Source organism: Pseudomonas sp. A25(2017), from assembly GCF_002001065.1.
Lineage (GTDB): Bacteria > Pseudomonadota > Gammaproteobacteria > Pseudomonadales > Pseudomonadaceae > Aquipseudomonas > Aquipseudomonas kilonensis.
In genome coordinates, this window is record NZ_MUOA01000062.1 from 57,231 (window position 1) to 143,205 (window position 85,975).

The 85,975-nt window shown below is 61.6% G+C and carries 71 protein-coding genes and 1 other RNA gene (1 of these 72 running past the window's edge); 33 read left to right on the forward strand and 39 right to left on the reverse strand.

Features of this window, described 5'->3' with window-relative positions:
• The 4 genes from zipA to ffs all read left to right on the forward strand — a co-directional run.
• On the forward strand, window positions 1-507 hold the 3' portion of the coding sequence (gene zipA / locus B0E42_RS14980; RefSeq protein WP_018608644.1) for a cell division protein ZipA. 339 nt of this gene lie to the left of the window's left edge; 507 of the gene's 846 nt are visible here — the last part of the coding sequence; the start codon falls outside the window, past its left edge; the stop codon is at window positions 505-507.
• Between the two features lie 258 nt (window positions 508-765).
• Entirely contained in the window at window positions 766-3,123 is a 2,358-nt protein-coding gene (gene ligA / locus B0E42_RS14985) for an NAD-dependent DNA ligase LigA (protein WP_018608642.1), read from the forward strand.
• A 119-nt stretch (window positions 3,124-3,242) separates the two neighbouring features.
• Window positions 3,243-4,403 carry a putative zinc-binding metallopeptidase gene (locus B0E42_RS14990; RefSeq protein WP_018608640.1) on the forward strand — a complete coding sequence of 387 codons (1,161 nt, stop codon included), beginning with the start codon at window positions 3,243-3,245 and terminating at the stop codon, window positions 4,401-4,403.
• Between the two features lie 317 nt (window positions 4,404-4,720).
• Window positions 4,721-4,817: signal recognition particle sRNA small type (gene ffs, locus B0E42_RS14995), an RNA gene on the forward strand.
• A 183-nt stretch (window positions 4,818-5,000) separates the two neighbouring features.
• On the opposite strand, the gene B0E42_RS15000 is transcribed toward ffs, so the two are convergent.
• Window positions 5,001-5,315 carry a helix-turn-helix domain-containing protein gene (locus tag B0E42_RS15000; RefSeq protein ID WP_018608638.1) on the reverse strand — a complete coding sequence of 105 codons (315 nt, stop codon included), beginning with the start codon at window positions 5,313-5,315 and terminating at the stop codon, window positions 5,001-5,003.
• Between the two features lie 338 nt (window positions 5,316-5,653).
• On the opposite strand from B0E42_RS15000, the gene B0E42_RS15005 reads away from it, so the two are divergent.
• Entirely contained in the window at window positions 5,654-7,402 is a 1,749-nt protein-coding gene (locus B0E42_RS15005; RefSeq protein WP_018608636.1) for a bifunctional diguanylate cyclase/phosphodiesterase, read from the forward strand.
• Here the strand turns inward: B0E42_RS15005 and B0E42_RS15010 are convergent.
• Complete coding sequence (locus B0E42_RS15010) at window positions 7,348-8,118, reverse strand: ABC transporter substrate-binding protein (RefSeq protein WP_077506745.1); 771 nt, start codon at window positions 8,116-8,118, stop codon at window positions 7,348-7,350. The genes B0E42_RS15005 and B0E42_RS15010 overlap by 55 nt on opposite strands.
• A gap of 143 nt (window positions 8,119-8,261) precedes the next feature.
• On the opposite strand from B0E42_RS15010, the gene dnaX reads away from it, so the two are divergent.
• The 4 genes from dnaX (at window position 8,262) to recR (ending at window position 12,730) form a co-directional block, all read left to right on the forward strand.
• Window positions 8,262-10,337 (forward strand): DNA polymerase III subunit gamma/tau, encoded by a 2,076-nt coding sequence (dnaX, locus tag B0E42_RS15015; protein ID WP_077506746.1) that lies wholly within the window; start codon window positions 8,262-8,264, stop codon window positions 10,335-10,337.
• Between the two features lie 64 nt (window positions 10,338-10,401).
• Window positions 10,402-10,740 (forward strand): YbaB/EbfC family nucleoid-associated protein, encoded by a 339-nt coding sequence (locus B0E42_RS15020; RefSeq protein ID WP_003183512.1) that lies wholly within the window; start codon window positions 10,402-10,404, stop codon window positions 10,738-10,740.
• Between the two features lie 292 nt (window positions 10,741-11,032).
• Window positions 11,033-12,061: an NADP-dependent oxidoreductase gene (locus B0E42_RS15025; RefSeq protein WP_077506747.1), complete on the forward strand. Its 1,029-nt coding sequence runs from the start codon at window positions 11,033-11,035 to the stop codon at window positions 12,059-12,061.
• Window positions 12,062-12,127: 66 nt separating this feature from the next.
• Window positions 12,128-12,730: a recombination mediator RecR gene (gene recR, locus B0E42_RS15030; protein ID WP_003199585.1), complete on the forward strand. Its 603-nt coding sequence runs from the start codon at window positions 12,128-12,130 to the stop codon at window positions 12,728-12,730.
• Window positions 12,731-12,862: 132 nt separating this feature from the next.
• Here recR and B0E42_RS15035 read toward each other — a convergent pair whose 3' ends face one another.
• The 18 genes from B0E42_RS15035 to ccoN (B0E42_RS15120) all read right to left on the reverse strand — a co-directional run bounded on the left by B0E42_RS15035 (window position 12,863) and on the right by ccoN (B0E42_RS15120) (window position 29,676).
• Entirely contained in the window at window positions 12,863-13,411 is a 549-nt protein-coding gene (locus tag B0E42_RS15035; protein WP_003199587.1) for an adenine phosphoribosyltransferase, read from the reverse strand.
• Between the two features lie 76 nt (window positions 13,412-13,487).
• The gene (gene fnr, locus B0E42_RS15040; protein ID WP_018608622.1) at window positions 13,488-14,222 is read right to left on the reverse strand and encodes a fumarate/nitrate reduction transcriptional regulator Fnr; all 735 of its coding nucleotides are present in this window, start codon (window positions 14,220-14,222) and stop codon (window positions 13,488-13,490) included.
• Between the two features lie 94 nt (window positions 14,223-14,316).
• Window positions 14,317-15,699: an oxygen-independent coproporphyrinogen III oxidase gene (gene hemN, locus B0E42_RS15045; protein WP_077506748.1), complete on the reverse strand. Its 1,383-nt coding sequence runs from the start codon at window positions 15,697-15,699 to the stop codon at window positions 14,317-14,319.
• Between the two features lie 302 nt (window positions 15,700-16,001).
• On the reverse strand, window positions 16,002-16,685 hold the full coding sequence (locus B0E42_RS15050; RefSeq protein WP_018608618.1) for a sulfite exporter TauE/SafE family protein: 684 nt from the start codon (window positions 16,683-16,685) through the stop codon (window positions 16,002-16,004).
• Entirely contained in the window at window positions 16,678-16,896 is a 219-nt protein-coding gene (gene ccoS / locus B0E42_RS15055; protein ID WP_003183505.1) for a cbb3-type cytochrome oxidase assembly protein CcoS, read from the reverse strand. Before ccoS ends, B0E42_RS15050 begins: the two co-directional genes overlap by 8 nt.
• Window positions 16,897-16,920: 24 nt before the next feature.
• Window positions 16,921-19,371, reverse strand: coding sequence for a heavy metal translocating P-type ATPase (locus tag B0E42_RS15060; protein WP_077506749.1), 2,451 nt, complete (start codon window positions 19,369-19,371; stop codon window positions 16,921-16,923).
• Window positions 19,372-19,536: 165 nt separating this feature from the next.
• Window positions 19,537-20,076, reverse strand: a complete 540-nt coding sequence (locus tag B0E42_RS15065; RefSeq protein ID WP_014339383.1) for a FixH family protein — start codon at window positions 20,074-20,076, stop codon at window positions 19,537-19,539.
• A gap of 11 nt (window positions 20,077-20,087) precedes the next feature.
• Window positions 20,088-21,503 carry a cytochrome c oxidase accessory protein CcoG gene (gene ccoG, locus B0E42_RS15070; protein ID WP_077506750.1) on the reverse strand — a complete coding sequence of 472 codons (1,416 nt, stop codon included), beginning with the start codon at window positions 21,501-21,503 and terminating at the stop codon, window positions 20,088-20,090.
• Window positions 21,504-21,948: 445 nt separating this feature from the next.
• Window positions 21,949-22,365: a type II toxin-antitoxin system VapC family toxin gene (locus B0E42_RS15075; protein WP_077506751.1), complete on the reverse strand. Its 417-nt coding sequence runs from the start codon at window positions 22,363-22,365 to the stop codon at window positions 21,949-21,951.
• Window positions 22,366-22,620: a type II toxin-antitoxin system Phd/YefM family antitoxin gene (locus B0E42_RS15080; RefSeq protein ID WP_018608607.1), complete on the reverse strand. Its 255-nt coding sequence runs from the start codon at window positions 22,618-22,620 to the stop codon at window positions 22,366-22,368.
• A gap of 151 nt (window positions 22,621-22,771) precedes the next feature.
• Window positions 22,772-23,755, reverse strand: a complete 984-nt coding sequence (gene ccoP / locus B0E42_RS15085) for a cytochrome-c oxidase, cbb3-type subunit III (RefSeq protein ID WP_053178589.1) — start codon at window positions 23,753-23,755, stop codon at window positions 22,772-22,774.
• Window positions 23,752-23,937: a CcoQ/FixQ family Cbb3-type cytochrome c oxidase assembly chaperone gene (locus B0E42_RS15090; RefSeq protein ID WP_003175465.1), complete on the reverse strand. Its 186-nt coding sequence runs from the start codon at window positions 23,935-23,937 to the stop codon at window positions 23,752-23,754. The genes ccoP (B0E42_RS15085) and B0E42_RS15090 overlap by 4 nt, the downstream gene beginning before the upstream one ends.
• Window positions 23,938-23,943: 6 nt before the next feature.
• Window positions 23,944-24,552 (reverse strand): cytochrome-c oxidase, cbb3-type subunit II, encoded by a 609-nt coding sequence (gene ccoO, locus B0E42_RS15095; protein ID WP_014339380.1) that lies wholly within the window; start codon window positions 24,550-24,552, stop codon window positions 23,944-23,946.
• Window positions 24,552-25,994: a cytochrome-c oxidase, cbb3-type subunit I gene (gene ccoN / locus B0E42_RS15100; protein WP_014339379.1), complete on the reverse strand. Its 1,443-nt coding sequence runs from the start codon at window positions 25,992-25,994 to the stop codon at window positions 24,552-24,554. The genes ccoO (B0E42_RS15095) and ccoN (B0E42_RS15100) overlap by 1 nt, the downstream gene beginning before the upstream one ends.
• A 481-nt stretch (window positions 25,995-26,475) precedes the next feature.
• Window positions 26,476-27,429 carry a cytochrome-c oxidase, cbb3-type subunit III gene (gene ccoP / locus B0E42_RS15105; protein ID WP_018608587.1) on the reverse strand — a complete coding sequence of 318 codons (954 nt, stop codon included), beginning with the start codon at window positions 27,427-27,429 and terminating at the stop codon, window positions 26,476-26,478.
• Window positions 27,426-27,629: a cbb3-type cytochrome c oxidase subunit 3 gene (locus B0E42_RS15110; RefSeq protein WP_024618408.1), complete on the reverse strand. Its 204-nt coding sequence runs from the start codon at window positions 27,627-27,629 to the stop codon at window positions 27,426-27,428. The genes ccoP (B0E42_RS15105) and B0E42_RS15110 overlap by 4 nt, the downstream gene beginning before the upstream one ends.
• A gap of 3 nt (window positions 27,630-27,632) precedes the next feature.
• Window positions 27,633-28,241, reverse strand: a complete 609-nt coding sequence (gene ccoO / locus B0E42_RS15115) for a cytochrome-c oxidase, cbb3-type subunit II (protein WP_077506752.1) — start codon at window positions 28,239-28,241, stop codon at window positions 27,633-27,635.
• Between the two features lie 10 nt (window positions 28,242-28,251).
• The gene (gene ccoN, locus B0E42_RS15120; RefSeq protein WP_014339375.1) at window positions 28,252-29,676 is read right to left on the reverse strand and encodes a cytochrome-c oxidase, cbb3-type subunit I; all 1,425 of its coding nucleotides are present in this window, start codon (window positions 29,674-29,676) and stop codon (window positions 28,252-28,254) included.
• A 95-nt stretch (window positions 29,677-29,771) separates the two neighbouring features.
• Between ccoN (B0E42_RS15120) and B0E42_RS15125 the strand changes: the two genes are divergently transcribed.
• Entirely contained in the window at window positions 29,772-30,461 is a 690-nt protein-coding gene (locus B0E42_RS15125) for an alpha/beta family hydrolase (RefSeq protein WP_077506753.1), read from the forward strand.
• A gap of 333 nt (window positions 30,462-30,794) precedes the next feature.
• Here B0E42_RS15125 and B0E42_RS15130 read toward each other — a convergent pair whose 3' ends face one another.
• The 3 genes from B0E42_RS15130 to acnA all read right to left on the reverse strand — a co-directional run bounded on the left by B0E42_RS15130 (window position 30,795) and on the right by acnA (window position 36,333).
• Window positions 30,795-32,360 carry a PAS domain-containing methyl-accepting chemotaxis protein gene (locus B0E42_RS15130; protein ID WP_077506754.1) on the reverse strand — a complete coding sequence of 522 codons (1,566 nt, stop codon included), beginning with the start codon at window positions 32,358-32,360 and terminating at the stop codon, window positions 30,795-30,797.
• Between the two features lie 77 nt (window positions 32,361-32,437).
• Window positions 32,438-33,226 (reverse strand): CPBP family intramembrane glutamic endopeptidase, encoded by a 789-nt coding sequence (locus tag B0E42_RS15135; protein WP_053178600.1) that lies wholly within the window; start codon window positions 33,224-33,226, stop codon window positions 32,438-32,440.
• Between the two features lie 365 nt (window positions 33,227-33,591).
• Window positions 33,592-36,333 (reverse strand): aconitate hydratase AcnA, encoded by a 2,742-nt coding sequence (gene acnA / locus B0E42_RS15140; RefSeq protein WP_077506755.1) that lies wholly within the window; start codon window positions 36,331-36,333, stop codon window positions 33,592-33,594.
• Window positions 36,334-36,505: 172 nt separating this feature from the next.
• On the opposite strand from acnA, the gene rlmM reads away from it, so the two are divergent.
• Together rlmM and tusA are read left to right on the forward strand one after the other, a co-directional pair.
• The gene (gene rlmM, locus B0E42_RS15145; RefSeq protein ID WP_053178604.1) at window positions 36,506-37,615 is read left to right on the forward strand and encodes a 23S rRNA (cytidine(2498)-2'-O)-methyltransferase RlmM; all 1,110 of its coding nucleotides are present in this window, start codon (window positions 36,506-36,508) and stop codon (window positions 37,613-37,615) included.
• Between the two features lie 166 nt (window positions 37,616-37,781).
• Entirely contained in the window at window positions 37,782-38,033 is a 252-nt protein-coding gene (gene tusA, locus B0E42_RS15150) for a sulfurtransferase TusA (protein WP_014339369.1), read from the forward strand.
• Here tusA and B0E42_RS15155 read toward each other — a convergent pair.
• A complete protein-coding gene (locus B0E42_RS15155; RefSeq protein ID WP_053178605.1) occupies window positions 38,030-39,433 on the reverse strand; it encodes an MATE family efflux transporter in 1,404 nt (467 codons plus the stop codon). The two genes, tusA and B0E42_RS15155, sit on opposite strands and share 4 nt — an antisense overlap.
• Before the next feature lie 294 nt (window positions 39,434-39,727).
• On the opposite strand from B0E42_RS15155, the gene pdxB reads away from it, so the two are divergent.
• A complete protein-coding gene (pdxB, locus tag B0E42_RS15160) occupies window positions 39,728-40,882 on the forward strand; it encodes a 4-phosphoerythronate dehydrogenase PdxB (protein WP_018608564.1) in 1,155 nt (384 codons plus the stop codon).
• A 120-nt stretch (window positions 40,883-41,002) separates the two neighbouring features.
• Here pdxB and B0E42_RS15165 read toward each other — a convergent pair whose 3' ends face one another.
• Window positions 41,003-41,182: a PA1571 family protein gene (locus B0E42_RS15165; RefSeq protein ID WP_018608562.1), complete on the reverse strand. Its 180-nt coding sequence runs from the start codon at window positions 41,180-41,182 to the stop codon at window positions 41,003-41,005.
• A 249-nt stretch (window positions 41,183-41,431) separates the two neighbouring features.
• On the opposite strand from B0E42_RS15165, the gene B0E42_RS15170 reads away from it, so the two are divergent.
• Window positions 41,432-43,210 carry an ABC transporter transmembrane domain-containing protein gene (locus B0E42_RS15170; RefSeq protein WP_168188522.1) on the forward strand — a complete coding sequence of 593 codons (1,779 nt, stop codon included), beginning with the start codon at window positions 41,432-41,434 and terminating at the stop codon, window positions 43,208-43,210.
• Between the two features lie 207 nt (window positions 43,211-43,417).
• Here B0E42_RS15170 and B0E42_RS15175 read toward each other — a convergent pair whose 3' ends face one another.
• Window positions 43,418-45,346 (reverse strand): transglycosylase SLT domain-containing protein, encoded by a 1,929-nt coding sequence (locus B0E42_RS15175; protein WP_018604846.1) that lies wholly within the window; start codon window positions 45,344-45,346, stop codon window positions 43,418-43,420.
• A gap of 213 nt (window positions 45,347-45,559) precedes the next feature.
• On the opposite strand from B0E42_RS15175, the gene B0E42_RS15180 reads away from it, so the two are divergent.
• The gene (locus B0E42_RS15180; protein WP_077506757.1) at window positions 45,560-47,479 is read left to right on the forward strand and encodes an ATP-binding cassette domain-containing protein; all 1,920 of its coding nucleotides are present in this window, start codon (window positions 45,560-45,562) and stop codon (window positions 47,477-47,479) included.
• Between the two features lie 197 nt (window positions 47,480-47,676).
• On the opposite strand, the gene B0E42_RS15185 is transcribed toward B0E42_RS15180, so the two are convergent.
• A complete protein-coding gene (locus B0E42_RS15185) occupies window positions 47,677-48,117 on the reverse strand; it encodes a universal stress protein (RefSeq protein WP_018604853.1) in 441 nt (146 codons plus the stop codon).
• A 102-nt stretch (window positions 48,118-48,219) separates the two neighbouring features.
• Between B0E42_RS15185 and B0E42_RS15190 the strand changes: the two genes are divergently transcribed.
• The 7 genes from B0E42_RS15190 (at window position 48,220) to B0E42_RS15220 (ending at window position 56,778) form a co-directional block, all read left to right on the forward strand.
• Window positions 48,220-48,657, forward strand: coding sequence for a hypothetical protein (locus B0E42_RS15190; RefSeq protein WP_018604856.1), 438 nt, complete (start codon window positions 48,220-48,222; stop codon window positions 48,655-48,657).
• A 612-nt stretch (window positions 48,658-49,269) separates the two neighbouring features.
• A complete protein-coding gene (fadB, locus tag B0E42_RS15195; RefSeq protein WP_018604860.1) occupies window positions 49,270-51,417 on the forward strand; it encodes a fatty acid oxidation complex subunit alpha FadB in 2,148 nt (715 codons plus the stop codon).
• Window positions 51,418-51,447: 30 nt separating this feature from the next.
• The gene (gene fadA / locus B0E42_RS15200; RefSeq protein ID WP_018604861.1) at window positions 51,448-52,623 is read left to right on the forward strand and encodes an acetyl-CoA C-acyltransferase FadA; all 1,176 of its coding nucleotides are present in this window, start codon (window positions 51,448-51,450) and stop codon (window positions 52,621-52,623) included.
• Between the two features lie 109 nt (window positions 52,624-52,732).
• Window positions 52,733-52,969, forward strand: a complete 237-nt coding sequence (locus tag B0E42_RS15205) for a DUF1653 domain-containing protein (RefSeq protein WP_003199644.1) — start codon at window positions 52,733-52,735, stop codon at window positions 52,967-52,969.
• A 115-nt stretch (window positions 52,970-53,084) separates the two neighbouring features.
• Window positions 53,085-55,697 (forward strand): type I DNA topoisomerase, encoded by a 2,613-nt coding sequence (topA, locus tag B0E42_RS15210; protein WP_077506758.1) that lies wholly within the window; start codon window positions 53,085-53,087, stop codon window positions 55,695-55,697.
• Window positions 55,698-55,913: 216 nt separating this feature from the next.
• Entirely contained in the window at window positions 55,914-56,438 is a 525-nt protein-coding gene (locus tag B0E42_RS15215; RefSeq protein WP_018604864.1) for a DUF6586 family protein, read from the forward strand.
• Window positions 56,439-56,544: 106 nt separating this feature from the next.
• Window positions 56,545-56,778 carry a hypothetical protein gene (locus B0E42_RS15220; RefSeq protein ID WP_003183419.1) on the forward strand — a complete coding sequence of 78 codons (234 nt, stop codon included), beginning with the start codon at window positions 56,545-56,547 and terminating at the stop codon, window positions 56,776-56,778.
• 71 nt (window positions 56,779-56,849) lie between these two features.
• Here B0E42_RS15220 and sulA read toward each other — a convergent pair whose 3' ends face one another.
• Entirely contained in the window at window positions 56,850-57,323 is a 474-nt protein-coding gene (sulA, locus tag B0E42_RS15225; protein ID WP_003199648.1) for an SOS-induced cell division inhibitor SulA, read from the reverse strand.
• Window positions 57,324-57,333: 10 nt separating this feature from the next.
• Window positions 57,334-57,942, reverse strand: coding sequence for a transcriptional repressor LexA (lexA, locus tag B0E42_RS15230; protein ID WP_003199651.1), 609 nt, complete (start codon window positions 57,940-57,942; stop codon window positions 57,334-57,336).
• A 241-nt stretch (window positions 57,943-58,183) separates the two neighbouring features.
• Between lexA and B0E42_RS15235 the strand changes: the two genes are divergently transcribed.
• The 3 genes from B0E42_RS15235 (at window position 58,184) to B0E42_RS15245 (ending at window position 63,405) form a co-directional block, all read left to right on the forward strand.
• A complete protein-coding gene (locus B0E42_RS15235; RefSeq protein WP_013692622.1) occupies window positions 58,184-58,891 on the forward strand; it encodes a TetR/AcrR family transcriptional regulator in 708 nt (235 codons plus the stop codon).
• A 183-nt stretch (window positions 58,892-59,074) separates the two neighbouring features.
• Window positions 59,075-60,073 carry a beta-N-acetylhexosaminidase gene (nagZ, locus tag B0E42_RS15240; RefSeq protein WP_172681142.1) on the forward strand — a complete coding sequence of 333 codons (999 nt, stop codon included), beginning with the start codon at window positions 59,075-59,077 and terminating at the stop codon, window positions 60,071-60,073.
• Window positions 60,074-60,114: 41 nt separating this feature from the next.
• The gene (locus B0E42_RS15245) at window positions 60,115-63,405 is read left to right on the forward strand and encodes a DEAD/DEAH box helicase (protein WP_077506759.1); all 3,291 of its coding nucleotides are present in this window, start codon (window positions 60,115-60,117) and stop codon (window positions 63,403-63,405) included.
• A 216-nt stretch (window positions 63,406-63,621) separates the two neighbouring features.
• Here the strand turns inward: B0E42_RS15245 and B0E42_RS15250 are convergent, their stop codons facing one another.
• Genes B0E42_RS15250 through mfd form a run of 3 tightly spaced genes read right to left on the reverse strand, consistent with a single transcriptional unit; the run spans window position 63,622 to window position 70,353 of the window.
• Complete coding sequence (locus tag B0E42_RS15250; RefSeq protein ID WP_077506760.1) at window positions 63,622-66,315, reverse strand: DEAD/DEAH box helicase; 2,694 nt, start codon at window positions 66,313-66,315, stop codon at window positions 63,622-63,624.
• An 11-nt stretch (window positions 66,316-66,326) separates the two neighbouring features.
• Window positions 66,327-66,893 (reverse strand): CsiV family protein, encoded by a 567-nt coding sequence (locus tag B0E42_RS15255; RefSeq protein WP_077506761.1) that lies wholly within the window; start codon window positions 66,891-66,893, stop codon window positions 66,327-66,329.
• A gap of 10 nt (window positions 66,894-66,903) precedes the next feature.
• The gene (gene mfd / locus B0E42_RS15260) at window positions 66,904-70,353 is read right to left on the reverse strand and encodes a transcription-repair coupling factor (RefSeq protein ID WP_077506762.1); all 3,450 of its coding nucleotides are present in this window, start codon (window positions 70,351-70,353) and stop codon (window positions 66,904-66,906) included.
• A gap of 168 nt (window positions 70,354-70,521) precedes the next feature.
• On the opposite strand from mfd, the gene B0E42_RS15265 reads away from it, so the two are divergent.
• On the forward strand, window positions 70,522-71,985 hold the full coding sequence (locus B0E42_RS15265) for a glyceraldehyde-3-phosphate dehydrogenase (RefSeq protein WP_024617303.1): 1,464 nt from the start codon (window positions 70,522-70,524) through the stop codon (window positions 71,983-71,985).
• Between the two features lie 154 nt (window positions 71,986-72,139).
• On the opposite strand, the gene B0E42_RS15270 is transcribed toward B0E42_RS15265, so the two are convergent.
• Window positions 72,140-73,438, reverse strand: a complete 1,299-nt coding sequence (locus tag B0E42_RS15270) for an MFS transporter (protein WP_018604875.1) — start codon at window positions 73,436-73,438, stop codon at window positions 72,140-72,142.
• 310 nt (window positions 73,439-73,748) lie between these two features.
• On the opposite strand from B0E42_RS15270, the gene B0E42_RS15275 reads away from it, so the two are divergent.
• Together B0E42_RS15275 and sthA are read left to right on the forward strand one after the other, a co-directional pair.
• Entirely contained in the window at window positions 73,749-74,738 is a 990-nt protein-coding gene (locus B0E42_RS15275) for an FAD:protein FMN transferase (protein WP_053178619.1), read from the forward strand.
• A gap of 211 nt (window positions 74,739-74,949) precedes the next feature.
• A complete protein-coding gene (sthA, locus tag B0E42_RS15280; RefSeq protein WP_003183399.1) occupies window positions 74,950-76,344 on the forward strand; it encodes a Si-specific NAD(P)(+) transhydrogenase in 1,395 nt (464 codons plus the stop codon).
• A 42-nt stretch (window positions 76,345-76,386) separates the two neighbouring features.
• Here the strand turns inward: sthA and B0E42_RS15285 are convergent, their stop codons facing one another.
• Both B0E42_RS15285 and B0E42_RS15290 read right to left on the reverse strand, forming a co-directional pair.
• On the reverse strand, window positions 76,387-77,109 hold the full coding sequence (locus tag B0E42_RS15285; RefSeq protein ID WP_018604880.1) for a glycerophosphodiester phosphodiesterase family protein: 723 nt from the start codon (window positions 77,107-77,109) through the stop codon (window positions 76,387-76,389).
• Window positions 77,106-77,702 carry a PilZ domain-containing protein gene (locus B0E42_RS15290; protein ID WP_018604881.1) on the reverse strand — a complete coding sequence of 199 codons (597 nt, stop codon included), beginning with the start codon at window positions 77,700-77,702 and terminating at the stop codon, window positions 77,106-77,108. Before B0E42_RS15290 ends, B0E42_RS15285 begins: the two co-directional genes overlap by 4 nt.
• Before the next feature lie 94 nt (window positions 77,703-77,796).
• Between B0E42_RS15290 and B0E42_RS15295 the strand changes: the two genes are divergently transcribed.
• The 3 genes from B0E42_RS15295 (at window position 77,797) to B0E42_RS15305 (ending at window position 81,046) form a co-directional block, all read left to right on the forward strand.
• Window positions 77,797-79,047 carry a lipoprotein-releasing ABC transporter permease subunit gene (locus tag B0E42_RS15295; RefSeq protein ID WP_053178621.1) on the forward strand — a complete coding sequence of 417 codons (1,251 nt, stop codon included), beginning with the start codon at window positions 77,797-77,799 and terminating at the stop codon, window positions 79,045-79,047.
• 7 nt (window positions 79,048-79,054) lie between these two features.
• Window positions 79,055-79,738, forward strand: coding sequence for a lipoprotein-releasing ABC transporter ATP-binding protein LolD (gene lolD, locus B0E42_RS15300; protein WP_162843734.1), 684 nt, complete (start codon window positions 79,055-79,057; stop codon window positions 79,736-79,738).
• A gap of 63 nt (window positions 79,739-79,801) precedes the next feature.
• On the forward strand, window positions 79,802-81,046 hold the full coding sequence (locus tag B0E42_RS15305) for a lipoprotein-releasing ABC transporter permease subunit (RefSeq protein ID WP_018604884.1): 1,245 nt from the start codon (window positions 79,802-79,804) through the stop codon (window positions 81,044-81,046).
• A 167-nt stretch (window positions 81,047-81,213) separates the two neighbouring features.
• On the opposite strand, the gene B0E42_RS15310 is transcribed toward B0E42_RS15305, so the two are convergent.
• Window positions 81,214-82,566 carry a heavy metal sensor histidine kinase gene (locus B0E42_RS15310; protein ID WP_053178623.1) on the reverse strand — a complete coding sequence of 451 codons (1,353 nt, stop codon included), beginning with the start codon at window positions 82,564-82,566 and terminating at the stop codon, window positions 81,214-81,216.
• Window positions 82,563-83,243 (reverse strand): heavy metal response regulator transcription factor, encoded by a 681-nt coding sequence (locus B0E42_RS15315; RefSeq protein ID WP_014339344.1) that lies wholly within the window; start codon window positions 83,241-83,243, stop codon window positions 82,563-82,565. The genes B0E42_RS15310 and B0E42_RS15315 overlap by 4 nt, the downstream gene beginning before the upstream one ends.
• 157 nt (window positions 83,244-83,400) lie before the next feature.
• Here B0E42_RS15315 and B0E42_RS15320 point away from each other — a divergent pair, with 157 nt between their 5' ends.
• Together B0E42_RS15320 and queF are read left to right on the forward strand one after the other, a co-directional pair.
• A complete protein-coding gene (locus B0E42_RS15320) occupies window positions 83,401-83,946 on the forward strand; it encodes a plastocyanin/azurin family copper-binding protein (protein ID WP_053178624.1) in 546 nt (181 codons plus the stop codon).
• Between the two features lie 61 nt (window positions 83,947-84,007).
• The gene (gene queF / locus B0E42_RS15325; RefSeq protein WP_013692631.1) at window positions 84,008-84,838 is read left to right on the forward strand and encodes an NADPH-dependent 7-cyano-7-deazaguanine reductase QueF; all 831 of its coding nucleotides are present in this window, start codon (window positions 84,008-84,010) and stop codon (window positions 84,836-84,838) included.
• Between the two features lie 169 nt (window positions 84,839-85,007).
• On the opposite strand, the gene B0E42_RS15330 is transcribed toward queF, so the two are convergent.
• Window positions 85,008-85,271, reverse strand: a complete 264-nt coding sequence (locus tag B0E42_RS15330) for a DUF4404 family protein (protein ID WP_018609983.1) — start codon at window positions 85,269-85,271, stop codon at window positions 85,008-85,010.
• A 109-nt stretch (window positions 85,272-85,380) separates the two neighbouring features.
• Window positions 85,381-85,975: phosphatase (locus tag B0E42_RS15335; RefSeq protein ID WP_077506763.1), on the reverse strand; the 595-nt coding region annotated here is incomplete at its 5' end.

Genomic DNA, 85,975 nt, shown 5'->3' on the forward strand with positions numbered 1-85,975 from the left:
CCGAGCTTCAGCAGCCGCGACAACGATTTCCCGGACGAGAACAAAACCTCGGGCGCCGACAAAGACCAGGCCCAGGCGGAAGAAGTGCTGGTGATCAGCGTGATCTGCCGCGACCCGGCTGGCTTCAAGGGCCCGGCGTTGCTGCAGAACATCCTCGAAAGCGGCCTGCGTTTCGGCGAGATGGACATTTTCCATCGTCACGAGAGCATGGCCGGCAACGGCGAGGTGCTGTTCTCCATGGCCAACGCCGTCAAGCCTGGCGTGTTCGACCTCGACGACATCGATCATTTCAGCACGCCGGCGGTGAGTTTCTTCCTCGGTCTGCCTGGCCCGCGTCATCCCAAGCAGGCCTTCGACGTGATGGTGGCCGCGGCGCGCAAGCTGTCCCAGGAACTCAATGGCGAACTCAAGGATGACCAGCGCAGCGTGCTGACCGCCCAGACCATCGAGCACTACCGCCAGCGCATCGTCGAATTCGAGCGCCGGGCACTGACCCAGAAGCGCTGAAGTCGCCAAGTTGATGTGGAGGGGCTTCTGTGGCGAGGGGATTTATCCCCGCTGGGCTGCGAAGCAGCCCTGAAACCTGACTCCGTGGTCTCTTATCCGGCTAATTGAGTCGAGAGCTCTTGGGGCTGCTCCGCAGCCCAGCGGGGATAAATCCCCTCGCCACAGGTTTTGCATTCGGCCGGTTCAGGCACGACTTGCCGATGGTTTTGAGAAAATTGAGCAGCCCAGGCTGCTCTTTTGCTTTATGAGAGAACACCCATGAACGCCGTTGAAACCCGCATCCAAAAGCTGCGTACCGAGCTGGATCAGCACAACTACCGCTACCACGTCCTCGACGAGCCGAGCATCCCGGACGCCGAGTACGACCGCTTGTTCCACGAGCTCAAGGCCCTGGAAGAGCAACACCCGGAACTGGTAACCAGTGATTCCCCGACCCAGCGGGTCGGCAGCGTGGCGCTGTCGGCGTTCAGCCAGGTGCGTCACGAGATCCCGATGCTCAGCCTGGGCAACGCCTTCGACGAAACCACTATGCGTGAATTCGACCGCCGGGTGACGGAAGGTCTCGACCTGCCCATGGGCGATTTGCTGGGCGGTGGCGCGGCGGTGGAATACAGCTGCGAGCCGAAGCTCGATGGCTTGGCGGTCAGCCTGTTGTATCAGGACGGCATGCTGGTGCGCGGAGCCACGCGCGGTGACGGCACCACGGGCGAGGACATCAGCGTCAACGTGCGTACCGTGCGCAATATCCCCCTCAAGTTGCAGGGCAGCGGCTGGCCGCCAGTGTTGGAAGTGCGCGGCGAGGTGTACATGTCCAAGGCCGGCTTCGAGCGCCTCAACGCTACGCAACTGGAAGCGGGTGGCAAGACCTTCGCCAACCCGCGCAACGCGGCGGCGGGGAGCCTGCGCCAGCTGGATTCCAAGATCACCGCCAACCGCCCGCTGGAATTCTGCTGCTACGGTATCGGTCAGGTGACCGCGGACATTGCCGATACCCACATCGGCAACCTCAAACAGCTCAAGGCCTGGGGCTTGCCTATCAGTCGTGAACTGAAGCTGGCCCACGGCATTGACGAATGCCTGGATTACTACCGCGACATCGGCGAGCGGCGCAACGCGTTGCCTTATGAAATCGACGGGGTGGTGTTCAAGGTCAACAGCATCGCCTCCCAACGCGAGCTCGGTTTCCGTGCTCGGGAACCGCGTTGGGCCATCGCTCATAAATTCCCGGCCTCTGAAGAACTCACCGAGTTGCTCGACGTCGAGTTCCAGGTCGGCCGCACTGGCGCTGTCACGCCCGTGGCGCGCCTCAAGCCGGTCAAGGTCGCGGGCGTGACCGTGGCCAACGCCACCTTGCACAACATGGACGAAGTGGCGCGCCTGGGCCTGATGATCGGCGACACCGTGATCATCCGCCGTGCTGGCGACGTGATCCCGCAAGTGGTGCAAGTGATCACCGAGCGCCGCCCGGACGATGCTCGCCCCGTGGAGATCCCCCAGCAGTGCCCGGTGTGTGGTTCCCATGTCGAGCGCACGCAACTGATCAAACGCAGCAAGGGCCGTGAAACCATCAGCGAAGGCGCGGTGTACCGCTGCGTCGGTCGCCTGGCCTGTGGCGCGCAGCTCAAGCAGGCGATCATTCACTTCGTCTCGCGTCGGGCCATGGACATCGAGGGCCTGGGCGAGAAGAGTGTCGAGCAACTGGTGGACGAGGGCCTGGTGGGTTCGCCCGCCGATCTGTATGCCCTGACCTTCGAGCAGGTGGTCGACCTGGAAGGCTTCGCCGAACTGTCGAGCAAGAACCTGCTGGCGGCCATTGTCGACAGCAAGAAGCCGAGCCTGGCGCGTTTCATCTACGCCCTCGGTATCCCGGACGTGGGTGAGGAAACCGCCAAGGTCCTGGCTCGCTCTCTTGGTTCGCTGGAGCGTGTGCAGGCGGCTTTGCCCCAGGTGCTCACCTACTTGCCTGACGTCGGCCTGGAAGTGGCCCACGAGATCCACAGCTTCTCTGAGGACCCACACAACCGCCAGGTGATCAAGGACCTGCTGCGCCACGGTCTCGAGATCCAGGACCAAGGCGAGTTGGGCGCCGAGTTCTCCGCCAGCACGACCCTGGGCGGCTTTCTCGACAAGCTGAACATCCCCTCGGTCGGGCCGGGCGGGGCGCAGAAACTGGCAGACAAGTTCGGCTCACTCGAAGCGGTGATGAACGCCGACTGGCTGGACATGCGCCAGGCGTTGCCGGAAAAACAGGCCAACGCCGTGCGCGAGTTCTTCGCCGTTGCTGCCAACCGTCAGCAGGCCGAAGCAGCGGAGCAACAGCTGCGCGACTTCGGTATGCATTGGCAAAGCGAGAAGAAAGTCGTCGAAGGCTTGCCCGAAGCAGGGCACACCTGGGTGCTGACCGGTTCGCTGGAGTTGATGAGTCGCGACGTCGCCAAGGATAAGCTGGAGAGCCTGGGGGCGAAGGTCGCCGGTTCCGTGTCGGCGAAAACCCACTGCGTGGTGGCGGGGCCGGGCGCCGGTTCGAAACTGACCAAGGCCAATGAGCTGGGGCTCAAGGTGCTCGATGAACAAGCCTTTGTCGATTTCTTGACTGGGCATGGCATCGCGCTCTGAGGGCGCTCGGCTTTTGTGGGGAGGGAGCAAGCTCCCTCCCCACGGTCTATGACGCAACGCGTTGGAACGATCATGAACGTAAGGTGATCTAGTCTTGCAGGCTCCAGGGAGAGATCGCCATGTACCGCTTCTTCGAACAACTGAGCTCACGCATCGCCGCGCCGTTCCTGGGCGATCGGTCACGTAACAGCAAGGTATGGCCGTGCCGCTGTGGCCAGTCGTTGTTTTTTCGCAATAGCCAGTGCCTGGCCTGCCTGGCGGCGCTGGGTTATCAACCTGAGCAGAGTCGCCTGACGTCCTTGCAGCCCGGCGAGCAAGCCGGGACCTGGACGCTGGACGCCGATCCCCAGGCCGGGCTGTTCCGCCGTTGCGCCAACCTCGACACCGCGGCGGCCTGCAATTGGCTGCTGCCGGCCAATGGGCACGACACCCTGTGCGTCGCCTGTAGCCTGAACCGTACTATTCCTGACCTGTCGATTCCGGAAAATCCCGAACGCTGGCGCAAGGTCGAGACCGCCAAGCGTCGATTGGTCGCGCAGCTGATTACTTTCGGCTTGCCGGTCATCCCGAAAACTGTCGATGAAAACATCGGCTTGGCGTTTGATTTCATCGGCGTCGATCCCGACGGCACGCCGCCAACCACCGGTCACGCCAGTGGATTGGTGACCCTCGACATCAAGGAGGCGGACGATGCCCATCGCGAATACGTGCGCCAGCAGATGCGCGAGCCGTATCGCACCTTGCTCGGGCATTTTCGTCATGAGGTGGGGCACTATTACTGGGACCGGCTGATCGCCAACAGCCAGTGGCTCGAAGCCTTTCGCGAGCTGTTCGGTGATGAGCGCGCCAGCTACACCGAAGCCCTGGAGAGGCACTACCAGCAAGGCGCGCCGCTGGACTGGCAAACCCGCTACGTCAGCGCCTATGCCACCATGCACCCGTGGGAAGACTGGGCGGAAACCTGGGCCCATTACCTGCACATGATGGATGCGGTGGACACCGCCCTGGGCTTCGGTATGAGCGCTCGGGAAATGGATTTCGACTACCAGCCGTTTCCGCCCGAAACCCTATACGATTCCGAGCACGCTGGCGGTGCGGCCTTCCTCTCGTTCGTCAACGCCTGGATCGAACTGGCCGGCATGCTCAACGAACTGTCCCGCAGCATGGGCCAGCCGGATTTCTACCCGTTCGTCGTACCGGCTGCGGTGATCACCAAACTGCATTTCATCCATCTGGTGATTCAGGAAGAGGGTGGTCGTGCGGATGAAGTGCTGTTGTAGGTTCCTGTAAAAGCAGTCGGCATCCATGTTGGATGTGCCGACGCCTTCGCGAGCAAGCCCGCTCCCACACGGGTTCTCGGAGTGTTCACAGTCCGGTGTTCACCGCCGTTCTCCTGTGGGAGCGGGCTTGCTCGCGAAAGCGGTGGGGCAGTTTGCATCCATGTTCGATGCGCCAACGTCATCGCGAGCACGCTTTGCTCCCACAGCAAGTGCTTGAACACCTTCAGTTTTTTAATCCGGCACGAACGGTTGTAACTTCTTGCCAGATAGGTACAATGGCGCGGCTCGCCGTCAGGCGGGCGTCGTTATGGTGACCCCATCGGTCCCCCCGCAACGATTACCCGTGAACCTGGTCAGAGCCGGAAGGCAGCAGCCACAGCGGGAACATTGTGTGCCGGGGTGTGGCTGGTGGGGTTGCCTCCATAACGCTCAGGCCTTCGTTCGCAAGGTTTGCCACATTCAAAATTACTTTTCGTTTTGCTGATCGATATCGATCGGTGTTTTCTGCTGTTCAGGCTTTGGTTGGACAGGGCAGGCGAATGCCAAAGAGAATCCCAGCCGTCTCGCATCGATAGACCTGATTTTTCTTTTACTGCATCAAGGCTTGGACAAGGCCTGGTCGACCGCTGCGATCAGCTTTCCCAGGTCCTTGGAGGTGGCTTTGTGTATGACACCGAATAGATACGCCCGCTGTTCTTCCTCATCGCCCATGTCGGCAAAAAAAGCTTTGAGTTGTACGTCCAGCACATTGGCAAGCAGGAACAAGGCTTCGACGCTGGGGGTGTAGGTGCCGGTTTCGAAGCGGCTGATGGTTTTGGGGTCAAAACCGGTTTTTTCGCCAAGTTCAGCCTGAGTAAGCCCTGCTACTTTGCGGTAGCGTCTGATGGCTGGACCCAAGCTTGAAATTCGCATCGCTTAATTCCTATTTAGAATCAAGAACTTAACGATAGATTTTCGCATTAGGCAACCGCGTGATCCATCACCTTACTTTGCAAAGTGTGATGTGTTTCGTAGAATCGGCCTTTGGCACGGGTATTTGGTGACCTGCTTCAGAAGCCGGGGTGTGTACAGAGACCAGGCCTTGCGTTTCTTGCCGCGATACAAGGCAAGGGCTGAAGCCCTCCCTTGGCACCACCAGGGCCCGCGCTCCAGCTGTTCTCAAAGTGTTTGAGCCTAGTTGATTTTCGCCTGTCTTGGAGGCGGTGCAACCGCGCGCGACAAATGAGCCTGACTCATGGATGACTGCTTCGATGGATAAGAAGTACCGCAGAGCCGTTGACGCCGCCGCGATTTTTTCCGAAACCGATCTGAGCGGGCGCATCACCTACGTCAACGATCAATTTTGCAGCCTTTTTGGTTACCGGCGCGATGAGTTGCTGGGCGTGAACCATCGCCTGCTCAATTCCGGCCAGCACCCTGAAGAGTTCTTCAGCGACATGTGGCGCACCATTGCCGTGGGCCAGGTCTGGAAAGGGGAAATCTGCAACCGGGCCAAGGACGGTACGCTGCACTGGGTCGACACCACCCTGGTGCCGGTGATCGATGACGAAACAGGGCACATCGAACGCTACCTGGCGATTCGCTTCGACGTCAGCGAAAAGCGTCGCCTGCTGCATTCGCTGCAATGGCGGGTCGGTCACGATGTGCTGACCGGGCTGCCCAACCGCACTTATCTCTCCGATCTGCTGGACCAGGCCCTGGAGTTTTCCCGTGCGGAAAACTTGCCCCTGGCAGTGTGCATGCTCGACCTCGATGGCTTCAAGGCCGTCAACGACGGTTATGGCCATGCCAGCGGTGATCGGCTGTTGGTGGAGGTCGCCAGGCGCCTGCGCAGTATTGTGCGTGGCGAGGATGTGGTGGCGCGACTGGGCGGGGACGAGTTCGTGCTGGTGCTGCGCCATGTGCGTGGGATGGATGAGTTGCATGCCGCGTTGAACCGGGTGTTGATCGCTGTTTCCATGCCGTATGGCATTGACGGCAAGGACATCAAGGTCTTCGCCAGCATTGGCGTCACATTGTTTCCGTGGGATAACGAAGACGCCGAGACCTTGTTGCGCCACGCCGACCAGGCGATGTACGTGGCCAAGCAAAGCGGTCGCAATCGTTTCCATTTGTTCGATGTGTCCCGGGACAAGGAAGTGCGAGCCACTTACCAGACCGTCGAGCGGGTCCGCCAGGCGCTTGCCGGCAATGAGTTGCGGCTGCATTTCCAGCCCAAGGTCAACATGCGTCATGGCGCCGTGGTCGGCCTGGAGGCGCTGCTGCGCTGGAAGCATCCGCAACGTGGCCTGGTGCCGCCTCGGGAGTTCCTGCCGCTGGTGGAAGAGACCGACCTGATCGTCGAGATCGGCGAGTGGGTCATGGAAAAGGTATTGACCCAGTTGCAGCAATGGCAGCAAGCGGGACAGGGCTGGCCGGTGAGTATCAATATCTCGGCGCGGCATTTTCAGCGGGCGGATTTTGTCGAGCGGCTGCGACAGGTGTTGGAAAGGCATCCGGCGGTACCGCCACGCCTGTTGGATCTGCAGATTGTCGAATCCGTCGCGGTGGAAAACCTTGCCCACGTCAGCGCCTGCCTCCAGGCCTGCCAGGCCTTGGGCGTGGGGTTTTCGCTGGGTGGTTTCGGCACGGGCTACTGCTCGCTCAACGACCTCAAGCACCTGCGCACGCAAACCATCAAGATCGACAAGGCCTTTGTCCGCGACATTCTCCATGATCGCGACGACCTGGCACTGACCGAAGCGGTGATCGGCCTGGCCCGGGCGTTTGGCCGCGAGGTGGTCGCCGAGGGGTTGGACAGCCTTGAGCACGGCCAACTGCTGCTGCGCCTGGGCTGTGAGGTGGCACAAGGTTACTTCATCGCACGGCCCATGCCGCCCGAACAGATACCCGGCTGGGTGCAGGGGTTCATCCCGCCGTTGCAATGGCAGCAGCGGCCGGGCGATCAGGGGGAGGGCGCCTCGCTCCTGGCCTGGGATGCGTCACTGCGGCCAGTGTAAAGCTGGATGATCGCGTCGATCTCCCCTGACGTTTTCATGTTCAGCAAGGTCCTCAGGATGCGTTGTGCTGGAATGTTCGGATCGTTGCGCACATAACAGCTCAACTGCTGTTCCTGAAGCACTGCCACTGCATGGAGTTGTCGATCCGCAGTGTGGCGTTGATTGAACCAGTCCAGTGCCCATTGGTTGCTGACCGCATAGCTATAGCGGCCTGCGAGCAGTTTCGCCAGCACTTGCTCCTGGCTGCGAGCATCGTCTCGGTGCAGTTGGCCGCTGTTGAACAAGGGTTGCAAGGTGGGGTAGGTATAGCTGAGCACCGTACCTATGGCCTGGTGCGCCAGCGTTGCCGGTGTTACTGCCGCAGGTGTGCTTGCCGTGGCGACGAGCAGGTCGCGCTGGAAAAACAACGGGATGCTCCACAGGTAATCGCCACTGTCCTTTACCCAGTCGGGGCTGACATAGCAGCGTACGTCGATCTCGCCGTGTTTCATGGCGCCGTCCAGCCGGGCGCGGGACAGGACATGGAATTGCGCCGGCAGTCCCATCTGGGTCGCCAGGCTGGTCATTACATCGGGAAGGATGCCCTGGGTCGGGCGACCTCGTTCGATCTGCACCATGGGCATCGCCCAGCCGTCGGTAACGGCAAAACGCAAGGGCTCTTCCTCGGCAAAGCAACTGGTACCCAACAACAGCAAAGCCCCCATGGCTGAGCGCATAAACTCTCCTGACTGTACAAAACCGTGTCGACAACCGAGCTCGATTCCCAAGCTTAGTCAGATTAGACGAGCACACCGGATGCAATTTCGCCCCTGCTCCGCTAGCATTAGCCGCTTATGTTCCTTCGTTGCGACGGTTTTCGATGAGTTATCAGGTTCTTGCACGTAAATGGCGTCCGCGCTCGTTCCGCGAAATGGTCGGCCAGACCCATGTGCTCAAGGCTCTGATCAATGCCTTGGACAGCCAGCGGCTGCACCACGCCTACCTGTTCACCGGTACCCGCGGGGTGGGCAAGACCACCATCGCGCGGATCATCGCCAAGTGCCTGAACTGTGAAACCGGCATCACTTCGACGCCTTGCGGCGAGTGTTCGGTCTGCCGGGAGATCGACGAGGGCCGCTTCGTCGACCTGATCGAGATCGACGCCGCCAGCCGCACCAAGGTCGAAGACACCCGCGAACTGCTCGACAACGTGCAGTACGCGCCGAGCCGTGGGCGCTTCAAGGTCTACCTGATCGACGAAGTGCACATGCTCTCCAGCCATTCGTTCAATGCGCTGCTCAAGACCCTCGAGGAACCACCGCCCTACGTCAAGTTCATCCTGGCGACCACCGACCCGCAGAAACTTCCTGCAACGATTTTGTCGCGGTGCCTGCAGTTCTCCCTCAAGAACATGACGCCGGAGCGGGTCGTCGAGCACCTGACGCATGTACTGGGCGTCGAGAACGTGCCCTTCGAGGACGATGCGCTGTGGCTGCTGGGCCGCGCCGCCGATGGTTCGATGCGCGACGCCATGAGCCTGACCGACCAGGCCATCGCGTTCGGTGAAGGCAAGGTCATGGCCGCCGACGTCCGGGCCATGCTTGGCACCCTCGATCATGGCCAGGTCTATGACGTCTTGCATGCGCTGATCGAAGGTGACGCGAAGGCGCTGCTCGAAGCGGTGCGTCACCTGGCCGAGCAGGGCCCGGACTGGAATGGCGTGCTCTCGGAAATTCTCAACGTGCTGCACCGGGTCGCCATCGCCCAGGCCTTGCCTGATGGCGTCGACAACGGTCATGGCGACCGTGATCGCGTATTGGCGCTGGCCCAGGCGCTGCCGGCCGAAGACGTGCAGTTTTATTACCAGATGGGCCTGATCGGCCGTCGCGACCTGCCCCTGGCACCGGATCCGCGCGGCGGCTTCGAAATGGTCCTGCTGCGAATGCTGGCGTTCCGGCCAGCCGATACGACGGACGTCCCGAGGCAAGCGCTAAAGCCAGTGGGGATCAGCCAGGCCACAGCTGATTCCGCCAAGCCAGTGGCTGCCGCGCCCGTCGTTGCGCCGGCAGTGGCTTCGGCTCCGGTAGCGCCGGCACCTGTGGCGGCACCGGCCCCGACACCTGTTGTCGCGGCCCCTGAGCCAGAACCTGAACCGGTCGTCGAGGCGCTGCCCGAACCGGTCGTCGAAGCCGTTGTCGATCTGCCCTGGAACGATCCGATCGAGCCCGAGGTTGTCCAGCAACCGGCCGTGGAGCCGGTCCTGGAGACCATCGCCGAGCAGCCCGAGTTGCCGCCGATGCCTTTGCCGACGCCTGACAGCGTGGTACTCGATGCACCGGAGTGGGTTGCCGCGCCGGTGCCCGAACCGACAGTGACCGACGTCGATGTCGCCACGCCAGGCCTCGACCAGGACGACGAACCGCCGCTGGACGAGGATTACATCGAGCCAGACATGGATTCGGCCTACAGCTACCTGGACGACCTGGCCAGCGAGCACGCCGCTGAGCCGGCCCCGGAGCCCGAGCCGGAACCGGCGGCGATGCCAGCCACCGGCCTGGCCCTGCAATGGCTGGAACTGTTTCCTAAACTGCCGATCAGCGGCATGACCGGCAGCATCGCCGCCAACTGCACGCTGATTTCCGTGGAAGGCGACCACTGGCTGCTGCACCTGGACCCGGCCCACAGCGCACTGTTCAACGCGACCCAGCAACGTCGCCTCAACGATGCGCTGAACCAGTACCACCAGCGCCCCCTGACGCTGACCATGGAGCTGATCAAGCCCGAGCAGGAGACCCCGGCCCAAGCCGGGTCCCGCCGCCGTGCCGACCGTCAGCGCGAAGCCGAGGAGTCGATCCACAGTGATCCATTCATCCAGCAGATGATGCAACAGTTCGGCGCCGTGGTCCGTCACGATACTATCGAACCTATCGAGGCCCCGGTCACCCAGGGCTCATAACTGAAGGCGCCGGGCCGAACGGGCCGGGCGCGTTGTTTATCCAAGTACTTTCGAGGTGATTCCCATGATGAAAGGTGGCATGGCCGGCCTGATGAAGCAGGCGCAGCAGATGCAGGAAAAAATGGCCAAGATGCAGGAAGAACTGGCCAACGCCGAAGTCACCGGCAAGTCCGGCGGCGACATGGTGACCGTGGTCATGACCGGTCGCCACGACATCAAGCGCGTCAGCATCGACCCAAGCGTGGTCGAAGGCCTGAGCGAAGACGACAAGGAAATGCTCGAAGCCCTGTTCGCCGCCGCCGTCAATGACGCGGTGCGCAAGATCGAAGCCAACAGCCAGGACAAGATGTCCGGCATGACGGCCGGTATGCAGCTGCCGCCGGGCATGAAACTGCCGTTCTGATTCGCCATCCCGGTCGGGATGGGCTACACACAATGCCAGGCATCGCGCCTGGCATTGTTGTTTCTGTCGTAGGGGCGAGCGGTGACAGAAACCTTACCTGTGGGAGCAAGGCTCTGTGGGAGCAAGGCTTGCCCGCGATGCAGGCGCCTCGGTTTGTCGGAACTGCGCGCCATCGTTCATCGCGGGCAAGCCTTGCTCCCACAAGTGCCGGCTGAACAAACATCGAACGCCGCCCCTTCGGCAATGGTCTGCTTCCTATACGTGTCCGCTCAACGAACAAGGAGACGCATCCATGTCATCGATTTCCAGTCAGCGCATCGTCCTGGCCTCCCGCCCCCAAGGGGCGCCCACGCCGGAAAATTTTCGTCTTGAACACGTGACACTGCCGGATCTGGCGGAGGGACAAATTCTGCTCAAGACACTATTCCTGTCCCTGGACCCCTACATGCGCGGGCGAATGAGTGACGCGCCTTCCTACGCTGCTCCGGTAAAAATCGACGAGGTGATGACCGGCGGCGCCGTCAGCCGCGTGGAACGCTCGACGCACCCGAAATTCCAGGCGGGTGATCTGGTGGTGGGGGCCACCGGTTGGCAGAGCCACAGCATCAGCGACGGGCGCAACGTGATGCCCATCCCCTCGGGGCTGCCCAGCCCGTCGATGGCCCTGGGTGTGCTGGGCATGCCAGGCATGACCGCTTACATGGGGCTGATGGACATTGGCCAGCCCAAGGCCGGGGAGACCCTGGTGGTCGCAGCGGCCTCGGGTGCGGTGGGCTCGGTGGTCGGCCAGGTGGCGAAAATCAAGGGCCTGCGTGTCGTCGGCGTCGCGGGAGGCAGCGAGAAATGCAAGTACGTGGTCGACGAGCTGGGGTTTGACGCCTGTGTCGATCACAAGAGCGCACGTTTTGCCGAGGAACTGGCCCAGGCTTGCGACAAGGGCATCGACATCTATTACGAAAACGTCGGTGGCAAGGTTTTCGATGCCGTCGTGCCGCTGCTCAACGCCAAGGCGCGGATCCCGCTCTGTGGCCTGATCGCTTCCTACAACGATCATCAAGCGCCGAGCGGCCCGGATCGCTTGCCGCAGTTGCAGCGCACCTTGCTGAACAAGCGCGTGCGGATCCAGGGGTTTATTGTGTTTGATGACTACGGTGACCGTCAGCCGGAGTTCATCAGCGCCATGGCCCCGTGGGTGCGTGATGGCAAGGTCAAGTTCCGTGAGGACGTGGTCGATGGCCTTGAGAATGCGCCACAGGCGTTTATCGGCCTGTTGGAAGGGCGCAACTTCGGCAAGTTGGTGGTGCGGGTCGCGCAGGATTGAGTATTTGACGCTAATCGGAGGCGCGGGTATAAACCGCGTCTCGTTGTTATGTCGGACATTTCCTCCATGAGCTTCAGCCCTTTGATTCGCCAACTGATCGATGCCCTGCGAACGTTGCCGGGTGTAGGTCAGAAAACTGCCCAGCGCATGGCGTTGCAATTGCTCGAGCGTGATCGCAGCGGCGGTTCGCGCCTGGCCCAGGCCCTGAGCCAGGCCATGGAGGGCGTAGGGCATTGCCGTTTATGCCGCACCCTCACCGAAGACGACCTCTGCCCGCAATGCGCCGACCCGCGTCGGGACGACAGCCTGCTCTGCGTGGTGGAAGGGCCGATGGATGTGTATGCGGTGGAGCAGACCGGTTTTCGTGGCCGTTATTTCGTGCTCAAGGGGCATTTGTCGCCGCTCGACGGCCTGGGGCCTGAAGCCATCGGCATTCCACAGTTGATCGCGCGGATTGAAGAAGCGGGTACGTTCACGGAAGTCATCCTTGCCACGAACCCGACGGTCGAAGGCGAAGCCACCGCCCATTACATCGCCCAACTGCTCAACAACAAAGGCCTGATCGCCTCGCGCATCGCCCACGGCGTGCCGCTGGGTGGGGAGCTTGAGTTGGTGGATGGCGGGACGCTGGCGCATTCATTTGCGGGGCGCAAGCCGATCGCCTTGTAGCCGCCACCCAAACCCCTGGTGGGAGCGAGCCTGCTCGCGATGGCGGTGTGTCAGTCAACATCAGTGCTGACTGACACACCGCCATCGCGAGCAGGCTCGCTCCCACAGGGGGTTGTTCTTTGTTTGCGAGGGTTATTTTTCGCTGAGCGAGAACTGCGTCAGGCAGAACGTCGGTATCCCCATGTCTTCCAGACGCTGGGAGCCGAGCAGCTCCGGCAAGTCGATGATCGCTGCGGCTTCGTGGACCTTGGCGCCCATGCGGCGGATCAGGTTGGCAGCGGCGATCAGCGTGCCGCCAGTGGCGATCAGGTCATCGAACATCACCACCGAATCACCCTCGCACAAGCTATCGGCGTGCACTTCAAGGAAGGCTTCGCCGTATTCGGTCTGGTAACCCTCGGCCAGCACATCGGCCGGCAGCTTGCCTTGCTTGCGGAACAGGATCAGCGGTTTGTTCAACTGATAGGCCAGGATCGAGCCGATCAGGAAACCCCGCGCATCCATCGCGCCGATATGAGTGAACTCGGCCTCGACATACCGGTGGGCGAAACTGTCCATGACCAGTCGCAGGGCAGTCGGGGATTGGAAGAGTGGGGTAATGTCGCGAAAGATCACGCCGGGCTTGGGGAAATCGATCACGGGGCGAATCAGGGATTTGATGTCGAAGGAGTCAAAGACCATCGTGGAGGTGTCCTGGCTGAGCTGCAAACGCGGCAGTATAGCGCGGCTGGGAACATCCCTCAGCCGCGCGGGGCCATCAGCCTTCGATCGAGCCGCCGGCCAGGGCGCAGAGCTGGATCGGGTCGAGAATGTGAATTTCCTTGCCTTCGGCGGCAATCAACTCGTTCTGCTGGAAGCGGGTGAATACCCTGGACACGGTTTCCACCGCGAGGCCCAGGTAGTTGCCGATTTCGTTGCGCGACATGCTCAAGCGGAACTGGTTGGCCGAGAACCCGCGGGCGCGAAAGCGTGCCGAGAGGTTGACCAGGAACGTGGCGATACGCTCGTCGGCGGTTTTTTTCGAAAGCAGCAGCATCATTTGCTGATCGTCACGAATTTCCCGGCTCATGACTCGCATCAACTGGCGGCGCAGTTGCGGCAGCTGTATGGACAACTCGTCCAGGCGATCAAAGGGAATTTCGCACACCGAGGTGGTTTCCAGCGCCTGGGCCGAGACCGGGTGGGACTCGGTGTCCATACCGGACAGGCCCACCAGTTCGCTGGGCAGGTGGAAGCCGGTGAGCTGTTCTTCGCCGCCGTCGCTCAGGTTGAAGGTCTTCAAGGCGCCCGAGCGCACCGCATAGACCGAATCGAAGGTGTCGCCCTGGCGAAACAGGAATTCACCTTTTTTCAACGGACGGCCCCGTTTAACGATGTCGTCCAGCGCGTCCATGTCCTCCAGGTTCAGCGAAAGTGGCAGGCAGAGGGGGGCCAGGCTGCAATCCTTGCAATGGGCCTGGTTGTGGGCGCGCAGTTTGACTGGCTCGGACATTTCTTAAATCCTTGTGGGAAATCACGCATAAGGCGTAAGGGTACCCCAGAGCAGACAGTCCGGCCAGCGTGGTTTCGTCGTCAAATTGTCGCGCTCAGATGACTCGGGAGAAGCGTTGGCGATTGTGCAGGTCCAGATAGGCATCGAACACCATGCACACCGATCGCACCAGCAGGCGCCCGGCGGGCAATACCCGGATGTGGGTGTTATCCAACTCGATCAGCCCATCCGCGGCCATGGCCTGCAATTGCGGCCACTGCGGCGCGAAGTAACCGCGAAAATCGATGTTGAAGGTTTGCTCGATCTCGGCGAAGGGCAGGTGGAAATGACAGATCAACTGCTGGATCACCGCGCGCCGCAGCCGGTCGTCAGCGTTGCAGATCAGCCCGCGACTGGTCGCCAGTTGCCCGTCGGCGAGGGTGTTCTGGTAATGGTTCAGGTCACTGCTGTTCTGGCAGTACAAATCGCCGATCTGGCTGATGGCTGACACGCCAAGGCCGATCAGGTCGCAATGGCCATGGGTGGTGTAGCCCTGGAAGTTGCGCTGCAACGTAGCCTCTTCCTGGGCGATTGCCAGTTCGTCGTCGGGCAGGGCGAAGTGGTCCATGCCGACATAGCGGTAACCGGCGGCGGTCAGTTGTTCGATGGTGCCTTGCAGCATCACCAGTTTCTGCTCCGGGTTCGGCAAGTCCTGGCTGTTGATGCGCCGCTGGGGCATGAAGCGTTCCGGCAGGTGGGCGTAGTTGAACACCGAGAGCCGGTCCGGTTGCAGATGGATGACTTCCTGGACGGTGCGGGCGAAGTTTTCCGGGGTCTGCTTGGGCAGCCCGTAGATCAGGTCGATGTTGATCGAACGGAATTGCAAGGTCCGGGCGGCTTCGACCACGGCACGGGTTTCTTCCAGGCTTTGCAGGCGATTGACGGCTCGCTGCACCGCTGGATCAAGGTCTTGCAGGCCGATACTGACCCGGTTGAAACCCAGTTCACGCAACAGGCCCATGGTCGACCAGTCGGCTTCCCTGGGGTCGATTTCGATGCCGTAGTCGCCGGAGTCGTCGTCCAGCAGGTTCAGATGCTTGCGCAGCTTGGCCATCAGTTGGCGCAGTTCGTCGTGGCTGAGGAACGTCGGGGTGCCTCCGCCAAAGTGCAACTGTTCTACGCGCTGGGTGGGGGCCAGGTGGCAGCCGATCAACTGGATTTCCTGTTCCAGGCGCTGCAGATAGGCGTGGGCACGGCCGCGGTCCTTGGTGATGACCTTGTTGCAGGCGCAGTAGTAGCAGATGTTCGCGCAGAACGGTATGTGCACGTACAGTGACAACGGTCGCAGGGCCTTGCGGCTGTCGCGCAGGGCGTGGAGCAGGTCGAAGGTGCCCACCTGGCTGGCGAACTGCGCCGCAGTGGGGTACGAGGTGTAGCGTGGTCCCGCCAGGTCGTAACGGCGGATGAGATCTGAGTCCCAACAAATGGTGTCGAGCATGCGGGCATTCCCCGGATAGACTGGCATGGGGCGAGTCTAGGGGCGCGTGGGCGTGGCCGTTTTGATTTGCGTCAACGGGCTCGCTGCGAAGGAAGGTGTGCATGGTTTTTGAGGACGACGCATGACCTGTGGGAGCCGAGCTTGCTCGCGATGACGGCGGCACATCCAACAGGGATGCCAGCTGAGCCACCGCTATCGCGAGCAAGCTTGGCTCCCACACTTGATCTAGGGCGCTCACAAATGTGGTGTTCACCACAAGTCTTCTGTGGGAGCGAGCCTGCTCGCGATGGGCGGCGACTCGGTCAATGCCCCATGAGCCAATGCTGATGCGGCCCCGGCAGTGTCCATACCCCGAAAATAATCACCAACAAGCCACCGGCCATGCGCACGCTGCGTTTGCGCAGCAGGGCGGTGACGCGTTCGGCGGCCAGGCCGGTGGCGAGCAGTACCGGCCAGGTGCCCAGGCCGAAGGCGAGCATCAGCAACGCACTGTCCAGCGCATTGCCCTGGCTGGCGGACCAGAGCAGGGTGCTGTAGACCAGGCCGCACGGCAGCCAGCCCCACAGCGCGCCGAGCAGCAAGGCCCGGGGCAGGCTCGACACCGGCAGCAAACGGTTGGCGACGGGTTGGATGTGCCGCCACAAACCACGCCCCACGCTTTCGATGCGCGTCAGGCCGCTCCACCAGCCCGCCAGGTACAAGCCCATGGCAATCAACAGCAAGCCGGCCAGCACCCGCATGATCATCGCTGCCGGACTGTTGGACACGGCCCAGCCGGCCAGGCCGATCAGCAACCCGGCGGTGGCGTAGCTCAGGATCCGCCCCAGGTTGTACGCCAGTAGCAACCGAAAGCGCCGGCTGCGTTGTTCCTTGGGGATCGCCAGGGTCAGGGCGCCCATCAGGCCGCCGCACATGCCCAGGCAGTGGCCGCCACCGAGCAGGCCAAGGATAACCGCCGAAACCAACAGGGGCGCCAGGTCAAGCATGAGGCGGGGCCTTGTCGTCCGGCTTGCGGGCCTCGCCACTGGCTTCGTCCACCGCCGCCTTGTGGTTCGGGTCCTGATCGTCGAACAGAATGCTGTGGGCCGGGCCGTCGAGGTCGTCGTACTGGCCGCTGTCCACGGCCCAGAAGAAAATGTACACGGCGATGGCCACGATCAGCAGCGCGGCCGGGATCATCACGTAGAGAGCTGGCATGTCGGAACTCCATGCCCGCGCGGCTCAGGCCGGCAGCGGGCGGGTATCGGGCGTGGCGTCGAGAACCTGCGCCTTGGGCTGACGCGTCAGCCTCAGCGCATTCAACACCACGGTCAACGAACTGATGGACATGCCGACCGCCGCCCACACCGGCGTAATCCAGCCGAGGGCGGCGAACGGCAACATGAGGCCATTGTACAGCCCTGCCCACACCAGGTTCTCAATGATCACCCGGCGGGTGCGTCGGGCCAGGCTGAAGGCGTGGATCAGGGCGTCGAGGCGGTTGGACAGCAGCACGGCGTCGGCGCTGGTCTTGGCCAGGTCGGTGGCCGAGCCCATGGCGACACTGATGTCCGCCGCCGCCAGCACGGGCACGTCGTTCACCCCATCGCCGAGCATCAACACCTTGCGGCCCTGTTGGTGCAACTGCTGCAACACGGCCAGTTTGTCGTCCGGGCGCAGGCCGCCGCGAGCCTCATCGATGCCCAGCTCGGCGGCGACGCTGGCAACCATGGGTGAACTGTCCCCCGACAACAGCAGCGTCCGCCAGCCCCGTGCCTTGCAGGCCGCCAGCAGCGCCGGGGCATCGACGCGCAAGCGGTCATCGAGGACGAACCAGGCCAGGGGGCCGATCTCATCGCCCAGCAACAGCCATTGCCCGGCCTCATCCGGCATCACCGGCACCGTCGCGCCACTGAGTTCGCAGACAAAGCCGGGTTGGCCGATGCGCAGGCGCTGTTCCGCCACGAGGCCTTCCAGCCCCAGCCCCGGGGTGCTGTGTACCTGCTCGGCGGCCAGTGGCGCGCGGCCGAAGGCGCGGGCGATAGGGTGTTCCGAGCGGTTTTCCAGGGCGGCGGCCAAGCCCAGGCATTGATCGCTGTCGAGGGCCGCCAATGGCCGAATGGCGCGCAACGCCAGGCGACCTTCGGTGAGGGTGCCGGTTTTGTCGAAAATCACCGTGTCGATCTGGTTCAGGCCTTCCAGCACATGGCCGCGTGTCAGCAGTAGGCCGAGCTTGTGCAAGGTGCCGGTAGCGGCGGTGAGGGCAGTTGGCGTGGCGAGGGACAACGCGCAAGGGCAGGTGGCAACCAACATCGCCAGGACGATCCAGAAGGCCCGCGAAGCGTCCAGTTGCCACCACAACAGGCCGATGGCCGCCGCCGCGACCAGGGAGAACAACAGGAACCATTGGGCAGCGCGATCGGCGATTTCCGCCAGTCGCGGCTTCTCGGCCTGGGCCCGTTCCAGCAGCCGGACGATGGCCGACAGCCGGGTGTCTTGCCCGAGCGCCAGCACCTCGACCGTCAAGGCGCCTTCGACGTTCAGCGTGCCGGCGGTGACCGCGTCGCCCACTTGCCGAGGTTGTGGCAGGTATTCGCCGGTCAGCAGCGATTCGTCGATGCTGGACTGGCCATCGAGAATCTTGCCATCGGCCGGCAGGACTGCCCCGGGGTGCACCAGCACCCGGTCACCGGTGCGCAATTCGCTGAGCAGGATGCGTTCACTCTGGCCGTTATCCTCCAGGCGCAGGCACGAGGCCGGCAGCAGATTGACCAGTTGGGCGGTGGCGGCAGCCGTGCGCTCCCGAGCCCGGCGTTCCAGGTAACGGCCGGCCAACAGGAACAGGGCGAACATGCCCACGGCATCGAAGTACAACTCGCCGACGCCGGTGATCGACGTCCAGATCCCGGCAACGTAGGCACTGCCGATGGCCAGGGAGACGGAAACGTCCATGGTCAGGTGCCGGGTGCGCAGGTCGCGCATGGCGCCTTTGAAGAACGGCGCGCAGCTATAGAAGACGATGGGTGTGGTGAGGAACAGGGCAACCCAACGCAGGATGGTGTGCATCTCCGGGCTCAGGTCGATGTTGAATTCCGGCCAGGTGGCCATGGTCGCCATCATCGCCTGGAACCACAACAGACCAGCCACACCCAATTGGCGCAGGGCCAGGCGGTTTTGTGCGGCGAGTTGTTCACAGGCCTGGTCGGCCTGGTACGGGTGCGCTACGTAGCCGATCTGGCGCAATTCGGCGAGCAGCGTGCTCAGCGGCAGTTGAGCGTCGGCCCAGCGTACATGCAGGCGATGATTGGACAGGTTCAATCGCGCTTCGGCCACGGCGGGCAGGCTGCGCAGCTGTTTTTCGATCAACCAGCCGCAGGCGGCGCAACTGATGCCTTCCATCAACAGGGTGGTTTCGGCCAGTTCGCCTTCATGGCGCACGAATGATTGCTGCACGTCTGGGCGATCGTACAGCGCCAGTTCATCGGTCAACTGGACGGGCAGGGATTCGGGGTTGGCCGACGCTTCGCTGCGATGCTGGTAATAACTTTCCAGGCCGCCGGCGACAATGGCCTCGGCCACCGCCTGGCAGCCCGGGCAGCACAGCTCGCGGGTTTCACCGAGGACAACGGCGGTGAAGCGACTGCCGGGGGGGACGGGCAGGGCGCAGTGGTAGCAGGGCTGTGGAGTGGTCATGGGTATCGCATGAAGGCCTGGCATAGTGGGCTTGCAAGGAGGTACACGAACTGTAGGAGCTGCCGAAGGCTGCGATCTTTTGATCTTTCGCTTGGGACTCAAGCAGCAAGGGAAAGATCGCAGCCTCGCTTCGCTCGGCAGCTCCTACAGGGGCTGTCGTCTGGTTTATTTTTTCAGGTCTTCAGCGCCTTGCAGCGGTTCATCGCCGAGCAGGATGTCCTGGTCGTGGTTGATCTGTTCTTCTTCGAACAGGCGCCAGGTCTTGTCGTTCTCCACTCCCAGCAATTCGACAAAGCGCCGGCCTTCGATCTTGTCCGTCAGCTGACCGACGTAGCGCCCCGGTTCGCTGTCGTTGCGGGTCAGGACGATCTTGCGGTCCTTCTCCGGCTGGGTCGGCGAGATCAGGCTCAGTTCCAGGGTCTGGGGGCGGCTGTTGCCGTTCAGGCGCAGGTTCACTTCGCCGGTCACGTCATCCAGTTGCACGTTGGCATGCAGTTGCAGGGTCTGGGCGAGCAATTCGCGCTCCAGCGAGCGGTTGATGCCCTTGCCGGCTTCGTAATAGTTGTCGTTGACCAGGTTATCCGGGTTCTTCACCGCAATGGTCACCATCGTCAGGCTCAGTGTCACCGAACAGGTCAGGATCGCGATGATGATCCACGGCCAGAGGTGTTTGTACCAAGGGCTGGTGGCGGTTGCTGCAGGCATGTTCAGTTCTCTCAACGAGTTTGTGGGCCGATGAACCGGCTCTTGGCTTCGACATGTACGCTTTCGTCATCGGCGTCCTTGAGGATGAAGGTCACCTCGTTGGTGCTCGATGGCAGTTGCTCCGGTGCGCTGGACAGCTCGACCGGCTGGCTGTAGATCTCGCCGGCCGCGACCTTGATTTCCCGCCGGCCTTGCAGCTTGAGGTCGGGCAGGCCGGCGGCTTCCAGGACGTACGTATGGTCGCGCTGGTCTTTGTTCATGATCTTCAGGCTGTAGACGTTCTCGATCCGGCCTTCGGCGTTTTCGCGGTAGAGCACGCGGTCCTTGCTGACGTCGAAACCCACCAGCGAGCGCATGAAGAACGCCGTCGCCAATAGGCTCATCATGGTCAGCAGCACCAAGGCATAACCGATCAGGCGCGGGCGCAGTTTATGGGTTTTCTGCCCCGAAAGGTTGTGTTCGGTGGTGTAGCTGATCAGGCCGCGTGGGTAATCCATCTTGTCCATGATGTTGTCGCAGGCATCGATGCAGGCCGCGCAGCCGATGCATTCGATCTGCAGGCCGTCACGGATGTCGATGCCGGTAGGGCAGACCTGGACGCACATGGTGCAGTCGATGCAATCCCCCAGGCCCAGGGCTTTGTAGTCGACGCCCTTCTTGCGCGGGCCACGGCCTTCGCCGCGACGCGGGTCGTAGGAAACGATCAAGGTGTCCTTGTCGAACATCACGCTCTGGAAGCGCGCGTAAGGGCACATGTAGATACACACTTGCTCACGCAGCCAGCCAGCGTTGCCGTAGGTGGCGAGGGTGAAGAAACCCACCCAGAAATACGACCAGCCATCGGCCTGGCCGGTAAAGAACTCGAACACCAGTTCGCGGATGGGCGTGAAGTAACCGACAAAGGTCATGCCGGTGACGAAGCCGATCAGCAGCCACAGGCTGTGCTTGGCGAACTTGCGCAGGAATTTGTTGGCGCCCATGGGGGCCTTGTCGAGCTTGATGCGCTGGTTGCGGTCGCCTTCGGTGACTTTTTCGCACCACATGAAGATCCAGGTCCATACGCTCTGTGGGCAGGTGTAGCCACACCACACTCGTCCGGCATAGACCGTGATGAAAAACAGGCCAAAGGCGGCAATGATCAACATCCCGGACAGCAGGATGAAGTCCTGGGGCCAGAAGGTGGCGCCGAAAATAAAAAATTTGCGCTCCGGCAGGTTCCACCAGACGGCCTGATGGCCACCCCAGTTCAGCCAGACCGTACCGAAATACAGCAGGAACAAGAGCGCGCCGCCAGCCATTCGCAGGTTGCGGAACAGGCCAGTGAAGGCGCGGGTGTAGATTTTTTCCCGAGAGGCATACAGGTCGACGCTTTTGTTCGCGTCCTTGGCAGGCGGGGTGACATCATGTACCGGAATCTGGTTACTCATCAAATGCATCCCACGGCAGTGGAAAAGTGCCGTGGCCAGTACGTGCCGACCACGGTCAGAAAGGGTGTTGCGGTGGCGCAATGATACGCCTGTCGCTCTAGCCCAAGGGTGCGACCTTTGGTCGCGTTGGGGGTCTGCCTAGAATGGTGTAGCGGATGTAACAAGTCATGACTCAGATCAATTGACTATAGACATTCCGTGGCGTTGGTGAAAAAACGAAAGGGAGTCGGACAGGCAAATTGGCAGGTTGGAGAAATCGCCCTCAGTGCAAGCAAATACTTCAAGTAGGCATAAGCCTGCTCTTTGTGGCGAGGGGATTTATCCCCGCTGGGTTGCGAAGCAGCCCCATGATTCATCAGCCACTGTGTTGTGTCAGGCAGGACGCAGGGGGTTGCTGCGCAACCCAGCGGGGATAAATCCCCTCGCCACAGGACCGCATGAAGTCTCAGGATGGATCTGACCACGGGTTAAGCACCGCCACGCCGCTGCTTTGAAAATCACTCATGTTGCGGGTCACCACGGTCAACCCATGGACGAGGGCGGTGGCGGCGATCAACGCATCGCATTCATTACTGCGGTCAGGCACATGCAGGCGAGCGCAACGCAGTGCGACGGCACGGTCCACGGCCAGGATTCGGCCGGCAAAGGCAGGCATGACGTGATTATCCAGCCAGGCCCGCAGGCGACTGCCCTGCGTCGGGTCCTTGCGTTCGAAGCGCAGCACGCCGGTTTCCAGTTCCAGTACGGTGATCGCCGAGACGTACAGGCTGGGAGCAGGAACGCTGCGTGCCCAGGCTTGGACGTTTCTGTCTGCCTGGGGTTTGCGCAGTTCCGAGATGACATTGGTATCGAGTAGAAACATTCAGGACAAGTCCACCGAGCGGGGGGCGATGACGGCGCGCTCGGTATCGAAGTCGATGTCCGGCGCATTGGGCATGACCAGCAACTCGACAATGCTGGTGCCAATGCCGGTCAGTTTCTGGTACTCCTCAATGCTTAGCAGTACATGGGCCGGCTTGCCACGGTCGGTGATGATCACCGGCCCTTCACGGGTGGCTTTTTTGGCACCACTTGTGTCGTGGTTGAATTCGCGGCTGGAGATGGTGGTGATGGACATGGAAGCGTCCTCGTTTGAACTTGAATGTAGGCACGTTACTACCAGGGTGGTTGGCCGGCAAGCGAAACAGATTTACCCAGGTTTTTCGGCCGGTAACAAAAAGGCCCCGCCAATCAGATTGGCGGGGCCTTTGGTGCATCAGCTACTTGTCTTACTGGGCGTCAGCGGCCGGAGCCTTTTCGCCGTGAGACAGGCTGTAGACATAGGCCGCCAGCAGGTGGACCTTGTCGTTGCCTTGCAAGTCGGCCTGGGCCGGCATTTGGCCCTGGCGCCCGTAGCGGATGGTCTGCTGCAGTTGAGCGAAGCTCGAACCGTAGATGAAGCCGGCCGGATGCGTCAGGTCAGGTGCGCCCATGGCAGGCGTGCCCTTGCCAGCTGGACCGTGGCAGGCCACGCAGTTGGCGGCGAACAGTTTCTGGCCGTTGGCCGGATCGGCCTTGGCGCCTTCCGGCAGCTTGCGACCGTGCAGGCTGGTCACCAGGTAGGAAGCCACGTCAGCGACGCCTTGCTCGCCAACCACGGCAGCCCAGCCCGGCATCACGGCGTGACGACCGCCCATGATGGTGGTCTTGATGGTTTCCGGCTCACCGCCCCAGCGCCAATCGGCATCGGTCAGGTTAGGGAAGCCATAGGCACCCTTGGCGTCGGAACCGTGGCAGACCGAGCAGTTGGAGGCGAACAGGCGGCCACCCATCTTCAAGGCTTGCGGGTCCTTGGCGACTTCTTCAATCGGCATCGACGCGAACTTGGCGAAGATCGGACCAAACTTGGCGTCCGAACGAGCCATTTCCTTTTCCCACTCGTGAACGCCGGTCCAGCCGGTCTGGCCATTGGCGAAAGGGGTCTGCTTTTCGGTGTCCAGGTAGCCATACCCTGGCAGCAGGCCTTTCCAGTTGCCCAGGCCCGGGTAGAGCACCAGGTAACCGAGGGCGAAGACAATGGTGCCCACGAACAACATGAACCACCATTTCGGCAGTGGGTTGTCGTACTCTTCGATGCCATCGAACGAGTGACCAACAGTCTCGTCCGTTTGTTCGGCGCGCTGGCCCTTACGGGTCGACAGCAGCAGCCAGGTCAGGGCGAAGATCGTACCCAGGCTGAGGACTGTGACGTACAGACTCCAGAACGTAGTCATTCTTTGTTACTCCTAGAAGCTTGCTCGACGTGCTTGATGGCTTCGGGATCATCCGCGAACGGCAGCAAGGTCGCGTCTTCGAACTCCGACTTGCGCTTGGGGCTGAACACCCACAGGGCCAGACCGATAAAGGCCACCATCACGACGACAGTGCCCAGGCCGCGAATCATCCCGATATCCATAAAGAATCACCGTTTGCTTTTGATGATGGTGCCCAGGCCTTGCAGATAGGCCACCAGCGCGTCCATTTCAGTCTTGCCCTTGACGGCATCCTTGGCACCGGCGATGTCTTCGTCGGTGTAAGGCACGCCCAGGGTGCGCAGGACTTCCATTTTCTTGGCGGTGTCTTTGCCGTCGAGCTTGTTTTCTACGAGGAACGGGTAAGCCGGCATTTTCGACTCAGGCACTACGTTGCGCGGGTTGTACAGGTGCGCACGCTGCCAGTCGTCGGAGTAGCGGCCGCCAACGCGGGCCAGGTCCGGACCGGTACGCTTGGAACCCCACAGGAACGGGTGGTCCCAGACGCTTTCACCGGCGACCGAGTAGTGGCCGTAGCGTTCGGTTTCTGCGCGAAACGGACGGATCATCTGCGAGTGGCAGCCGACACAGCCATTGGCGATGTAGACGTCGCGGCCTTCCAGCTCAAGGGCGGTGCGCGGCTTCATGCCTTCGACCGGCTTGTTGGTCACGTCCTGGAAAAACAGCGGAACGATCTGGGTCAGGCCGCCGATACTCACGGCGATGACCATGAAGAAGGCCAGCAGGCCGATATTCTTCTCTACTGTTTCGTGCTTCATCAGTGAGCTCCAACTACGGCGATCTTGGCGGCGGCTTCAGCTTCAGCCGGGTCAGAGGCACGAACGGTGCGGTACACGTTGTAGGCCATGAACAGCATGCCGCTGGCGAAGAACGCGCCGCCCAGGGCACGAACGATGAAACCAGGATGGCTGGCTTGCAGCGCTTCGACGAACGAGTAGGTCAGGGTGCCGTCGTCGTTGATTGCACGCCACATCAGGCCCTGGGTGATGCCGTTGACCCACATCGAGGCGATGTAGAGCACAGTGCCGATGGTCGCGAGCCAGAAGTGCGCGTTGATCAGGCCGGTGCTGTGCATCTGCGCACGACCGAACAGTTTCGGGATCATGTGGTAGATGGCGCCGATGGAGATCATTGCCACCCAGCCGAGCGCACCGGCGTGTACGTGGCCGATGGTCCAGTCGGTGTAGTGGCTCAGGGAGTTGACGGTCTTGATGGCCATCATCGGGCCTTCGAAGGTCGACATGCCGTAGAACGCCAGCGAGACGACCAGGAAGCGCAGGATCGGGTCGGTGCGCAGCTTATGCCAGGCACCCGACAGGGTCATCATGCCGTTGATCATGCCGCCCCAGCTTGGCGCCAGCAGGATGATCGACATCGCCATGCCCAGGGACTGCGCCCAATCCGGCAGTGCGGTGTAGTGCAGGTGGTGCGGACCGGCCCAGATGTACAGGGTGATCAGCGCCCAGAAGTGGACGATGGACAGGCGATAGGAATAGATCGGACGCTCGGCCTGTTTCGGCACGAAGTAGTACATCATCCCCAGGAAGCCCGTGGTCAGGAAGAAGCCCACGGCGTTGTGGCCGTACCACCACTGGATCATCGCATCGGTCGCGCCCGAGTAGGCCGAGTACGACTTGAAGAAGCTGACCGGCAGGGACGCGTGGTTGACGATGTGCAGCATGGCGGTCACGACGATGAACGCACCGTAGAACCAGTTACCGACGTAGATGTGCTTGGTCTTGCGCTTGACGATGGTGCCGAAGAACACCAGGCCGTAGGTCACCCAGACGATGGCCAGCAGGATAGCCAGGGGCCATTCCAGTTCCGCGTATTCCTTGGTGGTGGTGAAACCCATTGGCAAGGTCACGATCGCACCCACGATGACCGCTTGCCAGCCCCAGAAGGTAAAGGCGGCGAGGCCGTCGGAGATCAGTCGCGTTTGGCAGGTTCGCTGCACGACGTAGTAAGAAGTGGCAAACAATGCACAACCACCGAAGGCGAAGATCACCAGGTTGGTGTGCAGCGGGCGCAGGCGTCCAAATGTCGTCCATGGCAGATCGAAGTTCAACTCCGGCCAGACCAGTTGCGAGGCGATGAAGACACCGAGCCCCATGCCAAGGATCCCCCAGACCACCGTCATGATGGCGAACTGGCGGACTACCTTATAGTTATAAGCAGTCGGACTGATTGCTGTGCTCATTCTAAGGTTCCACGGTTTGGGTGTTTTATTAGGATAAAAATCGGTCGCAAGTATGGAGAAAGCGGGGGGTCATTGCAACGCGCCATGACCTGGGTCAATGCTTTCCAAAGCTGATTCTGCGGCCTTTCCATGTTCCGTGTAGGGACAAAAATGGCCCACGGCAAAATGTCGCAACGAAGGAACGAGGCGAGGGGGTCAGGTCGGTTGTAACGGGGTGTGTTCAAACACAGCGTTCGGGGGATGCCAGGCAACTGTCGCAACAGCCGGTATTCACCAGCCTTTGCGGCCTTCTTGACGAACGATTGTCGAACGCATCGGGTCGGGTCGACCTGAAACCGGCAGTCGCCAGCGCACGCAAAGGCAAGCTTAGACCCGATTCCGGGGAACCGAAAGAAAGACTATGGGAGGGTGCGACAATGCGTCGCGCAGGGACACGGAGCAGCCGCATCCAGACGGATGCGGCTGTTCACGCGGTCAAGATTTATTCGCTTTTGTGTTCGGCTTGCAGGCGCTCGGCACCGGCAGTGTGGGACAGGCTGTAGACGTAGGCGGCAAGCAGTTGCACCTTATCGTTGCCCAGCAACTCATTCTGCGCCGGCATGTGGCCCTGGCGACCATGGCGAATGGTCTGCTGCAACTGTGCCAGGCTGGTGCCGTAGATGAAGCCGGCCGGTTGCGTCAGGTTCGGCGCGCCCATGGCTTCGGTCCCCTGGCCGGTGGCGCCGTGGCAGGCGACGCAGGTGGTGTTGAAGGCCTGCTGGCCGGCTTGCAGGTCGGCACCGCTGTCTGCCGGTAGAGGCAGGCCGGCCAAGTCGTGGCGTACATACGCGGCCACGTTCTTGACCCCGGCCTCGCCCAGCACTTCACCCCAGGCCGGCATCGCCGCCATGCGGCCACCCAGGATGGTGGCCTTGATGGTGTCGGCAGCGCCGCCCCAGCGCCAGTTGCTGTCGGCCAGGTTCGGGAAGCCGAAGGCACCCTTGGCATCCGAGCCGTGGCAGACCGAGCAGTTGGAGGCGAACAGGCGGCCACCCATCTTCAAGGCTTGTGGGTCCTTGGCCACTTCCTCCACGGGCATGGCGGCGAATTTGGCGAAGATCGGCCCGAACTTGGCGTCGGCCTTGGCCATTTCCTTTTCCCACTCATGGGCGCCGGTCCAGCCGTTGTCGTAACCTGGCAGGATGCCTTTCCAGTTGCCCAGGCCCGGATAGAGGACCAGGTAGCCGACGGAAAACACCAGGGTGCCGGCGAACAACAGGAACCACCACTGCGGCAGCGGGTTGTCGTACTCCTCGATGCCGTCGAAGCTGTGGCCCATGGTCTGGTCGACGCTGCCCTTGGTCTCGCCCTTGCGGGTGCCGATCAGCAGCCACGTCAGGCCGATGAGGCTGCCGATGGTCAGTACGCAGATCCACGTACTCCAGAAGGTGGTCATGGCCGGGTACTCCTTGTTGCAGGGTCTTGGGGGGTGGCGGTGTCGGCGGGCGGCTCGTCGGCGAACGGCAGCAGGCGCGCTTCGGCGAACTCTGGACGACGTTTGCTGCTGAATACCCACAGGGTCAGGCCGATGAAGGCGATGAACACCACGACCGTGCCCAGGCCGCGGATCATTCCAGTACTCATTTCAAGAACCATGGCTCACCTCTTGCTCTTGATGGCAGTGCCGAGCACTTGCAGGTAGGCCACCAGCGCGTCCATTTCGGTCTTGCCCTTGAGCGAGGCCGTCGCGCTTGCGATGTCGTCGTCGCTGTACGGCACGCCCAGGGTGCGCATGGCGCGCAGCTTGCCTTCGGTATGGCTGCTGTCCACCGCGTGGGTCACCAGCCACGGGTAGGCGGGCATTTTCGACTCGGGCACGACGTTGCGCGGGTTGTACAAGTGGGCGCGGTGCCAATCATCGGAGTAGCGCGCGCCGACCCGTGCCAGGTCCGGCCCGGTACGCTTGGAGCCCCACAGGAATGGGTGGTCCCAGACGCTTTCGCCGGCGACGGAGTAGTGGCCGTAGCGCTCGGTCTCGGCGCGGAACGGACGAATCATCTGCGAATGGCAGCCGACGCAGCCTTCACGGATGTAGATATCGCGGCCTTCCAGTTGCAGGGCGGTGTAGGGCTTCATGCCGTCCACGGGCTTGTTGGTCACGTCCTGGAAGAACAGCGGCACGATCTGGGTCAGGCCGCCAATGCTCACGGCAAGGACCATCAGCAGCATCAGCAGGCCGACGTTTTTTTCGATTGTTTCGTGTTTCATGGTGGACTCCTCAGGCCATCTGCGCGGCAGCGGCGGCTTCGGCAGGCTGGTAGGCCCGCACGGTGCGCCAGGTGTTGTAGGCCATCAACAGCATGCCGAGGAGGAAGATCGCCCCGCCCGCCAGCCGCACGACGAAGCCTGGGTGGCTGGCCACCAGGGTTTCGACGAAGGAGTAGGTGAGCGTGCCGTCCTCGTTCACCGCACGCCACATCAGGCCCTGGGCGATGCCGTTGACCCACATCGAGGCGATGTACAGCACGGTGCCGATGGTCGCGAGCCAGAAGTGCGCGTTGATCAGGCCGATGCTGTGCATCTGTGGCCGGCCGAAGACCTTCGGGATCATGTGGTACAGCGCACCGATGGAAATCATCGCCACCCAGCCGAGCGCGCCGGCATGGACGTGGCCGATGGTCCAGTCGGTGTAGTGGGAGAGGGCGTTGACGGTCTTGATCGCCATCATCGGACCTTCGAAGGTCGACATGCCGTAGAACGCCAGGGACACCACCAGGAATCGCAGGATCGGGTCGCTGCGCAACTTATGCCAGGCACCCGACAGGGTCATCATGCCGTTGATCATGCCGCCCCAGCTTGGCGCCAGCAGGATCAGCGACATCACCATGCCCAGGGACTGTGCCCAGTCCGGCAGCGCGGTGTAGTGCAAGTGGTGAGGGCCGGCCCAGATGTACAGGGTGATCAGCGCCCAGAAGTGCACGATGGACAAGCGATAGGAATACACCGGGCGCTCGGCCTGCTTCGGCACGAAGTAGTACATCATCCCCAGGAAGCCTGCGGTGAGGAAGAAGCCCACGGCGTTGTGGCCGTACCACCATTGCACCATCGCATCCGTGGCCCCGGCGTACACCGAGTAGGATTTGGTGAAGCTCACCGGCAGTTCCAGGTTGTTGACGATGTGCAGGATCGCCACGGTCAGGATGAACCCGCCGAAGAACCAGTTACCGACGTAGATGTGCTTGGTGTTGCGCTTGGCCACGGTGCCGAAGAACACGATGGCGTAGGCAACCCAGACGATGGTGATCAGGATGTCGATCGGCCATTCCAGTTCGGCGTATTCCTTGGAGCTGGTGTAGCCCAGTGGCAGGCTGATGGCCGCCAGCAGGATCACCAGTTGCCAGCCCCAGAAGCAGAACGCGGCGATTTTCGGCGCGAACAGCTGGGTCTGGCAGGTGCGTTGCACCGAATAGAACGAACTGGCAAACAACGCGCAGCCGCCGAAGGCGAAGATCACCGCGTTGGTGTGCAGTGGGCGCAGGCGGCCGAAGCTGGTCCATGGCAAATCGAAGTTGAGTTGTGGCCAGACCAATTGGGCGGCGAGAAAAACCCCGAGCCCCATGCCGACGATGCCCCACACCACCGTCATAATGGCGAATTGGCGGACCACCTTGTAGTTGTAGGCGGTACTGATAGAAGTGTTCATGGTTCCCCATCCACGGTTCAGCCGAAGTAGCGCCTGCGCAAGGCAGTGCGGCGTTCTTCGCCTGGAGTTATAGGCAGACTAAAAGCGAGGTCAGCATGGACAAACAGCACAAGGCCAGTATTGACGGGGATCAATGGGCGCGATGTGTAGCCGAACACGGCTGGTTATGGACAGCCGGGCAATCGGTCGCCAGCGCCAAGGCGCCAACCCTGATCCTGGCCCATGGTGCCGGAGCGCCAATGGACAGTGGCTTTATGGAGCAAATGGCCGCGCGCCTTGCCGCACAGGGCGTCAACGTGTTGCGCTTCGAGTTTCCCTACATGGCCCAGCGGCGCCTGGATGGGGGCAAGCGTCCACCCAACCCGGCGCCTAAGTTGCTGGAATGCTGGCGTGAGGTGTACGCCACGGTGCGGCCTTATGTCGCTGGGCGGCTGGCCGTGGGGGGCAAATCCATGGGCGGGCGCATGGCGAGCCTGCTGGCCGATGAGCTGGGCGCCGATGCGCTGGTATGCCTGGGCTATCCCTTCTATGCAGTGGGCAAGCCGGAGAAACCGCGGGTCGAGCATCTGGCGGCGTTGAAAACCCGGACCTTGATCGTCCAGGGCGAGCGCGATGCGTTGGGCAATCGGGAAGCGGTGCAGGGGTATGCCTTGTCACCGGATATTGAAGTGATGTGGTTGGCGGCGGGGGATCATGATTTGAAGCCGTTGAAGGTTTCGGGATTTAGTCATGAGCAGCACCTGGAGGCTGCTGCGGGAAAGGTGGCGGCGTTTCTTCAGGATTGATAGCGTCTGTCCTGGCCTCTTCGCGAGCAAGCTCGCTCCCACACTGGATTTGCGGCGTTCACAAGCCCCTGTGGGAGCGAGCCTGCTCGCGATAGCGGTCTGACAGTTGGCCAGGATGTTGTTGGCTGAGTACATATCCGTTGCTGCGGTCACGGCTGCCTATGGTCCATCCCGAGGCGGCCTGATAGCCGACCTGGTTCTTGGTGGGACCGCGTTTCCTCTGTGGGAGCGAGCCTGCTCGCGAAGGCGGGTTACGCGACGCTATTTTTTAAAATGGTAATAAAAAACCCGGAAGCTTTCGCTGTCCGGGTTTTTTGCTCAAGCCGACATCTATCAGCGGTTAAACCGCTCCACCAACGAGTACTGCGTGTTGGCCGTGCGGGTCAGCTCTTCGCTCAGCAGCGCCGAGCTGTGAGCCTGGCCAGAGGTCTGGTCGGCCAGCTGCGAGATATTGCTGATGTTGCGGCTGATCTCCTCGGCCACTGAGCTTTGCTCCTCGGTGGCGGCGGCGATCTGGGTGGTCATGTCGGTAATGTGGGCCACCGCTGCACTGATCCCCACCAGTGCCTCGTCTGCTTCCATGACCCGGGCCACGCCTTCTTCGGCCTGGCGATGGCCGGCGTCCATGGTCTGCACGGCGTTGGTGGCGGTCTGCTGGAGCTTGGCGATCAGGGCGTGGATCTGCCCGGTGGATTCGCTGGTGCGTTGTGCCAGTTGCCGCACTTCGTCAGCCACCACGGCAAAGCCGCGGCCCATCTCCCCGGCGCGGGCCGCTTCGATGGCGGCGTTGAGGGCCAGCAGGTTGGTCTGGTCGGCGATGCCTTTGATCACGTCTACCACGCCACCGATCTCGTCGCTGTCCTTGGCCAACTGGGTCACGGTGTGGCCGGTTTCACCGACTACCACCGACAGGCGCTCGATGGCTTCGCGGGTTTCGCCGGCGATGTCGCGCCCGCGGCTGGTCAGGCGATTGGCTTCCTGGGTGGCGTCGGCGGTGCGCTGCACGTGGCTGGCGACTTCCTGGGTCGTTGCCGCCATCTGGTTGACGGCCGTGGCGACCTGTTCGGTTTCCACCCGTTGGCGCTCCAGGCCGCTGGAACTGTCATGGGCCAGGGTATTGGACTGTCGAGCCTGGTCGTTAAGGTGCTCGGCGGTGTCCTGCAGGCGGGTCAGGCAGGTTTTCAGGCGCGCTTCCTGGCTGAGGATCGACATCTCCAGGCGTGCCTGGGCGCCGCGGCTGTCGGTATACATCCGGGCGATCAGCGGGTCGGACGTGGTTTGCTCGGCCAGGCGCAGCAGGCGCTTGATCCCGCGTTGCTGCCATTGCAGGCCTAATAGCCCCAGCGGCACCGACAGCAGGGCGGCCAGGGCAAAGCCCCAGGAGGAATCCAGGAAAGCGCCGACGATGAAACTCAACTGGCTGACCAGGATAAACGGTAGCCAGTCCTGCAGTACGGGTACCCATTTGTCGCTACCCGGAACTGCGGATTTGCCTTGGTTGATGCGTTGATAAAGCGCCTCGGCGCGGGCGATCTGTTCGGCGGAGGGCTTGACCCGCACCGACTCGTAGCCGATCACCTGATTGCCCTCGAACACGGGCGTGACATAGGCATTGACCCAGTAATGGTCGCCGTTCTTGCTGCGATTCTTGACGATGCCCATCCATGGCAAGCCTTGTTTCAGCGTGCCCCACATATGCGCGAACACAGCGGAAGGGACGTCGGGATGGCGCACGAGATTGTGCGGCGAACGAATCAGTTCTTCCTTCGAATACCCGCTGATCTCAACGAACGCGTCGTTGCAGTAGGTGATCACGCCCTTGGCGTCGGTGGTCGAAATCAATCGTTGCTGGGCCGGGAAGGTCCTTTCGCGTTGTGTGACGGGCTGGTTGTTACGCATGGTGTGTAGATCCGCAAGGCTTTGAAAGGTTGTCGGCGGTGTCAGGTTTTAATTGAAGTTATTTTTGCCTGTCGCTATCACGCCAGCATCGGGTAGGTAAATAGGGCGAAATGAAGCAGATTGAGGAGAAAATGCGTGGCAATCGCCGCGCCCAGGCCGCCAAAACGATAGGCCAGGCCGTAACCGACCCCCGCCAGGCCCGAGAGCAGCACCCATTGCCAACCTGCGCCAGCATGTACCAGGCCGAACAGCAGCGAGGACAGGAGCAGCGCCAGGTTGTCGCCGTAACTCAGGTGTTTGAAGCGCCGACTCAAGCCCCCTTGAATGTAGCCACGAAACAGCGCTTCCTCCACCAGCGTCACCAATAAAAGATTGTTGAACACCCACAACCAGGCGTGATCCGGCCATTTCGGCGCCCAGTGGATCATGCCCAGCAGCATGGCTCCGCCGAGGGCCAACACCGCGCTCAACGCCAGGCCCAGTGCCGTGGCCCCTGCCGCCAGGCGCAACGGGCGTCGGCTGACGATCCAGGGGCAGGCCAGCAACAGCCAGAAGCCGATCAGCGGCTTGTCCTGGTTCAGGTACATGGCAAACGGCGCGGCGTCGTCGGTCAAGCGTTGCGCCGGGATCACCCGCCCGTTGAAGAAGCCAGGCATCCAGTGCAGGGCCAATGCCAGGGCCATGATCAGGAACAGGGCGTGCCCGAGAAACTGGCCTACCGGCGTTTGCTGTTGGCGAACCGCATACCCGGCAAACAGCAATAGCGCGACCGAGATGGCAGCTGTCCAGGTCAAATGGCCGTAGACCAGCGCCAGACCGTAGCCTGTGGAGAGGAGGGCCAGGTGAAGCCAGGGTAAAGCGGGCATACAACATCCTTTTAGCGGAAGAGCTCGGGGCGAGAGCGGCCGTTGGGGCTTCGACGCCACCGTGTCGCGCAGAGGGCACATTTGTGTCCATGCAGGTTCATGCGCAGGAGGGGCAAGCCGTTGGCGGACTCTGTTCCGTGAGTGCCGGCGGGATTATAGGCGGGCCGATACAAAAACATCGCCTGTTAAGAGGTGAATAACGGTCAGTAAGCTGCGGAGCCTGTGGGAGCGGGCTTGCTCGCGAAAACGGTGTGCCTGGCAACATCAATATTGACTGTTACGCCGCCTTCGCGAGCAAGCCCGCTCCCACAAGGGGTTCGTCGCTTATCTTCTATTGACGCATTCGCCATAGGAGGCGGGTGTTTTTAACCGGCAATCAATTGCCGCAGTACATAGTGAAGGATCCCGCCGGCCTTGAAATATTCCACTTCATTCAAGGTATCGATCCGGCACAACACTTCGATTCGCTCCTGGCTGCCGTCCTCTCGGGTGATGACCAGGGGCAGGTTCATGCGCGGCGTCAGTTCGACGTCATTGAGGCCCAGGATGTCCAGGGTTTCCTTGCCCGTAAGGTTCAGGCGCTTGCGGTTCTGGTCGAGCTTGAACTGCAATGGCAGCACGCCCATGCCCACCAGGTTGGAGCGGTGGATGCGCTCGAAGCTTTCGGCGATCACCGCCTTGACCCCCAGCAGGTTCGTGCCCTTGGCGGCCCAGTCCCGGCTCGACCCGGTGCCATATTCCTGCCCGGCAATCACCACCAGCGGCGTGCCCGCGGCCTGGTACCGCATGGCGGCGTCGTAGATCGGCATTCGTTCGCCACTGGGGATGTAGATCGTGTTGCCGCCTTCTTCGCCGTCGAGCATTTCGTTGCGAATGCGGATATTGGCGAAGGTGCCGCGCATCATCACCTGGTGGTTGCCGCGCCTGGAGCCATAGGAGTTGAAGTCTCGCGGCTCCACGCCCTGTTCGCGCAGGTAGCGACCGGCCGGGCTGTCGGTCTTGATATTGCCGGCCGGGGAAATGTGGTCGGTGGTCACCGAATCTCCCAACAGGGCCAGGACCCGGGCACCCTCGACGTTCCTGACGGCCGGCGGCGGTCCGCCGATGTCGTCGAAGAACGGCGGGTGCTGGATGTAGGTCGAGTCGTCCTGCCAGACGTAAGTCGCCGCTTGCGGCACTTCGATGGCCTGCCATTGTTCGTCACCGGCAAACACGGCGGCGTATTCCTTGTGGAACATGCTGGTGTTGACCTGGGCCACGGCGGCGGCCACTTCCTGGCTGCTGGGCCAGATGTCCCGCAGGTACACCGGTTTGCCGTCCCGGTCGTTGCCCAGCGGTTCGCTGCTGATGTCGATGCACACGGTGCCGGCCAGGGCATAGGCGACCACCAGCGGCGGCGAGGCCAGCCAGTTGGTCTTCACCAGTGGGTGCACCCGGCCTTCGAAGTTGCGGTTGCCCGACAATACCGAAGCCACCGTCAGGTCGGCTTTCTGGATGGCTTTTTCGATGGGCTCCGGCAACGGTCCGGAGTTGCCGATGCAGGTGGTGCAACCATAGCCGACCAAGTCGAAACCAAGTTTATCCAGGTACTCGGTCAGGCCGGCCGCCTTGTAGTAGTCGGTGACCACCTTGGAACCCGGAGCCAGGGAACTCTTGACCCACGGCTTGCGGGTCAGGCCCTTTTCCACGGCTTTTTTGGCCAGCAGCCCGGCGGCCATCATCACGCTGGGGTTGGAGGTGTTGGTGCACGAGGTGATAGCAGCGATCACCACCGCGCCGTTTTTCAGGCGATGGGTGTGGCCTTCGTATTCGTATTCGGCTTCGCCCACCTGATCGGCATTGCCCACCGCGACGCCACCGCCACCTTCACTTTCCAGGCGACCTTCTTCTTTACTGGTGGGTTTGACCTGCAATCCCAGGAAGTCGCTGAAAGCCTGGCCGACATTCGGCAGCGAGACCCGGTCCTGCGGGCGTTTGGGCCCAGCGAGGCTGGCCTCGACGCTGCCCATGTCCAGCTCCAGGGTGTCGGTGAACACCGGTTCCTGGCCGGGCAAGCGCCACAGGCCCTGGGCCTTGCAATAGGCCTCCACCAGTTTCACTGTTTCCGTAGGGCGTCCGGACAGGCGCAAGTAGTCCAGGGTCACATCGTCGACTGGGAAGAAACCGCAGGTGGCGCCGTATTCCGGGGCCATGTTGGCGATGGTGGCGCGGTCGGCCAAGGGCAGGTCGGCCAGACCGTCGCCATAGAACTCGACGAACTTGCCCACCACGCCTTTCTTGCGCAGCATCTGCGTGACGGTCAGCACCAGGTCGGTGGCGGTGATGCCTTCGCGCAGTTTGCCGACGAGTTTGAAACCGATGACCTCGGGAATCAGCATCGACACCGGCTGGCCGAGCATGGCCGCTTCCGCCTCGATCCCGCCGACGCCCCAGCCCAGTACGCCGAGGCCGTTGATCATGGTGGTGTGGGAGTCAGTGCCCACCAACGTGTCGGGGAACGCGTAGGTGCGGCCGTCTTCTTCTTTAGTCCACACGGTGCGGCCCAGGTATTCGAGGTTGACCTGATGGCAGATGCCGGTGCCCGGCGGCACCACGCTGAAGTTGTCGAAAGCGCTTTGGCCCCAACGGAGGAAGGCGTAGCGTTCGCCGTTGCGTTGCATTTCGATGTCGACGTTCTGCTCGAACGCCTGGCTGCTGGCGAATTTGTCCACCATCACCGAGTGGTCGATCACCAGGTCCACCGGCGACAGCGGGTTGATCCGCTGGGGATCGCCGCCGGCCTTTTCCATGGCGGCGCGCATGGCGGCCAGGTCGACCACGGCGGGGACGCCGGTGAAGTCTTGCATCAACACCCGGGCGGGGCGGTATTGAATCTCGCGGTCGGAGCGGCGCTCCTTGAGCCACCCGGCCAGGGCCTTGAGGTCGGTGCCAGTGACGGTTTTTTCATCTTCCCAGCGCAGCAGGTTTTCCAGCAGTACCTTCAACGACATGGGCAGTTTGTCCAGGTCGCCCAGGCTTCGGGCGGCATCCGGCAGGCTGAAGTAGTGGTAGGTCCTGGCGTCGACTTGCAGTGTTCTAAGGGTTTTCAGGCTATCGAGGGACGGCATTGAAATCACTCCTTTGAGTCCGCACGGCTACGGACTGACGGAACGGGTAGAGGCTTTAACCTAGCCCTGTTTTGAGCGAATGACTAATCACTGGACTCTATAGCAAGGTTCGCGGTTCCGAACTCCGCTATCATGCGGCGGTTTTCGTGACAGGCTTTGCTACGGAGTTTCAATGAACACGCTTTTCATGCACTGCCGGCCGGGCTTCGAAGGCGAGGTCTGTTCCGAGATCGCCGAGCACGCGGCCCGACTCAACGTGGCCGGCTACGCCAAGGCCAAACCGGCCAGTGCCTGTGCTGAATTTGTCTGCACCGAAGACGACGGCGCCGAGCGGCTGATGGGCGGCCAGCGTTTCGCCGAACTGATTTTTCCGCGCCAGTGGGCGCGCGGTACGTTCATCGATTTGCCGGAAACCGATCGCATCAGCGTCATCCTGGCCCACATGGCCGCTTTCCCGACCTGTGGCAGCCTGTGGCTGGAAGTGGTGGATACCAACGACGGCAAGGAACTGTCGAACTTCTGCAAAAAATTCGAAGGCCCCTTGCGCAAGGCGCTGATTGGCGCCGGCAAGCTGGTGGACGACCCGCGCAAGCCGCGCCTGCTGCTGACTTTCAAGAGTGGTCGCGAAGTGTTCCTGGGCCTGGCCGAATCCGATAACTCGGCGATGTGGCCCATGGGCATTCCCCGCCTGAAGTTTCCCCGGGAAGCGCCGAGCCGTTCCACCCTCAAGCTTGAAGAGGCCTGGCACCACTTCATTCCCCGGGACCAGTGGGACGAGCGCCTGCACAGCGACATGACCGGCGTGGACCTCGGTGCCGCGCCGGGCGGCTGGACCTGGCAACTGGTCAACCGGGGCATGCTGGTGACCGCCATCGACAATGGCCCGATGGCCGAAAGCCTGATGGACACCGGCCTGGTGCAGCATCTGATGGCGGACGGCTTCACGTTCAAGCCCAAGCAGCCGGTGGACTGGATGGTCTGCGATATCGTCGAGAAGCCGGCACGCAACGCGGCGATGCTGGAAGAGTGGATTGGCGAAGGGCATTGCCGCGAGGCCGTGGTCAACCTCAAGCTGCCGATGAAACAGCGTTATGCCGAGGTCAAGCGCCTGCTCGAACGTATCGCCGAGGGGTTCAAGGCCAGGGGCATCAAGGTCGATATCGGTTGCAAGCAGCTGTACCACGACCGCGAGGAAGTGACGTGCCATCTGCGGCGGCTGGACACCAAAAAGCCCCGTGGGAGCAAAGCTGTGGGAGCAAAGCTTGCTCGCGATGAACGGTGACACGGTCTGGAGACCGAGGTGCCTGCATCGCGGGCAAGCCTTGCTCCCACAGGCTTGCTCTTACATGTCTGCTATCCCACAGTTTGCTTTCACATGTTTGCGATTCCACAGGCTTTGCTCAGGACCGACATTGCGCGACAATGCCGGCCAGTTTCAGGAGTAGAACATGAGTGAAATGAACGATACGCCGGTCGACGGCACGCTGGATGCCACGGGCCTCAATTGCCCGGAGCCGGTGATGATGCTGCACCAGCACATTCGCGACCTGGTTCCCGGTGGGCTGCTGAAAGTGATCGCCACCGACCCCTCGACTCGCCGCGACATCCCCAAGTTTTGCGTGTTCCTGGACCACGAACTGGTGGCCCAGCAGGAGGAAGCGGGCACGTACCTCTACTGGATCCGCAAGAAACTCGCTTAATCCGTCGAACGACTGAGCCTGATCTGCTTGCGCGCGCTGCGTGCCAGGCGGATCGACAGCATCAGCGCCGCGCAGCTCAAGCCCACGATCAGGCCTTGCCACAACCCGCTCGGGCCGCTGGCCGCGCCGAGCCAGTCGGTCAGGCCCAGGGCGTAACCCACCGGCAGGCCGATCCCCCAATAGGCGAACAGGGTCAGGATCATCGTCACCCGGGTGTCCTGGAAGCCGCGCAACGCGCCTGCCGCCGTGACCTGGATCGCATCGGAAAACTGGAACAGCGCCGCGTAGACGATCAGCATCGAGGCCACGTTGATCACCACCGGATCGGCGGTATAGATCGCCGCGATAGGCCCGCGCAGCGCGAACATCAGGCTCGCCGACAGGCAGGCGTACGCCAGGGCCGTGCCCATGCCCACCCCAGCAGCGAAGCGCGCTTCGCGCGGCTGACGACGGCCCAGGGCCTGGCCGACCCGCACCGTGACGGCCATGCCCAGGGAGTAGGGGATCATGAACACCAGGGAGCTGAAGTTCAGTGCGATCTGGTGCCCGGCCACCACGGTGGCGCCGAGGCTGCCGATCAGCAGGGCGATCACTGCGAAAATACTCGACTCGGCGAACACCGCGATGCCAATCGGCAGGCCGATGCCCAGCAGGCGCTTGATGACGGCCCATTGCGGCCAGTCGAAACGGCTGAACAACTGGCTCGACTGATAGGCCGGCGCCCAGCGGGCCCAACCGGCCATGCCCAGGGCCATGACCCACATCACGATGGCCGTGGCCCAGCCGCAACCGACGCCGCCCATGGCGGGCACGCCCAGGTGTCCGTAGATGAAGATGTAATTGAGCGGAATGTTCAGCGCCAGCCCGCACAGCCCCAGCACCATCGCCGGCCGCGTGCGTCCCAGGCCATCGCTGAAGCAGCGCAGTACGTGATACAGCGCCACCGCCGGCAGGCCTGTCCCGATGCCCCGCAGGTATTCCATGCACGGACCGATCAGTTCAGGATCGACGTTCATGATGTGCAGGATTGGTTCGGCGCTGAACAGCGCCAGCGTCGCGATCAACCCCACCACCAATGCCAACCACAACGCCTGGCGCACCAGCGGCCCGATCTCGTCGAACGTACCGGCACCGAAGCGCTGGGCAACTTTCGGCGTGGTCGCCAGCAATGTGCCGGTCATCAACAGGAACACCGGCACCCAGATCGAGTTGCCCAGGGCGACGGCCGCCAGATCCCGCGGGCCAACCCGACCGGCCATCACCGCATCGACAAACCCCATGGCGGTAGTTGCCAGTTGCGCCACCATGATCGGCAAGGCCAAGGCCAGCAAGGTCCTGAGTTCCAGGCGAACCCGGGCCGGGCGGGAGAGGGTGGTGGGGGTGTCGATGACAGGATTCACAGGGAAAGCGTCCGAAAAGGTTAAGCGCAAGGCGGCGAATTCTACGCCTTGACGCAGTGGTCAGGAAAAAACCTGTGTTGTGGATTTGTAATCGCTTTTTCAATTTTCAAGCACCTGTGGGAGCAAGGCTTGCCCGCGATGAAGATGATGCGGTCTCCCTAGGAACCGAGGCGCCTGCATCGCGAGCAAGCTTTGCTCCCACATAAATTCCCTTGCCACAACATCATTCGCTCCGGGTAATGCACAGGCCCAACGGAACGCCTACACTGCCCCTCCCGCCAAAGGAGCTCTGCCATGCTGATCGTCGCCGACGAAAACATCCCCCTGCTCGATGCATTTTTCCAAGGATTCGGCGAAATCCGCCGGGTACCGGGGCGGGGGATCGACCGGACGATGGTCGAGCACGCCGATGTGTTGCTGGTGCGTTCGGTCAGCCAGGTCAATCGGGCCCTGCTGGAAGGCAGCAAGGTGCGCTTCGTCGGCACCTGCACCATCGGCACCGATCACCTGGACCTGGATTATCTCGCCGAGGCCGGTATCCGCTGGGCCAGCGCGCCGGGCTGCAATGCCCGTGGTGTGGTGGACTATGTGCTGGGCAGCCTGATGACCCTGGCAGAAATCGAAGGCGCACAACTCGAGCAACGAACCTTCGGCGTGGTCGGCGCAGGCCAGGTGGGCGGGCGGTTGATCGAGGTGCTCAAGGGGCTGGGCTGGACCGTAAAGGTCTGCGATCCGCCGCGTCAGGCCGCCGAGGGGGGCGACTATGTGAGCCTGGAGCAGATCATCGAGCAGTGCGATGTGATCAGCCTGCACACACCGTTGACCCGCGACGGTGAGCAACCGACCTGGCACCTGTTCGACGAGGCGCGCCTGAACCAGCTCAAGCCCGGGACCTGGCTGATCAACGCGGCCCGCGGCCCGGTGATCGACAACGCCGCGCTACGCGAAGTGTTGCTGGAACGCGAAGACCTGCAAGCGGTGCTGGATGTCTGGGAGCAGGAACCCACCGTGGATGTGGACCTGGCCGATTTGTGCGTGATCGCCACCCCGCACATTGCCGGTTACAGCCTCGATGGCCGTCAGCGCGGCACCGCCCAGATCTACCAGGCCTTGTGCGCTTTCCTGGAACAGCCGGTTGAAGTCAGCCTCAGCGACCTGTTGCCTCGGCCTTGGCTCGGTGGCATCACCCTGGATGCCGCAACCGACCCGGCCTGGGCCTTGGCGGCGTTGTGCCGGAGCGTGTACGACCCCCGTGGCGACGACGCAAACTTTCGCCGCAGCCTGGTGGGCACGGTCAGCGAGCAACGCAGCGCGTTCGACGCCTTGCGCAAGCATTATCCGCCACGGCGGGAAATCGACAGTTTGAAGGTTCGTATTGAAGGGCAGTCGGCGGCTTTGCAACAGATCGTGACAGCGCTGGGTTGTGGGAGCAAAGCTTGCTCGCGATGAACGATGACGCGGTCAGGGGACCGAGGTGCCTGCATCGCGGGCAAGCCTTGCTCCCACAACCTTTCTCGCAAGTATAAAAAACCCGACATCAAGGTCGGGTCCAATTGAAGACGGGCTGTATCACTTTTGTTCGGCAGGCTTGACCAGTCGTTTTTCCAGCTCGCTGCAGGCTTTTTGGATCATGTCTTCGGTGATCGGTACTTCGCGCCCTTCCTCATCGATGATCGAGCAGCCCAGAGACTGGTCCGGTTGCGTGCGGATTACTTGAATCTTGTCGTCGCTGCTGTGTTGCAAGGACATGGCCTGTCTCCTCATCAGGTTGTGTGCTTACTTTAATGTCGCCAGGTGACCGAGCCATGACACTCCTTGTAGGTTCATGGCGACACCTCCACTCAATCAGAAACACAGTTGCGTTTCCAGCCAGACTTTAGACCGATAACATCTAGCCTCTAGTCGTTGTGGTCATATTTAACCCGACTCATTCTGATTCAATTTGGTTCCGCTACGCTTTGGCGTCGCTGGCCGGCCTTTTTCCTGCTGCATTATCGGATGCCCTTGATGCTTTCTTCCCGACATCGCCGTGCCATACGCCTGGCCAGCGGCTTCATTGCCCCTTATCGCAAACAAGTCGCTGGCGCTCTGCTGGCGTTGATTGTCACCGCGGGTATTACCTTGTCCATGGGCCAAGGCATCCGGTTGCTGGTGGACCAGGGCTTCATGACCCGCTCGCCGCACCTGCTCAACCAATCCATCGGCCTGTTCATGGTGCTGGTGGTGGGGCTGGCGATCGGTACGTTTGCCCGTTTTTACCTGGTGTCCTGGATCGGCGAGCGGGTGGTGGCCGATATCCGGCGGCAGGTCTTCAACCATCTGGTGTACTTGCACCCCGGTTTCTACGAAAACAACCGCAGTTCGGAAATCCAGTCGCGGCTGACCGCCGATACGACCTTGCTGCAATCGGTGATCGGTTCGTCGCTGTCGTTGTTTTTGCGCAACGCCTTGATGGTGGTGGGCGGCATCGTGCTGCTGTTCATCACCAATCCCAAGTTGACCAGTATCGTGGTGATTGCCCTGCCGCTGGTATTGGCGCCGATCCTGGTCTTTGGTCGTCGGGTGCGCAGTTTGTCGCGCCAGAGCCAGGACCGCATTGCCGACGTCGGCAGCTACGTTTCCGAAACCCTTGGCCAGATCAAGACCGTGCAGGCTTACAACCATCAGGTCCAGGACGAACAACGATTCTCCGTGACGGTGGAGCAGGCTTTCGACACCGCCCGCAAGCGCATCGCCCAGCGGGCCTGGCTGATCACCCTGGTGATCGTGCTGGTGCTGGGCGCGGTGGGGGTGATGCTCTGGGTCGGCGGCATGGATGTGATCGCCGGGCGGATTTCCGGCGGTGAGCTGGCGGCATTCGTGTTCTACAGCCTGATCGTCGGCAGCGCCTTCGGTACCCTGAGCGAAGTGATCGGCGAGCTGCAACGGGCCGCGGGCGCGGCAGAGCGCATTGCCGAGTTGCTGCGTTCGGAGAACATCATCCAGCCGCCGGCTTCAGGCCTTGTCATCTTGCCGGAGCGGGTCCGGGGCGATCTGCGCCTCGAAGGCGTGCGTTTTTCCTATCCCTCCCGGCCGGACAGTTATGCGGTCGACGGTCTCGACCTGACTATCAAGGCCGGTGAGACCCTGGCCCTGGTTGGGCCTTCCGGTGCGGGCAAGTCAACGGTGTATGACCTGCTGCTGCGTTTCTACGATCCGGTGCAAGGGCAGATCCTGATCGACGATGTGCCGTTGACTCAACTCGATCCGCTGGACCTGCGCCGCCACTTCGCCCTGGTTTCACAAAACCCGGCGCTGTTTTTCGGCACGGTCGAAGAGAACATCCGCTACGGCAACCCTGGCGCAACGTCCGAGCAGGTGCGGGAGGCTGCGCAGATTGCCCACGCCCACGACTTCATCGAAAAAATGCCCGACGGCTACCAGACCCACCTGGGCGACGGTGGCCTGGGCCTGTCGGGCGGCCAGCGCCAACGCCTGGCCATCGCCCGGGCGTTGCTGGTGGACGCGCCGATCCTGCTGCTGGACGAAGCCACCAGCGCCCTCGATGCGCAAAGCGAACACCTGATCCAGCAGGCCCTGCCCAACCTGATGAAAAACCGCACGACCCTGGTCATCGCCCACCGCCTGGCCACGGTGAAAAACGCTGATCGGATCGCGGTGATGGACCAGGGCAAGGTGGTTGCGGTGGGCACTCACCAGGAGCTGGTTGCCAGCAATGCGTTGTACGCGCGGCTGGCGGCGTTGCAGTTCAATCAGCGGGGTGAGTCTGAAGCATAACGTTAGTATCGAGCCGAAGAACCAATGTGGGAGCGAGCCTGCTCGCGATAGCGGTAGACCAGCAACATTGATGCTGACTGTCGCACCGCTATCGCGAGCAGGCTCGCTCCCACAGGGTCCAGCAACCGACCAAGTAACCGACCAAAAAAATGCCCGCATCTTTCGATGCGGGCATTTTTTCTTCTCAGGAACAGCTTCCGCTAATAATCACTGATCATCGAAATACCGCTCATGCCAATCCACCAGCGGTTGCGGCGAGTTGAGTTTCTGGCCGTAGATCACCGAGTACGACAACACGTTCTGCACATATTGGCGGGTTTCGTCGAAAGGAATGCTTTCGACCCAGACGTCGAAGCTCAAGTGGTCGGCGCCGCGCAGCCACTGGCGCACGCGACCGGGGCCGGCGTTGTAGGCCGCCGAGGCCAGGACGCGGTTGCCGTTGAACTGGCTGTGAACCTGGCTCAGGTACGCCGCGCCCAACTGGATGTTCTTGTCCGGGTTCAACACTTGCTGTGGTGAGGCCAGGGGAATGCTGAACTTGCGCGCGGTTTCCTTGGCGGTGCCAGGCATCAGTTGCATCAGGCCGGCGGCACCGACGCCGGAGCGGGCGTCGTCCATGAAGGCGCTTTCCTGGCGGGTAATGGCGAACGCCCAGCTTGGATGCAAGCCGCGAATCTTGGCTTCGCGTACCAGGGTGTCGCGGTGGGCCATCGGGAAGCGGATGTCCAGGTCGTCCCAGTACTTGGCCTGGCTGATGGTGCGAATGGCCGGGAAATACCACTTCAGGTCATAAGCCAGTTTGGCCTGGGCGACCATTTCGTCACGGTTGAAATGACGGCTGACGTGATACCACTCGCGGCGCCCGTCGACGATGTCCCCACGGGCATGAAATTCCAGCGCCCGACGCACGCCAGGGGTGTTGCGCACTTTGTTGATCAGCGCCTGGCTCATCACCAGCGGCTTGTTGATGAGCGAGTACGGCGACTGGGAACGGTCGGCGGCCAGGAAGCCATAGAAGTCTCGTTCACGGGCCAGGTGCTTGTAGAGCGCCAGCGCCTCGGGGTTCTGCGGCTGCGCCAGTTCCAGCGTGCGGGCTTGCCAGTACCGCCAGCGATTGGTGCTCGACAGCGACTCGGGCAGGCGACGGGTCAGTTGGTAGGCATCGTCCCAGCGGGCCAGGCGCAGGAGCAGGCGCAAGCGCCATTCCGAAACGGTGTCATCGCGCAGTTCCGGGTCGTATTTCGTCATCACGTCCAAGGCCCGGCTGTCGAAGCGCTTGGCCAGGGTCAGGCCGATTTCCCGGGCAATCGCAACTTTTTCATCACGGGAAAAATGCATGGTGCTGGCGTAGCCGTCCAGCAGTGCCATGGCCTTTTCCGGATCCTGGCGGGCCAGGCGACGCAGGCCGAGGCTGACGATGTCGGACATCGGTTCATCGGCCGGGGTGAAGCGCGAGGGCTGGTTGAGCAACTCGGGCTTCTGCGCCACGTCCACCAGCAACTTGCCACGGGGGGCGAGGGTGGTCAGGCCGCTGACCAGGCTGTTGGCCAGCGGGTAGTTGCGGGCCTGGGCCGCCAGTTTGGTGCGTTCCCAGCGTTTCTGTTCGGTCAACTGGCCCTGGGAGGCCCATAGGCCGAACAAGGCATCGCACGCCTGGGGCTGGGATTTGCCGGACAGCCACAGCTTTTCGGTATTGGCATAGCCTTCGGCCTTCAAGCCATGGCTGAGCTGGTACTGGGCGTTAAGGCAGTCCAGTTCGGTGAAATTGAGCTTGGGGTCGTAATACTTGACGAAGGTCTCCCAGTCACCGCGCTCGGTCAGCCAACGCAGCCAGCGCAACTTCATCCAGTTGGCCTGGGGCAGATCACCGTGTTCGGCGAGGAACTTCTCGATTTCGGCATTGCTGGCGCTCTTGAGGCGAGCGGTCAATTCGTCGTAGGCCAGATAGGGTTCCAGCGGATAATCGCGCAGGGCCTGGCTGTAGCGAAAGTAAGGGCCGGAATCACCCTTGGCCAAGGCACGCTTGGCCTCGTTGTAATATTGGCGTTGAGTGGAGATATCCACCGCCTGCGCGGATTGAACGGCAGTGGCACATACAAAAAGACACGATACAACACTGAAAAGGCGACTGCGCATGAGACGTCCGGGCATAAAAAACATGACAAGCCCAAGGGGTAACCCAGGGTAACTGTCTGTAGCTTAGCCTTTTGCCAGCAGCCGGCGAAAGCTTTGCAGATCCGTCGGTGCAAGTTCGCAACATTTGTTATGCAGAGTGCTTCGGTGGCGAAATTGGCGGACCCCTGAGGCCTCATCTCAGGTAGAATGCGCGCCCGGTTTTTGGAGAAGCTCATGACCCTGCTCAAATTCAGCGATGTGTCCCTTGCTTTCGGCGCTATGCCGTTGTTGGACAAGGTGTCCTGGCAGATCGCCCGTGGTGAGCGGGTGTGCATCATCGGCCGCAACGGCACTGGCAAGTCCAGCATGATGAAGCTGGTCAAGGGCGATCAAAAGCCCGATGACGGCTCGGTCTGGCGCGCGCCAGGCCTGAAAATCGGCGAATTGCCCCAGGAACTGCCGGTGGCCGACGAGCGGACCGTGTTCGACGTGGTCGCCGAAGGCCTGGACGGTGTCGGCGCGCTGTTGGCCGAGTATCACCACCTGAGCCAGAACATCGTCACCGATGCTGACCTGGACAAGTTGATGCACGTGCAGCACGACCTTGAAGCCCGAGACGGCTGGCGTCTGCAGCAACTGGTCGACAGCACCCTGAGCCGCCTGCAACTGCCGGCCGACAAGACCCTCGCCGAGTTGTCCGGCGGCTGGCGTCGTCGCGTCCTGCTGGCCCAGGCCCTCGTGTCCGAGCCGGACCTGCTGCTGCTCGACGAACCGACCAACCACCTGGACATCGGCGCCATCGCCTGGCTTGAAGAAGCCTTGAAGGACTTCCAGGGTGCGGTGCTGTTCATCACTCACGACCGTTCCTTCCTGCAAAACCTGGCGACGCGCATCCTTGAACTGGACCGTGGCGGCCTGATCGACTGGAACGGCGACTACGCCAGTTTCCTGGTGCACAAGGAAGCGGCGCTGGCAGCGGAAGAAACCGCTAACGCGTTGTTCGATAAGAAACTGGCCCAGGAAGAAGTCTGGATTCGCCAGGGCATCAAGGCGCGTCGCACCCGCAACGAAGGCCGTGTGCGGGCGCTCAAAGCCTTGCGCATGGAACGCAGTGAACGTCGCGAGCGTACCGGCAAGGCCAACATTCAGTTGGATACCGCTGACAAGTCCGGCAAGCAGGTGATGGTCCTTGAGAACGTGAGTTTCGCGCACCCGGGCGGCCCGTTCCTGATCAAGGACTTCTCCATGGTCCTGCAGCGCGGTGATCGCATCGGCCTGCTGGGTGCCAACGGCACCGGCAAGACCACCTTGCTCAAGCTGATGCTCGGTGGCCTGGTGCCGACCAATGGCAAGGTGGAAGAGGGCACGAAGATCGACGTTGCCTACTTTGACCAGTTGCGCCATCAGTTGGACCTGGAAAAGACCGTGATCGATAACGTGGCCGAAGGTCGCGATTTCATCGACATCGATGGTCAGAGCCGCCATGTGTTGAGCTACCTCGGCGATTTCCTGTTCAGCCCCCAGCGTGCCCGTACGCCGGTCAAGGCGCTGTCGGGGGGCGAGCGTGCCCGTCTGTTGCTGGCCAAGTTGTTCAGCAAGCCGGCGAACCTGCTGGTGCTCGACGAACCGACCAACGACCTGGACGTGGAAACCCTGGAGTTGCTGGAAGAGGTGTTGCTGACCTTCAACGGCACCGTGCTGATGGTCAGTCACGACCGGGCATTCCTGGATAACGTCGTGACCAGCACCCTGGTGTTCGAGGGCGAAGGCCTGGTGCGTGAATACGTCGGTGGTTATCAGGACTGGCTGCGCCAGGGCGGCTCGCCGCGCCTGCTGGGGGTCACCGAGAGCAAGTCCGGCAAGGCCGACTTGAATTCGGCGGTGGTCAAGGCCGAGCCAGCCCCGGTCGCTGCCGCGGCGGCCCCGGCACCGGCCAAGAAGAAACTCAGCTACAAACTGCAGCGCGAGCTGGAGGCGTTGCCGGGTGATATCGACGCGAAGGAACAGCAGATCGCCGCCGTGGAGGCCGAGATGGCTGACGCCGGCTTCTACCAGCGGCCTACTGCCGAAACCGCCAAGGTGATCGCGCAGTTGGAGCAGTTGCAGGCCGAGCTGGACGCACTGGTCGAGCGTTGGGCTGAACTGGACGCTTGATCCGTTGTTGAAAAAAATCCCGGAGTTCAGCAATGAACGCCGGGATTTTCTATTTGAAACGCTATTCCCCTGTAGGGGTGAGCCTGTGGGAGCAAAGCTTGCTCGCGATGAACGATAACGCGGTCATTCGACAGACCGAGATGCCTTCATCGCGAGCAAGCTTTGCTCCCACAGGCTCGCTCCCACAAGGGTAGGGGTTATGTGCGCTTGACCAGATGTACCGCCAGCACGTCGCAAGGCGCGCCATGCAGCACGTCGTTGGCGGTCGAGCCCAGCAACAGCGCCAGGCCGTGGCGACCATGGCTGCCGACCACAATCAGGTCGCAGCCCTGTTCCTTGGCCAGGTGATGGATCTCCTGGCGCGGCTGGCCGTAGGTCAGGTGGCTGAATTCCTTCTTCAGGGCCGGGTATTTCACGATCAGTCGGTCAAGGCGCTCCTTGGCCTGGTCGAATTGCTGCTGCTGCAACTGGGAAAGGTCCATGGGCACGTCGCCGCCGAAGGCCATGGCCATCGGTTCGACGATGTGCACCAGCGACAGCTTGGTGTCCCGGCTTTCGCAAAGGGCGAGGGCGCGCTTGACGACCGGATCGCATTCTTCAGTGAGGTCGACGGCGACCAGAACGTGTTTGTAGTACATGGAAAGCACTCCAGAGAATTGCGATACGGTAAGTATGGCTGGTTTCAAGCGCATTGACGGCGACGTGGCTCAATGGGCTCATCAGAATTCGGGAGTACGAATATGACGGTCTGGATAGTGGTGTCAATCCTGTTGGTGGTGTTAAGTCCGCTGGCATGGTTGCGGCCGTCCCGTGTTCAGAGCGGTCGCATGGCCCTGCGCATGGAGGCACGACGCCTGGGCCTGGCCATGCAGCTGGCGCCGCAGGAGTGGCCGCACTGGCTCGGCCAGCAGCCGCCAAACCCCTGTGCCCAGTACCACCGGCCCCGGCGCGGCAAGGAACCGGCTGTCTGGAGCTATTGGCAGACGGCGCCAGGCGTCTGGGTCAACCAGTGGCGAGAAGTCTGCCAGGATGAATCCCTGCTCAATCATTTCGAAAAATTGCCGGCCAACGTCTACAAAGTTGAAGCCGATCGGCAAATGATTGCCTTGTACTGGGGCGAGAAGGGCGAAGCGACTGTTTTGCAGGACATTGCCAGCACCCTCAAGGCGCTGGCCTGAGCGAATTTAGATGCGTAGGAGCTGTCGAGCGGAGCGAGGCTGCGATCTTTACCCAGGCCATTGAGTCTCAAGCGAAAGATCAAAAGATCGTCCGAACGCGGCCCGAGCCTTCGGCAGCTCCTACCGGCATAAAAAAAGCCCGACAGTCTCATCGGGCGGGTTGGCCAGGCAGGCCGGTAAACAATCTCATGCCAGGACGTGCGTTCGTAACGTCCTTTGTTCCCAATATTCAATCGCGTCCCGACAGCGTAGACCGCTGGATCCGATATGTCTGGAATTAGGGCGATTTTTCTAATTATTGATCCTATGAATGGCTGCTCATGCGGCGCCGTGTTGCGGATCCGTACGGTACGGAAATGACCGTGAAGTCGCGTTCACGCCTGTGTTTAGGGCGATTGACAATTGTCGGAAATTCCGTGAAGGTGACGTACCCAAATCAAACGGGCGTATGAATTGAGCGTTTGTATTTTCAGAATGCTCCTACAGACCCCGACTATCGCGTTGACGGGTGTGCCTGGCGGATTGGCGTAGCATCGACGGTAACGTCTATGCCGAACCAGTGGTCAGCGTTCAACGTGTACTGTTCAGCTTCCATATCGTGGAGATCAGTTGATGATTTACGAAGGTAAAGCCATCACGGTTAAGGCTCTTGAAAGTGGCATCGTCGAATTGAAATTCGACCTCAAGGGTGAGTCCGTCAACAAGTTCAACCGTCTAACCCTGAATGAATTGCGTCAGGCTGTAGACACTATCAAGGCAGATGCTTCGATCAAGGGTGTGATCGTCAGCAGCGGCAAGGACGTGTTCATCGTCGGCGCCGACATCACCGAATTCGTCGACAACTTCAAGCTGCCCGATGCCGAACTGATCGCTGGCAACCTCGAAGCCAACCGTATTTTCAGCGACTTCGAAGACCTCAACGTACCGACTGTCGTGGCCATCAACGGCATCGCCCTGGGTGGCGGCCTGGAAATGTGCCTGGCGGCGGATTACCGCGTCATGTCCAGCACGGCCAAGATCGGCCTGCCGGAAGTCAAGCTGGGCATCTACCCAGGCTTCGGCGGCACCGTGCGCCTGCCGCGCCTGATCGGTGCGGACAACGCCATCGAGTGGATTGCCGCCGGCAAGGAAAACCGTGCTGAAGACGCGCTGAAGGTCGGTGCCGTGGACGCCGTGGTCGAACCTGGCAAGCTCCAGGAAGCCGCCCTTGAAACCCTCAAGCGCGCCATCAGCGGCGAGTTCGACTACAAGGCCAAGCGTCAGCCGAAGCTCGAGAAGCTCAAGCTCAACGCCATCGAACAAATGATGGCCTTCGAAACCGCCAAGGGTTTTGTGGCCGGTCAGGCAGGCCCGAACTACCCGGCGCCGGTCGAAGCGATCAAGACCATCCAGAAAGCCGCGAGCTTCGGTCGCGACAAGGCTCTGGAGGTCGAGGCCGCCGGCTTCGTCAAGCTGGCCAAGACCTCGGCTGCGCAAAGCCTGATCGGTCTGTTCCTCAATGACCAGGAACTGAAGAAAAAGGCCAAGGCCTACGACGAAATCGCCAGTGACGTGAAGCAGGCTGCCGTACTCGGCGCCGGCATCATGGGTGGCGGCATCGCCTACCAGTCGGCGTCCAAAGGCACGCCGATCCTGATGAAGGACATCAACGAACACGGGATCGAGCAGGGCCTGGCCGAAGCCGCCAAGCTGCTGGTCGGCCGTGTCGACAAAGGTCGCATGACCGCTGCGAAGATGGCCGAAGTGCTCAACGGCATTCGTCCGACCCTGTCCTACGGCGATTTCGGCCATGTCGACCTGGTGGTCGAAGCCGTTGTCGAGAACCCGAAGGTCAAGCAGGCGGTACTGGCTGAAGTCGAAGACAAGGTCAAAGAGGACACCATCCTGGCCTCGAACACCTCGACCATCTCCATTTCGCTGTTGGCCAAGGCCCTCAAGCGTCCGGAGAACTTCGTCGGCATGCACTTCTTCAACCCGGTGCACATGATGCCGCTGGTGGAAGTGATCCGTGGCGAGAAGTCCAGCGAACATGCCGTTGCCACCACCGTGGCCTACGCCAAGAAAATGGGCAAGAACCCGATCGTCGTCAACGATTGCCCGGGCTTTCTGGTCAACCGCGTGCTGTTCCCGTACTTCGGCGGTTTCGCCAAGCTGGTCAGCGCTGGCGTGGACTTCGTGCGCATTGACAAGATCATGGAAAAATTCGGCTGGCCGATGGGCCCGGCGTACCTGATGGACGTGGTCGGCATCGACACCGGCCACCACGGTCGCGACGTCATGGCTGAAGGCTTCCCGGACCGCATGAAAGACGACCGTCGTTCGGCCGTCGACGTGCTCTACGAAGCCAAGCGCCTGGGCCAGAAGAACGGCAAGGGCTTCTACGCCTATGAGACCGACAAGCGCGGCAAGCAGAAGAAAGTCGCCGACTCGTCGGTGCTGGAAGTGCTCAAGCCGATCGTCTACGAGCAGCGCGAAGTCACCGACGAGGACATCATCAATTGGATGATGATCCCGCTGTGCCTCGAAACCGTGCGTTGCCTGGAAGACGGCATTGTCGAGACCGCCGCCGAAGCCGACATGGGTCTGGTCTACGGTATCGGTTTCCCTCCATTCCGTGGCGGTGCGCTGCGCTACATCGATTCGATCGGTGTCGCCGAGTTCGTTGCCTTGGCTGACCAGTACGCTGATTTGGGCGCGCTGTACCACCCGACCGCGAAGCTGCGTGAAATGGCCAAGAACGGCCAGCGCTTCTTCGGTTAAGCGCCCAACGACTAGAGCGAGAGAACATTTATGAGCTTGAATCCTAGAGACGTCGTGATTGTCGACTTCGGTCGTACGCCGATGGGCCGCTCCAAGGGCGGCATGCACCGCAACACCCGCGCCGAAGACATGTCGGCGCACCTGATCCGCAAGCTGCTGGAGCGCAACGTCAAGGTCGACCCCAACGAAGTCGAAGACGTGATCTGGGGCTGTGTGAACCAGACCCTGGAGCAGGGCTGGAACATCGCCCGCATGGCCTCGCTGATGACCCAGATCCCTCACACGGCGGCGGGCCAGACCGTCAGCCGCCTGTGCGGTTCGTCCATGAGCGCGCTGCACACCGCCGCCCAGGCGATCATGACCGGTAACGGTGACGTGTTCGTCGTTGGTGGTGTCGAGCACATGGGCCACGTGAGCATGATGCACGGCGTCGATCCGAACCCGCACATGTCGCTGTACGCGGCGAAAGCCTCGGGCATGATGGGCCTGACTGCGGAAATGCTTGGCAAAATGCACGGCATCACCCGCGAACAGCAGGACGCCTTTGGCGTGCGCTCCCACCAGCTCGCCCACAAGGCGACCGTGGAAGGCAAGTTCAAGGATGAGATCATCCCGATGCAGGGCTACGACGAGAACGGCTTCCTGAAGCTGTTCGACTACGACGAAACCATTCGTCCGGAAACCACCCTGGAAAGCCTGGCGGCCCTCAAGCCGGCCTTCAATCCGAAGGGCGGCACCGTGACAGCCGGTACCTCGTCGCAGATCACCGACGGTGCCTCGTGCATGATCGTGATGTCGGCCCAGCGTGCCCAGGACCTGGGTATCCAGCCGATGGCGGTGATTCGTTCGATGGCCGTGGCGGGTGTGGACCCGGCGATCATGGGCTATGGTCCAGTACCGGCCACGCAGAAAGCCTTGAAGCGCGCAGGCCTGGGTATTGCCGATATCGACTTCTTCGAACTCAACGAAGCTTTCGCCGCACAGGCCTTGCCAGTGCTGAAAGATTTGAAAGTGCTCGACAAGATGAACGAGAAGGTTAACCTGCACGGCGGCGCGATCGCCCTGGGTCACCCGTTCGGTTGCTCCGGTGCGCGTATCTCCGGCACGCTGCTCAACGTCATGAAGCAGAATGGCGGCACCTTTGGTGTGTCCACCATGTGCATTGGCCTCGGCCAGGGCATCGCCACTGTCTTCGAACGCGTCTAAGCGTTGCGTTGATGGAAGCCGGGGCCAAGTGCCCCGGTTTTTGTTTTTTCGGGTTTAGTAAAAAAAAGATTTTGTTTTTATTTTGAAAAGATTTGAGTGAGTGCCAAGCATGCCGATACAACCTGGGCTCTACCAGCATTACAAAGGTCCGCAGTACCGCGTATTCAGCATCGCGCGGCATTCCGAGACCGAGGAAGAAGTGGTCTTCTATCAAGCCCTGTATGGCGATTACGGCTTTTGGGTGCGTCCCTTGAGCATGTTCGAGGAGTCCGTCGAGGTTGACGGCGAACAGGTGCCACGCTTTGCTTTGGTGCAGGCTGAGGAGAGCATTTTTTCCAAGCCTTGAGGCCGGTATGCGGGCAACCCTGCGCTTGACCTCACCTTGCAGCCACTATATATAGCGGTGCCGCGTCAGGCGCCAACCGCCTTTCACTTTTTAGAATTCAGGAATTTTCTGATCCATGGGCAAATCGCTGGTCATTGTGGAATCCCCGGCTAAGGCCAAGACCATCAACAAGTATCTGGGCAACCAATACGTGGTGAAGTCGAGTATCGGCCATATCCGAGACCTGCCCACCAGCGGTTCGGCTAGCGCCAGCAAGGAGCCAGCCGCCAAGCGCGGCAAGGCTGCTGCCGGTGAAGCGCCGGCGCTGTCGCCGAAAGACAAGGCGCGCAAGCAGCTGGTCTCACGCATGGGGGTCGATCCGGAACACGGCTGGAAAGCCAAGTACGAGATCCTCCCGGGCAAGGAAAAGGTCATCGAAGAGCTGCGCCGGCTCGCCAAGGATGCCGACACCATCTATCTCGCGACGGACTTGGATCGCGAAGGGGAAGCCATTGCCTGGCACCTGCGCGAAGCCATCGGTGGGGATGACAGCCGCTACAAGCGCGTGGTGTTCAACGAAATTACCAAGAAGGCCATCCAGGAAGCCTTCTCCCAGCCGGGCGAGCTGGACATCGATCGGGTCAACGCCCAACAGGCGCGTCGCTTCCTCGACCGCGTGGTGGGCTACATGGTCTCGCCCCTGCTGTGGGCCAAGATCGCCCGCGGCCTGTCGGCCGGTCGTGTGCAGTCGGTCGCCGTGAAGCTGGTGGTGGAGCGCGAGCGGGAGATCCGTGCGTTCATTCCTGAGGAGTACTGGGAAGTCCACGCCGACCTCGGCACCGCCAAGGGCGCCACCGTGCGCTTCGACGTGGCCCGGGAGAAGGGCGAGGCCTTCAAGCCGCTCAACGAAGCCCAGGCCATGGCCGCGCTGGAGAAGCTCAAGGCTTCCAGCTACAGCATCGTCAAGCGCGAAGACAAGCCGACCAGCAGCAAGCCGTCGGCGCCGTTCATCACCTCCACGTTGCAGCAGGCCGCGAGCAATCGCCTGGGCTTTGGCGTGAAGAAAACCATGATGATGGCCCAGCGTCTGTACGAAGCCGGCTACATCACCTATATGCGTACCGACTCGACCAACCTTTCGGTCGATGCCGTGGCGATGGCGCGCACTTATATAGAAAGTGAGTTCGGCAAGAAGTACCTGCCAGAGACGCCGAACGTCTACAGCAGCAAGGAAGGCGCGCAGGAGGCGCACGAAGCGATTCGTCCGTCCGATGCCAATACCGAGCCAAGCAAGCTGTCGGGCATGGAGCGCGATGCCGAGCGTCTCTACGAGCTGATCTGGCGCCAGTTCCTGGCCTGCCAGATGCTGCCGGCGCAATACCTGTCGACCACGGTCAGCGTCGGTGCCGGCGACTTCGAGTTGCGCGCCAAGGGCCGCATCCTGAAGTTCGACGGCTACACCCGCGTCATGCCGCAGATCACCAAGCCTGGGGACGATGACGTCCTGCCAGACATGGCCCAGGGCGACGTGATGAAGCTGATCAAGCTTGATCCGACCCAGCACTTCACCAAGCCACCGGCCCGTTACTCCGAAGCCAGCCTGGTCAAGGAAATGGAAAAGCGCGGCATCGGTCGTCCTTCGACCTACGCAGCCATCATCTCCACTATCCAGGACCGCGGCTATGTGGCGCTGCACAACCGTCGTTTCTATTCGGAAAAGATGGGTGACATCGTTACCGAGCGTTTGTCCGAGAGCTTCTCGAACCTGATGGACTACGGCTTCACCGCCGGTATGGAAGAGAACCTCGACGATGTGGCCCAGGGCGAGCGCGACTGGAAAAACGTCCTCGACGAGTTCTACGGCGACTTCAAGAAAAAGCTCGAAGTGGCCGAAAGCCCGGACAGCGGCATGCGCGCCAACCAGCCGGTCATGACCGACATTCCGTGCCTGACCTGCGGGCGTCCGATGCAAATCCGTACCGCCTCGACCGGCGTATTCCTCGGTTGCTCGGGCTACAGCCTGCCACCCAAGGAGCGCTGCAAGGCGACGGTCAACCTGGTGCCGGGCGACGAAATCGCTGCGGACGACGAGGGTGAATCGGAATCCCTGGTGCTGCGCGGCAAGCATCGCTGCCCGATCTGCAGCACGGCGATGGATGCCTACCTGCTGGATGAAAAGCGCAAGCTGCACATCTGCGGCAACAACCCGGACTGTGCTGGCTACGAGATCGAAGAGGGCACTTATCGCATCAAGGGCTACGAAGGTCCGAGCCTGGAATGCGACAAGTGTGGCAGTGAGATGCAGCTCAAGACCGGCCGTTTCGGCAAGTTCTTCGGTTGCACCAACCCGACCTGCAAAAACACCCGCAAACTGCTCAAGAGCGGTGACGCGGCGCCGCCGAAGATGGACCCGGTGAAGATGCCTGAGCTCAAGTGCGAGAAGGTCAACGACACCTACATCCTGCGCGACGGTGCCTCCGGCCTGTTCCTGGCGGCCAGCCAGTTCCCGAAAAACCGCGAGACCCGTGCACCGTTGGTGATGGAAATCGTGCCGCACAAGGACGAGATCGATCCGAAGTACCATTTCCTCTGTGCAGCGCCGCAGAAGGATCCGGAAGGGCGCCCGGCGGTCATTCGCTACAGCCGCAAGACCAAGGAGCAATACGTGCAAACCGAAGTCGACGGCAAGCCGACTGGCTGGAAAGCGTACTACGACGGTGGTAAGTGGACGGTGCAAGACAAGAGCTGATGGCAGCACTCACGTGTGACGAGGGGGCTTGCGCCCGCTGGACCGGTCCGACGTTTCGGGCGTAGCCGCCCCAATAAGTCTCAAGTGAACAAAAGGCCGCATGACAACCCATAGGTTTTCATGCGGCCTTTTTGTTTTTGGCTTGCAGTGGCCTCGGTTGATCCATGACACTGTCGCACTTGCCAGACGCTTTCATTTCGTTGGGGAGGTGCCGCCATGGCCCACGAACTCTATACCCGCACCAATCAGAAAATCTATTTTGCCGGTCTGTCGCTCGAAGCGCTCACCAGGGCCGAGGATGGGCGTGCGATGAATTCCCCGGCGTTGCTCCAGGCAGGACGCGAATCCGCGCTGTTTCACCTGTACGGTGCATTGTTGGGGTTGTGCCATGAAATCGCCGGTTTCTATCGCCTGCCACAAGCGAATGCACCGCGGGCCGAGCTGTTGTTGACCCGCGAAGCGTTGGAAACCATTGCTATTCCGGAATTGGCCGAAATGGTCGAACTGGCGCACAACCCGGAAACCTGGCTGGCGAAGCTATTGGCGGCCCATGCGGCGTTGTTCGAGCCGCCACGAGCCCCGCGCAAGCCCAAGGGGGACGTGACCCAGCCGTTGATCGTGGCGGTCAATCTGGACGAACAAGAACCCGAGCAGGAGTTGAGCCGGGAGGAGCTGGAGAGCTGGCGTCAGAACCTCAAGAGCCTGGCGATACGCTTTCGTGAAGGGTTGAACGAGTGCTGAGTTCGCCCCCGGCCCGTTACGTTCGTTGATAACACTTGGTCAAGATCCCGAGCGGAGCCTGGCCGATGACTATATAATCCTCGCCTTTCGTGGAGAACAGACTTTTATGCCTACGTCCTTTCTAGAAATTGTCGAACTTCCTGATGGCCGCATCGAGCTGCGCAGGGCTGAGGACGAGGGTTCTCTGGTTACCCTGAACTTCTCCGAAGATGCCAAGGTATTCCTTCAGGGCCAACACGTCGAAGTCGCCAAGGCGATGCTGAGCGTGGGCGTCCAGATGGCAGGTCGCCTGGTTGAAGGCGAATTCAACAAGGAAGAGGGGCCGCGGGTTCTTCATTGATCCCGTCTGTCGGCTTTTTTGGATAGTGTGGCTGGTCGGCTTCTCTGCCTTGGAGAAGCCCCGCGTTTGTCTTAGCCCAATCGAATATTCAGACTTTGTGCGTCCCCGGTACGGGCGGCGCTGATCAACTGTTGCCGTGCGGTTGCGGTTAGCGGATTGAGCCAGCTGACCACGGTGTGGCTGCGGCCCAGGCGCAAGGCTTCGCAGGTTAACTGCTGGGCGCTTTGGGTCCCGCGCGGTTGCAACAACAGGATGCGTTCGCGGTTCAGACCGGCATCCCGCAGCCAGGCCTGGGTGACGCTGGCCGGTGGCGCGATCAGCGTCAGCCAGCGAGCATCCTGGTCCTGGCTGAGTTCTCGCAGAATCGGCGCCAGCAGGTTCAGGCAGTTTCCGGCCGCACCACGTAACGACAGTTCACTGAAAGCCTCGGGCTCGACGCCCCAGGGCGACTCGATGACCTCTTTCAGGACTGGAACCAGCGGTTGGGCCATGAATGCCTCGAACAGCGGAAGTTGTGTGTGTTGTGGTGTGTGAGGGAACTGCATAAAGCCTCCTTTAGCGGCGAATGACGCCGACACTCAAGCCTTCGATGACCAGGTCCTGATCTTTCAGGTTCACTTCGATGGGCGCGAACTCGGGGTTCTCGGCGATGAGCCAGACCTTGCTGCCGTCGCGCTTGAAGCGCTTGACGGTCACCTCGTCGCCGATTCGCGCCACCACGATCTGGCCATTGCGGGCTTCGCGGGTAGTGTGGACGGCCAGGAGATCACCGTCGAAGATGCCGATGTCCTTCATGCTCATGCCGTGTACACGAAGCAGGTAGTCGGCCCGAGGATGGAAGAACGAAGGATTGATGTTGCAGGACTCCTCGACATGCTGCTGGGCGAGGATCGGTGCGCCTGCCGCGACCCGGCCGATGATCGGCAGGGTGGTTTCGTCGGCCTTGGCTTCGAAGCCGGGGATGCGAATGCCACGGGATGCGCCCGGGGTCATTTCGATCGCACCCTTGCGCGCCAGCGCCTTGAGGTGTTCTTCAGCCGCGTTGGGCGACTTGAACCCTAGTTCCTGGGCGATTTCCGCACGGGTTGGCGGGTAGCCGTTGTCTTCGAGGCAGCGTTTGATGAAGGCCAGAATCTCTGCTTGGCGTGGCGTCAGCTTTAGCATATTGATCGCTCTGTCTTTTTATACAGTGACTGGGATTATATACAGTGAACGCCGCTTGGCAATCCTCCTTTTTCCACAGGCCGCTGGACGGTCGGTCGGGTTGTTGGATGCGACATGGCTACCACCCGTGAAAAGGTGTGGTTAAATACGTGACCGGGCATTCGCAAAACGCCCCGGCAGGCTTGACAACCCCTAGGCTGAAACGTATGTTTCAAACAAGTGTTTGTCAGGCGGAGTAACCATGGCCCAGTCGGAAACCGTTGAACGCATTCTCGATGCTGCCGAGCAGTTGTTCGCGGAAAAAGGTTTCGCTGAAACCTCGTTGCGTCTGATCACCAGCAAGGCCGGGGTGAACCTGGCGGCGGTGAACTATCATTTCGGCTCGAAAAAGGCCCTGATCCAGGCGGTATTCTCGCGGTTCCTCGGGCCTTTCTGCCTCAGCCTCGATCGCGAGCTGGAGCGCCGGCAGGCCAAGCCTGACGTCAAGCCGACCCTGGAAGAGCTGCTGGAAATCCTGGTCGAGCAAGCCCTTGTCGTGCAACCGCGCAGCGGTAACGACCTTTCCATTTTCATGCGCCTGTTGGGCCTTGCCTTCAGCCAGAGCCAGGGCCACCTGCGACGTTACCTGGAAGACATGTACGGCAAGGTTTTCCGGCGCTACATGCTGCTGGTCAACGAGGCCGCACCGCGCATTCCGCCCATCGAGTTGTTCTGGCGGGTGCACTTCATGCTAGGCGCCGCCGCGTTCAGCATGTCCGGTATCAAGGCGTTGCGCGCCATCGCTGAAACCGACTTTGGCGTGAACACCTCGATCGAACAGGTCATGCGCCTGATGGTGCCGTTCCTGGCAGCCGGCATGCGTGCCGAAAGTGGTGTCACCGATGAAGCCATGGCGGCCGCGCAATTGCGCCCGCGCAGTAAATCGACGCCGGCGCTGGCCAAGGCGTAAGCGCACGGGTGGGCGCGGCTGCCGACATCCGCTAAGCTAGCCGCCCATGCCGACTCTCGTTTCGAACCCGTTCCATCTTTCATTGCATGACCGCGACCTGCCGGGCCTTGGGCCCAGCGGTGTGGTCGTGTCTGTGTTGCCGCGCGGGTTCATCGTTATTAAGGAAATGCTATGACTGCTGGCCTGCAAGGCTCGTTGATGGTGGACGTCGCCGGTACCTGGCTGACGGCCGAAGATCGCCACCTGTTGCGCCAGCCCGAGGTAGGCGGCCTGATCATCTTTGCCCGCAACATCGAGCATCCACGTCAGGTGCGCGAGTTGAGCGCGTCGATCCGCGCCATCCGCCCCGACCTTTTATTGGCGGTGGATCAGGAAGGTGGTCGTGTCCAGCGGCTGCGTCAGGGTTTTGTGCGGTTGCCGGCGATGCGGGCGATCGCCGACAACCCGAACGCCGAATACCTGGCCGAGCAGTGCGGCTGGATCATGGCCACTGAAGTGCTGGCGGTCGGTCTCGACTTGAGCTTTGCCCCGGTGCTGGACCTTGATTACCAGCGCAGCGCCGTCGTCGGCAGTCGCTCCTTCGAAGGTGACCCCGAGCGCGCTGCGTTGTTGGCCGGTGCCTTCATCCGCGGCATGAGCGCCGCCGGGATGGCCGCCACTGGCAAGCATTTCCCGGGGCATGGCTGGGCCGAGGCCGATTCCCACGTGGCGATTCCGAACGATGAGCGTAGCCTGGAACAGATTCGCGCCAACGACCTGGTACCGTTTGCCAGGCTGAGCAAGCAACTGGCCGCCGTCATGCCGGCCCATGTCATCTACCCGCAGGTCGACGCCAACCCAGCCGGGTTTTCCCGCCGCTGGCTGCAGGACATCCTGCGTGGCGAGTTGCAATTTGATGGCGTGATCTTCAGTGATGATCTGTCGATGGCCGGCGCTCATGTGGTCGGTGATGCCGCCAGTCGTATCGAGGCTGCTTTGACGGCGGGTTGCGACATGGGCCTGGTGTGCAACGACCGTGCTGCCGCGGAGTTGGCCTTGAGCGCGGCCCAGCGCCTGAAGGTCAAGCCTTCGGCGCGAATCGCCCGCATGCGCGGGCAGGCCTACGCCTCCACTGAATACCGTGAGGACCCTCGCTGGCTGGCGGCGCTCGGCGCGCTGAGGGCTGCCCAGCTGGTTGATTAAGGAGTTGTCATGACTGGCATGAGTAATGATCGGCGGTGCCCATGACCCAGCCAATTGAGGCGCTTCTTGATACTGATTGGGGAGAAAGCTTCCATCAGCGTTACCTTGAGCGAGGGTTCGACTACGCCGAGAGAGCGCGAGTACGGATACTGCGGATAGATGAGCAATCGGTTCACGCCGAATGCGAGGGTGGCGGCGATAATGTTTATCAGCAGGTGATCGCGCTCACTCGTTATCGGGGCTACGACGGCGTTCGTTACGAATGTTCGTGCCCGGTCGGCGACAGCTGCAAGCACTGCGCTGCCGTCATGTTCCATTTGATGTGGAATCCGCAAGCGCTGGAGGCCGGCTCCGCCAGCGAGCGCCTGAGTTCTGAACTTGAAACCTGGATCAAGTGTATTCCCGAGTGGGACGCCGATTCGCTACCGAGCAAAAAAGACGCCGATGTCCGGATCTTCTACAAACTCAAGAAGACGCACTTAGGGCAGTGGCTTTTGGAACTCTTCAAGGGGCGCCAGCTCGATGATGGTTCCCTGAAGGATCTGAAAGCGTTTGGCCAACTGACGGACATGCTGAATCGTTTTCCGAATTATATGTCCGACGTCGACAAGCAAATTGGCCAGTCGCTTATCAGCAGTCAGCATTATCACAGCCAGAACAGCTTTCCGTTGCAAGGTCGCAGCGGCGCCGAAGTGCTGGCGCTGGCATTGCATTCCTCACGCTTGTTCCTGGATTTCGACCCGCCGCAGCCATTGGGCGCAGGTCCGCTAAAAAATGCGCAGTTTTTCTGGGCTGAGCAGGCCAATGGCAACTATCGGTCTCGGTGGCGCAGTGGCGATCAGGTACTGGATAACCTCCTGGTGCTTGAGCCGCTTCATTATCTGGATTTATCGCGCAGGGAACTTGGCCGGCTGTCCTATGAAATGGACGACAAATTGGCGTGCCATTTATGCCATGCGCCGGAGGTACCCGCTCGGGATGTCGTGCTTTTCAGCCATAGGATCAACGCTGTCGACCGACCTATCCCGCCGCCGAAAGAACTGACTGAGCGCATCATCGAAGGTGTTGAACCGCGAGCGGTGTTGACGTTGGGAAGTGCAATCAACTTCCGGCACTGGAAATCTGTTCCAGAACATCGCGCGGCACTGACCTTTATTTATGATGGTCATGTGGCGGACGACAAAGCATCCACCGAACTGTCGATCCTGTCCGGAACCGAAATTTTGCGCATTCAGCGTAAACCGGATGTCGAGCAGGCCTTTCGCACCGTTCTGCGTAAGGTAGGTTTCAAGAAAACCAGTCGCAAGAGCCTTGCGCTGGGGGACATCGGGGGTGAGCTATTTCAAATGGCGGATGACGACGCCTGGTTGGCCTTCATGGACAAAGGCCTGCCGCGATTGCGTGCCGCCAATTGGCAGATCGATATCGAAGCGGGTTTTCATTTCGATCTGCAACCGGTGGAGCAGTTGTACGCCGACATCGAGGAGTCTCCCGGTCGAGAGTGGTTCGATTTACAACTGGGCATTGTCGTGGATGGGAAACGGCACAGCCTGCTGCCGATCTTGCTTCATCTGCTTCGCTCAAGCCCCGAGATGATGGATCCGGACAACCTTGATCGGCGTGGTGATGAAGAGTTGATGTTGCTCGATCTCAACGGCGGAAAATTCGGGGCGGGTCCTGGTGTGAAGGTCGCGTTGGCATATGGGCGGGTCAAGCCGCTGATGGCAACGCTTGGTGAGTTGTACATGAAGGAGCACCGGGGTGACTCGATACGGTTGAATGCCTTTGATGCGGCCAGGTTGAATGTGCTTGAAAGCGTGCCATTGACCTGGCAAGGCGGAGAGCGGTTGCGTACGTTCGCCAAGCGATTACACAAGTCGACTCATGCTCATGTCCCGGCGCCGGCGGGGCTCAAAGCCACCCTGCGACCTTATCAACTGGAAGGGCTCAATTGGATGCAGACCCTGCGCGAGCTGGAAGTCGGCGGCATCCTGGGCGATGACATGGGCTTGGGTAAAACCTTGCAGACCCTGGCTCACCTGCTTTGTGAGAAGCAGGCCGGGCGCCTGGATGTCCCGGCGCTTGCAGTCATGCCCACCAGTCTGATTCCCAACTGGCTCGACGAAGCGGCACGCTTCACGCCGCAGCTCAACGTCGTGGCGCTTCATGGTGCAGCCCGGCAAAAAGATTTCGCCAGCCTTGCACAGTACGACCTGGTTCTGACGACTTATGCCTTGTTGCCGCGGGATTTGGAGGTGCTGAAACCCCAGGCCTGGAGTGTGCTGATTCTCGATGAAGCGCAGAACATCAAGAGCCCCACCAGCAAGGCCGCCCAGGCTGCTCGCGAACTCAATGCCCGGCAGCGCTTGTGCCTGTCCGGTACGCCCCTGGAAAATCACTTGGGCGAACTCTGGTCGCTGTTTCATTTCCTCCTGCCCGGCTGGTTGGGGGATAACAAAAGCTTCAACCGAGACTACCGGACGCCGATCGAAAAACATGGCAACAGCGAGCGAATGCACCATCTGACGGCGCGAATAAAACCGTTTCTACTGCGGCGTAAAAAGGAACAAGTCGCTACTGAGCTGCCACCCAAGACTGAAATCGTCCATTGGGTCGACCTCAGTGACGGGCAGCGGGATGTCTATGAAACTGTGCGTGTGGCCATGGACAAGAAAGTGCGCGACGAAATCGCTCGCAGCGGCGTGGCTCGTAGCCAGATTATCATTCTCGATGCGTTGCTCAAGTTACGCCAGGTCTGTTGCGACCTGCGGCTGCTCAAGACCGTACAGACCGCCAAAGCGCTACGTTCCGGCAGCGGCAAGTTGGTCAGTTTAATGGAGATGCTCGAAGAGTTGCTCAGCGAAGGGCGCAAAATTCTGCTGTTTTCCCAGTTCACCTCGATGCTGGCCCTGATCGAGGAGGAACTGCAAAAGCGCAGCCTGACCTATTCCTTACTGACCGGATCCACCACGGATCGCCGCACCCCGGTGAGGGAATTTCAGAGTGGCAAGGTGTCGCTGTTTCTAATCAGCCTCAAGGCCGGCGGTACGGGGCTCAATCTGACGGCTGCGGACACGGTGATTCACTTCGATCCGTGGTGGAACCCAGCGGTGGAAAATCAGGCGACCGACCGGGCTTATCGGATCGGTCAAAACAAGCCAGTGTTCGTCTACAAGCTGATTGCCCGAGGCACGGTGGAAGAGAAGATACAGGCGCTTCAGGAGGACAAGGCTGCGTTGGCGGGCAGCCTGCTGGATGGCGGCGCGACGGGTGGGTGGAAGCTTGAGCAGAGCGATATCGAAGCGTTGTTTGCACCGTTGCCCAAGACCTGATTCACCGGCACATTCACTGGCTATGTCGCCTGATAGTCAGCCATCGCGAGCAGGCTCGCTCCCACATTAGAACGGGCCGGGCTCCGGCTTTGTGGGCGCGGCAAATCCCCTGTGGGAGCCGAGCTTGCTCGCGATGGCGGTAGTGCAGCCAACATCTGTGTAAGCAGACCCACCGCCATCGCGAGCAAGCTCAGCTCCCACAGGAAACGGTGTGAATCAGCGCTTCTCGAGTTTGTCCGGCAGCGGCGCGAACAATGCTTCGATATCGTCGCTTTGCAGTTTCCAATCCCCGGCCACGCGTCCGTCCAGTACGCCGGCCGCGAGGTCGGATTTTTCCTTTTGCAGCAGCTGGATCTTCTCTTCCACCGTGCCTCGGGCAATCAGCTTGTAGACGAATACCGGTTTTTCCTGGCCGATGCGGTAGGCGCGGTCGGTCGCCTGGTTTTCGGTGGCCGGGTTCCACCACGGGTCGTAGTGAATCACTGTGTCGGCCTCGGTCAGGTTCAGGCCTACACCGCCAGCCTTCAGGCTGATCAGGAAGATCTGACGCTTGCCGCTCTGGAATTCCTTGACGGGCGTGCGTCGGTCGCGGGTCTGGCCGGTCAGGAGGGCGTAATCGACGCCGCGTTTCTTCAGCTCATCTTCAATCAGCGTCAGCATGGACGTGAATTGGGAAAACAACAGCACCCGGCGACCTTCTTCAAACAGCTCTTCGAGCATTTCCATCAAGCTGTCGAGTTTGCCCGAGGTGCTGCCTCGGGCGGGCAGGGTGGCGTCGTTGATCAGGCGCAGGTCGCAACACACCTGGCGCAGCTTGAGCAGCGCTTCGAGAATGATGATCTGGCTGCGGGCCACGCCTTTGCGGGTGATCTCGTCGCGGACCTTCTTGTCCATCGCCAGGCGCATGGTTTCGTAGACGTCCCGCTGGGTGTCGCTGAGTTCGACCCAATGGATGATCTCGGTCTTGGGCGGCAACTCCGTCGCCACTTGCTCCTTGGTCCTGCGCAGCAGGAAAGGTTTTATCCGACCGTTGAGGTGTTGCAGTCGTACATCGCTGCCGCGCTTTTCGATCGGTACACGGTAATCGCGGTTGAAACTCTTGACGTCCCCGAGCCAGCCCGGCAGCAGGAAGTGAAACAGCGACCACAATTCGCCCAGGTGATTTTCCAGGGGCGTGCCGGACAGGCACAGCCGTTGGCGGGCGTTGAGCTCCCGGGCGGCCTGGGCGGCTTTGCTGGTGGGGTTCTTGATGTACTGGGCTTCATCGAGGATCAGCACGTGCAATGGCTGCGCGGCGAGGCGCTCGACATCCTTGGGCAGCAGGGCATAGGTGGTGAGGACCAGGTCGTAATCGGCCAGTCGGTCGAAGTGTTTCTTGCGTCCGGCGCCGTAAAGCGCCAATACCTTGAGCTGCGGCGTGAAGTGAGCGGCCTCGTCGAGCCAGTTGGGGATCAGGCTGGTCGGCATGACCACCATGCACGGTCGGTCCAGGCGTCCGGCGTGTTTTTCGCTGAGAATGTGCGCCAGGGTCTGTAGGGTTTTGCCTAGGCCCATGTCGTCCGCGAGAATGCCGCCGACTTCCAATTTCCTGAGCGATTGCATCCAGCTCAAGCCTTCGAGTTGATAAGGCCGCAGCGTCGCGTTCAGGCCCTCGGGCGCGGTGGCGGTGTAATCCTTGATATCCCGCAGGCGTTGCGCCAGGCCGCGAATGTGTTCGCCACCTTCCCAGGTCAGCGGCATGTCCTGCAGCGGGTTCAGGCGCAGGGCGTCCGCGCTGTTGAGGCGCAGTTTGGTGGTGCCGGGCTCTTGCAGGTAGAACTCGCCCAGGGTCGCCAGCACCGGCTTCAGTCGGCCATACGGCAGGGCCACCTGCTGCGGGCCGAACTCCGAGTTCGGGCGGTTGGGCAGGTTGACCAGAATGAGTTCGTCGTCCCGACGCCGGGCCAGGCGTTCCGGATTGAACAGTTCGATGTGCGAGCGCATCAGGTTCAGCAGGATCGGCAGCAGGCTCAGGCGTTCACCGTTGACGATGATCCCCAGTTCCAGGTCGAACCAGTCCCGCTCCGGCGTTTCCTCGACGGTGGCGTACCACTCGTCCACTGCCGTCAGGTCGAAGCCGAAGTCCTCGTCGATCTGCAATTCCCAGCCTTGGCTGCGTAGTTTCGGCAGGTCGTTGAGGGTGAACGTCAGCCAGGCGCTGTCATTGATCATTTCGTACAGCTCGCCAGCGCTTTCCGGCAGGGCCTTGCTTTGTCGGGTCGCGACCTTGAAGCCGAGGATTCGCAGCTGTTCGCGGTAGGACTGTTCCACATCGGTGTGGCGTTTTATCCGCAGCGTCTGGGTTTCCTGGCGAATCAGCACGTCGGTGTTGCGCTGGCCGCTGACGTATTCGTCCAAGTAACTGAACGACAGCGCGGCGCGGTGTTGAATGTAGCGCTGCATCTTGCCGTTGCGCGGCTCGAAGGCGCTGAACTCGATACTGGCCAGCCACAGCCGCGGCACCGGTTGCACGTTGTCCACCAGCACTTGTGGCGGGGCCTTGGGGCTGCGGTTGTCCAGCACGGCCTGGAGTTTCTCCAGCAACTGCGCGTCTTTTTCGGCGGCCGGGTAGGCCAGGGTTTCCTGGACTTGCAGCAACACCGCCGCGCAGTGCTTGCAGTTGATGCGCACTGGGCAGGAGCACGCGGCTTCGAGCAGAATCAGCGCGCCCTTGGCTGACTCTTTAAGGCGAATGGTCTGACGGTAGACGTTGCCGCCAGAGCCTTCGCAACTGGCGGTGATGGTGCTGTCGCCGGCCTCGACGATCCTGACGCGGTTTTCCAGCGCATAACGGCGCCCGCGCTCCAGGCTCTGTTCCTTGAATCGATTGACCCAGGAAGATGCCAGGGGTTTGCTCAGGGGCGAGGGCATAGGCGCGCCAATCAGTCCGGAATGACTTCAGGTGCCTGCCGTGGTGCGGGCGCGGTCAACGAGGTGATCTTGATCAGCAGGCCAAGATGCCCGTTGTCGAGGAAGTTCAGTTGGCCATTCTTGGTGTGGCTCTGCTGCTTGAGGCGCTCGCTGGAGGTGACCAGGCCATTGGCGTTGATCTGGTTGATCCAGAAGTCGGCATCCACGTCGGTGAAGCGGCCCAGCTTCAGTTCCAGGGTGCCCTCGATGGGGAATTGCCCGAACTGTTCGGCGCCGTCGCTGATGGCAACTTTGCGCCCCTGTTCACCGAGCGTCTGCTGCCAGGCCTTGTGCATCAACACGGTGTATTGGCCGCTGGCGGTGAGTTTCTCGACGATGTGGCCCAGGGCCGGCGTGCGCTGGCTGTCCGCGCCCAGGCGTTGCGCGCCGGCGTCCCAGTCTTCCGGTGCGGCGCGGCTGATAATCGCCGGCTCGGCATTCTGGCGCACCAGAATCATTTCAACCTGATACAGGTCGTCGGCAAACGCCAGGGGGGCGACCAGGGTCAACAACAAGGTCAGTGAGCGAAACAGGCGCATGGGGCGTCCTTCAAGCAGTGGTCGGAGTGAGGCGCTCGAACAGCGCTTCTACGGTATTGAAGCGCTCTTCCGCGCGCTCCATGGGCACCATGAATTTAAACATCGTGGCACCTTCGAACTTGTAGCGTTTGGGCTGGCCCTGGATCAACTTGATCAGCACCAGTGGATCGACCGGCGTCTGGGCCTCGAACTCGATCCGGCCGCCGTTGGGGCCGCCGTCGACTTTCTTGATGCCCAGTTGTTCGGCCTTGAGCTTGAGCAGCGTGGTGCGCACCAGGTTCTTGGTTGGTTCCGGCAGCAGGCCGAAGCGGTCGATCATTTCCACCTGCAGGTCCTTGAGGCCTTCCTCGTCGCTGGCCGAGGCGATGCGCTTGTAGAGGATCAGTCGCGCGTGGACGTCCGGTAGGTAGTCTTCCGGGATCAGCGCCGGCACCCGCAGGTTGATTTCCGGCCCACCGCCCAGGGGTTGGTCGAGGTTCGGTTGTTCGCCCTTGCGGATCGACTTGACCGCGCGTTCGAGCATTTCCATGTACAGGGTGAAGCCGACGGCCTGGATCTGGCCGCTCTGGCCGTCGCCGAGCAGTTCGCCGGCGCCACGGATTTCCAGGTCGTTGGTGGCCAGCACGAAGCCGGCGCCCAGGTCCTGGGTATTGGCGATGGCTTCCAGGCGCTTTTCCGCATCCGGGGTGATCTGCTGGCGCGGTGGCGTCAACAGGTAGGCATAGGCCTGGTGGTGGCTACGCCCGACTCGGCCGCGCAACTGGTGCAGCTGGGCCAGGCCGAATTTGTCGGCACGCTCGATGATGATGGTGTTGGCGCTCGGCACGTCGATGCCGGTCTCGATGATGGTCGAGGCGATCAGCACGTTGAAGCGCTTATGGTAGAAGTCGCTCATCACCTGTTCGAGTTCACGCTCACGCATTTGTCCGTGGCCGATGCCGATCCGCGCTTCGGGCACCAGTTCGGCCAGGTCGGCGGCGCATTTCTCGATGGTCTTCACGTCGTTGTGCAGGTAATAGACCTGGCCGCCACGCAGCAACTCACGCAGCAAGGCTTCCTTGACCGTGCTTTTGTTCTGCTCCATGACAAAGGTGCGCACCGACAGGCGCCGGGCCGGCGGCGTGGCGATGATCGACAGGTCGCGCATGCCCGACACCGCCATGTTCAGCGTGCGCGGGATCGGCGTGGCGGTCAGGGTCAGGATGTCGACTTCGCTGCGCAGGGCCTTGAGCTGTTCTTTCTGGCGCACGCCAAAGCGGTGCTCTTCGTCGATGATCACCAGCCCCAGGTTCTTGATCTTCACGTCGTCCTGTAGCAGCTTGTGCGTGCCGATGACGATGTCGATCTTGCCCTCGGCCAGGTCGGCCACGGCGGCGTTCACTTCCTTGGTGGATTTGAAACGGCTCATCACTTCCACGGTCACCGGCCAGTCGGCAAAGCGGTCGCGGAAACTGTTGTAGTGCTGCTGGGCGAGCAGGGTGGTCGGCACCAGGATCGCCACCTGCTTGCCGCCGTGCACGGCAATGAACGCGGCGCGCATCGCCACTTCGGTCTTGCCGAAGCCCACGTCGCCACACACCAGCCGGTCCATGGGCTTGGGCGCGAGCATGTCGGCGCGCACGGCTTCGATGGTGGTCTGCTGGTCGACGGTTTCTTCGAACGGGAAACCGGCGCTGAAGGTTTCGTAGTCGGCTTTCGGGTCGGCGAAGGCGTAGCCCTCGCGGGCCGCGCGGCGGGCGTAGATGTCCAGCAGCTCGGCGGCCACGTCGCGCACCTGTTCGGCCGCCTTGCGCTTGGCTTTCTGCCAGGTTTCCGAGCCCAGGCGGTGCAGCGGGGCCAGGGCGTCGTCGCTGCCGGTGTAGCGGGCGATCAGGTGCAGGTTCGCCACCGGCACGTAGAGCTTGGCGCCCTCGGCGTATTCCAGGGTCAGGAACTCGGCGGCCTGGCTGTCGATTTCCAGCGTCGCCAGGCCCAGGTAGCGGCCCACGCCGTGGTCGATGTGCACCACGGGCGCGCCTTCGCGCAACTCGGTGAGGTTCTTGATGACAGCGTCGTTGGCGGCGTCGGCGCGTTTTTCGCGACGGCGGCGCTGCATGACGCGCTGGCCGAACAAAGGACTTTCGGCCACCAGTGCCAAGGCTGGGTGATCCAGGACCAGGCCGTCGTTCAGCGGCGCGATGGTAATCGCCAGGCGATCCTTGCCGGCGACGAAGTCCGGCCAGCTGTCCACCGTCTTCGGTCGCAGCTTCAGGCGCTCAAGCAGCTCCAGCAGCACTTCGCGACGACCCGCGGATTCGGCGGTGAACAACACGCGACCGGGGAATGCATCGAGAAAGCCAGCCAGTGCCGCCAGGGGCTGCGTGGCCTTGGCTTCGATGGCCAGGTCCGGCAACGCCTTGGCCGGGAAACGTTCACGGCCGACGCCGGTTTCCACGTCCTGCTGGCTCGCCACCACCCGTGGCCAGCTCTTGAGGCGGGCAAAACAGTCTTCCACCGGCAGGAACAGCTCGGCCGGCGGTAATAGAGGCCGGGAAGGATCGACGCGACGTTCTTCGTAGCGGTTGCGCACGTCGTTCCAGAAGTTTTCCGCAGCCTGTTCGATGCCCGGCAGGGAAAACACCTGGGTGTCCTGGGGCAGGTAATCGAACAGGGTGGAGGTTTCTTCGAAAAACAGCGGCAGGTAGTACTCGATGCCGGCGGGCGTGATCCCGCTGCTCAGGTCCTGGAAGATCGGGCAGCGCCGGAAGTCCACATCGAAGCGCTCGCGAAAGCGGGCCTTGAAGCGGGTCACGGCGTCTTTCTGCAGCGGGAACTCCTTGGCCGGCAACAGGCGGATCGACTGCACTTTATCGATGGACCGCTGGTTTTCCGGGTCGAAGGTGCGCAGGGTTTCGATTTCGTCATCGAACAGGTCGATGCGATAAGGCAGTTTGCTGCCCATCGGGAACAGGTCGATCAAGGCGCCGCGTACCGCGAACTCGCCGTGTTCGTACACCGTGTCGACACAACGATAGCCACTGGCCTCAAGGCGGGTACGCATTTGCTCGACATCAAGCTTCTGGCCGATGTCCAGCACCAGGCTGCTGCCCAGCAGGAATTGGGTCGGTGCCAGGCGATGTAGGGCTGTGGTGATCGGCACTACCAAAACGCCATGACTGAGTTCCGGCAGCCGATAAAGGCTGGCGATTCGCTGGGAAATGATGTCCTGGTGCGGCGAAAACAGATCGTAGGGCAGGGTTTCCCAGTCCGGGAAATGCAAGACCGGCAAATCCGGAGCGAAGAAACTCAGCTCCTGTTCCAGCCGCTCGGCGCTTTGGCTGTCGGCGGTCAGCAGCAGGGTGAAGCGCTTTGCAGCGCTGGCAGCCTCGGCGATGGCCAGGCTCAGGGCGGCACCGGGCAGGTTGCCCCAGTGCTGTTTACCTGCCGCGGCAGGGAGAAGCGGAAGACGCAGAACGGGCACGGAAGATTGAGCTCCAGCATTGCGACAAAGTCGACAATTGTAGCGGGGGAAGGGGGCTGCTGTCAGTCGCAGACTACCCGGGCAGACAGGAAAACCACGGTGCGACAGGCGCGCATTGCTCCGCCGAGGACTCGGCGGCATAATGTAGCCCCTTTTTTCAGCCCCTACATGTGGAAGGTTACCGTGACTCAGAAGCCCGACCAGTGTCTTGGTGAATGGATTGATCGTGAAGCTCTCGCAGAAGCGATGATCCCTCTCATCGGTCAGCTCTACCGCAATAACAACGTGGTGAGCTCGATCTATGGCCGCAGCCTGATCAACCAGTCTGTCATCGCGATCCTCAAAGCCCACCGCTTTGCGCGCCACCGTTCTTCCGACGACAGCGAACTCTCCGTCCACGAAACATTCCCCCTGCTCAAAGCCATGAGCGAGCTCAAGCTCGGCTCGGCTTCGGTGGATCTGGGCAAGTTGGCGTTCAAGTTCCGTAACGAAGGCAATGGCCGTAGCGCCGAGCAGTTCGTTCGTGAAGAGATGGCCGATGTGGTTGGCCAGCAGAACGTTTCGGCTCGCAAAGGCACTGACGTGGTCCTGTACGGCTTCGGTCGTATCGGCCGTCTGCTGGCGCGCATCCTGATCGAAAAAACCGGTGGCGGCGACGGCCTGCGCCTGCGCGCCATCGTGGTGCGCAAGGGCGCCGAGAACGACCTGACCAAACGAGCCAGCCTGCTGCGTCGTGATTCGGTCCATGGTTCGTTCAACGGCACCATCATCATCGATGAAGAGAACAACACCATTCTCGCCAACGGCAACCTGATCCAGGTGATCTACGCGAAGAGCCCGACCGAGGTGGACTACACCCAGTACGGTATCAAGGACGCACTGCTGGTGGACAACACCGGCGTATGGCGTGATGCCGAGGGCCTGGGCCAGCACCTGGCCTGCCCGGGCATCGACCGCGTCGTGCTGACTGCGCCTGGCAAAGGCAAGCTGAAGAACATCGTTCACGGCATCAACCACGGCGAAATCACCGCTGACGACAAGATCGTCTCCGCTGCTTCTTGCACCACCAACGCCATCGTGCCGGTGCTCAAGGCGGTGAACGACAAGTTCGGCATCGTCAACGGTCACGTCGAAACGGTTCACTCGTACACCAACGACCAGAACCTGATCGACAACTTCCACAAGGGCGACCGCCGTGGCCGCAGCGCCGCGCTGAACATGGTCCTCACCGAGACCGGTGCTGCCACCGCCGCTGCCAAGGCCCTGCCTGAGCTGGCTGGCAAGCTGACCGGCAACGCGATCCGTGTGCCGACGCCGAACGTGTCGATGGCCATTCTCAACCTGAACCTTGAGAAAGCCGCCACCCGTGAAGAAATGAACGAGTACCTGCGCTACATGGCGCTGCACTCCGACCTGCACAAGCAGATCGACTTCGTCAATTCCCAGGAAGTGGTGTCCACCGACTTCGTCGGCTCGCGCCACGCCGGTGTCGTGGATGCTGAAGCGACCATCAGCCAAGACAACCGCGTTGTTCTGTACGTCTGGTACGACAACGAATTCGGTTACAGCTGCCAGGTGGTTCGCGTGATGGAAGACATGGCCGGTGTAAACCCGCCAGCCTTCCCGCGCTAAGCTTTAGCCGCTTGTGAAAACGCCCCGACTTGTCGGGGCGTTTTTGTATCTGGAGGTTTGTGTTGGCTGGGCCGGCCTCTTCGCGAGCAAGCCCGCTCCCACAGGATGTACGCGGACAAACTGTGGGAGCGGGCTTGCTCGCGAAGGCGATCTGTCAGGCGCCGCCTACTACAGAGGCCTGCGCTGTCCGCAGTGCATGCCGATTGCCCTTGAACAGCACCAAGGTCGCAATCAACCCCAGCACCGCCGCACCACTGAGCCATATCCCCGGCGCAGCCTTGTTGTCGAGTACATGAATCAGGTAGGTACAAGCCGCCGGGGTAAACCCGCCGAACGTCGCTGTTGCCAGGCTGTAGGCCAGGGAGAAACCGGTGGTGCGCACCTCGACCGGCATGATTTCCGTCAAGGCCACGACCATTGCACCGTTGTACGATCCATACAGGAACGACAACCACAGCTCGACGATCAGCAAATGGCTGAAACTGGGGTTCGCCACCAACCAGGACAGCGTGGGATAGGCGGTGAGGATCGCCAGGACCGTCGCACCGAGCAGCAGGGGTTTACGTCCGATCTTGTCGGAAAACGCCCCCATTACGGGCAGCCAGAAGAAATTCGACAAGCCGATGCACACCGTGACCAGCAGTGCATCCACGTCCGACAGGTTCAACTCGGCCTTGCCGAAGGTCGGTGTGTAGGCGGTGATCAGGTAGAACGACACCGTGGTCATCACCACCAGCGCCATACCGGCCAAGACGATACCGAAGTTCTGACCGATGGAACGGATAATTTCCGCCAGGCTGGGACGATGTTTTCTCGCTTGGAACTCAGGTGTTTCTTCCAGCGAACGACGGATCATGAAGATCGCCGGGACAATCATGCAACCCACCAGGAACGGTACGCGCCAGCCCCAATCCCCCATTTCCTGGGGACTCAGCCAGTGATTGAGGCCCACCCCCAACAGGCCGGCGAACACCACGGCAGCCTGTTGACTGGCGGATTGCCAACTGACAAAGAAGCCCTTGCGCCCCGGCGTCGAGATTTCCGCCAGGTAAACCGACACGCCACCGAGTTCCACGCCGGCGGAGAAGCCTTGCAGCAATCGGCCCAGCAGCACCAGCAAGGGGGCCGCCACGCCGAGGACAGCGTAGCCCGGCACGCAGGCGATCAGTATGGTGCCCATCGCCATCAGCGCCAGGGTGATGATCAAGCCTTTGCGACGGCCGTGGCGGTCGATGTAGGCACCGAGAAAAATCGCCCCGAGGGGCCGCATCAGGAACCCGGCACCAAACGTGGCCAGGGACAGCATCAGCGAGGCGAACGCGCTGTCGGCGGGGAAGAACGTCTTGGCGATGGCCGTGGCGTAGAAGCCGTAGACCATGAAGTCGAACATCTCCAGGAAGTTGCCGCTGACAACGCGAAAAATCGCCTTGCCGTTGCTCGTGTTGGAAGACATGTGTAGGTACTCGCTCTGGCAAATCTTGTATGAAGGCGCTGCACCCGGTGTGAACCTGGGAACCTGGTACTTGGGAGCTTGGGAGCCTGGGAGCCTGGGAGCCTGTGGAAGCCTGTGGGAGCAAAGCTTGCTCGCGATGAACGATGACGCGGTCTTGCAGCTAAACCGTATCGCCTGCATCGCGAGCAAGCTTTGCTCCCACAGGGCTCCATTGGCTTCCACAGGTTTTTTGCATGCGCTGGGGTTCATAATGGCCGGCGCGGTTTTGAGGGGAGATGAAGATTTGTTAACTGGACGATGGATAGGGCTTGTGGTGCTGGCCGGCGTGTTGTCGGGTTGCGGCAACGGCGACACCCTGGAGCGCTTCGGCGGCCCGACCATGGGCAGTCATTATTCGATTCAGTACGTCAGGCATTCCGCCGGGCCCACTGCGAAAACGGTGCAGGCCGAGGTGGAAAGCATCCTTGCTGAAGTGGATCGGCAATTCTCGACCTATCGCAGCGACTCGGACATCGAGCGTTTCAACGCGCTGCCGGCCAACAGCTGTCAGGTCATGCCTGGCCCGGTCCTGGAGTTGGTCCGCGTAGGTGAGCAGTTGTCGGTTCAAAGCGACGGCTCCTTCGACCTGACCGTGGAACCGCTGCTGAACCTGTGGGGCTTCGGTCCCCAGTCTCGCGAAGAAAAAGTACCGACCGCCGAAGCCTTGACCTTGGTGCGCCAGCGCGTCGGTCATGGTCATTTGCGCATCGAGGGCGACCGGTTGTGCAAGGACACTGCGGTGGAAGTCGACTTCAACAGTGTCGCTGCGGGCTATGCCGTCGACCGCATCGCCGCCAGGCTCCAGGCCCTGGGTATCGACAGTTACCTGGCCGAAGCCACCGGAGAACTCAAGGCCGTCGGGCGTAAACCCGATGGTTCGGCCTGGCGTATCGCCCTGGAAGAACCCCGGGACGATCGGCAAGTGGCCGAGCGTGTCATCGAGGTCAACGGCTACGGGGTTTCCACCTCGGGCGACTACCGTAAATATTTCGAACAGGGCGGCAGGCGTTATTCCCACACCTTTGATGCTCGTACTGGTGCGCCGGTCCTACATAACCTGGCGTCAGTCACGGTGATTCATCCTTCGGCGTTGATGGCCGATGGACTATCGACGCTGTTGCTGATTCTCGGTCCTGAACGGGGTTGGGACTATGCCGAGAAACATGGCATTGGGGTATTTTTCGTGTTGCGCGATGGCAATGGCTTTGTCACACGTACCAGCGATGCGTTTGAGCGCATAAGCAGCGGAAAAGCCCAATGATGACAGCGTCATGAAAGGCGACCTGTGGCGAAATAGCGCAGGCAAAACTAGCCTACGACGCGACCAAGGGGTAATGTGCGCGGCGTTGACGCTTCTATAGACTGTGGCCGGGCTCGTGAACCGGCCCCAAATTGTTCCTTCATGCCGCGGGCCGGCATGATTTAGCCGTCGGTGCCAAGTGAGGCACAGCGGCCTGTTCTGAGGAGTACGCATGGCTGTCTACAACTACGACGTGGTGGTACTGGGCTCTGGCCCGGCGGGGGAAGGCGCGGCAATGAACGCGGCCAAGGCAGGGCGCAAGGTGGCGATGGTCGACAGCCGTCGGCAGGTCGGCGGCAACTGCACCCACTTGGGTACCATCCCGTCCAAGGCCTTGCGTCACTCGGTCCGGCAGATCATGCAGTTCAACACCAACCCGATGTTCCGGGCCATCGGCGAGCCGCGCTGGTTCTCCTTCCCGGACGTGCTCAAGAGCGCCGAGAAGGTGATCTCCAAGCAGGTGGCCTCGCGCACCGGTTACTACGCCCGCAACCGCGTGGACGTGTTCTTCGGCACCGGCAGCTTTGCCGACGAGCAGACGGTCGAAGTGGTCTGTGGCAATGGCGTGGTCGAGAAGCTGGTGGCCAAGCACATCATCATCGCCACCGGTTCGCGCCCGTATCGTCCGGCCGACATCGATTTCAACCATGCACGTATCTACGATAGCGACACCATCCTGAGCCTGGGTCACACCCCGCGTAAGCTCATCGTCTACGGCGCTGGCGTGATCGGTTGCGAATACGCCTCGATCTTCAGCGGCCTGGGTGTGCTGGTGGAACTGGTGGACAACCGCGGCCAGTTGCTGAGCTTCCTGGACTCGGAAATCTCCCAGGCCCTGAGCTATCACTTCAGCAACAACAACATTACCGTGCGCCACAACGAAGACTACGACCGCGTCGAAGGCGTCGACAATGGCGTGATCCTGCACCTCAAGTCCGGCAAGAAGATCAAGGCCGACGCCTTGCTCTGGTGTAACGGTCGTACCGGCAACACCGACACCCTGGGCCTGGAAAACATCGGCGTGAAGGTCAACAGCCGCGGCCAGATCGAAGTCGACGAGAACTACCGTACCTGCGTGCCGAACATCTACGGTGCCGGTGATGTGATCGGCTGGCCGAGCCTGGCCAGTGCCGCCCACGACCAGGGCCGTTCGGCTGCTGGCAGCATTGTCGACAACGGCAGCTGGCGCTTCGTCAACGACGTGCCGACCGGCATCTACACCATTCCGGAGATCAGCTCGATCGGCAAGAACGAGCAGGAGCTGACCCAGGCCAAGGTGCCGTACGAAGTGGGCAAGGCCTTCTTCAAGAGCATGGCGCGGGCGCAGATCGCCGGCGAGCCGCAAGGCATGCTGAAGATCCTGTTCCACCGCGAGACCCTGGAAGTGCTGGGCGTGCACTGCTTCGGCTACCAGGCGTCGGAGATCGTGCACATCGGCCAGGCGATCATGAACCAGCCCGGCGAATTGAACACGTTGAAGTACTTCGTCAACACCACGTTCAACTACCCGACCATGGCCGAAGCCTATCGGGTAGCGGCCTATGACGGGCTCAACCGGCTTTTTTGAGCGGCTCCGGCCGGTGGCCTGAGCCGGCCGGGGAGACCGATTTCAGCAATTCTCGAGGGTGGCAGTGGCCAAACCGGGAAAGTCTGTAATCAGGCTGTCAGCGCCAAAGTCGGCGAGCCTGCGCATCAGCGCGGGCTCGTTGACGGTCCACACCGACACATGCAGCCCCTGGCGCTGCGCCTTGACCAGGCGTTCCGGCGTGCACAGGGTCCAGTTCAGCGCCAGAATCTCGCAGCCGTAACTCTGGGCGACCTTCAACGGGTCGAGCCAGGCGTATTCGGCCACCAGTCCGCGGGAGATGTCCGGGGTCAGGTCCAGGGCTGCCTTGAGCACTTCCCGGGAGCTGGACGTGATGGTGATCTTGTCCAGCAGCCCGAAACGCTGGGCCATTTCGCGGATGCCCAGCACCGTGGCGGCGGCGCGGGTGCGCGAGGCGCTCTTGACCTCCAGTTGCCAGTGCTCGAAATCACACTTCTCGAACAACTCCTCAAGGCGTGGGATCGGGCACGGCTTGATCCAGCCCGGGCCACCCTTGCGCGCATCGTAGGTCACCAGCTCGGCGGCGGTATGCTCGACCACTTTGCCCCGGCGATCGGTGGTGCGCTTGAGGGTCGGGTCGTGGATCACCATCAACTCGCCGTCCATCGAAAGGTGCAGGTCCAGCTCGCAACGGCGTACGCCGTGCTTGAGGCACTCCTGAAAACCGGTCAGGGTGTTTTCCGGCGCTTCGCCCTTGGCGCCGCGGTGGCCATAAATGAGGGTCACGGTTCTTCCTTATTGATACCTGAGTCGTTCTGTTCCCGGGCCAGGCGACGCTCTTGCGCCTGTTTCTGCAGGATGTAGCGGGCCAGCAACTGGCGCTGGGCGTCGGTCGGGCGTTCAAACTCGGTGCCCACGTCGTAGCCGTCGCCCTTGGGGTCGCAGTGGGTGACCCGCGCCCGCAGCAACAAGCCGAGGGCCTGGGGCATCAGCACCAGTTTGACCGACAGGTGCGCGCCCACCGCGATGGGGGTAGGGGACTGGAAGTCGATACCGCCTTCGGAAATGATCACCGGTTGCGGTTCGCCGATTTCGCCGAGCGCAGTGAGGGCAATGACCTGGCTGAGCAGGTCGATGCGTTTGTTCATTGCCTTGAGGTACGCCGCGATGCTGCGTTCGCGCTCGCTGATCTGGCGTAGCAGGTGCTGTGATTCGAATTCGCTCAGGTGCAATTCACTGAGCAGATTGAACAATGGAGAAGCATCCTGCAACACTTCCTGGCCAGCAGCTTCAGGAATGGACAGGGGCCGAATTTCCAGTGCGATCGTGTCCTCGATACGGTAGTATTCGCGGCGATCTTCTTCATCTAATGTCGACATGGCGAACCCATGGTAGCGGCGGTGGTCTGAGTGTAAAGCTGGTTTGTGACCCCCGCCACAAGGACGTTCCTTTTCCCTCCGAACAAGCCCCGACATGTTCAGACCTCTCTTCGTATTTATCGGCACGCGTTATACCCGTGCAAAGCGTCGCAATCATTTCGTATCGTTCATTTCCCTGACGTCCATCATCGGGCTGGCCCTTGGCGTGGTCGTGATGATCGTCGTGCTCTCGGTGATGAACGGCTTCGACCATGAGATGCGCACCCGCGTGCTGGGCATGGTGCCCCACGCGACCCTCGAATCCGGCGAAGCCATCAGCGATTGGCCGAGCCTGGCCGCCAAGGTCAAGCAGAACCCGCAGGTGCTGGCCGTTGCGCCGTTCACCCAGATGCAGGGGCTGCTGACCAACGACGGCAAGGTGTCAAAGGTCTTGCTCAATGGCATCGACCCCGGGCTCGAGCGGCAGGTGTCGATCATCGACAACTTCATGCAGCAGGGAAAACTCGACGACCTGGCGCCAGGCAGTTTCGGCATCGTCATCGGCGACAAGGCCGCGGCCAAGCTCGGCGTTGCCATCGGCGACAAGCTGACCTTCGTCGCCCCGGAGGTCACCGTGACCCCGGGCGGCATGTTCCCGCGCATGAAACGCTTTACCGTGGTCGGCATTTTCCATGTCGGCGCCGGCGAGCTGGACGGTTACCTGGGCGTCACCAACCTCCAGGACCTGGCGCGCCTGCATCGCTGGAAGCCGGATCAGGTCCAGGGCCTGCGGTTGAAGTTCGATGATCTGTTCCAGGCACCGCGTGTTGCGTGGACCATCGCCCAGCAGCTTGGCGATGACCGTTACTACGCCCGGGACTGGACCCGCACCCACGGCAACCTGTACCAGGCGATCCGCATGGAAAAAGCCATGATCGGCCTGCTGCTGTTGCTGATCGTTGCCGTGGCGGCGTTCAACATCATCTCCACGCTGGTGATGGTGGTGAACGACAAGAAGGGCGACATCGCCATCCTGCGCACCCTCGGCGCCACGCCGGGGCAGATCATGCGGATCTTCATGGTCCAGGGCACGGTCATCGGTGTGATCGGTACGTTCGTCGGCGCCCTGGTGGGGATGTTCGCCGCGCTGAATGTCAGCGCCGCGATTGCCGGACTGGAAGGCCTGATCGGGCACAAGTTTCTCAACGCCGACGTGTACTTCATCGACTACCTGCCATCGCAATTGCAGGCCGATGACGTGTTGATGGTCTGCGGCGCCGCGTTGGTCCTGAGTTTCCTCGCCACCCTGTATCCTGCCTGGCGTGCCGCGCGCACCCAGCCTGCGGAGGCGTTACGTTATGAGTGAGTCGGGCATGAGTGAAAAAGCAATCTTGAGCTGCCGCAACCTGGGCAAATCCTACGAGGAAGGCCCGGAGTCGGTGGTGGTGTTGTCGGGCCTGCAACTGGAGTTGCATCCTGGCGAGCGCGTGGCGATTGTTGGCACCTCCGGGTCGGGCAAAAGTACCTTGCTCAACCTGCTGGGCGGCCTGGATACGCCAACCGCCGGCAGTGTCTGGCTGGCCGGCGAAGAACTTTCGGCGCTGAACGAGAAGGCCCGTGGCCTGCTGCGCAACCGCTCCCTGGGCTTCGTCTACCAGTTCCACCATTTGCTGCCCGAGTTCACCGCGCTGGAAAACGTCTGCATGCCGCTGTTGATCGGTCGCACGGCGATTCCTGAGGCCCGTCAGCGCGCCACGGCGTTGCTGGAGCGGGTAGGGCTGGGGCATCGCCTGGAGCACAAGCCGGCCGAGCTGTCCGGTGGTGAGCGCCAGCGCGTGGCGATTGCCCGGGCCCTGGTCAACAAGCCTGGCCTGGTGATGCTCGACGAGCCGACCGGCAACCTCGACTCCCACACCGCCCAAGGCATCCAGGATTTGATGCTGGAGCTCAGCACGTCGATGCGCACCGCGTTCCTGGTGGTGACTCACGACATGAACCTGGCCCGGCAGATGGACCGCGTCCTGCACTTGCAGGAAGGTTGCCTGACGCCCATCTGACCGACCGAAACCCGGTACTTGAAACACGTGCCGGGTCTTTTATTTTCATACGGTGCCCCGCGAATGTTCAGACCGTTATCGATTTTTATCGGCACGCGCTATACCCGCGCCAAGCGCCGCAATCGCTTTGTTTCGTTCATCTCCATGACCTCGATGATCGGCCTCGCCCTGGGTGTGCTGGCGATGATCGTGGTGTTGTCGGTGATGAACGGCTTCCAGCGCGAAATGAGTTCGCGCATCCTCGGCATGGTGCCCCACGCTACCCTCGTCGGCGTCAATCCGATCGACGACTGGCAGCCGGTGGCCGCCGCGGCGCTGAAAAATCCTGAAGTCATCGCTGCCGTGCCGTTTACCGAGATGGAAGGGATGCTGAGCCATAAGGGCTCGATGCAGCCGATCCAGATCAGCGGCGTCGATCCGGCCCAGGAAGGCAAGGTGTCCATCGTCGCCCAGCATATCGTCCAGGGGCGTCTCGATGCCTTGAAACCAGGCGAGTTTGGCGTGGTGATTGGCGAAATCACCGCCCGGCGCTTTCGCTTGAACGTCGGCGACAAAATCACCCTGATCGTGCCGGAAGTCAGCACGGCCCCCGGTGGCATCACCCCACGGATGCAGCGGCTGAATGTGGTGGGTGTGTTCAAGGTGGGCGCCGAGCTGGACGGCTCCATGGCGCTGATCCACCTGGCCGATGCTGCACAGATGCAGCATTGGCAGCCGAACCAGGTACAAAGCGTGCGCCTGGCGGTGAAGGATTTGTACGCGGCGCCCAAGGTCTCCGGTGACATCGCCACCGGCCTGGGCGCGGCCTACAAGGCCGACGACTGGACCCACACCCAGGGCAGCCTGTTCAGTGCCATGAAAATGGAAAAAACCATGATCGGCTTGCTGTTGCTGATGATCGTCGCGGTGGCGGCGTTCAACATCATCGCCACCCTGATCATGGTAGTGAACGACAAAGGCGCGGACATCGCGATCCTGCGTACCATCGGCGCCACGCCGCGGCAGATCATGGCGATCTTCATGGTCCAGGGCACGGTGATCGGCGTTGTCGGCACGCTGATTGGCGGCGTGCTGGGGGTGATCGCGGCGCTGAACGTCAGTGCGCTGGTGGGCTGGCTGGAACGGGTCAGCGGCCAGCACATCTTCAGTTCCGACGTGTACTTCGTCAGCAACCTGCCGTCGGAGCTGCAGCGTGGCGACGTGGTGCTGATCTGCTCGGCCGGGTTCATCCTGAGCTTCCTCGCCACCGTGTACCCGGCGTGGCGTGCGGCGAAGATCGAACCGGCGCAGGCGTTGCGGTATTCCTGATACGACACAGACCTCTGTGGCAGAAGGGCTTGCTGAAGACTCCGCTGTGGGAGCAAGGCTTGCCCGCGATGCAGGCGACGCGGTCTGCGGGGGAAACAAGGCGTCTGCATCGCGGGCAAGCCTTGCTCCCACAGATATGTTCCTTCGCCACAGGGGGGGCGTCGGACTTAATCCCTCTTCGGCAATTCGATCAGGAACCGCGTCCAACCATCGGCCGATTCACAGCGAATCTGCCCGCCATGGGCGCGGATGATCGAGCGGGTGATGGCCAGTCCGAGTCCCGCGTGTTCGCTGCTGCCCTCCTGGCGAGCCGGGTCGGCGCGGTAGAAGCGGTCGAACAGGCGCGGCAGCAAGTGCGCTGCAATCCCCTCGCCACTGTTTTCCACGCTGATGTTCACCCCTTGAGCCTCATCGACAATGCGCACCCGCACTTCGCCGCCAGCGGGGGTGAAGCGCAGCGCATTGTCCAGCAAGTTGGAGAGCGCCCGACGCAGCATGTTGCGGTCACCCTCGATGCGGCTCTCGCCCTCGCGGCTCAAGCGTACGTTGGCGTCTTCGGCCAGGGGCGCGAAGAAGTCCAGCAGCACGTCCACCTCTTCGGCCAATTGCAGCGGTTCGCGATTGAGCGCCAGCAGGCCGTGGTCGGCCTTGGCCAGGTACAGCATGTCGTTGACCAGTTGCGCCATCCATTGCAGTTCTTCGAGGTTGCTGTGCAACGCCTCGCGGTAATCCTCCAGGGGCCGTTCGCGGGTGAGGGTGACCTGGGTGTGGGTCAGCAGGTTCGACAGCGGCGTGCGCAATTCATGGGCGATGTCGGCAGAGAACGCTGAGAGCCGCTGAAACGCATCGTCGAGGCGTCCGAGCATGGCGTTGATGCTGTGGGCCAATTCCGCCAGTTCGGCGGGCATTTGCTCTTCGGGCAGTCGGGCGTTGAGGGAGCGGGCCGAGACGTTGCTGGCGATGGCGCCCATGCGCCGCAAGGGGCGCAAGGCCCGCCGGGCGGCCCAGGCACCCAGCAGGGCGGTGGCCAGGGCCGAGAGGCCGACGGTCAGCCAGATCAGGCGCTGCATGCGTTGCAGGAAGTGCTGGTGGTGGGTGATGTCCAGCAGCAGGGTCAGTTGCGGCGAATTGGCTCGGTCGGGATACAGCGGGGCATTCAATACGCGGTAATCGGTGTCGGCATCGCTGAGGGTCGACAGGCCGGGCCGCTCTGGCAATTGCGCTGGAATCCGGATCGAGCTGTCGTACCAGCGCACACCATCGCTGCCCTTGATGCGCAGCGCCAGGTCGGCCTGGCGGCTCAGTTCATCTTCCAGGCGCGCCTGGGTCTGCTCTGCGTCGAGGTCTTGCAGGGCCCGGCGCAGGCCGATCAGCTTGCCTTCGAGCAGTTGCTGGTCCAGCTCGATGAAGTGCGCCTCGCTGCCACGGCTGAACAAGACCCCGGCGAACAATGACACCACCGCGGTGCAGGCGGCGAACAGCAGCGCCAGGCGACTGCTCAGCGACCACCGCCCCCTCACAGGGCGCGCTCTTCAAGCACATAGCCCATGCCCCGCACGGTGTGGATCAGTTTGCTGGGGAAGTCGTCGTCAATCTTGATTCGCAGGCGTCGTATCGCGACTTCGATGACGTTGGTGTCGCTGTCGAAATTCATGTCCCAGACCTGGGACGCGATCAGTGATTTGGGCAGCACTTCGCCCTGGCGGCGCAGGAGCATTTCCAGCAAGGCGAATTCCTTGGCGGTGAGGTCGATGCGCCGCCCGCTGCGTTCGACGCGGCGACGGATCAGGTCCAGGCGCAAGTCGGCCAGCTGCAGGCTGGTTTCCTGTTGCGTCGAACTGCCTCGCCGCAGCAGGCTGCGTACCCGCGCCAGCAACTCGGAAAAGGCAAAGGGCTTGACCAGGTAATCATCGGCGCCCAGTTCCAGTCCGTGTACCCGATCCTGTACCGCGTCCCGCGCGGTGAGAAACAGTACCGGCGTATCCAATCCGGCCCCGCGAACGGCTTGCAGGATCTGCCAGCCATCGCGGCCGGGCAACATCACGTCGAGGATCAGCAAGGCGTATTCACCGCTCAAGGCCAGTTGCTGGCCGGTGATGCCATCGGCCACCAGGTCGGCATTGAACCCGGCCTCACTCAGGCCTTGGCGCAGGTATTGGCCGGTTTTGGTTTGGTCTTCGACGATCAGCAGTTTCATGGGCAGCTCAGGGCATGGTTTGAACGTGGGCGTTATACCGCGGCGGCCGGGGCCGTGGCACAACCTGACAGAGTTGTAATGCAACTGTCAGTCAATTGGCAGCCGCACCGATCTAGAGTCTTGGGCAAGTTGAACCTTACCTTGTCGGAGTATGAACATGTTGATGGTAAACCGTCTGATCCTGGCCGCCTCTGCGTGGGTATTGAGTAGCTCGTTGTGGGCGTCGCCCGGTGCGCACTTTGATTTCGGCCAGCCCGCACCGGCGGCCAAGGCCAGTCGCACCATCGAGGTGGTGATGGGCGACATGTCGTTCAATCCCGGTACGCTGGATATCAAGGCGGGCGAGACGGTGCGGTTCGTACTGATCAATAAAGGCCAGTTGTTGCACGAATTCAACCTCGGTAACGCCGCGATGCATGCCCAGCACCAGCAGGAAATGCTCAAGATGCAACAGAGCGGCATGTTGACGCCGACCGGGATGAAGCCGGGAATGGACCATGCCTCGATGAATCCGGCCTCGATGGGACACGGTGGTAAAGACGGCATGATGCGTCACGACGACGCTAACAGCGTGCTGGTTGAGCCGGGCAAGTCCGCCGAGCTGACCTGGGCTTTTGGCAAGGCTACCCGGCTGGAATTTGCCTGCAATGTCCCCGGTCATTACCAGGCCGGGATGAAGGGCAACCTGACAGTCAGTCAGTAAGCACTCAAAGGCTGCGGCAAAGGCTGATAGAATCGGCTGATTCTTCAGTCAGGTTTCCGTCATGCATCCCGCAGCCGAACATTCGCCGCTGGGCAAATCCAGCGAATACATCGCCACGTACACGCCGTCACTGCTGTTCCCCATCCCGCGCACGGCGAAATGGGCGGAACTGGGCCTGACGGCCGAGACCCTGCCGTACAAAGGCGTGGATTTCTGGAACTGCTTCGAGCTGTCGTGGCTGCTGCCATCCGGCAAGCCGGTGGTGGCCATCGGTGAATTCGCGATCCCGGCGGATTCGCCGAATATCATCGAGTCCAAATCCTTCAAGCTGTACCTCAACTCCTTGAACCAGACCCCGTTCGCCGATACCGCGAGCCTGGAAGCGACCCTGCGCCAGGACCTGTCGGCGGCTGCCGGCAAAGCAGTGGGCGTGCGGATCCGCAGCCTCAAGGACGTGGAACGTGAAGGCATCGTGGCGCTGCCCGGTACGTGCATCGACGATTTGGACATCAGCGTCGACTCCTACGCGCACCCGCGCCCGGAACTGCTGCGTTGCGATGCTTCGCGCATCGTCGAGCAAAGCCTGCACAGCCACTTGCTCAAGTCCAACTGCCCGGTGACCAGCCAGCCAGACTGGGGCAGCGTGGCGGTGGAATATCGCGGCGCGGCCCTGGACCCCGCCAGCCTGCTGGCCTACATCGTCAGCTTCCGCCAGCATTCGGATTTCCATGAGCAGTGCGTGGAGCGGATCTTTCTCGACCTGCAGCGCTTGCTCAAGCCGGAGAAACTGACGGTGTACGCGCGGTATGTGCGCCGGGGCGGGCTGGATATCAACCCGTATCGCAGCACCGAAGACGTCCAACTGCCGAACCACCGCCTGGTCCGCCAATGAGTATCTAATGTGGGAGCGGGCTTGCTCGCGAAGGCGGTGTATCAGTCGACATCCATTTGGCTGACACACCGCCTTCGCGAGCAAGCCCGCTCCCACAGGGGATTGCATTTCAGGTCGTGAAACTAAAAAGCCCCGCTAGCGATAGCAGGGCTTTTTGCATTTAAAGGGTTCAGATCCCCATATTGCCCAAGGCTTGCACGATGTTGCGCAAGGTCCCGGCAAGGGTGGGGTGTTCCACCTCGAAGCGTTCGACCGCCAGGTTCACATTGTCGGCGAGGTTGTTGTCCGGCGCTTTGGTTTCCAGCTCAAGCTCAAGTTCGATCTTTTGCATCAGCGCGTGCAGGTCATCGCGCTCGACTTCGGAAAGTGGTGGATTCTGTTCCAATTGCTCGCGCAGTTTGTTGAGCTGTTCTTGCAGTTCGCGGGCAGGCATTGGCGTACTCCCTTTATTGATAGGCACAGCCATGGACCGCGACGCTGGGTCAAAAGTCCGTGGCTTGCCTTAAGAGTAATCCACACTCACGCTCCCTGCATGATCCCGGTCATGGCTTCTCGCCTTTGAGTCGGCGCAGGCTGATGTCCGCCAGGCAAGTGTCGAGTTCGCCCAGGTGATCGATCACCGAATGCACCCCCAGGCCGAACAATTGCACGGTGGCCTTGGCGCGCTTGGTTTCCCGCTCCTGTTGGCTCAGCGCCTGCCATTCGCCAGGCGCCAGGCCACACAGCGAGCCGCAGGACGCCAGGCCGATGGTCCACAAACCGGCGTTGAGCCCCGACTGCAACAACCGGGGTTCGCCACTGACCAACACGCAACCGTCCAGTTGCTGGACATTGAGCGCCATCAGCGCCTGCCAGCAGGCATGTGGCGCTGGCCAAGGATTATTTGTTGCTGGAAGTTGCGGCGATTTGATCCACGTCGGCAATGAGGTCGCCAGGGCATGGCTGACGGCAGGTGGCAATTCGTCGAGCCAGGCGCAGGGGATTTCCTGGCGCTGCAAGTGGTGCAAGCTCTCAAGGGCGCCCGGTGTCGGCTGTGCATGCTCATCCGGCGCTGCCCCTGGCTGACGGATGCGTGCGCCGAAATCCACCAGGCATCCGCTCAGGCCAAACAGGACGGCGGTCAGGCTGGCGGCGGGG

What these genes read in the sequence shown, in the direction of transcription:
- ligA (WP_018608642.1), top strand. Translation starts at nt 766, where the DNA reads ATGAACGCCGTTGAAACCCGCATCCAAAAGCTGCGTACCGAGCTGGAT.
- B0E42_RS14990 (WP_018608640.1), top strand. Translation starts at nt 3,243, where the DNA reads ATGTACCGCTTCTTCGAACAACTGAGCTCACGCATCGCCGCGCCGTTC.
- B0E42_RS15000 (WP_018608638.1), bottom strand. Translation starts at nt 5,315, where the DNA reads ATGCGAATTTCAAGCTTGGGTCCAGCCATCAGACGCTACCGCAAAGTA.
- B0E42_RS15005 (WP_018608636.1), top strand. Translation starts at nt 5,654, where the DNA reads ATGGATAAGAAGTACCGCAGAGCCGTTGACGCCGCCGCGATTTTTTCC.
- B0E42_RS15010 (WP_077506745.1), bottom strand. Translation starts at nt 8,118, where the DNA reads ATGCGCTCAGCCATGGGGGCTTTGCTGTTGTTGGGTACCAGTTGCTTT.
- dnaX (WP_077506746.1), top strand. Translation starts at nt 8,262, where the DNA reads ATGAGTTATCAGGTTCTTGCACGTAAATGGCGTCCGCGCTCGTTCCGC.
- B0E42_RS15020 (WP_003183512.1), top strand. Translation starts at nt 10,402, where the DNA reads ATGATGAAAGGTGGCATGGCCGGCCTGATGAAGCAGGCGCAGCAGATG.
- B0E42_RS15025 (WP_077506747.1), top strand. Translation starts at nt 11,033, where the DNA reads ATGTCATCGATTTCCAGTCAGCGCATCGTCCTGGCCTCCCGCCCCCAA.
- recR (WP_003199585.1), top strand. Translation starts at nt 12,128, where the DNA reads ATGAGCTTCAGCCCTTTGATTCGCCAACTGATCGATGCCCTGCGAACG.
- B0E42_RS15035 (WP_003199587.1), bottom strand. Translation starts at nt 13,411, where the DNA reads ATGGTCTTTGACTCCTTCGACATCAAATCCCTGATTCGCCCCGTGATC.
- fnr (WP_018608622.1), bottom strand. Translation starts at nt 14,222, where the DNA reads ATGTCCGAGCCAGTCAAACTGCGCGCCCACAACCAGGCCCATTGCAAG.
- hemN (WP_077506748.1), bottom strand. Translation starts at nt 15,699, where the DNA reads ATGCTCGACACCATTTGTTGGGACTCAGATCTCATCCGCCGTTACGAC.
- B0E42_RS15050 (WP_018608618.1), bottom strand. Translation starts at nt 16,685, where the DNA reads ATGCTTGACCTGGCGCCCCTGTTGGTTTCGGCGGTTATCCTTGGCCTG.
- ccoS (WP_003183505.1), bottom strand. Translation starts at nt 16,896, where the DNA reads ATGCCAGCTCTCTACGTGATGATCCCGGCCGCGCTGCTGATCGTGGCC.
- B0E42_RS15060 (WP_077506749.1), bottom strand. Translation starts at nt 19,371, where the DNA reads ATGACCACTCCACAGCCCTGCTACCACTGCGCCCTGCCCGTCCCCCCC.
- B0E42_RS15065 (WP_014339383.1), bottom strand. Translation starts at nt 20,076, where the DNA reads ATGCCTGCAGCAACCGCCACCAGCCCTTGGTACAAACACCTCTGGCCG.
- ccoG (WP_077506750.1), bottom strand. Translation starts at nt 21,503, where the DNA reads ATGAGTAACCAGATTCCGGTACATGATGTCACCCCGCCTGCCAAGGAC.
- B0E42_RS15075 (WP_077506751.1), bottom strand. Translation starts at nt 22,365, where the DNA reads ATGTTTCTACTCGATACCAATGTCATCTCGGAACTGCGCAAACCCCAG.
- B0E42_RS15080 (WP_018608607.1), bottom strand. Translation starts at nt 22,620, where the DNA reads ATGTCCATCACCACCATCTCCAGCCGCGAATTCAACCACGACACAAGT.
- ccoP (WP_053178589.1), bottom strand. Translation starts at nt 23,755, where the DNA reads ATGACTACGTTCTGGAGTCTGTACGTCACAGTCCTCAGCCTGGGTACG.
- B0E42_RS15090 (WP_003175465.1), bottom strand. Translation starts at nt 23,937, where the DNA reads ATGGATATCGGGATGATTCGCGGCCTGGGCACTGTCGTCGTGATGGTG.
- ccoO (WP_014339380.1), bottom strand. Translation starts at nt 24,552, where the DNA reads ATGAAGCACGAAACAGTAGAGAAGAATATCGGCCTGCTGGCCTTCTTC.
- ccoN (WP_014339379.1), bottom strand. Translation starts at nt 25,994, where the DNA reads ATGAGCACAGCAATCAGTCCGACTGCTTATAACTATAAGGTAGTCCGC.
- ccoP (WP_018608587.1), bottom strand. Translation starts at nt 27,429, where the DNA reads ATGACCACCTTCTGGAGTACGTGGATCTGCGTACTGACCATCGGCAGC.
- B0E42_RS15110 (WP_024618408.1), bottom strand. Translation starts at nt 27,629, where the DNA reads ATGGTTCTTGAAATGAGTACTGGAATGATCCGCGGCCTGGGCACGGTC.
- ccoO (WP_077506752.1), bottom strand. Translation starts at nt 28,241, where the DNA reads ATGAAACACGAAACAATCGAAAAAAACGTCGGCCTGCTGATGCTGCTG.
- ccoN (WP_014339375.1), bottom strand. Translation starts at nt 29,676, where the DNA reads ATGAACACTTCTATCAGTACCGCCTACAACTACAAGGTGGTCCGCCAA.
- B0E42_RS15125 (WP_077506753.1), top strand. Translation starts at nt 29,772, where the DNA reads ATGGACAAACAGCACAAGGCCAGTATTGACGGGGATCAATGGGCGCGA.
- B0E42_RS15130 (WP_077506754.1), bottom strand. Translation starts at nt 32,360, where the DNA reads ATGCGTAACAACCAGCCCGTCACACAACGCGAAAGGACCTTCCCGGCC.
- B0E42_RS15135 (WP_053178600.1), bottom strand. Translation starts at nt 33,226, where the DNA reads ATGCCCGCTTTACCCTGGCTTCACCTGGCCCTCCTCTCCACAGGCTAC.
- acnA (WP_077506755.1), bottom strand. Translation starts at nt 36,333, where the DNA reads ATGCCGTCCCTCGATAGCCTGAAAACCCTTAGAACACTGCAAGTCGAC.
- rlmM (WP_053178604.1), top strand. Translation starts at nt 36,506, where the DNA reads ATGAACACGCTTTTCATGCACTGCCGGCCGGGCTTCGAAGGCGAGGTC.
- tusA (WP_014339369.1), top strand. Translation starts at nt 37,782, where the DNA reads ATGAGTGAAATGAACGATACGCCGGTCGACGGCACGCTGGATGCCACG.
- pdxB (WP_018608564.1), top strand. Translation starts at nt 39,728, where the DNA reads ATGCTGATCGTCGCCGACGAAAACATCCCCCTGCTCGATGCATTTTTC.
- B0E42_RS15165 (WP_018608562.1), bottom strand. Translation starts at nt 41,182, where the DNA reads ATGTCCTTGCAACACAGCAGCGACGACAAGATTCAAGTAATCCGCACG.
- B0E42_RS15170 (WP_168188522.1), top strand. Translation starts at nt 41,432, where the DNA reads ATGCCCTTGATGCTTTCTTCCCGACATCGCCGTGCCATACGCCTGGCC.
- B0E42_RS15175 (WP_018604846.1), bottom strand. Translation starts at nt 45,346, where the DNA reads ATGCGCAGTCGCCTTTTCAGTGTTGTATCGTGTCTTTTTGTATGTGCC.
- B0E42_RS15180 (WP_077506757.1), top strand. Translation starts at nt 45,560, where the DNA reads ATGACCCTGCTCAAATTCAGCGATGTGTCCCTTGCTTTCGGCGCTATG.
- B0E42_RS15185 (WP_018604853.1), bottom strand. Translation starts at nt 48,117, where the DNA reads ATGTACTACAAACACGTTCTGGTCGCCGTCGACCTCACTGAAGAATGC.
- B0E42_RS15190 (WP_018604856.1), top strand. Translation starts at nt 48,220, where the DNA reads ATGACGGTCTGGATAGTGGTGTCAATCCTGTTGGTGGTGTTAAGTCCG.
- fadB (WP_018604860.1), top strand. Translation starts at nt 49,270, where the DNA reads ATGATTTACGAAGGTAAAGCCATCACGGTTAAGGCTCTTGAAAGTGGC.
- fadA (WP_018604861.1), top strand. Translation starts at nt 51,448, where the DNA reads ATGAGCTTGAATCCTAGAGACGTCGTGATTGTCGACTTCGGTCGTACG.
- B0E42_RS15205 (WP_003199644.1), top strand. Translation starts at nt 52,733, where the DNA reads ATGCCGATACAACCTGGGCTCTACCAGCATTACAAAGGTCCGCAGTAC.
- topA (WP_077506758.1), top strand. Translation starts at nt 53,085, where the DNA reads ATGGGCAAATCGCTGGTCATTGTGGAATCCCCGGCTAAGGCCAAGACC.
- B0E42_RS15215 (WP_018604864.1), top strand. Translation starts at nt 55,914, where the DNA reads ATGGCCCACGAACTCTATACCCGCACCAATCAGAAAATCTATTTTGCC.
- B0E42_RS15220 (WP_003183419.1), top strand. Translation starts at nt 56,545, where the DNA reads ATGCCTACGTCCTTTCTAGAAATTGTCGAACTTCCTGATGGCCGCATC.
- sulA (WP_003199648.1), bottom strand. Translation starts at nt 57,323, where the DNA reads ATGCAGTTCCCTCACACACCACAACACACACAACTTCCGCTGTTCGAG.
- lexA (WP_003199651.1), bottom strand. Translation starts at nt 57,942, where the DNA reads ATGCTAAAGCTGACGCCACGCCAAGCAGAGATTCTGGCCTTCATCAAA.
- B0E42_RS15235 (WP_013692622.1), top strand. Translation starts at nt 58,184, where the DNA reads ATGGCCCAGTCGGAAACCGTTGAACGCATTCTCGATGCTGCCGAGCAG.
- B0E42_RS15245 (WP_077506759.1), top strand. Translation starts at nt 60,115, where the DNA reads ATGACCCAGCCAATTGAGGCGCTTCTTGATACTGATTGGGGAGAAAGC.
- B0E42_RS15250 (WP_077506760.1), bottom strand. Translation starts at nt 66,315, where the DNA reads ATGCCCTCGCCCCTGAGCAAACCCCTGGCATCTTCCTGGGTCAATCGA.
- B0E42_RS15255 (WP_077506761.1), bottom strand. Translation starts at nt 66,893, where the DNA reads ATGCGCCTGTTTCGCTCACTGACCTTGTTGTTGACCCTGGTCGCCCCC.
- B0E42_RS15265 (WP_024617303.1), top strand. Translation starts at nt 70,522, where the DNA reads ATGTGGAAGGTTACCGTGACTCAGAAGCCCGACCAGTGTCTTGGTGAA.
- B0E42_RS15270 (WP_018604875.1), bottom strand. Translation starts at nt 73,438, where the DNA reads ATGTCTTCCAACACGAGCAACGGCAAGGCGATTTTTCGCGTTGTCAGC.
- sthA (WP_003183399.1), top strand. Translation starts at nt 74,950, where the DNA reads ATGGCTGTCTACAACTACGACGTGGTGGTACTGGGCTCTGGCCCGGCG.
- B0E42_RS15290 (WP_018604881.1), bottom strand. Translation starts at nt 77,702, where the DNA reads ATGTCGACATTAGATGAAGAAGATCGCCGCGAATACTACCGTATCGAG.
- B0E42_RS15295 (WP_053178621.1), top strand. Translation starts at nt 77,797, where the DNA reads ATGTTCAGACCTCTCTTCGTATTTATCGGCACGCGTTATACCCGTGCA.
- lolD (WP_162843734.1), top strand. Translation starts at nt 79,055, where the DNA reads ATGAGTGAAAAAGCAATCTTGAGCTGCCGCAACCTGGGCAAATCCTAC.
- B0E42_RS15305 (WP_018604884.1), top strand. Translation starts at nt 79,802, where the DNA reads ATGTTCAGACCGTTATCGATTTTTATCGGCACGCGCTATACCCGCGCC.
- B0E42_RS15315 (WP_014339344.1), bottom strand. Translation starts at nt 83,243, where the DNA reads ATGAAACTGCTGATCGTCGAAGACCAAACCAAAACCGGCCAATACCTG.
- B0E42_RS15320 (WP_053178624.1), top strand. Translation starts at nt 83,401, where the DNA reads ATGTTGATGGTAAACCGTCTGATCCTGGCCGCCTCTGCGTGGGTATTG.
- queF (WP_013692631.1), top strand. Translation starts at nt 84,008, where the DNA reads ATGCATCCCGCAGCCGAACATTCGCCGCTGGGCAAATCCAGCGAATAC.
- B0E42_RS15330 (WP_018609983.1), bottom strand. Translation starts at nt 85,271, where the DNA reads ATGCCTGCCCGCGAACTGCAAGAACAGCTCAACAAACTGCGCGAGCAA.